Annotated in this window: 95 protein-coding genes and 6 pseudogenes; 40 read left to right on the top strand and 61 right to left on the bottom strand. The window is 67.5% G+C overall.

The features are described 5' to 3' along the window. The 6 genes and pseudogenes from ADBZ6K_RS19980 to hemW form a co-directional block, all read right to left on the bottom strand. Positions 1-148 (bottom strand): annotated as a pseudogene (locus tag ADBZ6K_RS19980) (lysine 6-monooxygenase); the annotation flags it as partial. Positions 149-433: 285 nt separating this feature from the next. Further along, positions 434-862, bottom strand: a pseudogene (locus ADBZ6K_RS19975) (hypothetical protein); the annotation flags it as partial. 161 nt (positions 863-1,023) lie between these two features. After that, positions 1,024-1,401, bottom strand: a complete 378-nt coding sequence (locus ADBZ6K_RS19970; protein ID WP_526349877.1) for an acyltransferase domain-containing protein — start codon at positions 1,399-1,401, stop codon at positions 1,024-1,026. A 486-nt stretch (positions 1,402-1,887) separates the two neighbouring features. Next, positions 1,888-2,091 carry a hypothetical protein gene (locus ADBZ6K_RS19965; protein WP_526349875.1) on the bottom strand — a complete coding sequence of 68 codons (204 nt, stop codon included), beginning with the start codon at positions 2,089-2,091 and terminating at the stop codon, positions 1,888-1,890. Positions 2,092-2,227: 136 nt separating this feature from the next. Further along, a pseudogene (locus ADBZ6K_RS19960) lies at positions 2,228-2,338 on the bottom strand (hypothetical protein); the annotation flags it as partial. A 114-nt stretch (positions 2,339-2,452) separates the two neighbouring features. Beyond that, complete coding sequence (gene hemW / locus ADBZ6K_RS19955) at positions 2,453-3,658, bottom strand: radical SAM family heme chaperone HemW (RefSeq protein WP_526349873.1); 1,206 nt, start codon at positions 3,656-3,658, stop codon at positions 2,453-2,455. Positions 3,659-4,039: 381 nt separating this feature from the next. Between hemW and ADBZ6K_RS19950 the strand changes: the two genes are divergently transcribed. The 8 genes from ADBZ6K_RS19950 to ADBZ6K_RS19915 all read left to right on the top strand — a co-directional run bounded on the left by ADBZ6K_RS19950 (position 4,040) and on the right by ADBZ6K_RS19915 (position 11,695). Continuing rightward, the gene (locus ADBZ6K_RS19950) at positions 4,040-5,725 is read left to right on the top strand and encodes a nitrite/sulfite reductase (protein WP_526349871.1); all 1,686 of its coding nucleotides are present in this window, start codon (positions 4,040-4,042) and stop codon (positions 5,723-5,725) included. Further along, positions 5,722-6,432 (top strand): phosphoadenylyl-sulfate reductase, encoded by a 711-nt coding sequence (locus tag ADBZ6K_RS19945; protein ID WP_526349869.1) that lies wholly within the window; start codon positions 5,722-5,724, stop codon positions 6,430-6,432. The genes ADBZ6K_RS19950 and ADBZ6K_RS19945 overlap by 4 nt, the downstream gene beginning before the upstream one ends. Then, positions 6,411-7,142 (top strand): sirohydrochlorin chelatase, encoded by a 732-nt coding sequence (locus ADBZ6K_RS19940; protein WP_526349867.1) that lies wholly within the window; start codon positions 6,411-6,413, stop codon positions 7,140-7,142. The genes ADBZ6K_RS19945 and ADBZ6K_RS19940 overlap by 22 nt, the downstream gene beginning before the upstream one ends. A gap of 179 nt (positions 7,143-7,321) precedes the next feature. Continuing rightward, the gene (locus tag ADBZ6K_RS19935; RefSeq protein WP_526349865.1) at positions 7,322-8,719 is read left to right on the top strand and encodes an MBL fold metallo-hydrolase; all 1,398 of its coding nucleotides are present in this window, start codon (positions 7,322-7,324) and stop codon (positions 8,717-8,719) included. Between the two features lie 19 nt (positions 8,720-8,738). After that, positions 8,739-9,935, top strand: coding sequence for an NAD(P)/FAD-dependent oxidoreductase (locus ADBZ6K_RS19930; RefSeq protein WP_526349863.1), 1,197 nt, complete (start codon positions 8,739-8,741; stop codon positions 9,933-9,935). Next, complete coding sequence (locus ADBZ6K_RS19925; RefSeq protein WP_526349861.1) at positions 9,935-10,537, top strand: rhodanese-like domain-containing protein; 603 nt, start codon at positions 9,935-9,937, stop codon at positions 10,535-10,537. Before ADBZ6K_RS19930 ends, ADBZ6K_RS19925 begins: the two co-directional genes overlap by 1 nt. A gap of 1 nt (position 10,538) precedes the next feature. Beyond that, positions 10,539-11,393, top strand: a complete 855-nt coding sequence (locus ADBZ6K_RS19920) for a sulfite exporter TauE/SafE family protein (protein ID WP_526349859.1) — start codon at positions 10,539-10,541, stop codon at positions 11,391-11,393. Between the two features lie 32 nt (positions 11,394-11,425). Beyond that, positions 11,426-11,695 (top strand): metal-sensitive transcriptional regulator, encoded by a 270-nt coding sequence (locus ADBZ6K_RS19915; protein WP_526349857.1) that lies wholly within the window; start codon positions 11,426-11,428, stop codon positions 11,693-11,695. Positions 11,696-11,723: 28 nt separating this feature from the next. Here the strand turns inward: ADBZ6K_RS19915 and ADBZ6K_RS19910 are convergent, their stop codons facing one another. The 8 genes from ADBZ6K_RS19910 to ADBZ6K_RS19875 all read right to left on the bottom strand — a co-directional run bounded on the left by ADBZ6K_RS19910 (position 11,724) and on the right by ADBZ6K_RS19875 (position 18,247). Further along, a complete protein-coding gene (locus tag ADBZ6K_RS19910; protein ID WP_526349855.1) occupies positions 11,724-12,707 on the bottom strand; it encodes a magnesium transporter CorA family protein in 984 nt (327 codons plus the stop codon). 73 nt (positions 12,708-12,780) lie between these two features. Beyond that, positions 12,781-13,824, bottom strand: a complete 1,044-nt coding sequence (locus ADBZ6K_RS19905; protein ID WP_526349853.1) for a sulfate/molybdate ABC transporter ATP-binding protein — start codon at positions 13,822-13,824, stop codon at positions 12,781-12,783. Positions 13,825-13,944: 120 nt separating this feature from the next. Next, positions 13,945-14,964 carry a sulfate/molybdate ABC transporter ATP-binding protein gene (locus ADBZ6K_RS19900; RefSeq protein WP_526349851.1) on the bottom strand — a complete coding sequence of 340 codons (1,020 nt, stop codon included), beginning with the start codon at positions 14,962-14,964 and terminating at the stop codon, positions 13,945-13,947. 36 nt (positions 14,965-15,000) lie between these two features. Further along, positions 15,001-15,819 carry a sulfate ABC transporter permease subunit CysW gene (gene cysW, locus ADBZ6K_RS19895; protein WP_526349849.1) on the bottom strand — a complete coding sequence of 273 codons (819 nt, stop codon included), beginning with the start codon at positions 15,817-15,819 and terminating at the stop codon, positions 15,001-15,003. Further along, positions 15,816-16,691 (bottom strand): sulfate ABC transporter permease subunit CysT, encoded by an 876-nt coding sequence (gene cysT / locus ADBZ6K_RS19890; protein WP_526349847.1) that lies wholly within the window; start codon positions 16,689-16,691, stop codon positions 15,816-15,818. Before cysT ends, cysW begins: the two co-directional genes overlap by 4 nt. Continuing rightward, positions 16,688-17,710, bottom strand: a complete 1,023-nt coding sequence (locus tag ADBZ6K_RS19885; RefSeq protein WP_526349845.1) for a sulfate ABC transporter substrate-binding protein — start codon at positions 17,708-17,710, stop codon at positions 16,688-16,690. The genes cysT and ADBZ6K_RS19885 overlap by 4 nt, the downstream gene beginning before the upstream one ends. Positions 17,711-17,826: 116 nt before the next feature. After that, positions 17,827-17,922, bottom strand: coding sequence for an Ms4533A family Cys-rich leader peptide (locus ADBZ6K_RS19880; RefSeq protein ID WP_526349843.1), 96 nt, complete (start codon positions 17,920-17,922; stop codon positions 17,827-17,829). A 127-nt stretch (positions 17,923-18,049) separates the two neighbouring features. Continuing rightward, positions 18,050-18,247 carry a hypothetical protein gene (locus ADBZ6K_RS19875; protein ID WP_526349841.1) on the bottom strand — a complete coding sequence of 66 codons (198 nt, stop codon included), beginning with the start codon at positions 18,245-18,247 and terminating at the stop codon, positions 18,050-18,052. 98 nt (positions 18,248-18,345) lie between these two features. Here ADBZ6K_RS19875 and ADBZ6K_RS19870 point away from each other — a divergent pair, with 98 nt between their 5' ends. Both ADBZ6K_RS19870 and ADBZ6K_RS19865 read left to right on the top strand, forming a co-directional pair. Next, positions 18,346-19,551, top strand: coding sequence for an FAD-dependent oxidoreductase (locus ADBZ6K_RS19870; RefSeq protein WP_526349885.1), 1,206 nt, complete (start codon positions 18,346-18,348; stop codon positions 19,549-19,551). A 66-nt stretch (positions 19,552-19,617) separates the two neighbouring features. After that, positions 19,618-21,630: a glycoside hydrolase family 15 protein gene (locus tag ADBZ6K_RS19865; protein WP_526349839.1), complete on the top strand. Its 2,013-nt coding sequence runs from the start codon at positions 19,618-19,620 to the stop codon at positions 21,628-21,630. 30 nt (positions 21,631-21,660) lie between these two features. Here ADBZ6K_RS19865 and ADBZ6K_RS19860 read toward each other — a convergent pair whose 3' ends face one another. Further along, a complete protein-coding gene (locus ADBZ6K_RS19860) occupies positions 21,661-22,968 on the bottom strand; it encodes a thioester domain-containing protein (RefSeq protein WP_526349837.1) in 1,308 nt (435 codons plus the stop codon). A gap of 293 nt (positions 22,969-23,261) precedes the next feature. Here ADBZ6K_RS19860 and ADBZ6K_RS19855 point away from each other — a divergent pair, with 293 nt between their 5' ends. Both ADBZ6K_RS19855 and ADBZ6K_RS19850 read left to right on the top strand, forming a co-directional pair. Next, entirely contained in the window at positions 23,262-24,185 is a 924-nt protein-coding gene (locus tag ADBZ6K_RS19855) for a family 2A encapsulin nanocompartment shell protein (RefSeq protein WP_526349835.1), read from the top strand. Positions 24,186-24,265: 80 nt separating this feature from the next. Beyond that, complete coding sequence (locus tag ADBZ6K_RS19850) at positions 24,266-26,179, top strand: family 2A encapsulin nanocompartment cargo protein cysteine desulfurase (protein ID WP_526349833.1); 1,914 nt, start codon at positions 24,266-24,268, stop codon at positions 26,177-26,179. Positions 26,180-26,268: 89 nt separating this feature from the next. Here the strand turns inward: ADBZ6K_RS19850 and ADBZ6K_RS19845 are convergent. The 3 genes and pseudogenes from ADBZ6K_RS19845 to ADBZ6K_RS19835 all read right to left on the bottom strand — a co-directional run. Continuing rightward, a pseudogene (locus tag ADBZ6K_RS19845) lies at positions 26,269-26,550 on the bottom strand (hypothetical protein); the annotation flags it as partial. A 92-nt stretch (positions 26,551-26,642) separates the two neighbouring features. After that, positions 26,643-27,203 (bottom strand): LysR substrate-binding domain-containing protein, encoded by a 561-nt coding sequence (locus ADBZ6K_RS19840; protein ID WP_526349831.1) that lies wholly within the window; start codon positions 27,201-27,203, stop codon positions 26,643-26,645. A 112-nt stretch (positions 27,204-27,315) separates the two neighbouring features. After that, complete coding sequence (locus ADBZ6K_RS19835) at positions 27,316-28,308, bottom strand: isopenicillin N synthase family dioxygenase (RefSeq protein WP_526349829.1); 993 nt, start codon at positions 28,306-28,308, stop codon at positions 27,316-27,318. A 268-nt stretch (positions 28,309-28,576) separates the two neighbouring features. On the opposite strand from ADBZ6K_RS19835, the gene ADBZ6K_RS19830 reads away from it, so the two are divergent. After that, positions 28,577-29,059: a hypothetical protein gene (locus tag ADBZ6K_RS19830; RefSeq protein WP_526349827.1), complete on the top strand. Its 483-nt coding sequence runs from the start codon at positions 28,577-28,579 to the stop codon at positions 29,057-29,059. A gap of 13 nt (positions 29,060-29,072) precedes the next feature. Here ADBZ6K_RS19830 and ADBZ6K_RS19825 read toward each other — a convergent pair whose 3' ends face one another. From ADBZ6K_RS19825 to lepA, 3 genes and pseudogenes are all read right to left on the bottom strand, one after another. Next, positions 29,073-29,684 (bottom strand): sensor domain-containing protein, encoded by a 612-nt coding sequence (locus tag ADBZ6K_RS19825; protein ID WP_526349825.1) that lies wholly within the window; start codon positions 29,682-29,684, stop codon positions 29,073-29,075. A 263-nt stretch (positions 29,685-29,947) separates the two neighbouring features. After that, positions 29,948-30,658, bottom strand: coding sequence for a sensor domain-containing protein (locus tag ADBZ6K_RS19820; protein WP_526349823.1), 711 nt, complete (start codon positions 30,656-30,658; stop codon positions 29,948-29,950). Between the two features lie 3 nt (positions 30,659-30,661). Next, positions 30,662-32,637 (bottom strand): annotated as a pseudogene (lepA, locus tag ADBZ6K_RS19815) (translation elongation factor 4). A gap of 28 nt (positions 32,638-32,665) precedes the next feature. Here lepA and ADBZ6K_RS19810 point away from each other — a divergent pair. Then, positions 32,666-33,292 carry a type II toxin-antitoxin system PemK/MazF family toxin gene (locus ADBZ6K_RS19810; RefSeq protein WP_526349821.1) on the top strand — a complete coding sequence of 209 codons (627 nt, stop codon included), beginning with the start codon at positions 32,666-32,668 and terminating at the stop codon, positions 33,290-33,292. 6 nt (positions 33,293-33,298) lie between these two features. Here ADBZ6K_RS19810 and ADBZ6K_RS19805 read toward each other — a convergent pair whose 3' ends face one another. Together ADBZ6K_RS19805 and ADBZ6K_RS19800 are read right to left on the bottom strand one after the other, a co-directional pair. Next, positions 33,299-33,868, bottom strand: a complete 570-nt coding sequence (locus tag ADBZ6K_RS19805; protein WP_526349819.1) for a GNAT family N-acetyltransferase — start codon at positions 33,866-33,868, stop codon at positions 33,299-33,301. A gap of 52 nt (positions 33,869-33,920) precedes the next feature. After that, entirely contained in the window at positions 33,921-34,349 is a 429-nt protein-coding gene (locus tag ADBZ6K_RS19800; RefSeq protein WP_526349817.1) for a CBS domain-containing protein, read from the bottom strand. A gap of 165 nt (positions 34,350-34,514) precedes the next feature. Between ADBZ6K_RS19800 and ADBZ6K_RS19795 the strand changes: the two genes are divergently transcribed. Next, the gene (locus ADBZ6K_RS19795) at positions 34,515-35,561 is read left to right on the top strand and encodes an aldo/keto reductase (RefSeq protein ID WP_526349815.1); all 1,047 of its coding nucleotides are present in this window, start codon (positions 34,515-34,517) and stop codon (positions 35,559-35,561) included. A 175-nt stretch (positions 35,562-35,736) separates the two neighbouring features. Continuing rightward, entirely contained in the window at positions 35,737-36,597 is an 861-nt protein-coding gene (locus ADBZ6K_RS19790) for a ribonuclease Z (protein WP_526349813.1), read from the top strand. Here the strand turns inward: ADBZ6K_RS19790 and ADBZ6K_RS19785 are convergent. The 3 genes from ADBZ6K_RS19785 to ADBZ6K_RS19775 are packed head-to-tail and all read right to left on the bottom strand — an operon-like array spanning position 36,581 to position 40,106. Further along, positions 36,581-37,420 (bottom strand): transglutaminase-like domain-containing protein, encoded by an 840-nt coding sequence (locus ADBZ6K_RS19785; RefSeq protein WP_526349811.1) that lies wholly within the window; start codon positions 37,418-37,420, stop codon positions 36,581-36,583. The genes ADBZ6K_RS19790 and ADBZ6K_RS19785 overlap by 17 nt on opposite strands. Next, the gene (locus ADBZ6K_RS19780) at positions 37,420-38,397 is read right to left on the bottom strand and encodes an alpha-E domain-containing protein (RefSeq protein WP_526349809.1); all 978 of its coding nucleotides are present in this window, start codon (positions 38,395-38,397) and stop codon (positions 37,420-37,422) included. Before ADBZ6K_RS19780 ends, ADBZ6K_RS19785 begins: the two co-directional genes overlap by 1 nt. Before the next feature lie 14 nt (positions 38,398-38,411). Next, the gene (locus ADBZ6K_RS19775; protein WP_526349807.1) at positions 38,412-40,106 is read right to left on the bottom strand and encodes a circularly permuted type 2 ATP-grasp protein; all 1,695 of its coding nucleotides are present in this window, start codon (positions 40,104-40,106) and stop codon (positions 38,412-38,414) included. A 190-nt stretch (positions 40,107-40,296) separates the two neighbouring features. Between ADBZ6K_RS19775 and rpsT the strand changes: the two genes are divergently transcribed. Beyond that, positions 40,297-40,557, top strand: coding sequence for a 30S ribosomal protein S20 (gene rpsT / locus ADBZ6K_RS19770; protein ID WP_526349805.1), 261 nt, complete (start codon positions 40,297-40,299; stop codon positions 40,555-40,557). An 87-nt stretch (positions 40,558-40,644) separates the two neighbouring features. Here the strand turns inward: rpsT and holA are convergent, their stop codons facing one another. From holA to ADBZ6K_RS19715, 11 genes are all read right to left on the bottom strand, one after another. Further along, positions 40,645-41,649 (bottom strand): DNA polymerase III subunit delta, encoded by a 1,005-nt coding sequence (gene holA / locus ADBZ6K_RS19765; protein WP_526349803.1) that lies wholly within the window; start codon positions 41,647-41,649, stop codon positions 40,645-40,647. 12 nt (positions 41,650-41,661) lie between these two features. Beyond that, a complete protein-coding gene (locus ADBZ6K_RS19760; protein ID WP_526349801.1) occupies positions 41,662-43,206 on the bottom strand; it encodes a ComEC/Rec2 family competence protein in 1,545 nt (514 codons plus the stop codon). Beyond that, positions 43,203-44,021 carry a ComEA family DNA-binding protein gene (locus ADBZ6K_RS19755; protein WP_526349798.1) on the bottom strand — a complete coding sequence of 273 codons (819 nt, stop codon included), beginning with the start codon at positions 44,019-44,021 and terminating at the stop codon, positions 43,203-43,205. Before ADBZ6K_RS19755 ends, ADBZ6K_RS19760 begins: the two co-directional genes overlap by 4 nt. 97 nt (positions 44,022-44,118) lie before the next feature. After that, positions 44,119-44,955 carry a DegV family protein gene (locus ADBZ6K_RS19750; RefSeq protein WP_526349796.1) on the bottom strand — a complete coding sequence of 279 codons (837 nt, stop codon included), beginning with the start codon at positions 44,953-44,955 and terminating at the stop codon, positions 44,119-44,121. Positions 44,956-44,957: 2 nt separating this feature from the next. After that, positions 44,958-45,704, bottom strand: coding sequence for a diglucosylglycerate octanoyltransferase (octT, locus tag ADBZ6K_RS19745; RefSeq protein ID WP_526349794.1), 747 nt, complete (start codon positions 45,702-45,704; stop codon positions 44,958-44,960). Next, positions 45,694-46,386 (bottom strand): glucosyl-3-phosphoglycerate phosphatase, encoded by a 693-nt coding sequence (gene gpgP / locus ADBZ6K_RS19740; RefSeq protein WP_526349792.1) that lies wholly within the window; start codon positions 46,384-46,386, stop codon positions 45,694-45,696. Before gpgP ends, octT begins: the two co-directional genes overlap by 11 nt. Continuing rightward, complete coding sequence (rsfS, locus tag ADBZ6K_RS19735; RefSeq protein ID WP_526349790.1) at positions 46,383-46,775, bottom strand: ribosome silencing factor; 393 nt, start codon at positions 46,773-46,775, stop codon at positions 46,383-46,385. Before rsfS ends, gpgP begins: the two co-directional genes overlap by 4 nt. A 60-nt stretch (positions 46,776-46,835) precedes the next feature. Further along, positions 46,836-47,486, bottom strand: a complete 651-nt coding sequence (gene nadD, locus ADBZ6K_RS19730) for a nicotinate-nucleotide adenylyltransferase (RefSeq protein WP_526349883.1) — start codon at positions 47,484-47,486, stop codon at positions 46,836-46,838. Between the two features lie 46 nt (positions 47,487-47,532). Further along, a complete protein-coding gene (locus ADBZ6K_RS19725) occupies positions 47,533-48,981 on the bottom strand; it encodes a vWA domain-containing protein (RefSeq protein WP_526349788.1) in 1,449 nt (482 codons plus the stop codon). After that, complete coding sequence (locus tag ADBZ6K_RS19720) at positions 48,981-49,865, bottom strand: AAA family ATPase (protein ID WP_526349786.1); 885 nt, start codon at positions 49,863-49,865, stop codon at positions 48,981-48,983. Before ADBZ6K_RS19720 ends, ADBZ6K_RS19725 begins: the two co-directional genes overlap by 1 nt. A 28-nt stretch (positions 49,866-49,893) precedes the next feature. Next, entirely contained in the window at positions 49,894-51,180 is a 1,287-nt protein-coding gene (locus ADBZ6K_RS19715; RefSeq protein ID WP_526349784.1) for a glutamate-5-semialdehyde dehydrogenase, read from the bottom strand. A gap of 66 nt (positions 51,181-51,246) precedes the next feature. On the opposite strand from ADBZ6K_RS19715, the gene ADBZ6K_RS19710 reads away from it, so the two are divergent. Then, entirely contained in the window at positions 51,247-52,116 is an 870-nt protein-coding gene (locus ADBZ6K_RS19710; protein ID WP_526349781.1) for a ribokinase, read from the top strand. A gap of 12 nt (positions 52,117-52,128) precedes the next feature. Here ADBZ6K_RS19710 and ADBZ6K_RS19705 read toward each other — a convergent pair whose 3' ends face one another. Continuing rightward, positions 52,129-54,183 carry an NAD(+) synthase gene (locus ADBZ6K_RS19705; RefSeq protein WP_526349779.1) on the bottom strand — a complete coding sequence of 685 codons (2,055 nt, stop codon included), beginning with the start codon at positions 54,181-54,183 and terminating at the stop codon, positions 52,129-52,131. Positions 54,184-54,374: 191 nt separating this feature from the next. Here ADBZ6K_RS19705 and ADBZ6K_RS19700 point away from each other — a divergent pair, with 191 nt between their 5' ends. Next, positions 54,375-55,226 (top strand): NAD-dependent protein deacetylase, encoded by an 852-nt coding sequence (locus tag ADBZ6K_RS19700; protein WP_526349777.1) that lies wholly within the window; start codon positions 54,375-54,377, stop codon positions 55,224-55,226. On the opposite strand, the gene proB is transcribed toward ADBZ6K_RS19700, so the two are convergent. The 12 genes from proB to ADBZ6K_RS19640 form a co-directional block, all read right to left on the bottom strand. After that, positions 55,199-56,326, bottom strand: a complete 1,128-nt coding sequence (gene proB / locus ADBZ6K_RS19695; protein WP_526349775.1) for a glutamate 5-kinase — start codon at positions 56,324-56,326, stop codon at positions 55,199-55,201. The genes ADBZ6K_RS19700 and proB overlap by 28 nt on opposite strands. Then, positions 56,326-57,771, bottom strand: a complete 1,446-nt coding sequence (gene obgE, locus ADBZ6K_RS19690) for a GTPase ObgE (RefSeq protein WP_526349773.1) — start codon at positions 57,769-57,771, stop codon at positions 56,326-56,328. Before obgE ends, proB begins: the two co-directional genes overlap by 1 nt. Positions 57,772-57,847: 76 nt before the next feature. Beyond that, positions 57,848-58,114 (bottom strand): 50S ribosomal protein L27, encoded by a 267-nt coding sequence (rpmA, locus tag ADBZ6K_RS19685; protein WP_526349771.1) that lies wholly within the window; start codon positions 58,112-58,114, stop codon positions 57,848-57,850. Positions 58,115-58,126: 12 nt separating this feature from the next. After that, positions 58,127-58,450: a 50S ribosomal protein L21 gene (gene rplU, locus ADBZ6K_RS19680; protein WP_526349768.1), complete on the bottom strand. Its 324-nt coding sequence runs from the start codon at positions 58,448-58,450 to the stop codon at positions 58,127-58,129. A 163-nt stretch (positions 58,451-58,613) separates the two neighbouring features. Next, positions 58,614-61,757: a ribonuclease E gene (gene rne, locus ADBZ6K_RS19675; RefSeq protein WP_526349766.1), complete on the bottom strand. Its 3,144-nt coding sequence runs from the start codon at positions 61,755-61,757 to the stop codon at positions 58,614-58,616. 306 nt (positions 61,758-62,063) lie between these two features. Beyond that, positions 62,064-62,474, bottom strand: coding sequence for a nucleoside-diphosphate kinase (ndk, locus tag ADBZ6K_RS19670; RefSeq protein WP_526349764.1), 411 nt, complete (start codon positions 62,472-62,474; stop codon positions 62,064-62,066). An 81-nt stretch (positions 62,475-62,555) separates the two neighbouring features. Then, positions 62,556-62,894 (bottom strand): DUF4233 domain-containing protein, encoded by a 339-nt coding sequence (locus ADBZ6K_RS19665; protein WP_526349881.1) that lies wholly within the window; start codon positions 62,892-62,894, stop codon positions 62,556-62,558. A 47-nt stretch (positions 62,895-62,941) separates the two neighbouring features. Continuing rightward, positions 62,942-64,345: a bifunctional tetrahydrofolate synthase/dihydrofolate synthase gene (gene folC / locus ADBZ6K_RS19660; RefSeq protein WP_526349762.1), complete on the bottom strand. Its 1,404-nt coding sequence runs from the start codon at positions 64,343-64,345 to the stop codon at positions 62,942-62,944. Beyond that, positions 64,342-67,062, bottom strand: coding sequence for a valine--tRNA ligase (locus tag ADBZ6K_RS19655; protein ID WP_526349760.1), 2,721 nt, complete (start codon positions 67,060-67,062; stop codon positions 64,342-64,344). The genes folC and ADBZ6K_RS19655 overlap by 4 nt, the downstream gene beginning before the upstream one ends. A 78-nt stretch (positions 67,063-67,140) precedes the next feature. Continuing rightward, positions 67,141-67,755, bottom strand: coding sequence for a DUF937 domain-containing protein (locus ADBZ6K_RS19650; protein ID WP_526349758.1), 615 nt, complete (start codon positions 67,753-67,755; stop codon positions 67,141-67,143). Positions 67,756-67,851: 96 nt separating this feature from the next. Beyond that, the gene (locus ADBZ6K_RS19645; RefSeq protein ID WP_526349756.1) at positions 67,852-69,147 is read right to left on the bottom strand and encodes a saccharopine dehydrogenase family protein; all 1,296 of its coding nucleotides are present in this window, start codon (positions 69,145-69,147) and stop codon (positions 67,852-67,854) included. Between the two features lie 10 nt (positions 69,148-69,157). Continuing rightward, a complete protein-coding gene (locus ADBZ6K_RS19640) occupies positions 69,158-71,206 on the bottom strand; it encodes a S9 family peptidase (RefSeq protein ID WP_526349754.1) in 2,049 nt (682 codons plus the stop codon). Between the two features lie 205 nt (positions 71,207-71,411). Between ADBZ6K_RS19640 and ADBZ6K_RS19635 the strand changes: the two genes are divergently transcribed. Continuing rightward, the gene (locus tag ADBZ6K_RS19635; RefSeq protein ID WP_526349752.1) at positions 71,412-72,743 is read left to right on the top strand and encodes an ammonium transporter; all 1,332 of its coding nucleotides are present in this window, start codon (positions 71,412-71,414) and stop codon (positions 72,741-72,743) included. A gap of 3 nt (positions 72,744-72,746) precedes the next feature. Then, positions 72,747-72,965, top strand: coding sequence for a hypothetical protein (locus tag ADBZ6K_RS19630; protein ID WP_526349750.1), 219 nt, complete (start codon positions 72,747-72,749; stop codon positions 72,963-72,965). A gap of 85 nt (positions 72,966-73,050) precedes the next feature. Here ADBZ6K_RS19630 and ADBZ6K_RS19625 read toward each other — a convergent pair whose 3' ends face one another. The 6 genes and pseudogenes from ADBZ6K_RS19625 to ADBZ6K_RS19600 all read right to left on the bottom strand — a co-directional run bounded on the left by ADBZ6K_RS19625 (position 73,051) and on the right by ADBZ6K_RS19600 (position 80,112). After that, positions 73,051-73,539, bottom strand: coding sequence for a transglycosylase family protein (locus tag ADBZ6K_RS19625; RefSeq protein WP_526349748.1), 489 nt, complete (start codon positions 73,537-73,539; stop codon positions 73,051-73,053). Positions 73,540-73,798: 259 nt separating this feature from the next. Further along, positions 73,799-74,032: pseudogene (locus ADBZ6K_RS19620) on the bottom strand (transglycosylase family protein); the annotation flags it as partial. A gap of 1,151 nt (positions 74,033-75,183) precedes the next feature. Then, entirely contained in the window at positions 75,184-75,765 is a 582-nt protein-coding gene (gene mobA / locus ADBZ6K_RS19615) for a molybdenum cofactor guanylyltransferase (protein ID WP_526349746.1), read from the bottom strand. 1 nt (position 75,766) lies between these two features. Further along, entirely contained in the window at positions 75,767-76,846 is a 1,080-nt protein-coding gene (locus ADBZ6K_RS19610; protein WP_526349744.1) for a thiamine pyrophosphate-dependent enzyme, read from the bottom strand. Beyond that, the gene (locus ADBZ6K_RS19605) at positions 76,843-78,813 is read right to left on the bottom strand and encodes a 2-oxoacid:acceptor oxidoreductase subunit alpha (protein WP_526349742.1); all 1,971 of its coding nucleotides are present in this window, start codon (positions 78,811-78,813) and stop codon (positions 76,843-76,845) included. The genes ADBZ6K_RS19610 and ADBZ6K_RS19605 overlap by 4 nt, the downstream gene beginning before the upstream one ends. 294 nt (positions 78,814-79,107) lie before the next feature. Next, entirely contained in the window at positions 79,108-80,112 is a 1,005-nt protein-coding gene (locus ADBZ6K_RS19600) for a LacI family DNA-binding transcriptional regulator (protein WP_526349879.1), read from the bottom strand. A 108-nt stretch (positions 80,113-80,220) separates the two neighbouring features. Between ADBZ6K_RS19600 and ADBZ6K_RS19595 the strand changes: the two genes are divergently transcribed. Genes ADBZ6K_RS19595 through ADBZ6K_RS19580 form a run of 4 tightly spaced genes read left to right on the top strand, consistent with a single transcriptional unit; the run spans position 80,221 to position 84,249 of the window. Continuing rightward, positions 80,221-81,399 (top strand): phytanoyl-CoA dioxygenase family protein, encoded by a 1,179-nt coding sequence (locus ADBZ6K_RS19595; protein ID WP_526349740.1) that lies wholly within the window; start codon positions 80,221-80,223, stop codon positions 81,397-81,399. Further along, on the top strand, positions 81,396-82,406 hold the full coding sequence (locus ADBZ6K_RS19590) for a Gfo/Idh/MocA family protein (protein ID WP_526349738.1): 1,011 nt from the start codon (positions 81,396-81,398) through the stop codon (positions 82,404-82,406). The genes ADBZ6K_RS19595 and ADBZ6K_RS19590 overlap by 4 nt, the downstream gene beginning before the upstream one ends. Continuing rightward, positions 82,406-83,278, top strand: coding sequence for a sugar phosphate isomerase/epimerase family protein (locus ADBZ6K_RS19585; RefSeq protein WP_526349736.1), 873 nt, complete (start codon positions 82,406-82,408; stop codon positions 83,276-83,278). Before ADBZ6K_RS19590 ends, ADBZ6K_RS19585 begins: the two co-directional genes overlap by 1 nt. Next, entirely contained in the window at positions 83,275-84,249 is a 975-nt protein-coding gene (locus tag ADBZ6K_RS19580) for a Gfo/Idh/MocA family protein (protein WP_526349734.1), read from the top strand. Before ADBZ6K_RS19585 ends, ADBZ6K_RS19580 begins: the two co-directional genes overlap by 4 nt. 50 nt (positions 84,250-84,299) lie before the next feature. Here ADBZ6K_RS19580 and ADBZ6K_RS19575 read toward each other — a convergent pair whose 3' ends face one another. Further along, positions 84,300-85,289, bottom strand: coding sequence for a LacI family DNA-binding transcriptional regulator (locus tag ADBZ6K_RS19575; RefSeq protein ID WP_526349732.1), 990 nt, complete (start codon positions 85,287-85,289; stop codon positions 84,300-84,302). Positions 85,290-85,388: 99 nt separating this feature from the next. On the opposite strand from ADBZ6K_RS19575, the gene ADBZ6K_RS19570 reads away from it, so the two are divergent. The 8 genes from ADBZ6K_RS19570 to ADBZ6K_RS19535 all read left to right on the top strand — a co-directional run bounded on the left by ADBZ6K_RS19570 (position 85,389) and on the right by ADBZ6K_RS19535 (position 93,706). Beyond that, positions 85,389-86,363: a Gfo/Idh/MocA family oxidoreductase gene (locus ADBZ6K_RS19570; RefSeq protein ID WP_526349730.1), complete on the top strand. Its 975-nt coding sequence runs from the start codon at positions 85,389-85,391 to the stop codon at positions 86,361-86,363. Further along, positions 86,360-87,133, top strand: coding sequence for a TIM barrel protein (locus ADBZ6K_RS19565; RefSeq protein ID WP_526349728.1), 774 nt, complete (start codon positions 86,360-86,362; stop codon positions 87,131-87,133). The genes ADBZ6K_RS19570 and ADBZ6K_RS19565 overlap by 4 nt, the downstream gene beginning before the upstream one ends. Before the next feature lie 13 nt (positions 87,134-87,146). Then, positions 87,147-89,873 carry an AAA family ATPase gene (locus ADBZ6K_RS19560; protein ID WP_526349726.1) on the top strand — a complete coding sequence of 909 codons (2,727 nt, stop codon included), beginning with the start codon at positions 87,147-87,149 and terminating at the stop codon, positions 89,871-89,873. A 91-nt stretch (positions 89,874-89,964) separates the two neighbouring features. Next, positions 89,965-90,789 carry an alpha/beta fold hydrolase gene (locus ADBZ6K_RS19555; protein ID WP_526349724.1) on the top strand — a complete coding sequence of 275 codons (825 nt, stop codon included), beginning with the start codon at positions 89,965-89,967 and terminating at the stop codon, positions 90,787-90,789. Positions 90,790-90,819: 30 nt separating this feature from the next. Further along, positions 90,820-91,659, top strand: a complete 840-nt coding sequence (locus tag ADBZ6K_RS19550) for an alpha/beta hydrolase (protein WP_526349722.1) — start codon at positions 90,820-90,822, stop codon at positions 91,657-91,659. 15 nt (positions 91,660-91,674) lie between these two features. After that, a complete protein-coding gene (locus tag ADBZ6K_RS19545; RefSeq protein ID WP_526349720.1) occupies positions 91,675-92,490 on the top strand; it encodes an enoyl-CoA hydratase/isomerase family protein in 816 nt (271 codons plus the stop codon). Between the two features lie 6 nt (positions 92,491-92,496). Then, the gene (locus tag ADBZ6K_RS19540; RefSeq protein ID WP_526349718.1) at positions 92,497-93,126 is read left to right on the top strand and encodes a cysteine hydrolase family protein; all 630 of its coding nucleotides are present in this window, start codon (positions 92,497-92,499) and stop codon (positions 93,124-93,126) included. A gap of 34 nt (positions 93,127-93,160) precedes the next feature. Continuing rightward, a complete protein-coding gene (locus ADBZ6K_RS19535; protein WP_526349716.1) occupies positions 93,161-93,706 on the top strand; it encodes a hypothetical protein in 546 nt (181 codons plus the stop codon). Between the two features lie 192 nt (positions 93,707-93,898). On the opposite strand, the gene ADBZ6K_RS19530 is transcribed toward ADBZ6K_RS19535, so the two are convergent. The 4 genes from ADBZ6K_RS19530 to ADBZ6K_RS19515 form a co-directional block, all read right to left on the bottom strand. Then, on the bottom strand, positions 93,899-94,717 hold the full coding sequence (locus ADBZ6K_RS19530) for an ATP-binding cassette domain-containing protein (RefSeq protein WP_526349714.1): 819 nt from the start codon (positions 94,715-94,717) through the stop codon (positions 93,899-93,901). 9 nt (positions 94,718-94,726) lie between these two features. Then, complete coding sequence (locus ADBZ6K_RS19525; protein WP_526349712.1) at positions 94,727-95,785, bottom strand: ABC transporter permease; 1,059 nt, start codon at positions 95,783-95,785, stop codon at positions 94,727-94,729. 163 nt (positions 95,786-95,948) lie between these two features. Beyond that, positions 95,949-96,953 carry a substrate-binding domain-containing protein gene (locus ADBZ6K_RS19520; RefSeq protein ID WP_526349710.1) on the bottom strand — a complete coding sequence of 335 codons (1,005 nt, stop codon included), beginning with the start codon at positions 96,951-96,953 and terminating at the stop codon, positions 95,949-95,951. 337 nt (positions 96,954-97,290) lie between these two features. Beyond that, positions 97,291-98,031 (bottom strand): GntR family transcriptional regulator, encoded by a 741-nt coding sequence (locus ADBZ6K_RS19515; protein WP_526349708.1) that lies wholly within the window; start codon positions 98,029-98,031, stop codon positions 97,291-97,293. A 198-nt stretch (positions 98,032-98,229) separates the two neighbouring features. Here ADBZ6K_RS19515 and iolC point away from each other — a divergent pair, with 198 nt between their 5' ends. From iolC to ADBZ6K_RS19480, 7 genes are all read left to right on the top strand, one after another. Further along, a complete protein-coding gene (iolC, locus tag ADBZ6K_RS19510; protein ID WP_526349706.1) occupies positions 98,230-99,222 on the top strand; it encodes a 5-dehydro-2-deoxygluconokinase in 993 nt (330 codons plus the stop codon). After that, the gene (locus ADBZ6K_RS19505; protein WP_526349704.1) at positions 99,215-100,138 is read left to right on the top strand and encodes a Cgl0159 family (beta/alpha)8-fold protein; all 924 of its coding nucleotides are present in this window, start codon (positions 99,215-99,217) and stop codon (positions 100,136-100,138) included. Before iolC ends, ADBZ6K_RS19505 begins: the two co-directional genes overlap by 8 nt. 1 nt (position 100,139) lies before the next feature. Beyond that, positions 100,140-101,024, top strand: coding sequence for a 5-deoxy-glucuronate isomerase (gene iolB, locus ADBZ6K_RS19500; protein WP_526349702.1), 885 nt, complete (start codon positions 100,140-100,142; stop codon positions 101,022-101,024). A gap of 35 nt (positions 101,025-101,059) precedes the next feature. Next, positions 101,060-103,009, top strand: coding sequence for a 3D-(3,5/4)-trihydroxycyclohexane-1,2-dione acylhydrolase (decyclizing) (gene iolD, locus ADBZ6K_RS19495; protein WP_526349700.1), 1,950 nt, complete (start codon positions 101,060-101,062; stop codon positions 103,007-103,009). 6 nt (positions 103,010-103,015) lie between these two features. Next, a complete protein-coding gene (locus ADBZ6K_RS19490) occupies positions 103,016-104,041 on the top strand; it encodes a Gfo/Idh/MocA family protein (protein WP_526349698.1) in 1,026 nt (341 codons plus the stop codon). A 70-nt stretch (positions 104,042-104,111) separates the two neighbouring features. Next, positions 104,112-105,602 carry a CoA-acylating methylmalonate-semialdehyde dehydrogenase gene (locus ADBZ6K_RS19485; RefSeq protein ID WP_526349696.1) on the top strand — a complete coding sequence of 497 codons (1,491 nt, stop codon included), beginning with the start codon at positions 104,112-104,114 and terminating at the stop codon, positions 105,600-105,602. A gap of 86 nt (positions 105,603-105,688) precedes the next feature. After that, positions 105,689-105,892, top strand: coding sequence for a hypothetical protein (locus tag ADBZ6K_RS19480; protein WP_526349694.1), 204 nt, complete (start codon positions 105,689-105,691; stop codon positions 105,890-105,892). The last annotated feature ends 52 nt before the right edge of the window (positions 105,893-105,944 follow it).

Genomic DNA, 105,944 nt, shown 5'->3' with positions numbered 1-105,944 from the left:
GCGTGTTCTCGAAGAAGCTCTCCCCGCGGGTGAACAGCGTGGCCTGCGGTGAGATCACGGTGATGGTCGAAACCCGATGCCGGAAAAGCTCATTGAGCATCGATGCCGCGGTCTCGCCACCACCGATCACGGCGACCCGGGAGGAGCTGCCACCGGAAGCCCATGGCCGCCACCCCGAGTTCCGCCAGGGTGTCGACGACTGCGTCGGCGGCAGTGTGCGTGCACAGCGCAGGGCGATGGCGTTCCCGTCGAGCTTGTCGTCCAGCTGCGCAGCGGGCGCCGCGGCGGCGGCGCAGTGCGTGAGCCATCCGCTATCGGGCCCGTCGGGCACGGCGGGATCGGCCAGCCGTGAGGACAAGGTGAGAGCGCCGTCCTGCAGCACCACCTGGATGTCGCGGGCGCGCCCGGGGGCCACCGGCATGCGCAGCCGCACATCGGCCAGGTCGGTGCCCGCGGCGGCCAGGAACGTGGTCAGCAGCACCGCCGCAGGCACGATCTCGGTGCCTGCGACGGGGTGATCACCGGGGTAGGGCCGGGTGTCCATCTCCAGCCGCGTCTGCCACACCCGCGACGCGACACGGCCGGTCACCTCGGTGCTGCCACCCAGCAGCGTGTGACTTTCGATGTCGTGCAGGCTGTTTCGGCTTGGCGGCGCAGCGGGCGTGCACCAGTACCGCCGGTGGCGCCACTGGGTGCCGGGCAGTTCGGCGCACCACGGGTCGGCGACGGTGACCCCGTGCACGACGGGGGCACCGTGGCAGTGCAGTGGCCACCGCCGCGGCCACCGACTGCATCCGGGCTGCCCGCGACGCAGCACCGGGATCGCCTGATGGCCGACACCGAGGTGTTCGGCGGTCTCCATGATCGAATCGACGCCACCGCGGGGCCGACACCTCCAGAACAGCCGGTGCCCGTTCGGTCGCGGCCGCGACGGCCTCGGCGAAGTGCACCCGGCCGCGCAGGTTGGCCACCGTAGTAGCGTGTCGTGGGGCGCGGCCGACCGGGGATCAGCCAGCGCGGTCGTTACACGGGAACGGCGGGGATGCTCGACGGCGCGATGGCTGCGGTGCGCCGGGCCAGCTCGGTGGTGAGCGGATCCATCGCCGGGCTGTGGAAGGCGACGTCGGTGTCGACGCTGCGCACCGTCACACCCTGCCGCGCCCAGGTCCCGCATACCTGCGCGACGGCGTCGGCGGCACCGCAGATCACGGTCGACGCCGGCGATGCGCTGATGGCCGCCACCACGTCGGCGCGCCCGTCCAGGCGCCGCCGGCCTCGTCGATCGGCAGCCGGACCAGGGCCATCGCCCTGGTCCCCTGGAACCCGCCGGAACCCGCGAGCCCGGTGGCATGCCACGGCGGCGCCCTCGGTCAGGTCGAGCAATTCCTCGGCCGCCAGCACACGCGGCGACCTTCTCCCACCGAGTGTTCGATCACCGCGGCGGGCGTCACGCCGCGGTCCCCGCGCACCGCGGCGAGTCCGGCCTGCACGGCGAACGTCAGCGCCTGCGCACCTGGTCGGTGCCGCCCAGGCGACCTGGCGGCCAGCGCCACGGCTGGTAGAACTGAGTTCGGCCGAGAAGACCGGGTCGACCTCGCCGATGACGGCGGCGAAGGTGGGTTCGTCCCGCAAGCAACTCCTGGCCCATGCCTGCCCACTGCGATCCGTGCCCGGAGAACACCACGGCACCGTTCGACGCGTTGGGTACCATGGCGCCGGTGACGACCGCCGGGAGGCGGACCCCACGGGCGAGGGCGTCCCGGCCGGCAAGGGGAGGTCATCGCGGTGGTCGGCAACGACGGCCGCCCTCGCGGGTTTCGTACTCGGCGTGTTCACAGGCGTCGCCGCCACCCGATCCAGGGGATTCGTCGCGGCCGCGAAGGTGCGTCACCAGCGCCCGCGCCTGGGGGCCCAGCCGATGCCTGGACGGCGCCGACACCAGAAGCGACGACAGCCGAGGTGTTCGGCGGTCTCCATGATCGAATGCGACACCACCGGGTGGGCCGACACCTCCAGGAACAGCCGGTGCCCGTCTTCGGTCGCGGCCGCGACGGCCTCGGCGAAGCGCACCCGGCCGCGCAGGTTGGCCACCCAATCGCGGCCGCGAAGGTGCGGTCGGCACCCGCAGCCCGCTGGCCTGCCAGTCCACCGCGCAGGTCAGGGTGCGCACACCGGCGGTCGGCGGGATCACCTCGTGCTGCAGCGCCAGCGCGGCCTTGATCAGCCCGACGACGCCCGCCCCACCCTCCAGATGACCCGTGTTGGGTTTGACCGATCCAACCCGGCAGGGTTCCCCCTCGCGACGCCCATAGACGGTCGACAATGCGCGCAGTTCCACCGGGTCTATCCGGCGCCCAACGGGCGATCAATGTGGGTAGCCTTGCCTAATAACCCATGCGCCATGGCGCCCATCCTGGCATAGGCCCCGCGGACGCGGTGGGCTTCCCGACCGTCAGTCGGTCAACAGGGTGCGCACCACGCCATCGGCAAGCAGCCGTCCCCGGTCGGTCAGCACCACGCTGCCGTCGTGCGCCTGGAGCAGTCCGTCGGCGATCACGTCACGTGCGCGCAGGCGCTCGTCCTCGGTCAGCATCGTGAGCGGCAACCCCGCGCGCAGCCGCAGGCGCAGCATCACGTCCTCGATATGCCGCGTGGCGGCATCGAGTTCCTCGAAGTCGGCGATCGGCAGCGCACCCCCCGCCAGGGCGGACCCATAGGCGTTGGGGTGCTTGACATTCCACCACCGGACCGAGTCGACGAAACCGTGCGCACCTGGTCCGGCGCCCCACCACTCACCACCGTCCCAGTAGCCCAGGTTGTGCCGGCATTCCCCGCCCGGCCTGCTCCAGTTGGACACCTCGTACCAGTCGAGACCGGCGGCGCGCAGCCGCGCGTCGAGCAGTTCGTAGCGGCGGGCCAGCACCTCGTCATCGGTCGGCACGATCTCGCCGCGGCGCACCTTGCGGGCCATCGCGGTTCCGTCCTCGACCACCAGGGCGTACGCCGAGACGTGGTCCACACCCGCCTCGATGACCGCGTCGACGGATCGCCGCAGGTCGTCGTCGGCCTCCCCCGGCGTGCCGTAGATCAGGTCGAGGTTGACGTGCTCGAACCCGGCGGCGAGCGCCTCCCTCGCCGCCGCGAGCGCGCGGCCCGGGGAGTGAACCCGGTCCAGCACCGCCAGCACGTGCGGCGCCATCGACTGCATGCCCAGCGACACCCGGGTGAACCCCGCCGCGCGCAGCTGGCCGAGCAACTCGGGAGAGGTGGACTCCGGGTTGGCTTCCGTGGTGACCTCGGCCCGCGCGGCCAGCGGGAAGTGGTCGCGGATCGCGTCGAGCACCGCCGCGAGACGGACACCGCCGAGCAGCGAGGGGGTGCCGCCGCCCACGAACACCGTCTCCACGACCGGAACCGCCCCGGCGGCGACATCCGACACCCGAGCGCCCAGGCGGGCCGACGCGAGCCCCAACTCCGTGCGCAGTGCCTCCAGCCAGCCGTCGGGGTTCGCACCGCCCAGCTCGGCGGGCGTGTACGTGTTGAAGTCGCAGTACCCGCAGCGCACCGCGCAGAACGGCACGTGGACATAGATGCCGAACGGCCGCGTCGGGGTGGCCGCCAGCGCGGGCAGCGCAACCGGCGCAGAACGGACCGTCACGCCTTCGATCTTCCCAGAGCCAGGCGTGTGCTCCGCCAGGCTGCATGCTGGCAGGGGCCCACTCGCATTTCTCCTGCACAAAACGCGATCTAGCGGGGCTGGCGAATTTTACTCACCGTGAGCCCAAATCTGGCCCGGTTAGGGCATGTGGGCGTCGCCGTGGCAGAATCGGACAGGTGATCGCCGCCCGTTCAGCCACCGTTGGTGTCCCGCTGGTGGTACGGCGTCATGTCGACTTCAAGCGCGTCTGTAGCTGCTGTTGTTGTTTCCGTTGATGTCGTAGACCTGCCCACCCGCACTTCAGCCGGCCGCCGGATCTGCGCCGCCGGTCAGCCCATCCGGTGACGACGCACGTTCCGGCTCCACAAAGGAGCCACCCCAATGACTCAACCGACCAAGGCCCGACCGCCCAAGCGCCGCGGTGAGGGCCAATGGGCCCTCGGCTACCGGGAACCCCTCAACGCCAACGAACAGTCCAAGAAGGACGACAACCCGCTCAACGTGCGGGCCCGCATCGAGAACATCTACGCCAAGAACGGCTTCGACAGCATCGACAAGGGTGACCTGCGCGGCCGGTTTCGCTGGTGGGGCCTCTACACCCAGCGCGAGCAGGGTTACGACGGCACCTGGACCGGCGACGAGAACATCGACATCCTCGAGGCCAGGTACTTCATGCTGCGAGTGCGCTGCGACGGCGGCGCCCTGACCGCGAAGGCGCTGCGTACCCTCGGCGGCATCTCCACCGAGTTCGCCCGCGACACCGCCGACATCTCCGACCGCGAGAACGTCCAGTACCACTGGATCGAGGTCGAGAACATGCCCGAGATCTGGAAGCGTCTCGACGCGGTCGGTCTGCAGACCACCGAGGCCTGCGGCGACTGCCCCCGCGTGGTGCTCGGCTCGCCCCTCGCCGGCGAGTCACTCGACGAAGTGATCGACGGCACGCCCGCGATCGAGGAGATCGTGCGCCGCTACATCGGCAAGAAGGAGTACTCCAACCTGCCGCGTAAGTTCAAGAGTGCGATCTCGGGGTTGCAGGATGTGGTGCACGAAGTCAACGACATCGCGTTCATCGGCGTCAACCATCCCGAACACGGGCCCGGCTTCGACCTGTGGGTCGGCGGCGGGCTGTCCACCAACCCGATGCTGGGCCAGCGGGTCGGCGCATGGGTTCCGCTCGACGAGGTCCCCGACGTGTGGGAGGCCGTCGTCAGTATCTTCCGCGACTACGGCTACCGCCGGCTGCGGGCCAAGGCGCGGCTGAAGTTCCTCATCAAGGACTGGGGCATTGATAAGTTCAGAGAGGTTCTCGAGACCAAGTACCTGAAGCGCCCCTTGATCGACGGTCCCGCGCCCACGCCGCTGACCCGTCCGCTGGACCACGTCGGTGTGCAGAAGCTCAAGAACGGGCTCAACGCGGTCGGCGTTGCCCCCATCGCGGGCCGGGTGTCGGGCACCATCCTGACCAAGGTGGCCGATCTGGCCGAGGCCGCCGGATCGGACCGTATCCGGTTCACGCCGTACCAGAAGCTGATCATCCTCGACGTCGCCGATGAGAAGCTTGATGAGCTCCGCGCGGGCCTCGATGCGCTCGGGCTGCCGTCGACGCCGTCGCACTGGCGGCGAAACCTGATGGCCTGCACCGGAATCGAGTTCTGCAAGCTGAGCTTCGCCGAGACCCGTAAGCGTTCGCAGGTGCTGGTGCCCGAGCTGGAGAAGCGCCTGGAGGACATCTCGAGCGAACTCGGGGCCCAACTCGACGTGCCGGTGACCATCAACATCAACGGCTGCCCCAACTCGTGCGCCCGCATCCAGATCGCCGACATCGGATTCAAGGGCCAGATGGTGGACGAGGGCGACGGGCCGGTCGAGGGATTCCAGGTGCATCTGGGCGGCAGCCTCGGCCTCGACAGCGGATTCGGACGCAAGCTGCGCCAGCACAAGGTGCTGTCCAGCGAGCTCGGCGACTACATCGAGCGGGTGGTTCGCAACTTCGTGAAACAACGCGAAGACGGCGAGCGTTTCGCACAATGGGCAGTCCGAGCGGACGAGGCCGACCTGCGGTGAATGGGAGCGTATCGATGACGGAGTCCGACCTACGACAGCTGGCGGAGCATGGCGCGGCCGAGCTGGACGGCGCCAGCGCCATCGACCTGCTCCGTTGGACCGACGAGAACTTCGCGGGCGACTACATCGTGGCGTCCAACATGCAGGACGCTGTGCTCGTCGACCTCGCGGCGAAGGTGCGCCCCGGCATTGGCGTCCTCTTCCTCGACACCGGCTATCACTTCGTGGAGACCATCGGCACCCGCGACGCCGTCGAGGCTGTCTACGACATCACGATCGTCAACGCGACGCCCGAGCGCACCGTCGCCGAACAGGATGCGCTGCTCGGCAAGGATCTGTTCTCGCGTGATCCCAACGAATGCTGCCGGCTGCGCAAGGTCGCTCCGCTGAGCAAGGCGTTACAGGGCTACTCCGCGTGGGTGACCGGCCTGCGGCGGGTGGAGGCACCGACGCGTGCCAACGCACCGCTGATCAGCTGGGACAACGCATTCGGCCTCGTCAAGATCAACCCGCTGGCCGCGTGGAGCGACGAGGATATGGAACGCTACGTCGAGGCGAACGGTATCCTCGTCAATCCGCTTGTCCACGAAGGCTATCCGTCGATCGGGTGCGCGCCGTGCACGGCCAAGCCCGCGCCGGGCGCCGATCCGCGCAGCGGGCGCTGGCAGGGGCTGGCCAAGACCGAATGCGGGCTGCACGCGTCGTGATCCGACCGACCCTGGTCCTCACCGCGCACGGCAGCGCCGATCCCCGGTCAGCGGGGGTGACCCACGCCGTGGCGGGCCGGATCCGCCGGCTTCGGCCCGAACTCGACGTACGGGTGGCGTTCTGCGAGCAGATCGCGCCGAACCTGGCTGCCGTGCTGGCGGACCTGCGCGGTCCGGCCGTGCTGACCCCGATGCTGCTGGCCGACGCCTACCATGCCCGGATCGATATCCCGGCCATGGTCGCGGCCTCCGGTGCGCACGTTCTGCAGGCCCCGGTGCTGGGTGAGGACCCGGCGCTACTCGCCGTGCTGCGCCAGCGACTGGCCGAGGCCGGGGTATCCCGATATGACGGCCACGTCGGCGTGATCGTGGCGGCTGTGGGCTCCTCGAATCCAATTGCCAACGCGCACACCGCTTCGGTGGCTTCGGCACTCGCTGCCGGCACCGAGTGGGTGGGCGCACGCATTGCCCTTGCCACCCGTCCGCAGCCATCCCTGGCCGAAGCCACGCTGCGACTGCGGTCCGCAGGCGCCCGCCGGATCGTCATTGCACCATGGTTTCTGGCACCCGGCGTCATTACCGATCGGGTTGCCGAATTCGCCGCAGCACAAGGTATTGCGATGGCTGAGCCGTTGGGCTCGCACCGTCTGGTGGCGGCCACCGTGCTGGATCGCTACGAGACGATGATCAGCGCGCCGCAAGCGGCGTGACAGTTCCACTTCCCCATCCTTCGTTGCGCACCAGCGTGCGCTGAGCCAGGCGAGAGCGCGCACGCGCGGCCAAAGTCCACCCAAGTAGGGACTTTCGTCACCTTGACCTTTATACCCCTGGGGGTATATTCGGTTACGTTGACATATACCCCTATGGGTATCTATCGAAAGGTGGAGCGATGAAATTCGTCCAGTACTACCTGGATTGCCTGTCCCATGCGTCGTACCTGATCGGCGACGAATCCTCGGGTCGGGCCGTGGTGATCGACCCGCAGCGCGACGTCTCGGAATACCTCAAGGACGCCGAGGAGATGGGCATGACCATCGAACTGGTCATCGAGACCCACTTCCACGCCGATTTTCTCTCGGGGCACCTCGAGTTGGCCGACGCCACCGGGGCCACGATCGTGTACTCCGACGTGGCCGAGCCCGAGTTCGACTTCATGGGCGTTGCCGACGGTCAGCGCTATCAGCTGGGCGACGAAGCCGGGGTCACCCTGGAATTCCGGCACACCCCGGGACACACCCCGGAATCGATGAGCATCGTCGTCTACGAACACGCCACCGATGCCGCGCCCTACGGCGTCCTCACCGGCGACACCCTGTTCATCGGTGACGTCGGGCGCCCCGATCTGCTGGCCTCCATCGGCTTCACCCGCGACGAGTTGGCCGACAAGCTGTACCACTCACTGCACGACAAGCTGATGACGCTGCCCGACGGCACTCGGGTCTACCCGGCGCACGGGGCAGGGTCTGCCTGCGGCAAGAACCTGTCGGCCGACCTGGTTTCCACCATGGGCGAACAGAAACGCACCAACTATGCGCTGCGCGCCCCGGACAAGGCGTCCTTCGTCGAACTGGTCACCGCAGGCCAGCCACCAGCACCGAGCTATTTCGTCTACGACGCCGTGCTCAACCGCAAGGACCGCCGACTGCTCGACGAACAGGCCGCCCCAACTCCGTTGAGCTACGACGCGGCGATGACCGCCGTCGCCCAGGGCGCGATTCTGGTCGACGGCCGAAACCCGGAGGACTTCGCCCTTGGGCATCTGCGCGGCGCGGTCAACATCGGGCTGGAAGGCCGCTACGCCGAGTTCGCCGGCTCGGTGGTCAAGCCCGACGCCGACATCGTTTTGTTCACCGACCCGGGCCAGGAGACCGAGGGTAAGAACCGGCTGGCGCGCATCGGTTTCGACCGGGTGGTCGGCTACGTCGAGAACCCAGACCGCGCGATGTTCGACCATCAGCAGGACGTGCAGACCGCGTCACGGCTGACCGTGACGGGTTTCGGCGAGCGGACCACATCGGTGCTCAACCTGCAGATCGTTGACGTGCGCAACCCCGGCGAAACCGACGCCGGGATGATCCCCGGCGCGGTCAACATCCCGGTGAGTCAGCTTCCCGACCGGCTTGCCGAACTCGACCCGGGTCGTCCGACGGTCGTCTACTGCGCCGGCGGCTACCGGTCATCGGTGGCGGCCAGCCTGCTGCGGCAACGCGGTTTCGCCGACGTCAGCGACATCCTGGGCGGTTACAACGCCTGGGCCGAAACCGCTCCAGCGGTCCAGAACGCCTGAGCCGGAAGGGAACCCGAATATGAAGAAGCACCACGAAGTCCTCATCATCGGAGGCGGGACCGCGGGCGTCACCGTGGCGGCCCGCGTGCTTCGCAAGGGCCTCTCCGACGTCGCGGTCATCGAGCCATCGGATTCGCACTACTACCAGCCGCTGTGGACCCTGGTCGGGGCTGGTCAAGCCACCGCGGGTGAAACCCGTCGCGCCGAATCCTCGGTCATGCCAAAGAAGGCAACCTGGATCCGCAACGCCGCGGCGTCCATCGACCCCGACAACAACGAGGTCACCTGCGCAGACGGAGCGGTCTACGGCTACGACGCACTGGTGGTTTGCCCGGGCATCCAGTTGGACTGGGACCGAACCGAAGGCCTGCAGGATGCAATCGGACGCGGCGGGGTGTCCTCGAACTATCGCTATGACCTCGCCCCGAAAACCTGGGATGTCATCCGCAACACCCGGTCCGGCTCTGCGGTGTTCATGATGCCGTCGGGTCCGATCAAATGTGCTGGCGCGCCACAGAAGATCGCCTACCTGGCGTGCGACTACTGGCGCCGCGAAGGTGTGCTGAAGGACATCGACGTGCATCTGGTACTGCCGACACCGCGCACGTTCGGCATCGCCGCGATCGCCGACAACCTCGACCGGGTGGCCGCCGACTACGGCATCCACGTGCACACCAATTCGGAGATCACCTCGGTCGATGCGGCGAGTCGAAAGGTGGAGGTGACCGCGGTCGCCGAAGGCGGCACCGCCACGACGCTGCCCTACGACGTGTTGCATGCGGTGCCGCGCCAGTCGGCGCCGGACTGGGTCAAGGCTTCGCCGCTGTCCACCGGTGACGCGAACGGATATGTCGACGTCGACAAGCACACCCTGCAGCACGTGCGCTATCCGAACGTCTTCGCTCTGGGTGATGCAGGGTCGACGCCAAACTCCAAGACCGGCGCGGCAATTCGCAAGCAAGCTCCGGTTCTGGTAGCCAACGTGGAGGCCGTGCTAAGAGGCCGACCACCCAAAGCCAGCTATGACGGCTACGCATCGTGCCCGATCGTGACGTCCTCGCATGACATGTTGCTGGCCGAATTCGATTACTCATTCGACCTCAAGCCGTCGTTCCCGGTGCTCGACCCGACTCGCCCGCACCGCGCCTATTGGTACCTCAAGAAGTACGGACTGCCGTTCCTGTACTGGAACCTGATGCTGAAGGGACTGGCGTGATGCAGAACAACTCCCAAATATCCACTCCCCCAACGCTGGACGCATACGCGCTGCACGAGGCGCTCGGCGCGGGGCGCTCCCCGCGGCTCATCGATGTCCGCACGCCGGCGGAGTTCGAGACCGCGCACATCCCCGGGTCCTATAACGTACCGCTGAACCTGCTGCACGAACACCGGCACGAGATTGTCGAACACCTCGATGACGACGTCGTGCTGGTGTGCCGATCGGGCCAGCGGGCCAGCACGGCCGAACAGACCCTGCGCGAGTCCGGGCTGTCGAATGTGCACGTGCTGTCCGGCGGGATTACCGCGTGGCAGCACAGCGGTTTCGACGTCCGCCAGGGCGCACAGCGCTGGGATCTGGAACGTCAGGTCCGGCTGGTTGCCGGGTCGGTGGTGGTTGCCGGCATCCTGGGAAGCATCAAGGTGCCCAAACTGAAATGGGCGGCTGCCGCCCTCGGTGCAGGCCTGGTGACGGCCGCCGTCACCAACACGTGTGCGATGGGCATGGCGCTGGCACGGCTGCCGTACAACCGCGGCGCCACATGCGACGCCGGCGCGGTGGTGGCACAGCTGGTCGACGCCAGAAAGTCGGCGTCCTGACATGACCGCGCTGACCATCGCTTTGGCGGTACTCGTCGGGGTCTCCCTTGGCCTGCTCGGCGGTGGCGGGTCGATCCTGACGGTGCCACTGCTCGCCTATGTCGGCGGCCTGGACGCCAAGGCTGCCATCGCCACGTCCCTGTTGGTGGTCGGCGTGACGAGCGTGGTCGGCGCGGTCTCGCACGGATGGGCCGGACGCGTGGACTGGCGCACGGCGGTGCCGTTCGCTGCGGCGGGTATGGCCGGGGCCTTTCTCGGCGGCGTGACGAGCAGGTTCATCCCCGGCTCGGCACTGTTGGTGGCGTTCGCCGCCGTGATGATCACAACCGCAGTGGCCATGCTGCGCGGCCGATCCGACCGCCGACCCCCGGAACGACCCGCGCGTCTGCCGCTGGTGAAGATCGCCGCAGAAGGACTGGCGGTCGGATTCGTCACAGGTCTCATCGGCGCCGGCGGCGGCTTCCTGGTCGTGCCCGCCCTCGTATTGCTGGCCGGACTGGCGATGCCGGTGGCGGTGGGTACCTCGCTGGTGGTGATCGCGCTGAATTCGGCCGCCGGCCTGGCCGGACACCTGACCGGCGGTCAGATCGACTGGCGGCTGGCGGGCGCCGTGACCGCCGCGGCGGTGGCCGGGGCGCTTATCGGCTCTCGGCTGACCGGGCGGGTGAAACCGGACGTGCTGCGCCGGGCTTTCGGCTGGTTCGTGCTGGTCATGGCGTCAGTGATCCTGGCCCAGGAGGTTCATCCCGTGGTGGGCCTGACCACGGCTTCCCTGACCGCCCTGGTAGGTGTGCTCTATCTGAGCTGTCGAATGGGCATATTCTGCCCGTGGAGAGCGCTATACCCCCGAGGGTAAATGAAACCCGAGGGTAAATGAAAGGAGCCATCATGGTGGGTGATGAAGCCGCCATCGCCGCAGTGCTGAACCGGCTGCGCCGTGCTCAGGGGCAACTTGCCGGTGTGATATCGATGATCGAGCAGGGTCGCGACTGCAAGGACGTCGTGACCCAGCTCGCGGCCGTGTCGAGCGCGCTGGATCGAGCAGGGTTCAAGATCGTCGCGACCGGCCTTCGGGAATGCGTGGGCCGCAGCGCCGAAGACGGAGCACCCGAGATGACCGTCGACGAACTGGAGAAGTTGTTCCTCGCGTTGGCATGACCTACGCCGCCTCGGCCGCCTGACGCGCTTAGAACCAGCCCTTGCGTTTGGCCCAGACCAGCAGTGTCGCCGACATGGCGAGCATGACGCCAAGCGTGAATGTCAGCAGCATCCAATGGGTCTCCTCGTTGACAATCAGGTTCATCCCGAGCACCGACGACAACGCGGTGATCGGCAGCGTGATCGCGGCGATCACGGCCAGGCGTTCCGCCGCGACGGTCATCTTGGTGTTGGTCCGCGCCTGGTAGAACTCGATCGTCCCCTGCAGGTACGCCTTCTGGCTGTCCGCCATGACAGACAGATGGTGGAATTGGTCGACCGCGTCCTGCAGAAGCGATTGCCCCGCACCGGGTCCGAACGCGGTGATGGTGACCATCCGCCCGTAGACCTCGCGGCTCAGCGACGACATGTTGCTGACGGTCAGCAGCCCGTGGCGGGCCCGGAACATCTCGTCGAGAAACGACTCGGGATCGCCCAGATGTCCACCGGTGACCCGCTGTTCGAGCCGCCACACGTCTTTGGTCAATTCGGCGAGGTACCCGCGCAGCCGGCCGGTCAACGCGGTGAGCAGAGCGTAGGAGAGCTCGAATCCCTTGGCGGGCCTGATCTTCGCCGCGTCCAGCCGCCCGAGGACGGTGTCCACCTCGACCATCGCTGCGGCCAGGTCGACGGCCGGGTTGAGCGGTCCGTGCACCGTGACCAGATAGCGGTCACCGATGAACTGGTCGAGTTCGACATAGTGGACATGGCCGCCCTCGCCCGGCTGCGGTGCATGCAGCACCAGGAACAGGTGATCAGGGTATCGATGGATCTTCGGCACCTGGTTGCGGTTCGCGCAGTCCCGGATCGCCAGTGGGTGGAATCCGAACGTGGACGTCAGCGTTTCCTCGGCCTGCTGGTCCCACACCGGTACGTCGACCCACACCAGCCCGTCGGCACGGGTCAACAGGTCCGGCAGCTCGTCGGCGCCGCGCGATTCGACGCCGTCGGCGGTGAGGAATCGGACGTCCATGCTGCGGCCTCCTGCCTCCCGCGCCGAGTAATCAGCCACTCATAGCACTTTCCAATCGCGCGCGGCGCCCGAATCAGGCCGTGGTCAGCGCTTCCCCAGTGCCGGGCGCGGTCTCCTCGGCGGGCAGTGCGGGCACCCGGGTCGCCCGAACGTAGACGGTGTCCCCCTCCGTGAGCCCGAGCGCCTCGGCGTCCCCGCGGGTGATCTGCGCGGTGAACGGGGCGTTGTTGGCCGCCGCCGTCAACTCCACCCGTACCTCGAAACCGAGCATCACGAGCCGATCGATCGTCGCTCGCAACACACCCGTCTGCTGCACCCGGTTGTCGTCGGTGGGGATCGCCATCTGCGGGCTGCGCCCGACCCGGATGTCGTGTGGCCGGACCAGGGCACCGTTGAGCGACGAGACCGCGCCGAGGAACGACATCACGAACGCGTTGGCGGGGCTGTCATACACGTCCGTCGGCGACCCGACCTGCTCGATGCGGCCCTTGTTGAGCACGGCGATCCGGTCGGCCACGTCGAGCGCCTCGGCCTGGTCGTGGGTGACGAGCACAGTGGTGACGTGCACGTCGTCATGCAGCCGCCGCAGCCAAGCGCGCAGATCCTCGCGCACCTTGGCGTCCAGGGCGCCGAACGGCTCGTCGAGCAGCAGCACCTGTGGATCGACGGCCAGGGCCCTCGCCAGGGCCATCCGCTGGCGTTGTCCGCCGGACAACTGGCTCGGATAGCGACGCTGAAGCCCGGTCAGCCCCACCACCTCAAGCAAGTTGTCCACCTTGGCCGCGATCTCGGCCTTGGGCCGCTTGCGGATCTTCAGCCCGAAGGCGACGTTGTCGCGCACGGTGAGGTGCTTGAACGGCGCGTAGTGCTGGAAGACAAAGCCGATGCCGCGGTTCTGCGGCGGCACGCCGGTGACATCGCGGCCGTTGATGGTGATGGTCCCGGTGTCTGGATGATCCAGTCCCGCGATCGCACGCAACAGCGTCGATTTACCGGAGCCGCTGGGTCCCAGCAGCGCGGTCAGCGAACCCTTGGGGACAACGAAGTCGACGTTGTCGAGCGCGGCGAAGTCGCCGAAGCTCTTGTTGGCGCCCGTCACGGTAATCGCGTTGGTCATGAAGGTACGGCTCCTCGGCGGCTACTCGGCGGTCATGGCGTTGGGACGCGCGCATCACCACCACAGAAGCACACAGCCCGCGAAGATGCGAGTAGCCGGAACCGCGCCGGGAGCGACACGTCAGGCGGTGATCCTGCTGGGCTGTCCGATCGGCGGAACGCGGGTGGCACGCACGTAGACGGTGTCACCCTCCTTGAGGCCGAGCGCCTCCGCGTCGCCACGGGTGATCTGAGCGGTGAACGGCGAGTCGGTGGTGTTGTCGGTGAGCTCGACGCGCACCTCGAATCCCAGCTTCACGACGCGGTCGATGGTCGCTGCGATCACGCTGGTGCCGTTGCCTTCGCTGAAGCCCGAGAACGCCAGCTCAGGGTTGCGTCCGACGCGGATGTCATGCGGCCGCACCAGGGCTCCGTCCAGAGACGACACTGCGCCGAGGAAGCCGAGCACGAACTCGGTTTCCGGCTGGTCGTACACCTCGGTGGGTGAGCCGACCTGTTCGATGCGGCCCTTGTTCAGCACGGCGATCCGGTCCGACACGTCGAGCGCCTCGGCCTGGTCGTGGGTGACGAGCACCGTCGTGACGTGCACGTCGTGATGCAGCTTGCGCAGCCACAGCCGCAGATCCTCGCGCACCTTTGCATCCAGCGCGCCGAACGGTTCGTCGAGCAGCAACACCTCGGGATCGATCGCGAGCGCGCGCGCCAGCGCCATGCGCTGACGCTGACCGCCCGATAACTGTGCGGGATAGCGATCTTTGAAGCCGCCGAGTCCCACGACGTCGAGTAGGTCGTCGACCTTGCGTTTGATCTCGTTCTTGGGTGTCTTGCGGATCCGCAGCCCGAAAGCCACGTTGTCGCGCACGGTCAGGTGCTTGAACGCCGCGTAGTGCTGAAAGACGAAACCGATTCCGCGACGCTGCGGCGGCTCGCTGGTCACGTCGCGCCCGTTGATGACGACGGTGCCGGAATCGGGTCTGTCCAGGCCGGCGATGGCTCGCAGCAGGGTGGACTTGCCCGATCCACTCGGCCCCAGCAACGAGGTCAACGAGCCTGCGGGAACGACGAAGTCGACGTTGTCCAGCGCGGCGAAATCGCCGTAGTGCTTACTGGCGCCCTTCACCTCGATCGCGTAGGTGGTCATGAGATGCAGATACTCCTCGATCAGTTTTTCGGCCGGTCAGTCTTCGGTGCTGGTGCGGGCGCGCTGGGCGTCGAACACGATCTGGGCGATCAGGACGGTGATCGCGACCGCCATCAGCACGGTCGAAATGGTGTACGCGCCGTAGTCGTCGCCGCGGGTGTAGCGGTCGTGCACGAGCAATGTCAGGGTTTGGGATTGACCGGGCAGGTTGGACGACACCACCAGCACCGCGCCGAATTCGCCGAGCGTGCGCGCGACGGTGAGCACCACGCCGTAGGTCAGGCCCCACCGGATGGACGGCAAGGTGACCCGCCAGAACGTCTGCCAGGCGGTCGCGCCCAGCGTCGCCGACGCCTCCTCCTGATCGGTGCCGATCTCGTGCAACACGGGCTCCACTTCGCGGATCACGAACGGCAGTGTGACGAAGATGCTGGCGAGAACGATGCCGGGGAATCCGAAGATGATCTTGAAGCCAAGGTCGTTCTGCACGAACCCGAACAGACCCGCGGTACCCCACAGCGCGATCAATGCCACGCCGACCACCACCGGCGACACCGCGAACGGCAGGTCGATAACGGCCTGCAACGCGTTCTTACCACGGAACTTCCTGCGCGCCAACACGATCGCCGTGGGGACCCCGAAGATCACGTTCAGCGGCACCACGATGGCCACCACGAGCAGCGAAAGCTGCAGCGCCGACTGGGCGGCCGGGGTGGAGATGGACGCGAAGAACGCACCGAAGCCCGGGGCAAACGTCCGCCACAGGATCGCGCCGAGCGGAACCACCAGCAACGCAACAACATAGAACAGGGCGACCACCCGCAGCACGAGGCGGGTTGGTACGGAAAGCGTCATCGCGCCGCCGCCTCCCGCTTGGCCGCCCTGGCGCCGAAGTACCGAAGGATGAACAGCACCACGAACGAGATCAACAGCAGCACGATGGAAATCGCGGCCGCACCCGCCGGGTCGTCGTTTTCGATGAGCGTCCGGATCCACTGCGAAGACACTTCGGTCTCGCCGGGAATCGCACCGCCGATCAACACGATCGAACCGAACTCCCCGATCGCTCGGGAGAACGCCAGACCGGCACCCGACAGCAGCGAGGGTGCCAGCGCGGGCAGGATCACCTGGAACAAGATCGTCAGGTTGGTGGCGCCCAACGACGCCGCCGCCTCCTCGACGTCCCTGTCCAATTCGAGCAGCACCGGTTGCACGGCGCGCACGACGAACGGCAACGTCACGAACGCCAGCGCCAATCCGACACCCAACGCCGTGTGCTGGATGTGGATCCCCACCGGACTGGACGGGCCGTACAGGGCCAGCAGCACCAGGCTGGCGACGATCGTCGGCAGCGCGAACGGAAGGTCGATGATGGCGTCGACAACCCGCTTGAGCGGGAAATCGTCACGTACCAACACCCAGGCAATGAGCAGCCCGAAGACGACGTTGACCAGCGTTACGGTCACCGAGATCGTCAGCGTCACACGGAACGAGGCCAGCGCCGACGGCGACGTCACCGCCGACACGAAGGCGTCCCAGCCACCCTTGGCCGAGATCCACACGATCGCGGCCAACGGCAGCAGAACGATCAGAGACAGCCACACCACCGCGACGCCGACCTGAATCGACGCCCCGTCGATGCGTCTGGACCCCGAACGGCCCGCCGGCTCGCCCGGATCCAGGTCGGGCCTGCTGGCCTCGGGATTAGGTTCGATGACCGCGGTCATCCGGTCGCCTGCTTATAGATCTTGGTGATCGTGCCGTTGTCCTTGTCGAACAGCTCGCTGTCGACCTTGCCCCAACCACCCAGGTCGGCGATGGTCCACAGCTTGGCCGGTGCCGGGAACTTGTCGGCAAACTCGGCGAGCACCGCGGGATCGGCCGGACGGAAGTTCGCCTCGGCCCACAGCTTCTGCGCCTCGGGCGTGTATTGGTAGTTGACGAACTCGGTTGCCTTCTCCAGGTTCTGGCTGGTGTTGACCACCGCGACCGGGTTCTCGATCTTGAACGTCTCCGGCGGGTTGACGTACTCGAGATCGAAGTTGAGCGCCTCGTTCTCGTAGGCAAGCAGCACGTCGCCACTGCCCTGCCGGAACACGTCGGTGGCCTCCCGTCCCGAACCGGGGCGCAGCTTGACATGCTCGGTCACCAGCTTGCTGACGAAATCGATGCCCGCCTGCGGATCCTGACCACCCTTACTCGCATATGCGTACGGCGCCAACAGGTTCCACTTGGCCGCCCCTGAACTCAACGGGCTGGGGGTGATGACCTCGACGCCCGGCTGCAGCAGGTCGTTCCAGTCGCGGATGTTCTTCGGGTTGCCCTGGCGGACAGCGAAACTCACCACCGAACCGAACGGTAGGCCCTTGTTGGCTCCGGCATTCCAGTCCTCGTCGACCAGGCCGGCCTTTACCAGGCGGCTGATGTCGGGCTCGACCGAGAAGTTCACGATGTCGGCTGGTTTGCCGGATTCGACGCTGCGCGACTGGTCACCCGATGCGCCGTAGGAGGCGGTGACGTTGACACCCTCGCCCTCGGGGGTGGCGCCGAACGCGGGTCCGACCTTGGCCCAGCCGGGCTCCGGCACCGCGAAGGCGACCAGGGTCAGCGTGGTGTGTGCATCGGATCCGCCGGTCTCGCCTGCGACGTCGCTGGCGCCGCCGCCACAGCCGGCGACCAGCGTCGCCGTTGCGGACAGCGCGGCGGCGTATCGCCACCACTTGGCGGACTTGACCTTGGGGAACATCGGTGACCTTTCGTTCGAGGCGGAATGACGGGAAACCCCGTCCGCCCGAACGGAACAGTCAGCTCACGACTAAACGACAGCCATTACCGACACCACACCGCGGACGGGGATTGGGGTCAGCAACAACAACAAGCGACATCGGCAACGGCAGAAGTGCCCACGGCGATGAGGACCAGGATATGGCCCTCGATAACGCCGGACGCCTGTTGCATGGCGCGAAGCCTAACAGACTCTCGGCATCGTGCAGACTCGAGCGTCAGCGGGCGAACAACCACATCACGATCACCAGCAGCACCAGCATGATGAGGATCAGCGTCACCCGGGACCGGGGCATGCCCGCTATTCCCCCTCGTCCTCGGTCGCGCGCCGAGCGCGTCGCAGAAGTCGCACACCCTGCCCGAGCGCACCGTCGAGCCCCAGCGCGATCCCGTAGGCGAGCGCAAGAACCACCGGCATGACGATGGCCGTCTGGACCGCGAACCCCAGCCCGGACAGCCACAACTCGACGCCGTCCCACCAGCTCAGGATCGCGTCCATCCGGCCAGACTATGCGATGCGATGATGGGTTGGTGCCCAGCAACACAGGAAGCACGGGAACTACAGACTGCGTCATCGCCGGCGGCGGCCCCGCCGGCATGATGCTGGGCCTCATGTTGGCGCGGGCCGGCGTGCGGGTGACGGTGATGGAGAAACACGCCGACTTCCTGCGCGACTTCCGGGGCGACACCGTGCACGCCAGCACGCTGCGGCTGCTCGACGAACTCGGTCTGGGCGGGCGGTTCCAGCACATCCCGCACCGCCTGATCGACTCCCTGCGACTACAGGTGCGCGGCACCGCGGTCGAATTCGACATCAGCCGGATTCCCGGACCGCACAAGCACATTGCGCTGGTGCCGCAGTGGGACTTCCTGGAGCTGCTGGCCGGGGCCGCGGCCGAGGAACCGACGTTCACCCTGATGCGCAACACCGAGGTGCTGGGGCCCCTGCGGACGCGAGGAGCAAAAGATCCCCTGCGGACCGACCGCCGGGTCACCGGCGTGACCTACCGCGGAGCCGATGGACAGATCGCCGAGATGCGAGCGGCGCTGACTGTGGCGTGCGACGGCCGCGGGTCGACATTGCGGTCCGCGGCGGGGCTGACGCCCAGGAGTTTCGGCGCACCGATGGACGTGTGGTGGTTCCGGCTGCCCAGGTCGGCCGACGACCCGGCCGGGTTGGCGGGGGTGCTCGAGACCGGGCACATGGTCGCCGCCATCGACCGCGGCGACTACTTCCAGATCGCCTACATCATCCCCAAAGGAGCCGATGCGCAGCTGCGGGCCGAGGGTATCGGCAGTCTGCAGCGCCGGATCGCCGGGCTGGTTCCCTGGCTTGCCGACCGGGTGGACACCCTCACCTCGTTCGACGACGTGAAACTGCTCGACGTTCAGCTCAACCGCCTCCGCAGGTGGTTCGAAGACGGACTGCTGCTTATCGGCGACGCCGCTCATGCGATGTCGCCGGTGGGCGGAGTGGGCATCAACCTGGCGATAGCCGATGCCGTCGCCGCGGCGGGCATGCTGGCCGGTCCGCTCCGGGCGGGCCGGGTGTCCACCCGCGACCTGGCGCTGGTCCAGGCGCGCCGGTGGGTGCCGACGGTGCTGGTCCAGTCGGCGCAGCGGGTCGCGCACGACCGGGTCGTCGCCGTGGCGGTGTCGGGCACCGGACGGACCCAGACGCCCGCGGCGCTGCGGTACTTCAACAGCAGCCCGCTGCTGCGCGGGATCGTCGGACGGGTGTTCGGCTACGCCGTGGCCATCGGCCCGTTCCCGCAGCGCACACCCGCGTTCGCACGTCGCTGACCGGCGCCGTCTGCCTACCGTCCGCACGAGTAGACGGCGAGCGCACCGGCGGTCGATGATGTGCGGATGGTCCTGCAACACACTGAACCCACCGATGAGGCCGCCCAGGGCAACCATCAAGCGGGGAGGCCGAGCACCGACGCGGCACCTGTGCACCACGCCTCGAGTGGGTCATTGCGGAACCCCTTCCCGCCGATCGCCGACTACGCGTTCCTCTCGGATTGTGAGACAACGTGTTTGATCTCCTCAGCGGGCTCGGTGGAGTGGCTGTGCGTGCCGCGGCCGGACTCCCCCAGCGTGTTCGGCGCCATCCTGGACCGCGGTGCCGGCCACTTCCGCCTCGGCCCCTACGGGGTGTCGGTACCCGCCGCGCGTCGCTACCTACCGGGCAGCCTCATCCTGGAGACCACCTGGCAGACTCACACCGGCTGGCTGATCGTGCGCGACGCGCTGGTGATGGGCCCCTGGCATGATCTGGAAACTCGCTCGCGCACCCACCGGCGCACCCCGATGGACTGGGACGCCGAGCACATCCTGCTGCGCACCGTGCGCTGCGTGAGCGGCACCGTCGAGCTGGTGATGAACTGCGAACCGTCGTTCGACTACCACCGGGTCAGCGCGGGCTGGGAATACTCCGCCCAGGCCTACGGCGAGGCGATCGCGCGGGCGCACAAGGATCCCGATTCGCATCCCACCCTGCGACTGACCACCAACCTGCGGATCGGGCTGGAAGGCCGCGAGGCCCGCGCCCGCACCCGGCTCAACGAAGGCGACAACGTCTTCGTGGCGCTGAGCTGGTCGAAACACCCGGCGCCGCAAACCTACGAGGAAGCCGCCGAGAAGATGTGGAAGACCAGCGAGTGCTGGCGGCAGTGGATCAACGTCGGGGACTTCCCCGACCACCCGTGGCGGTCGTACCTACAGCGCAGCGCCCTGACGCTGAAGGGCCTCACCTACTCCCCGACCGGCGCCCTGCTGGCAGCCAGCACCACGTCCTTGCCGGAAACGCCGCAGGGCGAACGAAATTGGGACTACCGCTACGCGTGGGTGCGCGACTCGACGTTCGCCCTCTGGGGGCTCTACACCCTGGGGCTCGATCGCGAGGCCGACGACTTCTTCGCGTTCATCGCCGACGTGTCAGGCGCCAACAACGGCCAACGCCACCCCCTGCAGGTGATGTACGCCGTCGGCGGCGAACGCAGCCTGGTCGAGGAGGAGCTGCTGCACCTGTCCGGCTACGACGGGGCGCGGCCGGTGCGCATCGGCAACGGGGCGTACAACCAACGCCAGCACGATATCTGGGGCACCATGCTCGACTCGGTGTACCTGCACTCCAAGTCCCGCGAGCAGATGTCCGACCAGCTGTGGCCGGTACTCAAGGAGCAGGTCGAAGAGGCGATCAAGCACTGGCGCGAGCCCGACCGCGGCATCTGGGAGGTGCGCGGCGAGCCGCAGCATTTCACCTCGAGCAAGATCATGTGCTGGGTGGCGCTCGACCGCGGGGCCAAACTGGCCGAGCTGCAGGGCGAGAAGAGCTACGCCCAGCAGTGGCGGGTGGTCGCCGAGGAGATCAAGGCCGACATCCTGGCTCACGGGGTGGACGCCCGCGGTGTGCTGACCCAGCGCTACGGCGACGACGCGCTGGACGCGTCGCTGCTGCTGGCGGTGCTGACCCGGTTCCTCCCGTCGGACGATCCGCGCATCCGGGCCACGGTCATCGCCATCGCCGATGAGCTCACCGAAGATGGCCTGGTGCTGCGCTACCGCGTCGAGGAGACCGACGACGGCCTGTCCGGCGAGGAGGGGACGTTCACCATCTGCTCGTTCTGGCTGGTGTCGGCTCTGGTGGAGATCGGCGAGGTCAGCCGCGCCAAGCATCTGTGCGAACGGTTGTTGTCCTTCGCCAGCCCGCTGCACCTGTACGCGGAGGAGATCGAGCCGCGTACCGGGCGGCACCTGGGCAACTTCCCGCAGGCGTTCACCCACCTGGCGCTGATCAACGCCGTCGTGCACGTGATCCGCGCCGAGGAGGAGGCCGACAGCTCCGGGGTCTTCCAGCCGGCCAACGCCCCGATGTAGATGTCGTGGATAACGCCGTAGATCGCGCCCCTACGCACGAGCGCGCGAGTCTGCGGCCGACCCGCCCGCGGTGACGTCGAACTCCACCACCAGCTTGGCGGGCATCGCGAGCGCAAGCGGGGTGAAGCGGTGGGACCGCTCGTCGCGGGCGACGCCGGTGAGCACCCGACCGCCGTGGCCGTCGGGGGTGCCCGGCACGGTCGCCGTGAGGGACACCGACCCGCGGCCGTAGGGCACGCGGAGATAGAACTCCTGGCCGGGAACGATCGCTTCGGTGATCGCGACGCCGTCGGCATCCACGATCTCGCCCCGCGAATCGGGTGTCACGGCCAGCGCGGCCGACTCGGTGGCCCGCAGGCGCAGCGGTCCAATGAGCTCACCACTAACAATCGCGGCCGAGCTGTCGAGGTTCGGAGCCACCGTGCGCGCGCGGGCCCGCCGCGCCCCATCGAGCAAGTAGTTGTACAGGTGCACGATCCGGTCGGCGTTGCGGAATGCGCCCGAGCCGTGCAGCCAGAATCCCACGTCGGTCACGGTCGCGGTTCGACCGCGCGGCGTGCTGATCGTCAGCCGGTAGAACGGATACCCGCTACCCCCACGGCCGTGCTGGATCGACGACACCGTGGTGCCCACACCGAACGACTTGCGGTGGCGGCCTTCGCCAACGGTCAGGCGCGAAGCAGCGATCTCGCGCCAGGTCTCGCCGTCGGTGGACTTGTGCCAGATCAGCGTCACCTCGCCGTCCGCGACGAAGTCGATCGTGTAGCCGCCCAGTTCGCGAGGACCGTCGAACTCGAAGACCACGCCGTCGCGGGTGTCGGCGACGCGCGTGGGGTTGGCCAGCGGCCGGTTGTCGAGTTCCATCCCGTTGGTCAGATACCAGATCGCCGCCTGGGTGCCTGCGATCGCCTCGTGCTCGGCGATGTTGGCGGTGCCGAGCGGGTAACCCGCGGCGCGCAGCCGACGGCTGAGCTCGGCTGTACGCAGGGTCGGGTAGGAGTTGCGCAGGATCCAGTCCACCTCAGCTTCGTACGCGTGTGCGCGCAGGTTGGGCAGTGCGCGCCAGGTTTCGACCCGGTACTGCGACGGCTGGGTGGGCGCGACCCCGGTGAAGTCCAGCGAGTACGCCTCGATGCCCGGATTGAGCCTGATCAGGTCGGTGCGCGCGCGGGTCCCGTCGGTGAAGGTGACCGAGTCGACGGTGTGCGAGTAGGTGCCGCCGCGGTAGCGCGTGATGCGGGTGATGTCGGCGGCGGGCCGCGGCTGCACTCGCCGCCGCACGGAGACGACGGCGCGGCGTGGCAGCGGCTGAAGGACGGGAAACGCGACAACTGACATGGCGGGTTGACTTTCTGGGGCTAGCGAGCAGCGCGAACAGCACACCGCTAAAGAAGGGCGGGCTGGAACGCAGGAACTACGGCGTCAGAAAATCAACAACAACAGAAATGCACGACAATGCTGCGCGTGGAGACGATGCGCGGCTCGGCGGTCTGCTGCATGCCGCCTACCATACGGCATCGGGTGCCGATCCCGCACGCACGACTTTTACATCACGGCCCATAACAAACCTCTGCAACTGGCATGGTGGTCGTCAATGATGGGTCCGACCAGACCCTGTCGGGAGGACTTACATGACGTCGGCACAGAACGAATCCCAGGCACTCGGTGATCACGCCGCACGGCAGCTCGCCAACGCCACCAAGACAGTTCCCCAACTGTCCACCATCACACCGCGATTCCTACTGCACCTGCTCGGCTGGGTGCCGGTCGAGGCGGGCATCTACCGGGTGAACCGCGTCGTCAACCCAGAGCAGGTGGCGATCCACGCCGAGGAGGGCGCCGGCTCGGAGGAGCCGCTGCCGGAGACGTACGTCGACTACGAGACCAGCCCGCGCGAGTACACGCTGCGGTCCATTTCCACCCTGCTCGACGTGCACACCCGCGTATCGGATCTCTACTCCAGCCCGCACGACCAGATCGCCCAGCAGCTGCGCCTGACCATCGAGACGATCAAGGAGCGTCAGGAATCCGAACTGATCAACAACCCCGAGTACGGCCTGCTGTCGCAGGTGACACCGGAACAGACGATCCAGACCCTGGCGGGTGCGCCGACACCCGATGATCTGGACGCGCTGATCACCAAGGTGTGGAAGACACCCGGGTTCTTCCTGACCCACCCCCTGGGTGTCGCGGCGTTCGGCCGGGAAGCCACCTACCGCGGGGTGCCTCCGGTGGTGGTCAGCCTGTTCGGCGCCCAGTTCATCACCTGGCGCGGCATCCCGATCGTCCCGAGCGACAAGGTGCCGGTCGAGGACGGCAAGACCAAGTTCATCCTCATCCGCACGGGTGAGGAGCGCCAAGGTGTGGTCGGCCTGTTCCAGCCGGGTCTGGTCGGCGAGCAGGCGCCGGGTCTTTCGGTGCGGTTCACCGGCATCAACCGGTCGGCGATCGCGTCCTACCTGGTGACGCTGTACACGTCGCTGGCGGTGCTGACCGACGACGCCCTGGCGGTGCTCGAGGACGCGGCGGTGGACCAGATCCATGAATACGAGTGAGTTCCGGGGCGAGCGAAGCGACGGGAAAACGTACCGGGGCGAGCGAAGCGACGGGAAAAAATCCCAGAGCGAGCGCAGCGATGGGTAACGAATACCGGTCGCCAGCCGCCGAGGGCGACCTTCCCATCAGCGAGGCCGAGCTGGCCGCGCTGGCCACGCAGCTGTTCGCGGCCAGCATCCGGCCCGGCCCGGACACCCCGCCGCAGACCGCCCCGGTGGCGCCGCGCGGATCCGCCCCCGACACGACGGCGGTGACGTCGGCGGCCTCCACGGCGGCGAGGACCTCCGATCCCGCCACCCCGTCGGCCGCGGCGTTCACTGCGCCGCAGGGACCGGGTTTGATCCCGGCGCCGACGTCGCCGGGCCCCGAGTTCGTGCCGCCGCAGTCGGTGCCGGTGGCGCCGCGGGGATCGGCGCCCGACGCCACGGCGGCCGCCTCCACGGGCACTGCCGCCGGCGGCATCGCGAACCCGTATGCGCCTGCAGGCGTGGGTGATCTGTCGGTATACGCGGTACCGTCGGGCATCGTGCCGACGATCCCCGGCGTGCTGGCGGGATCGCCACCGACCGCTCCGGTCGCACCTCGCGGGTCGGCGCCGACGGCTCCGAGAGGTTCGGCGCCGACGGCTCCCGACTGGTTGCCCTTGGCCCCGCGGGTCGCGGATCTGGGTCTGGGCGGGTCATCCACCGCTCCGGCGGTACCGGGCGATCCAAGAGATGAGGCCAGCTACTACTTCCTTCGCGAGCCGGTTCCCCAGCTGCCCGACGACCACGAGATCTTCGATGTCAACGCGATCCGGGCGGACTTCCCCATCCTGCGCGAGACCGTCAACGGCAAGCCGCTGATCTGGTTCGACAACGCCGCGACCACGCAGAAGCCGCAGGCCGTCATCGACCGCCTGTCGTACTTCTACACCCACGAGAACTCCAACATCCACCGCGCGGCCCATGAGCTGGCGGCGCGGGCCACCGATGCCTACGAGGAGGCGCGCGACACCGTGCGCCGCTTCATCGGCGCGGCGAAGGACGAGGAGATCATCTTCGTGCGCGGCACCACCGAGGCGATCAACCTGGTCGCCTACGCGTGGGGAGGCAAGCACCTCCGTCCGGGTGACGAGATCGTCATCACCCACCTGGAGCACCACGCCAACATCGTTCCGTGGCAACTGCTTTCGCAACAGACAGGGGCCATCCTCAAGGTCGCTCCGGTCGACGACGCAGGCAATCTGCTGCTCGGCGAGTTCGAGGATCTACTCGGGCCGCGCACCAAACTCGTTGCGGCCACCCATGTTTCCAACGCGCTGGGCACCGTGACACCCGTTCACGACATCGTCGAGCTCGGCCACCGCTACGGCGCCAAGGTCCTGATCGACGGGGCGCAGTCGATCCCGCACATCCCGATCAACGTCAGCGAGCTGGGCGCGGACTTCTTCGTGTTCTCCGGACACAAGATCGTCGGCCCAACCGGCATCGGCGCGCTGTACGGCACCGAGGAGGCACTGGCCGAGACACCGCCGTGGCAGGGCGGCGGCAACATGATCGCCGATGTCACCCTGGAGCGCTCGCTCTACCAGGGCCCGCCGAACAAGTTCGAGGCAGGCACCGGCAACATCGCCGACGCCGTAGGCCTCGGCGAGGCCCTACGGTACGTGGAAAAGGTTGGTATCGAGCGGATTTCGGAGTACGAACACGCGCTGCTGGAGTACGCCACGCCCTTGCTCGCCGACATCCCCGGGGTGCGGCTGGTCGGCACGGCCGACGAGAAGGCCAGTGTGCTGTCGTTCGTGCTGGCCGGCCACGAGCCGCTCGAGGTGGGTAAGGCGCTCAACGCCGAGGGTATCGCGGTGCGGGCGGGGCACCATTGCGCGCAGCCGATCCTGCGCAGGATGGGGCTGGAGGCCACGGTGCGTCCGTCGTTCGCGTTCTACAACACCTTCGAGGAGATCGACGTGTTCATCCGCGCCGTCCGCCGGATTGCCGAGGGCTCCATCTAGCGCGGGGCCTTTTCCCGCCGAGCAGACGCAAAAGGCCCCCGAAACCCGGGCTTCTGGGGCAGTTTGCGTCTGCTCGAGCAGGGAAAGTATCAGGCGAACAACGCGGGTTCCCGGGTTGCGGCGAGTTCGGCCCACGCCACCAGGACGGCCTCGAGCTGATCGGCCGAATGCCGGCCCGGCCCGCATTCCGTCGAGACGCCGAACGTGGGCAGGAATTCGGCGGCCAGCGCGGCGCGTTCCCGCGCCCCGTGCGCCCCGTCCCCGGCGTGCAGCAGCCCGAGATAGAACTCGGTCTCGGTCTCCAGCGCCAGATCGGCCAGCGGCCGCCAGTGCGCACGCTTGGTCCATGCGGTGGCGGTCGCCGCCTGGACCCCGACGGCGATCTCGGCGGCCACCGCCTGCGCGGCCGCCAGCGCTTCGTCGACCGACCCCAGCACCGGTGTCGTGGTCGTGTCGCTGATCGTCATGTGCAAGAGGTCCTTTCATCGGGTGGCAGGTTCACGCTGCCGCCGAACGGCATGCCGCACCGGATGGCGGGCAGATGGGGAATCAAGCGACGCTGAAGGGGCGTGCAGGAACGTTGTAGACCGGGTCGGTCGCGAGCCGTGAACCCGCGGTTCGCACTAACGAAACCAGCGCCGCCAGAGCCGATCCGGCGTGGGTTCACGGGAGGTTGCCAGCGCGATGCGGCGCACGGGATGCTGCCCGGCCACCCGGCGTACCGCGACATCCCCCGGGTGCCCGGCACAGCCAGCGACGGCACCAGCGACGCCCCGATATTCGCCGCGGCCAGTCCTTGCACCGTTGTGTAGTCCTCGGCCCGAAACGTCACCGAAGGTGTGAAACCCGCTCTGCGGCAGGCCTGATGGAACACCCGGGTGTCCGGACACGTTCCGGCGGCCGAGCTGACCACCCATTGATCGGATGCGAGCGCCGCGAACGGCACCTCGGCGGCGCGCGCCAGGCGGTGCCCGGCGGGCAGCACGACGAAGAATTCGCCGTCGTACACCGCGACGCGGTGCACACCGGGGACTCCGGTGCCTCACCGGGCACTTCGGTGACCACCGCCGCGTCGACGCCGTCACTGGTCAGCAGGGCGACACCCTCATCGGGGTCCGCGCCGATGAGTTCCAGCTTCAGTAGGCGGACGCCCGGCCGGCGGGTTTGATGCCATGATGCAGTTCCGCCACGTCGGGATGCGCCCGGGTGCGCGACTTCCACGCATTCTCGCCGTATGTCTGGAAGATGGGGTTGGCCGGGTCGGCCTCGACGCCGCGGGACAGCGCGGCCAGTTCCGGTGGCAGCGAAATGATGGGCACGAGCGCGTCCAGTGCCGGGTTGAGAAAGTACGGGATCGACACCCGGTCGGAGCCCGGCCGGGGCGCGCGAACCCGGTGGCGGGTGGCGCGCAGATAGCCGCCCGTGGCGACCTCGAGCAGTTCGCCGATGTTGACGATGAACGCGCCGGCAAGCGGTGGCACCTCGATCCAGCGATCGGGACCCAATTCGACCTGCAATCCCTCTGATTCGGGCTCGATCAACAGCAGGGTCAGAACCCCGGAGTCCTTGTGCGCGCCGACGCCCTGGGCGGTGTCGGCGGTGCCGGGGTAGCGCACCACCTTGATGAGGGTGGCCGGCCGGTCGGCGAAGGACGCGTCGAAGGTGTCCGCCGGCGCACCCAGCGACACCGCCCAATGCCGCAGCAGCTTCAGACCGACGTCGGACAGCGCGGTATCCCACTCCTCGAAGGCCTTCCGGAACCCGGAAGGGTTCGACGGCCACAGGTTGGGCCCCTGCAGGCGCCGGTAGCCCTCCGCGGCCTCGATGACCGGGCGTTCCGGCCCGATGTCGATCTGTTCTCGCCAGTCGACCGTGCCGTTGGTCAGCTCGCCGCCCAGACGCGAGTACCCGCGGAATTGCGGACTTTGCAGCTGGCTGATCTCGTTCTTGACATCCGTTGGCAGCGCGAAGAATTCACGTGCAAGTCGCAGCGCCGCGTCGATCTGGTCCCGCGGCACTCCGTGCCCGACGAGGTAGAAAAACCCCGCGTCGTGGGCGGCTTCGCGCAGCGAGCGCTGAAACGCAGCTGTGTCGGTGTCGGCGTCGGCCAGATCGAGAACGGGAAGCATGGCCGCCATTGTCGGCACAGCGGGGCCCGTCGGCCAATCCGGTTCACGGAGCCGCGAGGGGTGTGAAGAAGCCGTTGAATCACCCGCGTTCAACGCATGGGGCGAGTTGGTCCTGCAGCGGCGGACGGTCCCGCTGTCCGCGTCACCCTGATCGCCCCGAAGGCTCGCGCCGATATCTGCGCCATGGCAGCACCGCCGCGATTGAGCACGACCCCGGTGCAGAAGTGGCGTGACCGTGCCGCGACGGGGATGACATACCCTGCAACCCATGCGCGTCCTGACCGCACTCGTGTTCACCCTGCTCACCGTGAGCGCGTCCGGTTGCGCAGACATGGCCCCGTCCGCCCAGGCGCGGAGCACCGACTCGCCGGTGCCGGCCTCCCCGCCCGCCGACGACTTGCCATCGCCGTTCAAGGGCCTGCCCGACGGTGTGCAGGGCACGTTGGAATCGCCGGCCGGGGTTGTCGTGCCCGACGAGCCCGGCACACTGTGGGTCGTCACCTACGGCAGCGGCTCCAATCCGCAGCTGCCCCGCGAGGTGACGGCCGACGGGCAGGTAATCACCGTCGTGCTGGCCAACGACGAGGGCCGGCCGTCCACGATGGACTACGTACCGACCACTTCGACCATTGCGATACCCGAGGGAGTTGACGCGGCCCAGCCGATCGTCGCCGTCCTGGGCGACCTCGGTCACGTCGGCGTCGACCTGTCGACGCCGGGCACGGTCAGCTGGGTCCCGGCCAGGGGCTGAACACCCGGCACGGTTACCGCTCGGTCGCTCTGGCGATCATCTCCTCGGCGATTTGGGCCGCCTCATCACCGGGCGAATACGAGCAGGCCCAAGTCTCCGTCGTCAGATTGCCGGACACCGCCAGCGCATGCTGACACCCCCAGCCGTTCACATGCTGCTGGATCGACGTCTGGATGATCATGTCACCGGCGGTGGTGACCTCGTCGATATCCCACAGTGAGTCCGTATCGTCCCCGCGGACGGTCACCGTGTAGTTGGCGCACTTGCCCCACGCCTCCTTCGAAGCCTCGAAGAACCGGCGGGCGTCGGCGTCCGACGGGTAGATCACAGCGGTCTGCTCCACCCAGTGGTCGTTGTCGTCGGTGGGTTCCCGCGCGATCTGGTCGAGCATCGACGTCCACCGGCTGTGCTGGTAGACAGTTTCCTCGGCGCCGTAGACCGCGCCGAGGCATTCGGGATCGGAGACGTCGCCGGAATGGTCGGACATCGTGTCGATCTCGCTCGTGACCTCCATCTCGGTGGAGTCGACGATCCTGTTCAGATCAGCGATCGGCACCATCACGTCATCGAGCTGGGACTCCTCCAGCGGAGGCAAGGCCTCACCGCGGACAGCGGTGCCCGACACCGTGTTGGCGCACCCGGACAACCCGAACAGTGCGGCCGCAACGACGACTACCGCAGTAATGGTTCGGCAACGGAGTCTGTTCCGCTCCTCGCGTGCGCGGCGTCTGTTTCGCTCCTCGCGTGCGCGGCGTCTGTTTCGCTCCTCGCGTGCGCGGCGTCTGTTTCGCTCCTCGCGTGCGCGGCGTCTGTTTCGCTCCTCGCGTGCGCGGCTTCCCTTGACACTCACCCGAACATTGTGGCGGACAGGTTCGCCGATTCGCCTCTTTAGAAGCCCGTGACTTTGTGCAGCATCAGACCAGCGATGTCGATCGCGCCACCGGGTGCTTGCCCTCCGGTCACTTCGACGTCGACGATGCAGTCCGATCCGACACCCAGCGCACGTCCGACGCCGGCCGCGCCTGTCCCGGGGTCATGCACCAGCACCGCCGAGACGATCCGGTCGCCGACCGTCACATCGGTGATGCGCGTCGAGGCGCGCATCGCACGATCGGCCTGATACAGCACCATCGTGCGGCCGTCGCAGGCGCGCCACTTGTCTGCGGTGGCCGCGAAGAAGGCGCGGGCATCGTCGGCGCTGGCCAGCTTGACCACTCCGATGAACGCCGTCGACGACGGGCCGTCGGGTCCGCCACCGGCCCATGACCGGGTCACGACGGTCCGCACCGGGCTGGCAGCGTACACCACCTGCTGCAGCCGATATGTCGCGCTGACGCACTCGATCGGGGTCGCCTCGGATTGGTCGACACCCGCGAGCAAGGTGTCCGCGCCGCCCTCGACCAGCTGGCCCAGGTATCCGTCCTGACGGATCCCGAGCGCAGCCGCGATTTCCCAAGCGGTCGGAAGCACCTCGTCGAGAGGGCGCACCGCCGTCGGCGGATCCGAGCGCAGGGCCACCAACGCCGTTCCGGTGACGGTGGTGGAGCAGGCGGCGAGCAGCATGCACACACCCGCCGCGACCACCGCCGAGCACCGCACGGGCTACTTCTTCGGTTTGTCACCGGCGGCGTCGGTGGACAGCGCCGCCACGAAGGCCTCCTGCGGCACCTCGACCCGTCCGATGGTCTTCATCCGCTTCTTGCCTTCCTTCTGCTTCTCCAGCAGTTTGCGCTTGCGGGTGATGTCGCCGCCGTAGCACTTCGATAGCACGTCTTTGCGGATCGCGCGGATGTTTTCGCGGGCGATGATCTTCGACCCGATGGCCGCCTGCACCGGCACCTCGAACTGTTGGCGCGGGATGAGCTCCTTGAGCTTGGTGGTCATCCTGTTGCCATAGGCGAAGGCGGAGTCCTTGTGCACGATCGCGCTGAATGCGTCGACGGTCTCGCCCTGCAGCAGAATATCCACCTTGACCAGGGCGGCCTCCTGCTCGCCTGCCTCCTCGTAGTCCAGGCTGGCGTAGCCGCGGGTGCGGGATTTCAGCGAGTCGAAGAAGTCGAAGATGATCTCGCCGAGCGGCATCGTGTAGCGCAGTTCGACGCGTTCCGGGGAGAGGTAGTCCATGCCGCCGAGCTCGCCGCGACGGGACTGGCACAGCTCCATGATGGTCCCGATGAACTCGCTCGGCGCGATGATCGTCGTCTTCACCACCGGCTCGAAGATCGTCTGGATCTTGCCCTCCGGCCAGTCCGACGGGTTGGTGACGATCGACTCGGTTCCATCGTTCTGGATCACCCGGTACACCACGTTCGGCGAGGTGGAGATGAGATCGAGGTCGAACTCCCGCTCGAGGCGCTCGCGGGTGATCTCCATGTGCAGCAGCCCGAGGAACCCGCACCGGAAGCCGAACCCCAGTGCCACCGAGGTCTCCGGCTCGTAGGTCAGCGCCGCGTCGTTGAGCTGCAGCTTCTCCAGCGCATCACGCAGATCCGGGTAGTCCGAACCGTCGACGGGATAGAGCCCGGAGTAGACCATCGGCTTGGGTTCGCGGTAGCCGGTCAGCGCCTCGGTGGCGCCGCGCCGCGCGCTGGTGACGGTGTCGCCGACCTTGGATTGGCGGACGTCCTTCACCCCGGTGATCAGGTAGCCCACCTCACCGACCCCCAATCCCGCCGACGGTTTGGGTTCCGGTGAGACGATCCCGACCTCGAGCAGCTCGTGGGTGGCGCCGGTGGACATCATCGCGATGCGCTCACGGGGCGTGATCTTGCCGTCAACGACACGCACGTAGGTGACGACACCGCGATAGATGTCGTAGACGGAGTCGAAGATCATCGCCCGCGCGGGGGCGTCGGGATCGCCCGTCGGCGGCGGCACCTCACGCACCACGTGGTCGAGCAGGTCGGCCACCCCCTCCCCGGTCTTTCCGGACACCCGCAGCACGTCGGAGGGTTCGCAGCCGATGATGTGGGCGAGTTCCCCGGCGTAACGCTCGGGGTCGGCGGCGGGCAGGTCGATCTTGTTCAGTACGGGGATGATGTGCAGGTCGCGGTCCAGCGCCAGGTACAGGTTGGCCAGCGTCTGCGCCTCGATGCCCTGCGCCGCGTCGACCAGCAGCACCGCCCCTTCACACGCCTCCAGCGCGCGCGACACCTCGTAGGTGAAGTCGACGTGGCCGGGGGTGTCGATCAAGTGCAGGACGAAGTCCTGTGTCGTCCCACCCACTGTGCTCGTCCAAGGCAGGCGCACGTTCTGGGCCTTGATAGTGATGCCGCGCTCCCGCTCGATATCCATCCGGTCCAGGTACTGCGCCCGCATCGAACGTTCGTCGACGACGCCGGTGAGCTGCAGCATCCGGTCGGCCAGGGTCGACTTGCCGTGGTCGATATGGGCGATGATGCAGAAGTTCCGTATCTGCGCCGGCGCGGTGAAGGTCTTGTCGGCGAAACTACTGATGGGAATCTCCTGGCAGGGACGGGTCTCGGGCGCGTGCTGCGCGCTTCAAGGGTATCGAGATCCGGGCGCCGCGACACAATCGTGGCCTCGATCGGCGGCCCGTCGCCGCGGTCCCTCCTCATCGCTTCGACCTCACTTATGCTCGACACCATGGCGTCGCAGTGGAAGACGTTCCAGCGGATTCTGGATGTCACCGAGAACCTGGTGTTCAACGAGGCACCGAAGTTCATCCGGCAACTTCAGAACTCCGACAACGTTTCGCGCACCGTGCAGCACACCATCCAGCAGGGCATCAAGCTCGGTCTGGACGCGGGCCTGAACGCACTGGCGGGCGCGGCTTCGACCCAGTCGTCTCCCGCGATCACCGCGGGCCGACCGGTAACCGAGGGCAGCGTGCCCACCGCGCAGCGCGCGCGCAAGATCGTGTACGCGCCGGATCTGGACGGCCGTGCCGATCCGGGCGAGATCGTGTGGACGTGGGTGGTGTACGAGGACGATCCCACCCGCGGGAAGGACCGTCCGGTGCTTGTCGTGGGGCGTGATCGCGCCACCCTGCTCGGCCTGATCCTGTCGAGTCAGGAGCACCACCGCGACGACCCGCAGTGGGTCGGCATCGGCAGCGGCAGCTGGGATTACGACGGCCGGGACAGCTGGGTTCGGCTGGACCGGGTGCTCGATGTGCCCGAGGAGGGCATCAGGCGCGAAGGCGCGATCCTCGACCACCCCCGGTTCGAGATCGTGGCGGCGAGACTGCGGGCCGAATACTCCTGGAGCTGAGTCCGCTCACCGCGGCTGGCGCCACATCGGCCAGAGGCTGGGCCCGCCGTCGGGGATCGCGAGTTCGCCGGTCACCTCGAATCCGAATCGCTGGTAGTACGGGATGTTGTCGGGGTTGCTCGATTCGAGATAGGCCGGGGCGTGCTCGGCGTCGCAACGGTCGAGGCGCGAACGCATCAGCGCCTGGCCGAAACCCTTACCCCGCACGGCCGGGTCGCTGCCGATCACCGCGAGATACCAGTGCGGTTCCTCCGGGTGGGCGTCCTTCATCAACTCGGTGACCACCGCTCCGCGGGCGAGGGCTCGCCCGAAGGTCACCAGCAGGCCGGGCAGCGCGATGAGCTCCTCGATGCGGGTGTGCTTCCAGTTGCCGGGCGGATCCCATAGCGCGGCGCCGCCGGTGACCTGGCCGTCCATCGCGACGTCGACTCCACCCCTGCGCAGGTGGTGGTGGCGGGCGATCGCCGCGAACAACCGATGCAGTTTGCGGTGACGTTCGACGCGGTCGGGCAGCAGCCACGCCATGACCGGGTCGTCGGCGAATGCCCGGCCGAGAGTTCGCGAAAGCGCGCGCATATCAGCGCGCGTACCGGGACGTACCTCGACGCTGGTCACGCGCTGCGGCCGGTCATCCCTGGTTGATGTAGGCCTGCAGCTGTTCCTGCTCGGCCTCCAGCTCTTCCATCCGATTCTTGACGACGTCGCCGATGCTGACGATGCCCGCGAGGCTGCCGCCTGCGATGACGGGGACATGGCGTACCCGGTTGGTCGTCATCAGCGCGCTGAGGCTGTCCACCGAGTCGCCAGGCGTGCAGGTGGCGACCACCGTCGTCATGATCTCCGAGACCCGGCGGTCGAGCAGACGGGCGCCCTGTTCGTGGAGCCGGCGCACTACGTCTCGTTCCGAGACGATGCCCACCACGCCGTCGGGCCCGACCACCACCATCGCGCCGACGTTGTACTTGGCAAGCTCGGCGAGCAACTGGGTGACCGTTGTGTCGGGTGCCGCGGTGGCAACCTCCGATCCCTTGTTGCGCAAGATGTCGGCAATCCGCATCGTTACCTCCCGCCGGGGTGGGATCCGCTTCACACCAGGCTAGGCCGTTCGTGCGCCGGGCGAAAGACGCGACACGGTTTGCGGGAGGGCCTGCTGGAATAGATTCGCGCACAGGGCCGTCGAACAGGTGTAGCGCGTTGCGCGCATTGAGGATTGGAGACGAGTGTGACGAACACCGGTGCGTTGCCCACTGTCCAACTCGGTGACGGGTTGGTGGTGAGCGCGATCGGCTTCGGCGGTATGGCGCTGACGTCGGTGTACGGGGCGAGTGACGCGGCCGAATCGCTGGCAACACTGAACCATTGCCTCGACATCGGGGTGACGTTCGTCGACACGGCCAATGTGTACGGCGGTGGCGACAACGAACGGCTCATCGCCGCGCTGCTCGCCGACCGACGCGACGAGGTCACGCTGGCGACCAAGTTCGGCATCACCGCGAACCCCGCCGACCGCGCCGACCCCACCCTTGGATTGCCGGCAACCCGCGGCGATGCGGCCTATGTGCAACAGAGCATCGACGAGAGTCTGCGCAGACTGGGCACCGACGTCGTGGACCTCTACTACATGCACCGACGTGATCTGAGCGTCCCGATCGAGGAAACGGTGGGCGCCATGGCCGAACTCGTGACCGCGGGCAAGGTGCGTCATCTCGGGTTGTCCGAGGTGACCGCCGACGAACTGCGCGCCGCGAACGCCGTGCATCCCATCGCCGCCGTGCAGAGCGAGTGGTCGGTGTGGAGCCGCGACGTGGAGACCAACGTCGTACCCGCCGCGGCCGAACTCGGCGTCGGCTTTGTTCCGTATTCGCCGCTCGGGCGCGGCTTTCTGACCGGGACGGTCCGGGGCGCCGCCGACCTGCCTTCCGACACCGACTTTCGCCGGTTGCTGCCGCGGTTCACCGAGGCTGCGTTGGAGGCGAATCAGGCGGTGGTGGAGGTGATCAGCGCTGTGGCCGCCGAGGTGGGTGCCACGCCCGCGCAGATCGCGCTGGCCTGGCTGCGGTATCGGGCGGATGCGCTCGGCGTGGCGTCGGTGCCGATTCCGGGCACCCGCAGAGCCGCGAGGGTCGACGAGAACGTCGCGTCGCTGCGGGTGACGCTGACCCCGGAGCAGGTGGCCGGTCTCGACGGGGCGGCGGATCTGGTGTCGGGGAACCGGATCGGCGACCTCACGTGGGTGTCAGCCGGTCGCGAAGCGGGCCGGCTGCAATAACACCCAGCCGGTCGCGAAGCGGGCCGGCTGCAATAACACCCAGCCGGTCGCGAAGCGGGCCGGCTGCATCAGGACCCAGCCGGTCGCGAAGCGGGCCGATCCCTGGTGTTTTCACATCGCGACACGCCGGAGTGGAGACAATTGACGTCATGGGCGCACGAGTAGGCATGACGTCATGATCGAAGTCACGTTGCTCGGGACCGGCAGTCCGATACCCGACCCCGACCGGGCCGGCCCGGCGACGTTGGTGCGCGCGGGCGCACAGACCTTTCTCGTCGACTGCGGCCGGGGTGTGCTGCAACGGGCCGCGGCGATCGGTGTGGGCGCGAACGCGCTGACCGCCGTGCTGCTCACTCACCTGCACAGCGACCACATCGCCGACCTTGGCGATGTGCTGATCACCCGGTGGGTCAGCACGTTCACACCCGACCAACCGGCGCTGCCGATCATCGGCCCGCCCGGTACCGGCGAGGTGGTCGAGGCCACGCTGCGAGCCTTCGGGTTCGACATCGGCTATCGGATCGCCCACCACGCCGATCTGACCGCGGCACCGCCCGTGACGGTCCACGAGCAAATCGACGGTGTTGCGTGGGACCGAGACGGTGTGCGGATCCGGGTGGCGCCGACCGACCACCGGCCGGTGACGCCGACGATCGCGTTTCGGGTCGAGCACGCGGGCGCATCGGTGGTGCTGGCCGGCGACACCGTGCCCTGCGAGAGCCTCGACGCGCTGGCATCAGGCGCCGGTGCGCTTGTACACACCGTGGTGCGCAAGGACCTCATGCAGCAGGCGGCGCTGCAGCGGATCCGCGAAATCTGCGACTATCACTCGTCGGTGGAGGAAGCGGCCGCCACGGCTGCCCGAGCCGGGGTCGGGATTCTCATCCTCACCCACTACGTCCCCGCCATCGCGCCCGGCCAGGAAGAGCATTGGCGGGCACTGGCGGCCACGACGTTTCCGCGGCAGATCGAACTCGGCGATGACCTGCACCGGGTCGAGATCCACCCGGGCGTCTGCGTCAAGCCAACCGGGTGATCTCCACGACCACGTCGAGGTCGGTCGATCCCTCACCGGAGTAGATGCCCTTGAGGGGGCTGACGTCGGAGTAGTCGCGGCCGACGCCGACGCTGACGTACTGCTCGTTGATTTCGGTGACGTTGGTCGGGTCGTAGTTCCACCAGCCGCCCGTCCAGGCCTGCAGCCAGGCATGGCTCTGGCCGTCGATGGTGTGGCCGATCGTCGCCTTGGGCTTGGGATGCAGATAGCCCGACACATAGCGCGAGGGAATTCCCATGCTGCGCAACAGGATCAACGTAAGGTGCGCAAAGTCCTGGCACACGCCTCTGCCTTCGCGGAGGGCGTCCAGTCCCGACGAGTGCACGCCGGTGGTTCCGGCGACGTAGTCCAGTTCGCCGTGCACCCAGTCGGCGGCCGCGAGGACGGCGTCCTGCGGATCGTGGTACTTCGCGATGCGCTCCCCCACGCGCGCGATCCGCTTGCTTTCCGGGGTGTAGCACGTCGGGCTGAGCACCTCGTCAAAGCGGTCGATCACGGCTTCGGTGCGAAGGTCTTCCCAGCTCGCCTTCTCCTTGGGAAGTTCACCGCGGTCGGTCTCGACCACCGAGGATGCGGTGACCTCCAGTTCGGTGTGCGGGGCGTGCAGATCGAAAGAAGTGACCGCGGTGCCCCAGTAGTCGACGTAGCGATAGGACCGGGTGGCCGGCACGGTCTCGACGCGGTTGAGGATGACGTTCTGGCGTGAGTCCGACCGGGGGGTCAGGCGTGCCTCGTTGAACGACGCGGTCACCGCCGACTTGTAGGCGTAGCCCGTCGAGTGCACCACCCGCATTCGCCACATCAGATCTCACCTTCCTCGATGACCAGTGCGCCGTTGCGTCCGGCGTCGGACCACGCCACCCACGGCGCGGAGTGGAAGTACTGCAGCGCCAAGGCTTCTCCCACCTCGCGACATGTTTCCTGCAGGTCGGCCAGCCGCCGTTCCAGCGAGTCCAGCAGGTCGCCGGGATGCAGGAATTCCAGTTCGCTGCGGGCCCGCCCGAGCAGCCGCTGCGCCTCGGCCGTAGCGCCCAGCCGATTGTGCGGCCGGTTGAGCAGCTCGTCGAGGCTGTGCTCGGCGAGCTTGAGCGAGTAGAAGATCGACCGCGGAAAGAGCCGGTCGAGCATCATGAACTCGACAACCCGACCCGCGTCGAGCACGCCACGATAGGTACGCAGGTAGGTGTCATGGGCCCCCGCCGAACGCAGCAGCGTCACCCAGGCCGGCGACGACGCGCTGTCTCCGACCCGGGACAACAGCAGCCGCACCGTCATGTCGACGCGCTCGATCGCCCGGCCGAGCACCATGAATCGGTACCCGTCGTCGCGCGACAGCGTCGAATCCGCCAGGCCGGCGAACATCGCCGCCCTGCCCTCGATATAGGACAGGAACTCATGCGGGCCGAGGCGTTTGGCGGCGCGTTCCTTGTCGGCGAGCGCGTTGTAGGTGGTGTTGAGGCATTCCCAGATTTCGGTCGAGGTGACTTCCCGTGCGCCGCGGGCGTTCTCACGCGCGGCCGAGATCGACTCGACGATCGAGCAGCCTCCGGTGGTTTCCTCGCCGAACGCGACGATGTCGGTCAGCGACCACACGTCCAGCGGTGAGTCGGGCGACTCGATGCCCAGCACCCTCAGCAGCGTCCGTGACGCCTGGTCGGGGTCGACGCTGGCGTCCTCCAGCAGCTGGTGCACCGTGACGTCGAGAATTCGCGCGGTGTCGTCGGCGCGTTCGACGTAGCGGCCGATCCAATACAACGATTCAGCGTTGCGAGCCAACATGATCCATCACCGCCCTACTGCTGTTGCTGCTGCTGGTCGTGCTGCAGCCCGTTGGTCTGTGCCTGGTGCTGCTGCTGTTGCGAGGAGGACGCCGCCGACGACTTCTCGACGCGGGCGGCCTTGGTGGCCTTGGCGGGCGCCTTCGGCAGCGCCCGGACCACCTCGGCACCGCCGAGTTCGCGGTCGGTCACCGCGCCACGCGAAGCCAGCACCCAGGTGTCCTTGGACCCGCCGCCCTGGCTGGAGTTGACCACAAGGGAGCCCTCCGGCAGTGCGACGCGAGTCAGCCCGCCGGGCAGCACCCAGACGTCGTCACCGTCGTTGACGGCGAACGGCCGCAGGTCGACGTGGCGGGGCGCGAGCTTGTCACCCACCTGAGTCGGAACCGTCGACAACTGCATCACGGGCTGCGCGATCCAGCCGCGCGGGTCCGTGCGGATCTTCTTGCTGATCGTGGCCAGCTCCTTTTCCGAGGCGTCGGGACCGAACACGATGCCGTACCCGCCGGACCCCTCCACCGGTTTGATCACCAGCTCACTGACCCGGTCCAACACCTCCTCGCGCTCGCTGTCCAGCCAGCAGCGCAGGGTGTCGACGTTGGCCAGCAGCGGTTTCTCGCCGAGGTAGTACTCGATGATCGTGGGCACGTAGGTGTAGATGAGCTTGTCGTCGCCCACGCCGTTGCCGACGGCGCTGGAGATCACGACGTTGCCTGCGCGCGCCGCGTTGAGCAGGCCGGCCACACCGAGCACCGAGTCGGGGCGGAACTGCATCGGATCCAGGAAGTCGTCATCGATGCGGCGGTAGACGACGTCGACCTGACGCTCGCCCTCGGTGGTGCGCATGTACACGGTGTTGTCCCGGCAGAACAGGTCGCGGCCCTCGACGAGCTCGACGCCCATCTGGCGGGCCAGCAGCGAATGTTCGAAGTAGGCGGAGTTGTACACCCCTGGGGTGAGCACCACCACGGTCGGGTCGGCGACGTTGTTTGCCGCCGCGTTGCGAAGCGCCCGCAGCAGGTGCGACGAGTAGTCGCCGACGGCTCGTACCCGGTTGGTGGAGAACAGGTTCGGGAAGACCCGCGCCATGGTGCGGCGGTTCTCCATCACGTAGGACACACCGGACGGCGAACGCAGGTTGTCCTCCAGGACACGGAAGTTGCCCTGCGCGTCGCGGATTAGGTCGATTCCGGCGACGTGGATGCGCACACCGTTGGGCGGAACGATGCCTGCGGCCTCGCGGTGGAAGTGTTCGCAGGAGGTGACGAGCCTGCGCGGGATGACCGCGTCGCGCAGGATCTCCTGCTCCCCGTAGATGTCGTCGAGGTACATCTCGAGCGCCTTGACGCGCTGCCTGATGCCGCGCTCCAGGCGGGACCACTCCGCAGCGGAGATGACCCGGGGCACCAGATCGAGCGGGAAGGGCCGCTCCTTACCGGACAACGAGAACGTGATGCCCTGATTGATGAACGCGCGCCCGAGTGCGTCGGTGCGAGCCGCCAGTTCCGATGCGTCCGACGGGGCGAGCTCAGCGAAGATCCCCTTGTAGGGACCGCGCACGTTTCCCTGGGCGTCGAACATCTCGTCGAACGCCTTGTCGTAGCTGCCGAGGGAGTTGTATCCGTCGAATATGCCTTCGTGGCGTCTTGACGTTCGTGAAGTGTTTCGCGACGTCCGTGCGGTGTCGGAAGGGAGGGTTCGAAGGCTCACAGCAGATATGCTGCACCACCGGCGCGGTTTCGGCAGGCCAGTGCCCGCATGTGTCGTGGTTGCGTCCGATTGGCGGCCCGAGCGCTTTTGGGTGTTTGCGTCTGCGCTGGTAGTCTGAACAACCGCTGCCCGCAACCGGGCGCGCATGACTTTTGGTAAACCCAGCCGAGAATTACGAAGGAACTACCGCGTGGCCAACATCAAGTCGCAGGAAAAGCGCATCCGCACAAACGAGCGCCGCAGACTGCGCAACCAGTCGGTGAAGTCCTCTCTTCGCACGGCTGTCCGCGGGTTCCGTGAGGCCGTCGCGGCAGGTGAGAAGGACAAGGCCGCCGAGCTGCTCGCGTCCACCAGCCGCAAGCTGGACAAGGCCGCGAGCAAGGGTGTCATCCACAAGAATCAGGCCGCCAACAAGAAGTCGGCCCTCGCGCTGTCACTCAACAAGCTCTGAGCTCCCGGCTTCAGCCAATCAGCTCCGCGTGGGGCAATAAGCTCCACGTGGGGCCGACAGCGCCAACAAGCTCGGTGAGTGCCGACATCAGTCGTCGGCCACCAGCTGCGCCACCTTGCGCACCGCCGCCTCCAGCGCATAGTCCGCATCCGCCGCGGCGCCCTTGACGTCGGCGTTGAGCGCGGCCACCAACCGCATCGCCTCGGCCACCGAGGTGCGCGACCAGCGCCTGGCCTGCTTCTGCGCCTTCTGTACCCGCCACGGCGGCATGCCGAGTTCACCGGCCAGCCGATACGGATCCCCGGACAGGGGCCCGACCCTGGCGATCGAGTGCACCGCCTCGGCCAGGGCATCCGCCAGCACGACGTGCGGCTCACCGCTGAGCATCGCCCACCGCAGCGCCTCGGCGGCCCCGGCGACGTCCCCGGCGACGGCCTTGTCGGCGATGTCGAAACCCTTGACCTCCGCCTTTCCCGAGTGGTAGCGACGGACCGCGGCGGCGTCCACCCGCCCGCCGGTGTCGGCCACCAGCTGCGAACACGCCGCGGCTAGCTCCCGCAGGTCGGAGCCGACCGCGTCGATCACCGCGCCGACTGTGTCGTCGGACACCTTGACCCCCAACGCGCGGAATTCGCCACGGACGAAGTCGGCCCGCTCACTGGCTTTCGTGATGCGAGCACAGGGATGCACCTGGGCGCCGAGCTTCTTCACCTGATCGGCCAGCGCCTTGGCCCGTCCTCCGCCGGAGTGGACCACGATGAGGACGGTGCCCGGAGGCAGGTCGCCCGCCGCGGTCGCGATCAGCGCCGCGGCCTCCTTTCCCGCCTCCGCGGCGGCCTCCAGCACCACCACCCGCTCGTCGGCGAACAGCGACGGACTGAGCAGTTCGGCCAGCTCGCTGGTGCTCACCTCGCCGGCGCGCAGCCGGTCGATGGGGATATCGGCCCCCGCAAACCCTGACGACGCTGACGAGCCACCTGAGGCCCCTGCGGCCGAAGTCCGGGTCGCCCGCAGCACCGTCGCGACCGCGCGTTCGACCAGCAGCTCCTCGTCGCCTAGCACCAGATGCAGACCGGCTCCCTGTTGGCTCACGTCACGATGGTGTCACGCCGACCCGACATGGCCTGTCAGGGTCCATGCCAGCAGGCACACCGCGCCGCCAACCACACCCACGCGCAGCCACCGCGACCGCCAGCCGAGCACCAGGGCAGCGCCGCAGAACGCCACCAGCAGCACCCCGAGCGGTCCGGACGGCACCGGCACGGAGGATCCGGGGACACCGGCTGCCCAGCCCGCCACCCGCAGCAGCCACCACAGTTCGGGTCCGGTGAACCGGATCAGCAGCTGCGCACCGGCGGGCCACAGCGTGTTCAGGGCGGCCGCGGCGGTGCCGATCACGGTGATGGGCGGGATCACCGCGGCGACGGCGATGTTGGCAACGACCGAGATCAGGCTCAGCGTGCCCGACATCCCCGCAACCAGCGGTGCCGTCACGATCTGGGCGGCGGCGGCGATGCTGACGACGTCGGCCAACGGTTTGGGCCAGCCGCGGGTGGTCAGCCGCCGCGACCAGACGGGCGCGATGAGGATCAGCGCGGCCGTCGCCGACACCGACAGCGCGAACCCGGCGTCCACGGCGAGGGCCGGTGCGCTGATCAGGAGTGCGATGACGCTGGCCGACAGCGCCGGAATGGCTTGGCGCCTGCGGTGGGTGAGCACCGCCAGCAGGGTGACCGCACCCATCGCCGCGGCCCGCAGCACGCTGGCCGAAGGTTGCACGACGATGACGAACGCGACAAGCGCGAGTGCGGCCAGCGCGACAGCGCCGCGCGGCCCGGTCACCACGGCGGCGGCCAGCACCGCACCGCAGACGATGGTGACGTTGGCCCCCGACACGGCGGTGAGGTGCGCCAACCCCGACGTGCGGAAGTCGTCTGTCGTGCGGCCGCTCACCGCGGAGGTGTCGCCGAGCACCAACGCGGGCAGCATCGCGGCCTGATCCGGCGGGAGGGCGCGCCGCGCCGCGTCGGCGAAGCCGCTCCGCACCCTCTGCGCTGCGCGAAGGATCGGCCCGGCCTCCCCTGGCGTCGGACGACCGGCCGCCGACAACACGGCGACGGTCAGGTCACGCCTGGTCGGCCGGTCGATCCGGGCGCGGAATGCCGCGGGCTGGCCCGCCGCCAGATCGGCGAAGCCACGGGCGGACGCGAAAACCACGACGCGGCCGTATGTTTCGGCATCGTCCAGATAATCCAGCGAACCCTGGAACATCACCCGGCCACCGACGGTGCGTGGGCTCTCAGCCGGTGTCACCACGACCGTGCCCTCCGTGCCGTACCGCATCGTGACGGGGTGGTCACGCAGATCCTGCACCCGCAGCCCGATTGCGATGGTGAACCCGGCACCCGCGCACACCGCCGCGAGGACGGTGGCCCCGATCCCGCCCGCCAGCGCCGACGATTTCCTGCGGACGGCGATCCACCTTGCTGCGGCCGCGATGATGGCGACCGCCCCGAGCGCCGCGGCCGCCGCAGCTCCCGCGTGCCAGATGATTCCCGCCGCCGTGGCCGCCCATCCCGTGACCGCGGCGGGGACCAGCCGCAGGTCGAGCCGATCGACGGCATCGCCCTGACCACCGGAAGCCGTCACACCCGGACCAGGTCGCGCAGCTTCTCCAGCCGGGCGGGGCCGATCCCGTCCACCTCGGCGAGTTGCTCCACGCTGGTGTACCGGCCGTTGGCGTCGCGCCAGGCCACGATGGCGGCGGCGGTGACCGGTCCGACCCCGGGCAAAGTGTCGAGCTGCTGTGCCGTCGCGGTGTTCAGATCGACCGCGTCGGGCGGCGCCGACGGGCTCTGCGCCGGCGCGGGAGCGGGTGATCCGGGTGCCTGCTCGGACGCGCCAATCGAGCTGCCCATCGAAGCGGGTTCACCCGGCGGCGGGGCGAGGCCGACGATGATCTGCTCGCCGTCGGCCACCCTGCGGGCCATGTTCAGTCCGATCAGATCGGCGCCGTCGATCGGACCGCCCGCGGCGTCCAGTGCGTCGGCGATGCGCGCGCCCGCCGCCAGCGTGACCAGTCCTGGCCGGTGGACGAGGCCGACGACACTGACGACCACCGCCCCCTGCCCAGCGGCAGGCGGGCCCGGGGTTGGGCCCTCCGACGAAACCATCTGCACCGGAGGAAGTTTCGCCGAGGCGACCGGCGGCGCCCCGTCCCGCATCAGGCTGAACACGGTCACCAGCACGGCAACCACACCGACCACCGCGAGCGCGATCACCCCGGCGCGGCCGGGATCGGCGCGGATGGCGGCGACCCATCCAGGCGAATCACCCCCCCGGTTGTCAGGCAGCCACCGCGACAGCGCGGTATCCGGCCGTTCCTCGGTGTCGTCGCCGCTGTCCGGGTCGGCCTCTGGGTTCAGGCGGCGATGCAGCCGCTCGGCGGAGGGTTCGGTTCGCATGGGCCCGACGGTAGGTGCGGGCGGGGACGGCCCAGGACGTCCCGGCGGCAAACGACAGCGAGTTGTGGATGAAACCGGGTTTGTGGATGGATCGGGATCATTCGGCGAGCTGCAGGCTCACGCCGACCGCTCCCCCGCCGACGTGAATAGACAACACCGGGCCCATGTCGGATACCGTCAGCGACTCGACCTGGGGCAACCGACGGGTCAGCGCCGCGCCGACCTCATCGGCCGCGTCGTGGTTATCCACGTGGTGCACCGCGAGGGATGCGCGCCGGTGACCGACGATCTCGGCGACCTGATCCACCATCGCGGCATGCGCCTTGGACACAGTCCGAATCCGCTGCGACAACACCAGCCGGCCGTCCAGATCCAGGCACAGCAGCGGCTTCAGCGACAGTGCGGTGCCCAACCATGAGGCGGCCGTGCCGATCCTGCCGCTGCGGCGCAGGTTGTCCAGCCGGTGCACGACGATGAACGAATGCCCGCGGGCCACGGCTGCACGGGCGGCAGCCTCGACAGCGTTGAGATTCGCGCCGGCTGCCGCCGATCGTGCAGCGGCCAACGCGACGAAACCCACTCCCATGGCGGCCGAGCGTGAGTTCACCACGCGTACGGCGGGGCCGAGTTCGCGTGCGGCCTGCACCGCCGAACCGAACGTGCCCGACAGCGCCGCCGAGATGTGCACGGCGACCACACCGTCGCCGCCGCTGTCATGCAGCGCCTGTCGGTAGAGCTCGGCCAGCTCGGCGGGCGTCGCACCCGCGGTAGTGGCGGTGGCCCGTTCGTGGATGTCGTAGGGCACCGCGTCGACGCCGTCGCGCAGATCGACGCCGTCGACGAGGACATGCAGGGGTGCCTGTCGGATCTCCCACTGCTTCATGTCGTCAGTCGCCAACCGCGACGACGAATCGGTCACCACGACGACGGCCATCGCTAGTCCACCGGATGCGACGGCGCCGCCTCGACGCCGCTCTGCGCGAGAGCTTTGAGCATCAGGTCGGCCACGGCCCGGTGCGCGTCGAAGTTCCAGTGGATCCCGTCGGGGTTACCCCTGCCGCTGGTGATGTGTTCGCCCACCGCGGCCTTCAGATCGACCAGCGGCACGTCGTGGCGGTCGGCCCACGCGGTGATCGCCCTGACCGTTCCCGCGCGGCCGTGGTGGGCCTTGCCATAGGTCTCGGCGATGTGCACGGACGGCAAACAGGCCACGATGGGTATCCCTGGTCGGTTGAAATCAATTGCGCCACGGGTCATTTCGAGATACTCCGCACTCAGGTGGGGCGGCAGCGCGGGGCGGGCGATCGGCGACAGCCGCGGCTGCACCCAACCGTAGCCGTCGCGCACCCAGCGCCGTAACGCCGGCGGCCGGAGGTAGCGGATCAGTTCACGCATCGCGGTCGGCAGTGGCGAAGGCAACGAGTCCATTCCCCCCGTCGCGAACACCACCGCCCCGGCGCGCGGCAGCGCCGCCCACGCCCTCGGATCCTGTGTCGCCGCCCACCAGACGTCGCGGCAGGTCCATCCAATGCGCCCTACCAGTTCGAGGTCCCAGCCGAGCTCGCCTGCCACGATGTTGGGCCAGATCCTGCGATCGTCGGCGGGCAACCCGCCTGCGGGCCCGTAGTAGGCCAGCGAGTCGGCGAAGACCAAAAGGACCGGTGCGGCACGTTCACAGGACATCGTTGGCGACCTGCGCCGAGGCGTTCCACACGTCCAGCCGCCATCGGATTCCCTCGAGTTGGGCGTCGGATGGGCCGCCCGCCCGGCTGTGACCCGACAGCTGCACCCAGCTGGCGTTGCCCATGCCGCCCAGCGCAGGCCAGTTGTCGACCGGCAGATCGAGCAGCGCCGCGGTCAGCGCGGCGATCAACCCGCCGTGCGCAACGAGGACCAGCGGCCGGTCCGGCTCGGCGCCACCTCGGTCAGATCCCCATTCCGGCTGGCTCGCGACCAGCTCGGCCACCACCGGCAGGCCGCGCGCGGCGACATCGATGCGGCTCTCGCCGCCGTGCGGGGCCCAGCGCGCATCGTCACGCCAGGCCAGCCGAGCGCCAGGAGCCATCGCGTCGACCTCCAGGTGGGTGAGTCCCTGCCAGTCGCCCAGGTGGGTCTCCCGCAGCCGGGTATCGACCTGCACCGACAACCCGGAGCGCTCACCCAGCGCCACGGCGGTGTCCAGGGCACGGCGCAGGTCCGACGACACGATGAGCAGGGGCTGCCGCTTGGCGAGCACCTCGGCGGCCGCCACCGCCTGCTCGCGGCCCAGGTCGCTGAGGTCGGTGTCGAGCTGGCCCTGCATCCGGCTGCCGGCGTTGTAGTCGGTCTGGCCATGCCGCAGCATGACCAGTCGGCGCACGCTCATCGGCGGCCGTCCCGATCCTTGTCCCCGTGAGCATCGAGATCGACGGGAACAACCGGGCAGTCCCGCCACAGTCGATCCAGGGCGTAGAAGTTGCGTTCGTCCTGATGCTGGATGTGCACCACGACGTCGACATAGTCGAGCAACGTCCACCGTCCTTCCCTGGCACCTTCGCGCCGGGCGGGCTTGTACCCGCCCAGCCGCATCTTGTCCTCCACCTCATCGACGATCGCGTTGACCTGGCGTTCGTTGGACGCCGAGGCGATCACGAAACAGTCGGTGATGACGAGCTGCCCCGAAACGTCGATGACGACCACATCATCGGCCAATTTGGACGCCGCCGCGCGCGCAGCGACCCCGGCCATCCGAATCGCCTCGTCAGTGGCGGTCATTTCGGCTCCTCGCGCAAGCGCTCGTCGGTCATGTCGGCTCCTCGCGCAAGCGCTCGTCGGTCATGTCGGCTCCTCGCGCAAGCGCTCGTCGGTCACCTCGGCTCCTTTCCGCCCCCCGTGTCCCTCGTAGAGCCTGCGTTTGGCGACGTACTGCACCACACCGTCGGGCACCAGGTACCAGATCGGCCTGGCCTCGCCGGCGCGCTCCCGGCAGTCGGTCGACGAGATCGCCAGCGCAGGCACCTCCACCAGGGTCAGCGCGTCGGGGGGCAGTTCGTCCAGCGCCGACGCGACGTGCTCGCCGTCGAGGTCGTAGCCCGGCCTGTTTACGCCCACGAATCGGGCGAGTGAGAACATCTCCTCCCAGTCCTGCCAGGTCAGGATGGACGCCAGCGCGTCGGCGCCGGTGATGAAGTACAGGTCCGTGCCGGGGTTGAGGGCGCGCAGGTCGCGCAAAGTGTCTCTGGTGTAGGTGGGTCCGCCCCTGTCGATGTCGACGCGGCTCACCGAGAACCGCGGGTTGGAGGCGGTCGCGATGACGGTCATCAGGTAGCGGTCCTCGGCCGCGGTGACGTACCGGTGGTGCTTCTGCCAGGGCTGCCCCGTCGGGACGAACACCACCTCGTCGAGGTCGAACAGATCGGCCACCTCGCTGGCCGCGACCAGGTGACCGTTGTGGATGGGATCGAACGTCCCACCCATCACGCCCAGCCTGCGTGGAGATTGCACAACCAGCCAGCTTACGGGGACGCCCCGGTCACACCGGCAACAGCTCGTCGATGACTGCGGCGAGCTGTTTGGCCGACCGGCATTCGTGCATGGTGATGATGTCGCGGTACCGGGGGACCGCCGAGTCGCCGGTGCCCCACAGGTTTTTGGGCTCCGGATTGAGCCAGTGCGCGTGCCTGCTGGCGCTGACCATGCGGCCCAGCAGGTCGGCCTCCGCCTTGCGATAGTTGTTACGCCCGTCGCCAAGGACCAGCAGTGAGCTGCGCGGCGACAGTGCCGCAGGGTACTTCTCCAGGAACGACACGAACGCGTTGCCGTAGTCGGAGTGCCCATCGCGGGTGTAGACGCCGGCCTCCCTGGTGATGCGCTGGATCGCCACGGCAAGGTCGGCGTCCGGTCCGAACAGGGCGGTCACCTCGTCGGTCGTGTCGATGAAGGCGAACACCCGGACCCGGGAGAACTGTTGGCGCAGCGCATGCACGAGCAGCAGCGTGAAGTGACTGAAGCCGGCCACAGAGCCGGACACGTCGCACAGCACCACCAGCTCCGGCCGCGCGGGGTGCGGCTTCTTGAGCACCAGGTCGATCGGCACCCCACCCGTCGACATCGACTTGCGCAGCGTCTTGCGCAGGTCGATCTCCCCCGCCCGCGACCGGCGCCGCTTCACGGCCAGTCGGGTGGCCAGCATCCGCGCCAGCGGCGCCACCACCCGCCGCATCTGGCGCAGCTGCTCACCGGAGGCCCGCAGGAACTCGACGTTCTCGGCCAGTTGGGGTACCCCGTACCTCTGCACGTGTTCGCGGCCCAGCTGTTCGGCGCTGCGCCGTCTGGTCTCCGCGTCCACCAGCTTGCGCAGCTGCGAGATCCTCTGGGCTGCGATCGCTTTGGCGATCTGCTCCTGGGTCGGCGTCGGCCCTTCACCGTACGGCGCGAGCAGACCCGCCAGCAGGCGGCCTTCCAGATCGTCGAGGTTCATCGCCTTGAGCGCCTGATACGACGAATAGGACGGGCCGCGGGTGGTGCTGTACCGGCCGTAGGCCTCGACGATCCGGGCGACCATCGAGGCCAGCCGGTCGTCGAGGTCCGCGACATCGGAGTTGGCGGTGAGCAACTCGACCAGCGCGGCGCGCATCGTCTCGATATCGGCGGACGCCGGCGCCCCTGCCCCGTCGCCATCGTCGCTATCGTCCGGCAGCACCGTCCGTGACCCCAGTGCCGCGGGGAAGAACAGGTCGAACACCGCGTCGTAGGTCTCACGGTGATCGGGGCGCCGCAGCACCGCGCAGGCAATCCCCTCGCGCAACACCGCACGGTCGCCCAGGCCGAGTTCGGCCATCACCTTGCCTGCGTCCACCGTCTCCGACGGACCCACCGAAATGCCGTGCGCGCGCAGCGCTTCGACGAACTCGACCAGGTGACCGGGCAGGCCGTGCGGGGCCAGCGGCTGCGGCGGGCACACCCGCCTGGCGGCGGCCATCAGTTCAGCCTGAGCTCGGCGCCCGCGCGTTGCTGATCGGACTGATGCTTGAGCACGACCCCCAGCGTCGCGGCGACCATGGCATCGTCGATGGTGTCGAAGCCCAGCGCCAGCACCGTGCGGCCCCAGTCGATGGTCTCGGCGACCGACGGCAGCTTCTTGAGCTGCATCCCGCGTAACACACCGACGATGCGCACCAGCTCCTCGGCCAGCCGCTCGGGTAGTTCCGGCACCCGCGACAGCAGGATCCGCCGTTCCAGGTCCGGATCGGGAAAGTCGATGTGCAGGAACAGACACCGTCGCTTGAGCGCCTCGGACAGCTCCCTGGTGGCGTTGGAGGTGAGCACGACGAACGGGGGCCGACGCGCGGTGATGGTGCCCAATTCGGGGACGGTCACCGCGAAGTCGCTGAGCACTTCGAGCAGCAGGCCCTCGATCTCGATGTCGGCCTTGTCGGTCTCGTCGACCAGCAACACCGTCGGCTCGGTTCGGCGGATCGCGGTCAGCAGGGGTCGCGCGAGCAGGAACTCTTCGGAGAAGACGTCGGTCTTGGTCTGGTCCCAATCGCCACCCTCACGTGAGCCGGCCTGGATGCGCAGGATCTGCTTGGCGTGGTTCCACTCGTACAGCGCGCGTGCCTCATCCACCCCCTCGTAGCACTGCAGCCGCACCAGACCGGAGCCGGTGGCCTGAGCTACCGCGCGCGCCAGTTCGGTCTTGCCGACCCCGGCGGGCCCCTCCACCAGCAACGGTTTGCCGAGCCTGTCGGCCAGGAACACCGCCGTTGCGGTCGCGGTGTCGGCCAGATAGCCGGTCTCGGCCAGCCGCGTGACGACATCATCGATGTCGGCGAACAGCGGTGCCGAGCGTGCGGGCACGCTCATCGGTTGGGTCCTGTCCTGGTCCGGTCGGTCAAGCGGGACGGGTTTGGCCGTCGCCCCACACGATCCACTTCGTCGACGTCAATTCTGGCAGACCCATCGGTCCGCGGGCGTGCAACTTCTGCGTGGAGATGCCGATCTCGGCGCCGAAACCGAACTGCTCACCGTCGGTGAACGAGGTGGATGCGTTGACCATCACCGCGGCGGCGTCGACCTGCTCGGTAAACCGTTGGGCCGCTGCGAGATCCGTTGCCACGATGGCTTCGGTGTGCCCGGTGCCGTACTCGTTGACGTGGGCGATGGCCGCGTCCAGCCCGTCCACGACCGCCAGCGCGATATCCATCGACAGGAACTCGGCGCGCAGCTCCTCCTCGGACGGATCGGTGTGCACCGTCACACCGGCAGCCTGCAGTGCGCCCACCAGCCGGGGCACCGCGCGGTCGGCGATCGACGCGTCCACGAGCAGCGATTCGGCGGCGTTGCACACGCTGGGCCTGCGGGTCTTGGAGTTGAGCAGGATCCGTTCGGCCACATCGAGATCCGCGGTCTCGTGGACATAGACGTGGCAGTTCCCGACACCGGTCTCGATGGTCGGCACCTGCGCGTCCCGCACGACCGCATCGATCAGGCCCGCCCCCCCGCGCGGGATGACCACGTCGACGAGTCCGCGGGCCCGGATCAGGTGGGTGACGCTGGCCCGATCGTGGCTGGGCAGCAGCTGCACCGCATCGGGCGGAAGGCCCTCGCCGAGCAGCGCGTTGCGCAACGCGGCGACCAACGCGTCGTTGGAGTGCGCGGCCGACGAACTGCCCCGCAGCAGGACGGCGTTGCCGGACTTCAGTGTCAGCCCGAACGCATCGACGGTCACGTTCGGCCTGCCCTCGTAGACGATGCCGACCACGCCCAGCGGCACCCGCTGCTGGCGCAGCTGCAGGCCGTTGGGCAGGGTGCGTCCCCGCAGCACCTCGCCGACGGGATCGGGCAGCCCGGCAACCTGGCGCAGCCCCGCGGCGATCCCGTCGACGCGCCGCGGGTTGAGCGCCAGCCGGTCGAGCATCGCCTCGGACGTGCCCGCCGCGCGCGCACCGTCGAGGTCGGCGGCGTTGGCCGCCAGGATCTGATGGGTGCGGGCCAGCACGGCGTCGGCCGCAGCGTGCAGGGCCTGGTCCTTGGTGGCCGTGCTCAGAGTGGCCAGCGCGCGGGCGGCTTTTCTGGCGCGCCGGGCGGCGTCGTGGACCGCGCGGCGCAGCGCCTCGGGGTCGTCAGCGGCGGCGGTGGTCGGGGACGAGGTCGGCAGCGGCTCTGCTTGCACACTCATCCGCCCAGCGTATCGGACCCGAAAGCGGCCGCGGCGGGTGTCAGCACTGGACTAGCGTTACAGACCATGGGGTTGCCCCGGGTCTGTGTGGTCGGCAGTGTCAACGCCGATGTGACGTTCGTCGTGAAAACGCTGCCGCGGCCGGGGCAGACCGTGCTGGCGTCCTCGGTGTCGCACGCGCCCGGCGGAAAGGGCGGCAACCAGGCGGTGGCCGCGGCGCGGGCCGGGGCGGCGGTGCAGCTGGTCGCGGCGCTGGGCGAGGATCAGGCGGCCGACCGGCTGCGCATCCACCTCAACGCCAACGCGGTCGGCCTGGACGCGGTGATGAGCCTGCCGGGCACCAGCGGTGCCGCCGTCATCATGGTGGATGAACGGGCCGAGAACGCGATCGTCGTCGCGCCGGGCGCCAATGCCCACCTCACGGTCGACTCGCCCGACGCCTATGTCGCCATCTCGGCCAGCGACATCCTGTTGATGCAGTTGGAGATTCCGGTCCCGACGGCCATCGCGGCGGCCCGCATCGCCAAATCCGCCGGCGCGCTGGTCATGGTCAATGCTTCACCGGCGGGCGCGCGGCCCCACGATTTGCTGGCCCTGGCAGAGCTGGCCGACATCGTCGTCGTCAACGAGGCCGAGGCTCGCGAATGGCATTGGCCGGTAACGCATCTGGTGATCACCCGTGGCTCACGCGGCGCCAGTTACCTAGGTCGGGACGAGCGGTTCGACGTGTCCGCGCCCGCGGTCGACGCGGTTGACACAACCGGGGCGGGTGACGTGTTCGCCGGGGTCCTCGCTGCGGCCTGGCCGGGTGGACACGAGAAGGCGCTGAGCCGGGCCTGCGTCGCCGCGGCCTTGTCGACGCAGCGGCATGGGGCCGGTGACTGCGCCCCCGAAGCCCCTGCGATCGACGCCGCGATGGCGCGCTGGCGGATGTAGCGTCGGCGGCGTTCACTCCGACGGGATGTCGCGTTCGATCTCCTCGAGCCAGGTGCGCGCCGACATGTCTGAAGGTGCCCGCCAATCCCCCCGCGGCGAGAGCGATCCGCCCGCGGACACCTTGGGCCCGTTGGGCAGTGCCGAGCGCTTGAACTGGCTGAACGAGTAGAACCGCTGCGCGAAGACGGCCAGCCAGTGCCGGATCTCCTTGAGCGAGTATGCGGGCCGGTTCTCGACGGGATACCCGGGCGGCCAGTCGCCGCAGGTGGCGTCTCCCCACGCGTGCCAAGCCAGGAAGGCCACCTTCGACGGCCGGAACCCGAAGCGAAGCACGTTGAACAGCGAAAAATCCTGCAGCGCATAGGGTCCGACCTTCGCCTCGCTGCTCTGCACCTGCTCACCCTCGGCGGTTGGCACCAGCTCCGGGGTGATCTCGGTGTCCAGCACGGATCGCAGTGCGGCGTTGATCGGGTTGTCTGCCTCGGCGCCGAACTGGTGCGACGAGATGACCCAGCGAATGAGGTGCTGTATCAGCGTCTTCGGCACGCCGCCGTTGACGTTGTAGTGCGACATCTGATCGCCCACGCCGTATGTCGACCAGCCGAGGGCGAGTTCGGACAGGTCGCCGGTACCCAGGACGATCCCGCCGCGCTGATTGGCAAGCCGGAACAGGTAATCGGTGCGCAGACCGGCCTGCACGTTCTCGAAGGTGACGTCGTAGACCTTCTCACCGCGGGAGAACGGGTGACCCATCTCGGACAACATCAGCTCGGCGGTCGGCCTGATGTCGATCGTCTCGAACGTCACCCCCAACGACTCGGCCAGGCGGGTGGCATTGGACTTGGTGCGCTCGCCGGTCGCGAATCCAGGCAGCGTGAACGCCAGAATGTCGCTGCGCGGCCTGCCCTCACGATCCATCGCGCGGGCGGCGACGATCAGCGCGTGCGTCGAATCCAGCCCGCCCGATACCCCCAGCACCACCTTCGGGAAGTTCAGTGCCCGCAGCCGCTGTTCAAGGCCGGACACTTGGATGTTGTAGGCCTCATAGCAATCCTGTTGCAGCCGTGCGGGATCGGAGGGCACAAAGGGGAACCGCTCGACCTCGCGGCGAAGGCCGATGTCGCCGGCGGGCGGATTCAGCTCGAATTCGACCGTCCTGAAGGAGTCTACGGTGATGCCGTGATGCCTGCGGTTGTCGTCGAAGGTGCCCATGCGCAGACGTTCGGCCCGCAGTAATTCCAGGTCGACGTCCGCGACAGAGCGCCGCTCCCCCCTCGGGAAACGCTCGGACTGCGCGAGAAGCGTCCCGTTCTCCCAGATCATCGTCTGTCCGTCCCAGGACAGGTCGGTCGTGGACTCACCCTCGCCCGCGGCGGCGTAGATGTATGCAGCCAGGCAGCGCGCGGAGGCCGACCTCGCCAGCAGGCTGCGGTCCTCGGCCCGGCCGATGGTGATGGGGCTGCCGGACAGATTGGCCAGGACCGTCGCGCCCGCCAGCGCCGCCTCCGCGCTGGGCGGGACGGGGACGAACATGTCCTCACAGATCTCCACGTGCAGCACGAAGCCCGGGATGTCAGAGGCGGCGAACAACAAATCCGGTCCGAACGGGACGTTGGCGCCGCCGACCCGGATCACGCCGCTCTCCAGGTCACCGGCGGCGACTTGGCGGTGTTCGTAGAACTCCCGGTAGGTCGGCAGGTAGGACTTCGGTGCGACGCCCAGCAGCCGGCCGCGGTGGATGACCGCGGCAGTGTTGTAGATGCGGTGCAGATGGCGCAGCGGCGCCCCGACAACCAGCACGGGAAGGAGGTCCGCCGAAGCGGACACGACGTCGAGGAGCGCGGTTTCGACCGCCTCGAGAAGCGCATCCTGCATCAGGATGTCCTCGATCGAATAGCCCGACAGCGTCAGCTCGGGAAACACCGCGAGCCCGACGCCGTCGTCATGGCAATCGCGGGCCAGCCCCAGCACCGAATCCGCGTTGGCCGCGGGGTCGGCGAGGGTGGTGTGGTGTGTACAGGCGGCCACGCGCACGAAACCGTGCCGATACACCGAGTAGAAGTTCATCGTGTCTCATTCTGGCCCCTGAGGGCGCTCGCGACGCGGCAGGCGTCGATATCCGGGGTGGCTCAGCCGGCCACCCGCTGTCCCGTCCGACCCTGCTCGAGTGTGGGACACCTACCCGCGGGCCGACGCCCAGGACGACCCTGACCAGCCCCGATCCGGCGACTGAGGCCGGGTCGCATACCCTCGATGGCGTGGAAGCCCCGGAACTCGTCACCCTGTTGCAGGGACGGCGGCTGGTCGTGCTGACCGGCGCCGGAATGTCCACCGATTCGGGCATCCCCGACTATCGCGGCCCCGACTCGCCGCCGAGCAATCCGATGACCATTCGGCAGTTCACGTCGGATCCGGTGTTCCGGCAGCGCTACTGGGCCCGCAATCACCTCGGCTGGCGGCACATGGACCAGACCAGGCCCAACGCCGGGCACCGCGCGCTGGCCACTCTGGAACAAGCCGGGGTGGTGACGGGGCTGATCACGCAGAACGTCGACCTACTACACACCAAGGCCGGCAGCCGCACGGTGGTGAACCTGCACGGCACCTACGCCCAGGCGGCGTGTCTGGACTGCGGGCGCACCATGTCCCGTACAGCGCTCGCCGACCTGCTCGAGGCGGCTAATCCCGGCTTCCTGGACCGCGCAGGGGCGGTCGGCGGAATCGCGGTGGCCCCCGACGCCGACGCCGTCGTGCACGACACCTCGTCGTTTCGGATCGTGGACTGTCCGGCCTGCGCGGGCATGCTCAAGCCCGACATCGTCTACTTCGGCGAGAATGTGCCGAAATACCGTGTGGAACAAGCCTATTCGTTGTTCGACGACGCAGATGCACTGCTTGTCGCCGGCTCGTCATTGACGGTGTATTCGGGCTACCGTTTCGTCCGCCACGCCGCGGCACTGGGTATCCCAGTCGCCATCGTCAACCGTGGGCCGACCAGGGGCGACGACCTGGCCGACGTCAAGATCGACAACGGCTGCTCACCGATGCTCGCGCTGCTGGCCGACGAACTGCCCGCAATCGCTCAGACGGCCACCAGATCGTCGGCGTGAACGGCGGGCCTGCGTAGCTCGGCGGGTAGTTCGGACGTTGAGCGGCCCAGCATGGTGGCCAGCTCACCCGCGTCGTAGTTCACCACACCACGGGCCACCGTGGTCGTGTCCTGCGCCCGCAACTCCACCACGTCGCCGCCGTAGAACCGTCCGGTCAGCCCGGTGATCCCGGCGGGCAGCAGGGAACGGCGTTGCCGCACAACGGCACGCACAGCGCCTTCGTCCAGCGTCAACGCCCCGGTGGACTCCGCGGCGTACCGCACCCAGAACCGACGGGCCGACATCCGCTCGGCGCGCGGTGCGAACACTGTGCCGACCGAGGCGTCGGACAACGCGGTCGCCGCATCCGCCGCGGCCGCGAGCAGCACCGGAACACCTGCGTCCGCGGCCAACAGCGCAGAGGACAGCTTGGATGCCATCCCGCCGGTCCCCAGATGGCTACCCCGCCCGGCGATTACACCGTCGAGGTCGTCGGGCCGCGCCACCTCGCGGATGAACCGGGCGGGCTGATCGGCGGACGCTTTGCGCGGATCGCCGTCGTAGAGCCCGTCGATGTCGGACAGCAGCACCAGCGCGTCTGCTCCGACGAGATGCGAGACCAGCGCCGAGAGCCGGTCGTTGTCGCCGAATCGGATCTCGTTGGTCGCCACGGTGTCGTTCTCGTTGACGATCGCGACGGCATGCAGGGCGCGCAGCCGGTCCAGCGTGCGCTGGGCGTTGTTGTGCTGCACCCGCATCGAGATGTCGTGGGCGGTCAGCAACACCTGACCGACGGTGCGGTTGTACCGGGCGAAGGCCGCACTCCACGAGTTGACCAACGCGACCTGTCCGACGCTGGCCGCGGCCTGCTTGGTAGCCAGATCCGCGGGCCGTTTGGTCAGGCCGAGCGGTTCGATACCCGCCGCGATCGCGCCAGAGGACACGATGACCACGTCGGAACCCGCCTCCATCCTGGCCTCGATCGCGTCGACCAGGTATTGCAGCCGGCCTGCGTCGAACACCCCGGCCGGCGTGGTCAGCGCCGTGGTGCCGATCTTGACGACGATGCTGCGGGCCGTACGGATGGTTTCGCGGTGCACCGACACCGCCGAGGCGCCCATCACGATTCACCGCCTGGCCTGCGGCGCTCCTGGCGGGCGGCCTTGCGTTCGGCGGCCGAGGTGCGGTCGGTCTGTTCCAGGCGGGTGTCGGTGCCGCGGCCGGACATCGGCAGGTCGACGCCTGCCGGTGTCTGCGGGTCCCAGTCGAAGGTCATGTCGCCGATGGTGACGGCACAACCCGGTCGCGCACCGAGCCGCAGCAATTCGTCCTCGACGCCGAGCCGGGCAAGCCGGTCGCCCAGGTAGCCCACGGCCTCGTCGTTGTCGAAATCCGTTTGCCCGATCCATCGTTCGGGCCGGGTGCCCCGCACCACGAAGCCGCCCTGCCCGTCGGACTGGACGGTGAAACCGCTCTCGTCGACGGGGACAGGCCGGATGACGGGGCGCCGCGGCGCGATCGCGGGCTGCGACTCGCGGTAGGCCGACACCATGTCCCACAGCGCGAAGGTCAACGGGCGCAGCCCGATACGCGCGACGGTCGACACCTCGAAGACCGGCCAGCCGAACCGGCGGGCCACTTCATCGCGGACGAACTCGGCCAGCTCACGGGCATCCGGCACGTCGATCTTGTTGAGCACCACCGCCCGCGGCCGGTCCGCCAAGTCGCCCAGCGTCGAATCGCCTTGCAGCGTCGGCGTATACGCGGCGAGTTCGGCTTCCACCGCTTCGATGTCGGAGATGGGGTCGCGGCCCGGTTCCAGCGTCGCGCAGTCGACGACGTGAACCAGCACCGCGCACCGCTCGACGTGGCGCAGGAAATCCAGGCCGAGCCCCCTGCCCTCGGAGGCGCCGGGGATCAGCCCGGGCACATCGGCAACGGTGAAGGTGTGATCCCCGGCGGACACCACACCGAGGTTGGGCACCAGCGTGGTGAACGGATAGTCGGCGATCTTGGGTTTGGCGGCCGATATGGCCGACACCAGCGAGGACTTCCCCGCCGAGGGGAAACCGATCAACCCGACATCGGCGACGGTCTTCAGCTCGAGTGTGAGATCGCGGGCCTTCCCCTTCTCGCCGAGAAGGGCGAATCCGGGCGCCTTGCGGGCACGGGATGCCAACGCAGCGTTGCCCAGACCGCCGCGCCCGCCCGCGGCGGCTTCGAAGCGGGTGCCCGCCCCGATCAGGTCCGCGAGTAATCTGCCGTGCTCGTCGAGGACCACGGTGCCGTCGGGCACCCTCAGCTCCAGGTCGTTACCCGCGGCGCCGTCGCGGTTGCTGCCCGCACCCTGTTTGCCCGATGGGGCGACGACGTGCGGATGGAAGTGGAAGTCGAGCAGCGTGTGAACCTGCGGGTCGACAACCAGCACGATGCTTCCGCCGCGCCCGCCATTGCCGCCGTCAGGGCCGCCGAGCGGTTTGAACTTCTCGCGATGGACTGACGCGCAGCCGTTCCCGCCATTGCCCGCCCGCGCGTGGATCACGACGCGGTCTACGAAGCGCGGCATTGCGATGAACCTCCGAATGTAACGTCATGGCGGGAAATAGGCTTGCGATCCCGCCGTGTCGTTACAGTCGCGAAGCCTAGGCCTGGGCAGCGGGCGGTCGCACCACGCTGATCGTCTTGCGGCCACGCTTGATGCCGAACTCGACAGCGCCGGGGGCTTTCGCGAACAGCGTGTCATCGCCACCGCGGCCGACGTTGGTGCCGGGATGGAAATGAGTACCCCGCTGCCGCACCAAAATCTCGCCGGCCTTGACGGTCTGACCGCCGAAGCGCTTGACGCCCAGCCGCTGGGCGGCGGAGTCGCGACCGTTGCGTGAGCTGGATGCGCCCTTTTTGTGTGCCATGTTCGCCTCCTGCTACTTGATGCCGGTGACCTTGAGGACCGTCAGCTGCTGACGGTGACCCTGCCGCTTGTGGTAGCCGGTCTTGTTCTTGAACTTGTGGATACGGATCTTGGGGCCCTTGGTGTGCTCGAGCACCTCACCGGTGACGGCCACCTTGGCCAGATCCGCTGCGTCGGTGGTGACGGTCGCTCCGTTGACGACGAGCGCGACCGGTAGCGAGACCTCCGCACCCGGTTCCGAGTCGATCTTCTCGACCTTGACCACGTCGCCAACGGCGACCTTGTACTGCTTGCCACCGGCCTTGACGATTGCGTATGTGGCGTTCTCGGCTGCCATCATTCCTCTTCGTATCGTGGGCGCGCGCTACCGGTCGGTGCGCGAGCGGGTCTGTGTCGCGGGCTCGTTGAGATCCCGCTGTCGCCGGCCGGGCCTGGCGACAACTGCTCAAGGTTACGTGAGCAGCGGGTAGAGGGTCAAACCGCGCCCCAACCGGCCACGGTCAGTCCCCATGGACGGGTGGGCCGGCGGGGCGCGCCGCGGCCCGGCGGCGTGCACGGCGCGGTGGAGCGGTCACGATCACCCGCCCGACGGTTGCATGTCTGTCGTCGGCGCCGGTGTCCTCGTGGGCCTCGGGTTCGGGCTCGGAATCGTCGTCGAGAACTTCGATGTCATCGTCGATGCCTTCGTCCTCGTCGTCCGCGTCCAGGTCGATTTCAACATCCTCGACATCCTCGCCATCCTCGACATCGGAGTCGTCGTCCTCGTCGGCGTCGTCGAACTCGGCATCGGCGTCCTCGTCGACGTCCTCCTCATCGTCGACGTCGACGTCGTCCTCGTCTTCGACATCCTCGTCGGTGTCGTCTACGGTGTCGTCCTCATCGGTGTCGGCATCCAGGTCATCGTCGACCAAATCCTCCTCGGCCACATCACGAGCGACCTGCTCGGCGACACCCCCGATGTGTCCGGCGTCGCCGACAATCAGAGCGTCGATGAACTCGTCGTCATCCTCGTGCCGGCCATTCGCCGCTGCCATCGCCTTGAACATCGGGTGCTCACCGGGAGCATGGCTCGGCACCTTGGCCACCGGCACATCCTCGAGCTTGCCACCGCGCTTGCCCCTCTTGCCCCGGCGACCACTCGACTCGGGTTTGCGCGTGACCGGCTGCGCGGAGTCGACGGGATCGGCGTGCAGCAGGATGCCCCGGCCCGCGCAGTGCGGGCAGGCCGTCGAGAACGCCTCGATCAGCCCGGTGCCCAACTTCTTACGCGTCAACTGCACCAGCCCCAGCGACGTCACCTCGGAAACCTGATGTCGAGTCCGGTCCCTGCCCAGTGCCTCGGTCAGGCGGCGCAGCACCAGATCCCGGTTGGATTCGAGCACCATGTCGATGAAGTCGATCACCACGATGCCGCCGATGTCGCGCAGCCGGAGCTGGCGCACGATCTCCTCGGCCGCCTCGAGATTGTTCCGGGTCACCGTCTGCTCCAGGTTCCCGCCGGAACCGGTGAACTTGCCGGTGTTGACGTCGATGACGGTCATCGCCTCGGTGCGGTCGATCACCAGAGTGCCGCCTGACGGCAGCCACACCTTGCGATCCATCGCCTTCGTCAGCTGCTCGTCGATGCGGTGAACCGCGAAAACGTCAGGGGCCGTCCCGGCGCCGGACGGCACGGCGGGCTGGTACTTCGTCAGGCGGCCGACGAGGTCTGGCGCGACCGAGTTCACGTACGCGTTGATGGTGTCCCAGGCGTCGTCACCGGCCACGATGAGGCCGGAGAAGTCCTCGTTGAACAGGTCGCGGATCACCTTGACCAGAACATCGGGCTCCTCGTAGAGCGGGACCGCGGCGCCGGCCGCCTTGCCCTTGATCTCACCCGCCTTGGCCTCGATCTTCGTCCAGCGTTCCTGCAGCCGATTCACGTCGGCGCGGATGTCGTCTTCCTTGACGCCCTCGGACGCAGTGCGGATGATGACGCCGGCCTCGGCGGGGACCACCTCACGCAGGATCTCTTTCAGGCGCTGGCGTTCGGTATCGGGCAGCTTGCGGCTGATGCCCGTCGACGACGCGCCGGGCACGTAGACGAGGTAGCGCCCCGCAAGGGAAACCTGGGTGGTCAGCCTGGCACCCTTGTGTCCCACCGGATCCTTGCTGACCTGCACGACGACATAGTCACCGGGTTTGAGGGCCTGCTCGATCCTGCGGTTCGCCCCGCCCAGACCGGCGGCCTCCCAGTTCACCTCGCCGGCGTACAGCACACCATTGCGGCCGCGGCCGATGTCGACGAACGCCGCCTCCATCGACGGGAGAACGTTCTGGACGATGCCGAGGTAGATATTGCCGACCAGGGACGCCGACGCCGCCGATGTCACGAAGTGCTCGACCACCACCCCGTCTTCGAGCACCGCGATCTGGGTGTAGCGGGCACCCTCGTGCGGGGGTTCGGTGCGCACTTTGTCGCGCACGACCATGACCCGCTCGACGGCTTCGCGGCGGGCCAGGAACTCGGCCTCCGACAGAATCGGCGGACGGCGCCGTCCGGCGTCACGCCCGTCGCGGCGCCGCTGACGTTTGGCCTCCAACCGGGTCGACCCGGAGATGCCCTGAATCTCGTCGGCGTCGGACTTGTCACCCTTACCACCCTGGCGTGGTTCGCGTTCGTGCACCACGGTGTTGGGCGGGTCGTCGGGCGCGGAGCCGTTGTCGGAGTCCTCACCGGCACCCGACTTGCGCCTGCGCCGACGCCGGCGGCGACGGGTGCCACCGTCAGTGCCTGCGGCGTCTTCGTCGCCGGCCTCGTCGTCGGAGTCCTCATCGGATTCCTGGTCGGAGGGTTCGGCGCGATCCTCTCCCACGTCCTCCGCGCGCTCGGGCGCGTCGTCACTCTGCTCGCCGCGGCCACGACCACGGCCACGACGCCCACGGCGCCTGCGGCGCGCGGCGGGACGCTCACCCTGATCCTCGTCGGACTCCAGCGCGGCGTCGTCGTCCTCGTCGTCGTCCTCTTCCTCCTCGGAGTCGAAGGAGATCGGCTGAGGCGCCACGAACAGCGGCAGGTAATCCGCGCGTTCGCCACCGGGCTGGGGGGCGGTTTCGAGGATGAGTCTGGACTCCGGCTCGTCGGCGACCACGTACTCGGCCGCGCCGGGGAGATCCTCGACGACCCATACTTCTTCAGGTACTTCGACAGGTTCGTCAGGGAAGGCGTACGCGACTTCTTCAGCCACAGCGTCAACAACCTCAGCGACAGCGTCAGCAACCTCAGCGACAGCGTCAGCAACCACGTCCGGGGCGAACGCCGTGTCCGCGACGACGACCTCCACCACGACGTCCGTCGGCGCCTCGCCGACGGGTGCGACCTCGGGCGTTGCGACCTCGACGGGAGCCGCCTCCTGCGGCGGAGCTCCGCCCTCGGCTTTGTCCAACACCTCGCGGACGCGCTCGGCCTCGGTCTTGTCGACCGTGGAGTGCGCGCTGCGCTGACGTCCGTCGAGTTCGGCCAGTGCGTCGAGCACCCGCTTGCTCGTGGTGCCCAGGACCCTGGCCAGCGAATGGACCCTCAGCCGCTCGGGCAGGCCCACAGGCGGCTGGATCTCTTCTGATCGGTCCTCGGTCGGGGCTTGAGCACTCTCATTGTCGGCCACGTATTCTCCTCAAGCCCCCGGGCGCGTCGTGTCGACGCGGCCACGCGAGGGCTTCCGCTCTTATGCCCGGGATGCTTTCCCCGGACTTGTTGTGGTCTCGCTCCGAGTGGGTTCCGGTTGAACCGCCTCGGTGCCTGGCTGAATGATGGCTGGACGGTGGGCGCCACACCGCACGGGGCGATGGTCGCGCTCGTCTGAGTCTTCATTCGGGCGGCCGGGCCCCGGAGTGAGGCCGACAACCCGGCACCAGTATCCCATATCGCGGGTACCGGACTGACCAGGCGCTGCGGGAGACTCCCGGATCGTTCAGACGCCGGGGAACCAGAGCTCGATTTCGCGTTCCGCGGATTCGGGTGAATCCGAACCGTGGACGAGGTTGTCCTGAGTGACAAGCGCCAAGTCACCGCGGATCGTCCCGGGTACGGCTTTCTCGACGGGATCGGTGCCGCCGGCGATCTGGCGGAACGCCGCCACCGCCCGCGGGCCCTCGACGATGGCCGCCACCACCGGCCCCGACGTGATGAACTCGAGCAGCGAAGGGAAGAACGGTTTGCCCTCGTGCTCGGCGTAGTGCTGCCTGGCGAGGTCATCGGTGACGTTCTTGAGCTCGAGGGCCGCGATGGTCAGGCCCTTACGTTCAATTCGGCTCAGGATCTCCCCGATGAAGCGGCGCTTCACGCCGTCGGGCTTGATCAGTACGAGAGTCCGCTCGGTCACGGAGACAAACAGTACCGACCCGCGGACCTGAGGAGCGAATCAGGCCGTCGGACACGGGTCCGCTCACGCCGAGACCGGTAATCAATCGGGCGGCAGCTGCTGGCCCGGCAGCAGTCCTTGGTCTTGCCGTCGTTTCACCTCGGTGCGCAGGTAGGCGATCAGCGCCCACACCCCAGCGAATATCGCCCCGATGAACCCCACCCCCACGTGCAGTACGGCGCCCGCGATCACCGCCAACTGCAGTCCGAGGTTCACCCAGATCGCCCATGGCCGCCCCTGCAGCCCCGTCAGCAGCACCATCACGACTGCCAGACCGATCAGGTACCCCGCACTCCACGGACTCAGACCGCCTGACGCGTTGGCCACCACCGGCAGCGCCAGCAGCACGACGATGGCCTCCAGGATCAGCGTGCCCGCCATGACGCCGCGGAAGCTCTTCCAGGGATCGGGTCCGCGCTGAGGAGAGGTCACTGGGGATCCTTGCCGAACAGGGTGCGCGCCGCGCCAGCGGTGACGACGGAACCGGTGATGACGATTCCGCTGCCGGCGAGGCCCTCGCCGTCGTGGGCGGCTTCCTCCACGAGCGCGGTGGCCGATTCGATCGCGTCGGGCAGCGTCGCGGCGGTCAGGACACGGTCGGGGCCGAATTGCTCCTCGGCACGCGCGGCGAGCGCCTCGACGTCCATGGCCCGTGGTGAGCCGTTGTGTGTGACCACGATCTGGTCGAACGCGGGCTCCAGCGCCGTGAGCATGCCGTCGACATCCTTGTCGGCCATCACCGATACGACGCCGACCAGAAACCGGAAGTCGAACTCCTGCTGAAGGGCGAGCGCCAACGCGGCGGCACCGGCGGGATTGTGCGCCGCGTCGATGAAGACCGTGGGGGCGCTACGCATGCGCTCCAGCCGGCCGGGGCTGGTGGCCGCGGCGAAACCCGCGCGCACGGTGTCGACGTCGAGTTGGCGCTGGGCACCGGCCCCGAAGAACGCCTCGACGGCGGCCAGGGCGAGCACGGCGTTGTGCGCCTGATGCTCCCCGTGCAGGGGAAGGAAGATATCGGAGTACACCCCGCCGAGCCCCTGTAGCTCCAACAGCTGGCCACCGATCGCGGTCTGGCAACCGAGCACGGCGAATTCGGAATCCTCTCGGGCCACCGCGGCATCGGCGCGTACCGCCTGGGCCAGCAGCACGTCCATCGCCTCCGGCGGCTGCTGCCCGATCACCGCGACGGTGTCGGTGGGCACCAGGTCGTCCTCCTGTTTGACGATGATGCCTGCCTTCTCCCCGGCGATCTCTGCGATCGTATTGCCCAGGTAGTCAGCATGATCCAGCCCGATCGGGGTGATGACGGCGACGGGAGCCGTGACGACGTTGGTGGCGTCCCACCTGCCGCCCATGCCGGTCTCGATGACGGCCACGTCGATTGGCGCGTCGGCGAACGCCGCGAAGGCCATCGCCGTGACCACCTCGAACTTGCTCATACGCGGGCCCCCCGCGGCTTCGGACCGCTTGTCGACCAGTTCGACAAACGGTTCGATCTCGCGGTAGGTCGCCACGTAGCTGGCGGGGCTGATCGGTTTTCCGTCGATGGAGATGCGCTCGACCGCCGATTGCAGATGCGGGCTGGTGGTCCGGCCTGTGCGCCTGCTGAACGCGGTGAGCAGGGCGTCGACCAGTCGCGCCACCGACGTCTTGCCGTTGGTCCCGGCGATGTGGATGGAGGGGTATCCGCGTTGCGGAGAACCGAGCAGCTCCAACAATGCCGCGATCCGCGCCGTCGTCGGCTCGATCTTGGTCTCCGGCCACCGCTGGTCGAGCAGGTGCTCGACCTGTACGAGCGCCGCGATCTCGTCGGGTGTCGGTTCGGTCATGCCTGCCCGGCCAGCCCGGCGAGGCGGGCGGTGATCCGGTCGACCTCATCGCCTGCGAGTTGCTGGCGGTCGCGGATCTTGGCCACCACCGCGTCGGGCGCCTTGGCCAGAAACGCCTCGTTGTCGAGTTTGGCCGTGGTGCCTGCGAGTTCCTTCTGCGCGGCGGCCAGGTCCTTTTCCAGGCGGCGACGTTCGGCGGCCACGTCCACGGTGCCCGAGGTGTCCAGTTCCACCACCACGGTTCCGTGCGTCAACCGGACCTCGACCGACGCCGTCGGCGCGAACCGCGCGTATTCCTCTGTGCCGTAAGGCAATTTGGTCAGCCAGGCCAGCGCGTACACCGTGGGTTCCTGGTCCTCCTGATCGACCTCGGTCATCCCGCGCAGGATCGCAGGCACCTTCTGCCGGTCGGCCAGGCCCTGGTCGCTGCGGAACCGGCGGATCTCGGTGACCAGCTTCTGCATATCGGCGACACGCCGTGCGGAGGTGACATCCGGTGAACGACCCGACGCGATCGGCCAGTCGGCGATGACCAGCGACTCCACATTTCCCGTCGCTTCGCTCGCCCCGGCCCGCCCGGTCAGGGCCTTCCACAGCACCTCGGTGACGAACGGCATCACCGGGTGCAGCAGCTTGAGCAACGTGTCGAGAACGGAGGCCAGCACCGCAGTGGTGTGCCGGACCCCTTCCGCGAGTTGCACTTTCGCCAGCTCCAGGTACCAGTCGCAGAACTCGTCCCAAGCGAAGTGGTAAAGCGATTCGCAGGCGCGGTTGAACTCGTATGAGCCGAACGCATCGTCGACGTCGGCGCGAACCTCTTCCGCCCGACCCAGGATCCACAGGTCGGCGTCGGTGAGTTCGTCGTCCGGCGGCAGCGGCGCCAGGGCCGCGCCGTTCATCAGGGCGAAGCGGGTGGCGTTGAACAGTTTGGTGGCGAAGTTGCGGGACGCGCGGGCATGGTCCTCGCCGATCGACAGGTCGCCGCCGGGGCTGGCGCCGCGGGCCAGGGTGAAGCGCAGCGCATCCGCACCGAACTTGTCCACCCAGTCCAGCGGGTCGATGCCGTTGCCACGTGACTTGCTCATCTTGCGGCCGAACTCGTCGCGAATCAGGCCGTGCAGGAACACGTTCCGGAACGGCACCTGGGGTCCGCGACTGCCCTCGAGGGTGATTGCGGGGTCGCTGCCGACGAAAGTTCCGAACATCATCATCCGGGCGACCCAGAAGAACAGGATGTCGTACCCGGTGACCAGGACCGTCGTCGGGTAGAACTTGGCCAGATCGGCGGTGTGGTCGGGCCAGCCCATCGTGGAGAACGGCCACAGCGCCGACGAGAACCACGTGTCCAGCACGTCGGGATCCTGTTCCCACCCCTCAGGTGGCGTCTCGCCAGGTCCGACGCACACCGTCTCGCCGTTGGGGCCGTGCCAGATCGGGATCCGGTGGCCCCACCACAGTTGCCGCGAGATGCACCAGTCGTGCATGTTGTCCACCCACGCGAACCACCGCGGCTCGAGGCTCGCCGGATGAATCACGGTGTCGCCGTTGCGAACCGCGTCACCCGCCGCCCTGGCCATCGAATCCACCTTGACCCACCACTGCAGGGACAGCCGCGGCTCGATGGGCTCGCCGCTGCGCTCGGAATGCCCGACGCTGTGCAGGTAGGGACGCTTCTCGGCCACGATGCGGCCCTCGGCGGCGAGCGCCTCACGCACCGCAATCCTGGCCTCGAACCGATCCATCCCGTCGAATTGCGTTCCGGTGTCGGCGATGTGGCCCTTGGCGTCCATCATCGAGGGCATCGGCAGCTGATGGCGCAGCCCGATCTCGAAGTCGTTCGGATCATGTGCCGGGGTGACTTTCACTGCGCCGGTGCCGAATTCGGGATCGACGTGCTCGTCGGCGACGATGATCACGGTCCGATCCACGAACGGATGCGGCACGGTGGTGCCCACCAGGTGGCGGTAGCGCTCGTCGTCGGGGTGCACCGCGATGGCGGTGTCGCCCAGCATCGTCTCCACCCGGGTGGTGGCGACCACGATGTGCGGCTCGTCGTCGCGCATCGAGCCGTAGCGGAACGACACCAGCTCACCCTCGACGTCCTCGTACTTCACCTCGAGGTCGGAGATCGCCGTCTGCAGCACCGGCGACCAGTTCACCAGCCGTTCGGCCTGATAGATCAGGCCGGCGTCGAAGAGCCGCTTGAAGATCGTGCGCACCGCGCGGGACAGGCCGTCGTCCATGGTGAACCGGTCCCGGCTCCAGTCGACGCCGTCACCCAGGCGGCGCATCTGGCCGCCGATGGTGCCGCCGGAGTCGTGTTTCCAGTCCCACACCTTGTCGATGAACAGCTCGCGGCCGAAGTCTTCCTTCGTCTTGCCGTCGACGGCGAGCTGCTTCTCCACCAGCGTCTGGGTGGCGATACCGGCGTGGTCCATACCCGGCAGCCACAGCACCTCGAAGCCCTGCATACGCTTGCGCCTGGTCAGCGCGTCCATCAGGGTGTGGTCCAGCGCGTGGCCCATGTGAAGGCTGCCGGTGACGTTCGGCGGCGGCAGCACGATCGAGTAGCCGGGCTTGGGGCTGGTGGGGTCGGCCTGGAAGTAGCCGGCGTCGACCCAGCCCTGGTACAGATCGACTTCTACCGCCCCGGGATCCCACGACTTGGGCAGGGCGTCAACGCCCGGGTCAGCTGCGGGATGGGAACTGGCGGTCACCGCGCCATTCTAGGAAGACCGGACAGAGGGGCGCGAAAGCCCCCGCCCAGCGAGCGGGAGCCATCGCGCGCACGCGGTCTACTTCTTGCCGCCGAGCAGCCCGCCGAGAATCTCGCCGATGGGGTTGCTCTGGCCGCCGCTCCCGCCACCGAGCACACTTCCCAGGATGCTGCCGAGCGGGTTGTTTCCACCACCGCCGCCCCCGCCGAGGATGCTGCCGAGGAGGTCACCGATGCCGCCTGCCGGCGCCGACGCCGGGGCACCCGCACCCGCGGGCGCGGCCTGGCCGCTGGAGAACTGCTTGCCGATATAGGCGAGCACGATAGGAGCCAGGATCGGGAGCAACCGTTTGATCAGGTCGCCGCCGCCGGCCCCGGTGCCGGCCAGGGCCGAGGCCACCGCACCGCTGTTGTTGCCGCCGAAAATGTTGGCGACGATCTTGTCGCCGTCGTCCTCGTCGACATCGTCGACGGTCACCCCGCCGTCGAGCAGACCACTGGCGGCGTGCTTCTGGGCGGCGTTTTCGATCTTGCCTGCCACCGCGTCGTCGTCCTGGGCGTTCTGGGCGAGTCCGCCGACGAGTGCGGGCACCAGCGTCTGGATAGCGCTGGTGACCTCAGTCTGGTCGGCGCCGAGCTTCGCCGCGATGTCCTGTACCGGGATCTGCGCGAACAGATCATCTAGAGCCGCCATGTCACTCACCTTCGTTGCTGGGTCGCGCGGAACTCTGACTCCTTTGCCGACACTAGCCCAAACCACCTGCGCTGACAGGGGTTCGGCGCGTGCCGATCAGTTCAGTCGCGAAGTTTCCAACTTGACACCGGCCGCTGGCAATCGGGTCAGCAGCGCATCGCCCATCGCCGCGGCGGGCGTCAGCACGCCCCGCAGCTCGGAAAGCCTGTCGCGGTCGAACGCCAGCGCCAGCGCGGACTGTCCGAGCAGCACTGAGGTTGCCTTGTAGCCAGGGTCGCCGCGCTGGGCCATCGTCGCCTTGTAGCGGGCGCCGCTCGTTGTCGTCGTGTACGTCTCGACCGTGTAATGCCCGCGCTCGCGCCTGCGTTCATCGGGTCCGGTCCCCGGCTTGGGCGCGACACGGTCGATCAGGGCGCGCGGCAGGAACCGGAAGTAGCGGGTGCCCAAGCCGAACACCGCGGCATTGCCAGCGGTGCCCATCGCGGCGGCGACCGGTGCGAGCGGCGAGGAGCCCAGGCTCATCTGCTCCGCGTAGCGGAAACCCCTGCCGTAGGCCCAGTTTTGTAACGCATTGCTGCGTCTGACGATTCGCGTGTTGGTCGGTGCCATCAGGAACGCCCCGGTCCAGATGTCCGCAAGCTCGGGCGCGATGTCCCCACCGCGGCGCACGACGGTGTCGGACTGCCGGCCGAAGTCGGGCTCGGCGGCGCGGTCGGGGCTCAGCGAGTAGGGATCGTTGAGCAGGCGGCGCGCCTCGGGATCGTTGGACGCCGCGTCCGCCAACCCGAAGAACGATGCGGCGGTGCCGCCGGAGAACCCGGCCGCGAAGCCGCGCAGCACGAGATTGGTCTCGGTGAGTGTTCCGGTGTCGTCGCGTTGCGCGTGCTTGTAAAGCGCGTACACCGTGAGATCGGAAGGAATGGAATCGAATCCGCACGCATGCACGATGCGTGCGCCGGTATCAACAGCCTGCTTGTGGTGCAGGTCGATGCTGTCGCGGACGAAGATCGGCTCACCGCTCAGATCGGCGTAGTCGGTACCGGCCGCCGCACACGCCGCCACCAGCGGCATCCCGTACTTCATATACGGCCCCACCGTGGTGACCACCACCCGCGTCGCGGCGGCCATCGCAGCCAGGCCGGACGGGGAAGCGGCGTCGGCGGTGAGTATCGGCCAGGTTCTCGCCGCCTCACCCAACGACTCCCGCACCGCCAGCAGCCGCTCAGCCGACCGGCCCGCCAGGGCGATCCGGGCCTCGCCTGCGGCGCCGGCGAGGTATTGGGCTGTCAGCCGCCCGGCGAATCCGGTCGCCCCATAGACGACAATGTCGTAGTCGCGGTCGTCCTCGGCGCATTCGCGGCCGTTTTCGCGCTGATTGTCACTCGCGCTCACCGCCTCGACGCTACCCCAGCGTTTCCGGCAGTTCGGCCTCCTGGCCGAGCACGTGCGTGCTCAGAAACCCCGTGACGACCTGGTACCAGATCTTCGCGTGTTGAGGGCTCAGCACCCAATGTCCCTCGGACGGGAAATAGAGGAAACGGTGCGGGCTGCTGCCGGAATCGTCGGCGGGGGCCGCGGAGAGGGTCAGCAGCTCGTACCACAGCCGCAGCGCCTCGCCGATCGGCACGCGGTAGTCCCGGTCCCCGTGGATCACCAGCATCGGCGTGCTGATCTGGCGGACCGAGCCGTGCGGGGAGTTGGCCGCCGTCATCTCCCGCGTCATCTCCCGTGCCCACCAGTAGGCGCCGTCGGTGGTGGATCCGAACTGGTCCAGCGCCCATAGGCTGGCGTGGGTGACGATCGCGCCGAATCGGTCGGTGTGCCCGGCGATCCAGTTGGCCATGTACCCGCCGAACGATCCGCCCATTGCCGCCGTGCGGGTCTCGTCCACGCGCGGGTGAGCGCACGCCGCGTCGGTGGCCGCCATCAGGTCGGTGTACGGCGCGGCGCCCCACGCACCCCAGCCCCTCTGGATGAAGTCCTGACCGTAGCCGGTGGACAGCGCCGGATCCGGCAACAGCACCGCGTAGCCGCGGGCGGTCAGCAGCCACGGATTCCAGCGCCAATGCCACGCATTCCAGCTCCCCAGTGGACCGCCGTGGATCCAGAGCACCAGTGGGGCCGGATCGTGGCCGTTGGGCAGGGTGAGCCATGAGCGGATCGGTGTTCCGTCCCCGGCTGCCGCGGTGACCTCGGCGAGTGTCCCCGGCAGCGTGGGCAGTTCGACGCACGGGAGCACCGTGACGCCGCCGTCGGGGTTGATACGCACCGGATGCGGTGGAGTCGCATATGAGCTGCGCAGGGCGAAGATCACCCCGCCCGGCGCGGTCGCGACGTCGGTGTAGGTGAAGTCGCCGTCGGTGAGCCGTCGCACCGCCGACCCTTCCCCGCTCGCCGGATCGACCGAGAAGATCGGGCCGCGACCGTTTTCGTCCGCGGTCACGATGAGCGACGCGCCGTCCGTCGACCAGGCCACCGACGTGGGCCAGCGGTCCCAGTCGGTCGCCACTTCCACGGGTTTATAGCCGAAATTCATGTGGCACAACGTGATCCGGGGCGCATGATCGGGTGTGGAGATCGTTTCGCGCAGGAACGCCAGCGCGGTGCCATCGGGTGAGATCGCGGGTGATCCGAGATCGGCGGCTGGGTCGTCGGCGATGACGGTCCGCTCACCGGTTGCGACGTCGACGCGGACCAGCGTGCTTCGCACCGAGGCGCCCGGTCCCGGCACGTGCCAGGACGACACCAGGAACTCGCCGCATGCACTGACGTCGAAGCCGGTCTCGCGCAGCGCGTCCCCGGGGCCGGGCGTGAGGTCGCGGGCGCCGCAGGCGTCGAGCAGGTGGGGCTGGTCGGGACCGATGTCGTGATCCCAGTGCCGCACGGGGTAGCCGGAGTGCAGGATCGCCGAGATCTTCCCGGCCTTGCGCTGGTGACGCCGCCGCTCGTCGTCGTCGATGTCGGTCGAGGAAGGCAGCAGCGGAGCGGCGACGACGGTGACCGCCGCCCGCCGCGCGCACCGCACCATCTGCACGCCGCCCGGCGCCGCCAGCTCGGCGACGGCTTCCCCGCCCGCGGCGGGCAACCGCCACAGCGCGGCGGGCGGCTTGTCGTCCTCCGCGGTCGGCCGGGCGGCAAGGAACAGGAGATCACCCTCGGCGGTGAACACCGGCGAGGACTCCCCCTTCGCACCGTGGGTGAGCCTGCGGGCGGGCCGCTCGCCTGCGGGATCCAGCTCCCATATCGAGGTCACATACTCGTCGCGCTTCTCACTGAGCTCGCTCACCGTCGTCACCAGCCGGGACCCGTCGGCGGATACCGCAAGGCCCGCGACCCGCGGCAGCGCGAGGAAGTGATCGAGGTCGCCGATGGGCGAAGGGGGGACGGTCACGTCTCGTTCGTAACACACCGCTCCGACCACAGGAATCGGGGCGTTTGGAGACAGTCCCATGGACACTGCCAGCCACTTCCCCGCGGCTACGCCCGCGCGTAGGCACGTCGCGGATTTCCCGCCGATGGTCTTCACAGCGAATTAACACACGGTGACAGGCGGGACACACGCTGCCAGCTAGCGTCAAGGTTCGTACACCGTCAGTACTCGATGAGCACTACCAAGAAACCAATTTCCTTCCCCCAGGATTAGGCAGAGGTTGCGCATGACACCTGAAGTCGAGGACGCAATATCGTCCATGGCAGCAGTGAACAACGAGTTCTTCTACTGGGTCTCCATCGCCTTGATGATGCTGATCCACGCCGGGTTCCTGGCCTACGAGGTCGGTGCATCGCGGTCCAAGAACGTGCTGGCCACCGCGATGAAGAACCTGCTCGCATTCGCGACGATCGTTGCCTCGTTCTTCTTCGTCGGCTGGTTCCTCTACAACGCCATGCCCAGTGGCTTCATCGAATTCAACGATGCCGCCAAGGCGGCGCTCCCGTGGAGCGACAACATGGGTCCCAACGTCCAGGACCCGGCCTCCGGCATCTTCTGGGGCGCGTTCGCACTGTTCGCCGCCACCACCGGCTCGATCATGTCGGGTGCGGTGCTCGAACGGATCCGCACCAGCGCCTTCCTCGTGCTGACGGTGCTCGTCGGTTCCGTCGTCTGGATCATCGGCGCGGCGTGGGGCTGGCACGGCGCCGGCTGGATGCTGACCAAGCTCGGCTTCCACGACGTCGGCGCGGCCGGCTGCGTGCACATGATCGCCGGTTTCGCCACGTTGGGCGTCTTGATCAACCTGGGGCCGCGCATCGGACGGTTCCTGCCCGACGGAACGGCTGTGACCATCCGCCCGCACAACCTGCCGTTGACCATGCTCGGCCTGATGCTGATCTTCACCGGCTTCTTCGGCTTCCTGATGGGCTGCGTCATCTACGGACCCACCGGGTACGCGACGATCTACGGCAGCCCCACCACGTTGTCGGCGTTCACGTTCAACACCCTCATGGGCCTGGCTGGTGGCATCATCGGCGCCTACCTGACCTCCAAGGGTGAGCCGTTCTGGACGATCTCCGGCGGCCTGGCCGGCGTCATCGGTGTGGCCTCCGGTATGGATCTGTACTACCCCGGCCTGGCTTTCGTCATCGCGCTCGGTGCGGGCGCTCTGATCCCCTACATCGGCAAGCTGATCGAGAGGTTCAAGATCGACGACGTCGTGGGCGCCGTCACGGTGCACGGCGGCATCGGTCTGTACTCCGTGCTGATGGCGGGCGTCTTCCTGCACGGCTATCCCAACACCGACGGCAATCCCTCTGTCACGTTCTGGGGCCAGGCGATCGGTGCGGTGATTTTCGCGGCGCTCGGCTTCATTCCCGCGTACCTGGCGTCGCTGGCACTCAAGAAGGTCAAGCTGCTGCGCATCCCCGCCGAGGTGGAGGAGCAGGGCCTCGACCTCGCCGAGGTGCCCGCCACCCCGTACCCGGAGGGCATCCCCATCACCACGATGCGCGTCAACGGAGCCGTTCTGGCCGTCACCGAGGAGGTGAAATAAACGATGTTCAGCCCCATCGACAGCTATGACGATGCCGGAGTCGTCTTCACCTTCGGCGGGTTCTCATTCGGCGCGATTGCGATGTTCATCCTCGCCGTGGCCCTGTTCGTCGGGTTCTTCCTACGGATGGTCCAGCACGAGAATCACGCGTACAAGGCGATCGTCGACCACACGCCGATCGAAGCCGGACCCGCGGCCGAAGGCGAGCCGCCGGTCTACTGATCCCGTCTGCTCGCGGGGGTATGGCGCGGGGTCGGCGACCGGCATCTCGCCTCGATAGCGGCGCGGTCGGCTTTCGCGCTGCCCGTCAGCGAGGGCCGAATGCAGTCAACGGGTTGAGCAGCGTCGTGCAGAGCTGACGCAGATCGACGATGCCGAACACGCTGCCGGCCCGGATGGCGCCGCAACCGGTGGTCGGGGCGGCGGGTACGGCCCAGACAGCGGGAATGCCGACGGGGGTTCCGCCCCGCACGCCGCAGGTCGGCCAGGCGCCGATGCCCTGGGTGGCGAGCACCCGCTCCGCCACCATGATCTGCTCCTCACGCGAGGCACTGGCAGGTGAGCCAAGGCCACCGTGAGAAGCCCAGGTGGCCTCTTTGAACTGCAGGCCTCCGTAGTGCCCGTTGCCGGTGTTGCTCGCCCAGTTACCGCCGGACTCACACTGCGCGATGGCGTCCCAGTTGACGGTGTCGGCACCGGCGGCGGCCGGTGAAAGCACCGCGGGCGCGAGTGCGAGCCCTCCGGCGACGGCGGAGAGCCACAGGCTCCTGGTCAGTGCACTACGGATGTTCTTCACTTCAGGCCCTTCCCCGACCTTGGACACCAGTGCCGCGACCACACTTCGTGTGACGCAGTCATCCGTTCCTTCGGGTGATAGGCATCACGTGTTACAGGGGAGACTAAAGTTTCTGAAATTGACTTTCTGGATTATTGGGTCGTTTGAGGCAAAAGAGACAGCGCCGGATTTATCGGTTCGTGATCAGCCCGGCCCGACAACTGTCTCATCTGTCACATCTACCCCATTCGCCTCATCCACCCCAAGGTTCGGCCAGGTGTCAGCCGCGACGTCCGCACACCGGCCACGCGCCGATGCCCTGCGTCTGCAGCACGTTCTCGGCGACGCGGATCTGCTCCTCGCGCGATGCCTGGTGCGGCATCCCGTCACCGCCGTGGCCCCGCCAGGTCCCCAGCGCGAACTGCAAGCCGCCGTAATAGCCGTTCCCGGTGTTGATCGCCCAGTTGCCGCCCGACTCGCACTGTGCGACGGCATCCCAGTTGACGGCGTCCGCATTGGCGGTACCCGCACCCAGGGAGACGGTGGCCACGGGGGCCACGAAAAGCGCCCCAGCGATGGTGGCCAGCCCAAACTTCTTGCGGATGTTCTTCACTTCATTCCTCTCGCCAAGCGCGCGCCATCGCCACCCGCTGACGCGGGTGCGGGAGCCTGAAAACAGGCAGGAGAATTCGGGTCGCGCCGTCTCGGTCAGGCACGACAGAGGGAGGCCAGATAAGCCTCGCCGGGCGCGGTGTCCCGACAGCCGCGCGGGCGCTACACCCGTTCCGCGGCCCTACTCACACGCAGGTTCTTGGTATTGAAATTGTTTGCCCCATTGCCGGAGACATTAGGACGGTACAAACAACGGGTCGATAAGTCATATTGAGAACGGACCGATCCCAGTTAGATCACGATCAGATCACGGCAGACCAAAATAATGGTTTACGCAGGTCAAGTAGACAATTGGAACGCCGGAGCGCGACCCCTACCGCGCACGAAAACGTGAGTCAAATCACGCACTTTTTGTGACCTTGACCACGTCCCGCCGCCATCGACGTCGGACGACGGTCCCGATCGAGACGACACAAGCAGGAAAGACGCAGGTAGAAGCCCTTGCGCCGGCGCGAGTTCGTTCCTCATCGCAGGTAAACCATTCGCTGGGCAGTCACATCAGCCCGACCGAGGCGCTGTGCATCGAATACTATTGGGGGACAGTAGATTTAGAATCAAACCGCCGTGATGGGCGAGGCCACGGGAAATCCTGCCCGCGCGCACCACAACGCGTATGAACATGAATTCTGTTCGTATAGAACATATTTCACCCGTTCTGCACTGGTATTCGGTTCCCGAACCGATACCACGCAACAGTCGGCGCTCGCAAGACACCCTTTCAGTTGTCGCAGAGTCCCTTTCCCGCGCGGGAACCCGAAAGGTGAGACACACGTGGCGGACCGGGCTCACGAGCCGGAGGGAACCCAAACCTGCACCCGCACAACGGATCCCGCTCAAACTAGGCGGAAGGTGACCAACGGCACGTCGTCCCACCTGCAACAGCGGCCACACTATAACGATTCGGTAATAGCGACATTATGAACGCATAATAGGCGCAACCTACCATTTCGAGTATTGATAAAGTCAATGCACGAATTTGCTGACCGGCTGCGGTCAGCGCAGGTCGGCCACGGTGTTGACGTTGGTCAGCGACCGCTGTTCGGGCATGACGATCCGCTGGGTGTCGACGGTATCCACCAGCGAGCGCATGCTGCGCTCGCCCGCGGCGACGAGCGCGGTGATCTGGTCGACAAGCGCGGTGCGGTACACCCCGGCCAGGTAGTGATCGCGACCGTCCCACGGAAGCACCACGTCGGCGTCGACCCGCCCGGCGAACGCCGCCAACTCGTCGATCAGGTCCGCGGAGAGAAACGGCATGTCGACCGCGCTGACATAAGCCCATGGGCAGCCCGCGTCGGCGGCGGCACGCAGACCGCGACCCGTCGCCAGCAGCGGGCCGACTCCGCGGACCTCGTCCCTCAGTACATGGGCCGAGCCGAGCGGCGGCAGCGCCTGGCCCGGTGCTGCGATCACGAACACCGGCGAACAACGCTTGGCCACCACGGAAACCACACGTTCGACCAGGGTGGACCCGTCATAGGGCAGGGTCGCCTTGTCGCGGCCCATCCGGCGGGACGCACCGCCCGCCAGCACCACCGCAGCAAGACCCGTGGGCAGCCCGGTGGGTGACGTCACGTTAGTCGACAGTCCAGGTGTCGGGACCCCGCAGCAGTGCCTGCAGGGCAGCGGTGTGGTGCGCCTTGGTGTCCTTGGCCAGGCTCACCTGCGCGCGCGCGGCGTCGTCGTAAGTGGGACGGCTGACCTGCCGGAAGATGCCCATCACCATGTGTTCGAGGTTCTGCTCGGACAGCCGGGACAGGGCGAACGCATACGCGGGATCCTGCAGCTGCGCGTCGTGGACGACGATCTCGTCGGCCGACACGTCGGCGGTCTTGGCGATCTCCAGCCCGTAGCCGTTCTTCACGACGCAGTACTCGCCGGAGCCGCCGAACGTGATCGGCTCGCCGTGGCGGACGTTGATCAACCGCTCCTCGGCGCCATCCTTGCGCAGCGCGTCGAATGAGCCGTCGTTGAAGATCGGGCAATCCTGCAGGATCTCGACCAGAGCGGCGCCACGATGCGCCGCCGCCGCGCGCAGCACCTCGGTGAGTCCCTTGCGGTCGGAGTCCAGCGCCCGCCCGACGAACGTGGCATCGGCCCCGAGTGCCAGCGACACCGGATTGAACGGGTAGTCCACCGAACCCATCGGGGTCGACTTGGTGATCTTCCCGACCTCCGAGGTGGGCGAATACTGGCCCTTGGTCAGTCCGTAGATCCGGTTGTTGAAGAGCAGGATCGTCATGTTGATGTTGCGCCGCAGGGCGTGGATCAGGTGGTTGCCGCCGATGGACAGCGCGTCGCCATCACCGGTCACCACCCACACCGACAGATCCTCGCGGGCCAGCGCCAGCCCGGTGGCGATCGCCGGTGCCCTGCCGTGGATCGAGTGCAGGCCGTAGGTCTCCAGGTAGTACGGGAACCGGCTCGAGCAGCCGATGCCGCTGACGAACACGATGTTCTCGCGCCGCAGACCCAGCTCGGGCAGGAAGTTGCGGATGGTGTTGAGGATGACGTAGTCACCGCAGCCGGGGCACCAACGCACCTCCTGGTCGCTGGTGAAGTCCTTGGCCTTCTGCGGCTGGTCGGTGGTGGGCACCCCGCTGGTCTTGGTCAGACCGCTCGTCAGTCCCAGATCCACTCCGATGAGGTCAGTCATGTGCTTGCTCCCACACCATTCACGCCCGCGATGGCTGCTTCCAGCCGTGCGAGTTCGGCCTTGCCGGATTCTCTGTCAGCCAGCGTTCCATCGAGGGCGGCATCGATGATGCCTTCGACCTCGTCGGCGAGGAACGCCATCCCTTCCACCTTGGTCACCGATTGCACATCGACCAGGTACTTGCCGCGCAGCAGCAGCGCGAGCTGACCCAGGTTCATCTCCGGCGCCACCACTTTCGGGTAGTGCCGCAGGACGTCCCCGAGGTTGGCGGGGAACGGATTGAGGTTACGCAGCTGCGCGTGCGCGACCTTGATCCCCTTTCGCCGCGCCCGCCGGCAGGCCTCCCCGATGGGGCCGTAGGAGCTACCCCAGCCGATCATCAGCAGCTCGGCATCACCGGTCGGGTCGTCCACCTCGAGATCGGGCACCGGGATACCGTCGATTTTGGCCTGGCGCAGCCGCACCATCAGGTCGTGGTTCTTCGGTTCGTAGGAGATGTTGCCCGAACCGTTGGCCGACTCCAGGCCACCGATGCGGTGTTCCAGCCCCGGTGTCCCCGGCACCGCGAACTGGCGTGCCAGCGTCTCCGGATCCCGGGCGTAGGGCTGGAACGGCTCACCCTCCTTGACGAAGGTGTGCTTGATGGCCGGGTAGGCGGCCACATCGGGGATGCGCCACGGCTCCGAACCGTTGGCGATCGCGCCGTCGGACAGCACGATCACCGGGGTGTGATAGGTCAGCGCGATACGCACCGCCTCGATGGCGATGTCGAAGCAGTCCGACGGTGAGCGGGGTGCGATCACTGCAACAGGCGATTCGCCGTTGCGGCCGAAAAGGGCCTGCAAAAGGTCGGCTTGCTCGGTCTTGGTGGGCAGTCCCGTGGAGGGGCCGCCGCGCTGCACGTCGATCACCAGCAGCGGCAGTTCGGTCATCACCGCAAGGCCGATCGCCTCGGACTTCAGCGAAATACCGGGACCGGACGTGGTGGTGACGCCGATCGCGCCGCCGTAGGAAGCACCGATCGCCGCGCTGATCCCGGCGATCTCGTCCTCGGCCTGGAAGGTGACGACGTTGAAGTTCTTGTGCTTGGACAGCTCGTGGAGGATGTCCGAGGCCGGCGTGATCGGATAGCTGCCGAGCACGACCTGAATCCCGGACAGGTGCCCGGCAGTGACGATGCCGTACGCCAGTGCGGTGTTGCCGGAGACCTGCCGATACTCACCGGCGGCCAGCGCGGCCGGCGGCACCTCGTAGGTGGTGCCGAACGCCTCGGTGGTCTCGCCGTAATTCCATCCGGCGCGCAGCGCCAAGACGTTGGCCTCGGCGACGTCGGGCTTGCGGGCGAATTTGTCGCGGATGAAGTTCTCGCTGTGCTCGAGTTCCCTGCCGTACATCCATGACAGCAGGCCGAGGGCGAACATGTTCTTGGCGCGCTGGCCGTCCTTCTTGGACGCGCCGATCGCCTCGACGGCACCCAGCGTGAGGGTGGTCATCGCGACCGGCTGCAGCACGTAGTCCGCGAGCTCGTCGGTCTCCAGCGGGTTGGCGTCGTAGCCGACCTTGGCCAGGTTGCGCTTGGTGAACTCGTCGGAGTTGGCGATGATCAGGCCGCCGCGGGGCAGGTCCCCGACGTTGGCCTTGAGTGCGGCCGGGTTCATCGCCACCAGGACGTCGGGGCGGTCGCCCGCAGTGAGGATGTCGTAGTCGGCGATCTGAATCTGGAACGAGGAGACGCCGGGCAGCGTGCCCTGCGGGGCGCGGATTTCGGCGGGATAGTTGGGCTGGGTCGCCAGGTCGTTGCCGAACAACGCCGCTTCTGAAGTGAACCGGTCGCCCGTGAGCTGCATGCCGTCGCCGGAGTCGCCCGCGAAACGGATGACGACCTTCTCCAGCCGTTGCCGGGTGCGGGTCGGAGCCTCCAGGGAGTCGTTATCACCCGGGCTGGCTCCGGTGCCGTTCAGACCCATCCCCTTGCCTTTCGCGCTGTTGCGGTGGCACCCGCCGAGTCGCGGTCGGATATGACGCGCCATCGGGCGGACGGCCACCAGAAAGTTTAGATGTCACTCGCAGTACCGATTATTGCACTTCTCTTAGGCGCCGCTTTACCACATCGCTGTTCGACACGCGGGTAAGGGTTGGCGGAATCCGCTGCTCAGCGACATGAAGGTGGGCGGCGCTTCCGGCTGGATGTGGTGTTCGTCACGTTCCCGCGGAGGCCTTTTCTAAGGAAATAGTTACCCGTCGGTAGCTAACCGCTAGCACTATCCGGGCAGGTTGTAGGGCGTGATGACCTGGATCGGGACCGGACGCGCGGGCTCGGCGGGCAGCGCGCCCTGCTGCTGCAGGATCAGCCGCATCGCCAGCCGCGCATCGGCACGCAGATCGTTGTGTAGGACGGCCGAGATGCGTCCCTCGCGAAGCAGTCGCCGGTTGTCGACGTCGAGATCGTGGGCGATGAACACGCGGCAGGGCCGGCCCAGCTGTTCGAAAGCCGCAACCGTGGCCGCGTTTCCGCCCCCCGCGGAGTAGACGGCCGCGACGCCGGGATTCTCACGCAGCGCGTGTAGAACCAGCCGCTCGTTGGTGGCGTCGATACCGTCGCTGTCGCTGACCTCGATGATGGTGCGGCCCGAGCCGCGCAGCACCGCCCGGAACCCCACCTCACGCTCGCCCTCACCCCGGAACACGGTCCGGCTCAGCGTGATCAGGACATCCGACGGATCCGGCCCCAGCCATTGATCCATCAGATACGCCGCCGTCATACCGGCCCCGTGGTTGTCGATGCCGACGTATCCGCAGCGCGCGCTGGTGGGCACGTCGGTCGTGTAGGTCACCACCGGTACGCCGGATGCCACCACCCGGTCGACGGCCTCGACCACTTCCGGTTCGTCCTGCGCCTTCAGCAGGACGCCGTGGCTGCCGCGGATCCGGCCGAGCACGTCGACCATCTGCGCGGTGGTCCCGGCTTCCCACAAGTGGAATCGTGCCCGCAGCATGGCGGGCGCGAACGCGGGCAACTCCGCCTCGACCGCGGCGCGAAAGGCATCGGAGAACCGCTGGGGCGTCTGCATGACGACGTCGATGAGGTAGCGCCGTCCGTTGAGGCGCAACTGCGCTCGTTGTTTGTCCAGGTCGGAGATCGCCCGCAGCACCTCGGCACGGGTGGCCTCCCGCACGCCCGGCCGGTCATTGAGGACGCGATCGACCGTCGCCTCACTCAGTCCCGACTGCTGGGCGATCTCACGAACCTTGTAGCGGTGGGCCAGAGTGCCTTCCCTTCGGTCGACCGTTCGGCCCCAACGCTACGCCGTTGAGGGCTTTTTGATGGATTTATGGTGTTGATTGTGTCCTGTCGCACAGCAAGACTTGCCGTCATGACCCACACACTTCCCACCCGGTCGTCGACCGCCTGGATCGAGGAGTCGGACTGCGACCTGGCGGCCTTCCGCGCCGTCGTCGAACAGCGCATCGAGCTGGCCGACTACCCGCATGCCACCGACGTTCGCGCCGAGGTGCTCGTCTACTCCGCCGAGACGTTCGCCCGCAACTCGGCTGGCGCCGGCCGCCGCACCCTGCAGGCCGAACTGATCCGGGCGTTCGCCGACGGACCCGGCGTCGTCATCGTCGAAAACGCGTTCGACCACTCCGTTCTCGAGGAGGCCACCACGGCGTTCAACGAGTTGATCGCCGAGCAGCGTGCCTCCAACGGCGCCAAGGGCGATCATTTCGGCAAGCCCGGCGCCAACGACCGGATCTGGAACGCCGCTCAGAAGCTGGCCCTGCACGCCCCCGAGGTCTACGCCACCTACTACGCCAACGATGTGCTTGCGCTGGTGTCGCAGGCCTGGCTGGGGCCGCGCTATCAGATGACCTCTCAGGTCAACGTCGTCAATCCCGGTGGCGCGGCTCAGGTTCCACACCGCGACTACCACCTGGGGTTCGTCAACGTCGACCAGCTGTCCGCGTATCCGGCCCATGTGCACCGCACTTCGGCGGTGTTGACGCTGCAGGGTGCCGTCGCCCATTGCGACATGCCGCTGGAAAGCGGGCCGACCATGCTGCTGCCCCACTCGCAGAAGTTCGAAGCCGGTTACATCGCGTTCTACCGTCCCGAATTCCTGGAGTACTTCGCCGAGCACATGGTGCAGAGTCCGCTGCGCACGGGCGACGCGGTCTTCTTCAACCCCGCGCTTTATCACGGCGCGGGTTCCAACGTATCCACCGCCATCGCGCGGATGGCCAACCTGATGCAGATCAGCTCGCCGTTCGGCCGCGCCATGGAATCGTTGGATCGCAGCGCGATGGTGCGCGCCGTCTACCCCGCGCTGCAGGCGATGAAGACCGCGGGGCGCCCGGACCACGAACTGCTCAACGCAGTGGTCGCCACAGCCGAGGGCTACCCGTTCCCCACCAACCTCGACAGCGACCAGCCGATCGGCAGCCTCGCCCCGCCCAGCCAGGTCGACACCGTGCTCGCGGCGCTGGCCGCCGGCTACACCCCCGAACAGCTCGACGCCTCACTGACCGCACAAGACGAACGGAGAATCCCGTGACCACCCTCGGCCTCATCGGCCTCGGCCGCATCGGCGCCTTCCACACCGATACCCTGATGAACCTGCCCGAACTCGACGGACTGGTCATCACCGACGAGCGACCCGACGTCGTCAAGCAGGTCGCCGACAAGTACGGCGCCAAACCCGTTGCCACGGTTGAGGAATTGCTGTCCTCGGGCATCGACGGTGTGGTCGTCGCGGCGGCCACGCCCGCCCACGCGTCACTGACGCTGGCCGCCGTCGAGCGGGGGCTGCCCACGTTCTGTGAGAAGCCGGTGGCCTCCACCGCCGAGGAGAGCGCTCGGGTCGCCGAGGCCATCGCCAAGACGGGGGTGCCGGTGCAGATCGGCTACCAGCGCCGGTTCGACGCGGCCTTCGCTGCGGCCAAGGCGGCAGTCGACAGTGGCGCGCTCGGGGCGCTGCACACCGTGCGCAGCACCACCATGGACCCCGCTCCCCCACCGATGGATTACATCAAGGGCTCGGGCGGCATCTTCCGCGACTGCGCGGTGCACGACTTCGACGCGTTGCGCTGGATCACCGGACAGAACGCCGTCGAGGTGTACGCGACCGGCAGCGTCCAGGGTGATCCGCTGTTCACCGAGTACGGTGACGTCGACACCGCGGCCGTCGTGGTCCGGTTCGACGGGGGCGCACTCGGTGTGGTGTCCAACGCACGCTACAACGGCCGGGGCTACGACTGCCGGCTGGAGGTCCACGGCTTCGACGATTCCGTGGTCGCCGGCTGGGATCAGGGCGCGCCGATGCGCAATGTCGATCCCCGCCTGGGGAATTCGTCCTTCCCAACAGGGCAACCGCACCACTTCTTCATGGACCGCTTCACCGAGGCCTTCCGTACCGAACTGGCCGGATTCGTCGACGTCGTCAAGGGTGGGCCGATCCTCGGCGCCACCGTGGCCGACGCCGTGGAGGTTGCCTGGATCGCCGAGGCAGCAACGGAATCACTACGCCGGGGCGTCCCGGTGCGCATCGAGGAGGTCAAATAGTGAAGATCGCCGGTGCCCCGATCTCGTGGGGCGTATGTGAGGTTCCCGGATGGGGCTACCAGCTCAGCCCCGACCGGGTACTCACCGAGATGGGCCAGGCCGGACTGACGGCCACCGAACTGGGCCCAGAGGGGTTCCTGCCCACCGAGACCGACGCGCTGGTGGCGCTGCTCGACAGCTACGGCCTGGCGTGCGTCGGCGGTTTCGTGCCCGTCGTGCTGTTCAAGGAGGACCACGATCCGGTCGAGGATCTCGCCGGTCCGCTTGAGTCGCTGGTCGCCGCGGGGGCCGGCGTGGTGGTGCTTGCCGCCGCGACGGGCTCCGACGGGTACGACGAACGACCAGTTCTCGACGAGACACAGTGGGCGACACTGCTTTCCAACCTTGATCGGCTGGCGGAGGTCGTCTCTGCGCGTGGATTGAAGGCGGTATTGCATCCACACGTCGGCACCATGGTGGAGAAAAGGGCCGAGGTCGACCGGGTGCTGGCCGGCTCGACGATCCCGCTGTGCCTGGACACCGGCCACCTGCTCATCGGCGGCACCGATCCGCTGGAACTCGCGCTTGAGGTGCCCGGCCGCATCGAGCACGCGCACCTCAAGGACGTCGACGCCGCGCTGGCGGCGAAGGTGCAAGCCGGTGAGCTCACCTACACCCAGGCCGTCGCCGCCGGTATGTACGTCCCGCTGGGCGCGGGTGACGTGAACATCGCCGGCATCGTCAAAGCGTTGGAGGACAACGGCTATGACGGCTGGTACGTGATGGAGCAGGACAACATTCTCGACGGCGAGCCCGAGGGTGACGGGCCGCTGGCCGATGTGCTGGCCAGCGTGGCGTATCTGCAGGGTGCCGCGTCCGGCGTCTCGGCATGACGTTGCGCATCGGTGTCCTCGGCGCGTCCCGCATCGCCGAAGAGGCGATCGTGGGGCCCGCCGGGGACCTCGGACACCGATTGGTGGCGGTCGCGGCCCGTGACCCCCGCCGGGCGGAGATCTTCGCCGAAAAGTACGGGGTGGAGCGGGTTGTCGGTTCCTATGACGAGTTGCTCGCCGACCCGGAGGTCGACGTCGTCTACAACCCGTTGGCCAATTCCCTGCACGGACCGTGGAATATCAAGTCCGTCAAGGCCGGTAAGCCGGTGCTCGCCGAGAAACCGTACGCCGCCAACGCCGCCGAGGCCAGGCGGGTGGCCGCCGCGTCGGAGGCCGGGGGTGTGCCGGTGGTGGAGGCGTTTCATTACCTCTACCACCCCGTATTCCAGCGTGTGCTGGAGTTGATCGGCTCGGGTGAGCTCGGCGAGCTGCGCCACGTGGAGGTGCGGATGCTGATGCCGGCGCCCGCCGACAGCGATCCGCGCTGGTCGCCCGCGATGGCCGGTGGTGTCCTGATGGACCTGGGTTGCTACGGGTTGCACATCATGCGGACCATCGGCGCGGTCGTCGGCGCCACGCCCGAGATCGTCTCGGCGCGCGCAGAGGAACGCGGCCCCGGTGTGGACGCGATATTCGAGGCGCAGGTCGGCATCGGTGAGGCAACCGGGCTTTCGGTGAACAACATGCTCGCCGACGACTTCCACTTCAGCGTCAAGGTCGTCGGCAGCCGCGGGGAAGTGTTGGCGCCCAACTTCATCAAGCCGCAGGAGGACGACCGCGTCCTCATCTCGACGTCGTCCGGCGAGAAGGTGGAGCACCTGGGTACCCGGACGTCGTACACCTATCAGCTGGAGGCGTTCGCGGCGCATGTGCTCGACGGGGCCCCTCTGCCGATTGATTCCGCTGACGCCGTCGCGAACATGGTGCTCATCGACCAGGCCTACGCCGCCGCAGGTCTGCCCGCGCGCTAAGCACGCCCGCCGCCCGTGAGTCCTCCCCCACCTCCCGCGAGCGTGCGCGATCAGGGCCTCGGCGCGGCGGCAGAGCCGCGAACCACCAGGTGCGGCTCGACGACTGTATCGGCGGGTCTGTGTTCGTCGTCGGTGCCCTCGACGCGGATGACGCCGCGGGCCACCGCCAGCTCCGCCAGTCGGGAGCTGTCCTGACCCACCGTGGTGAGGTCGACGTGCGCGAGGCCCGCCAGTGGACTGTCGTCGAACCCGACCACCGACACCTCCCCCGGCACTCGCACACCGGCGCGCAGGAACACGTCGATAAGACCAAGCGCGCAGCGATCGTTGAACGCGAAGACGGCGGTGGGCAACTCGGCATGAAGAAGCCGCTGCGCGGCGGCGGCACCCTCACGTTCCGTGAGCCCGCCGTCGACCACGGTCGCGACGACCCCCGATGCCGCCGCGGCTTTGCGAAAACCGTTGCGCCGCTCCGCTGCCCCCGCCGCTCGCCGGCCGTCGAGGTGTGTGATGCCGCGGTGGCCGAGCGCCGCCAAGTGTCGCACCGCCAACGCCGAACCATGCGCGTCATCGCTGCGAACCGCGTCGATTCCACGGATCTTGCGCGCGACGACGACGACCGGCAACCGGGCGTCGAGTGCTGACAGTTCGCGCACCGGAAGCTCGGAGCCGATCAAGAGCACGGCCTCGCAGCGGTCGTCGACCAGCGTGCGGATGGCGCGTCGTTCGTCGTGGTGCGGAGTGACGCAGCTGAGCAGGACGTCGTAGCCGGCCGCCTCGGCTGCGCGGTACACACCGTCGACGAGTCCGGCGTGAAACTCCTGGCCCGCGGTGAAGACGACGCCGAACAGCCGGGTGCGCTGCGCGCGCAACAGCCGCGCCCGCGGGTCCGGCCGGTAGCCGAGTTCGTCGGCAGCGCGACGGACCCGTTCACGGGTGGCCTCGCTGGCGCCGGGAGCGTCGCGCATGACGATGGACACCAGCGCACGCGAAACGCCGGCCCGGTCGGCCACATCCTGCAGCGTTGGTCTGTCCCGCACGCCGACAGTCTAGATCGTTCTAGGAAAACTCTTGACGCACACCCTCGGCGTCGTCTAACTTTTGTCTGTCTAGAACGTTCTAGTTGGTCAAGGAGCCCCATGTCAGAGCAGCTTCGCGTCGGCCTCATCGGCACCGGGTGGATCGGTCGTTTTCACGCCGAGTCACTCGCAAGCCGGGTGCCGGGAACGGCACTGGCCGCGGTCGCGGACCCGAATATCGAAGCCGCGCAGTCAATCGGCGCGCCACGGGCCTACGCCGACCCCCTCGATCTCATCGCCGACCCCGATGTGCAGGCCGTCGCGATCAGCTCACCCGCGGCCACGCATACGGACCTCGTGGTCGCCGCCGCCCGGGCGGGTAAGCACGTCTTCTGCGAGAAGCCGATGGCGCTGACGCTCGATGACGCCGACCGCGCGATCGCGGCCGCCGAACGCGCCGGCGTGGCGCTGCAGGTCGGATTCAACCGGCGCTTCGCGGCCGATTTCGCCGAGATGCACGACGCCATCGTCGCCGGGTCGATCGGCACCCCGCAGATTCTGCGATCGCTCACCCGCGACCCGGGTATCCCTGCGAAAGTCGCCGCCCGCGTCAAGCCGTGGACGATCTTCAACGAGACGCTGATCCACGACTTCGACACCCTGTGCTGGCTGAACCCCGGAGCACGTGTCACGGAGGTGTACGCGCAGGCCGCAGCGTTGATCCATCCGCAGTTCGCCGAAGCAGGGTATTTGGACACCGCGGTGGTTCAGCTGCGGTTCGACAACGGCGCGTTCGCGGTCGCCGAGGCCAGCTTCCAGGCGGTGTATGGCTACGACGTGCGCGGCGAGGTCTTCGGATCGGCCGGCGTCCTGCTGGCGGGCCGCGATCCCGAGCACGCCGGCAGGCTGAACACGGAGCTCTTCGCCGACGCGTACGTCGCCCAGTTCGCACACTTCGCCGCCTGCGTACGCGCAGGCGCCGTCCCGTCGGTGTCTGGTCACGACGCCCGGGTCGCACTCGAAATCGCGCTCGCCGCAGCTGAATCCGTACGCACCGGTGCACCGGTGGCACTGGCCGGGGCGGTGCGGTCATGACGTTCACTCTTGCGGTGTGTTCGGAGATGGTGTTCACCGACCTCGACATCGTCGAACGTGCCCGCCGCATCGACGAACTCGGGTTCGACGTCGAGATCTGGAGCTTCCACGATAAGGATCTCGACGCGCTGGCCGCGACCGGCGCACGCTTCTCCTCGATGACCGGATACCTGCACGGGGACCTCTATGATCCCGACGGCGCACGCGAGGTGGTGAGGACCGCCGAACAGGCGGTGAAAGCCGCAGCGATCCTGGGTGTTCCGCGTCTGGTGGTGCATCCCGGGGAACTCGTCGACGGGCTGGCCGCTCGACCGCGGTATCGGGCGACCGGCGAGATGTGGTTCTCGGCGCAGCGCGGCCTGGCGGCGCTCGGCGATCTCGGTGCCGCTGCCGGTGTCACATTCTGCCTGGAAAATCTGAACACCATCGTCGATCATCCCGGGGTCCCGCTCGCCCGAGCCAAGGACACGCTGGCCCTTGTCGAATCCGTGGGTCATCCGAATGTCAAAATGATGCTGGACCTGTACCACGCACAGATCGGCGAGGGCAACCTCGTCGAACTGGTGCGCCGCGCCGGCTCGGCCATCGGGGAGATCCAGGTGGCCGACGTGCCCGGCCGCTGCGAACCCGGCACCGGCGAGATCCACTACCCCGCCGTTGCGAAGGCGTTGCGGGACAGCGGATATGCCGGAACCGTCGGCATGGAGGCTTACGCCGCCGGGGACAGCGTCATGGCCCTGGAGGCGTTCCGGATGGCGTTCACGGTCTGATACCGTTCGCGACGTGGCTGCGGGCGCTGACGAGCTGTTCGGGCGGCCCGACGAACTCGCAAAGATCAAGTCGTTGATCAGCGGCGCACGGAATGGACTGAGTGCTGCGCTGGTGGTGCATGGTGACCCCGGAATCGGCAAGACCGCCCTGTTGGAGAAGGCCACCGCCGCGCTTGCCGACGTTACTGTCATTCGATCGGATGGGTTCGAGGCCGAGTCCGGAATTCCCTTCGCCGGGCTCCATCGACTTGGAGTTGCGTTACGCAACGAGATGGACAGCTTGTCACTGCGTCATCGTCAAGCGTTGTACGTCGCATGGGGTATCGAGGACGGGCCGGCCCCGGATCCGTTCATGGTCGGCCTGGCGACGTTGGCGTTGTTCGACGCTGCGGCTTCATGTGCTCCGCTGGTCTGTCTGTGCGATGACGCGCAATGGCTGGATGTCGAGTCCTTGGCGGTGCTGGGATTCGTGGCGCGCCGGCTGACGGCCGAGTCGGTGGTGCTGCTATTCGCCACGCGGGGTGCCGACGACATTGGCGTGGCGTTGGCCGGCATCGGATCGATGCACCTCGAAGGGCTCGACGAGGCGTCCTCAGTGCAGCTGTTGCAGGCGGTGCTTGCCGGGGACACGGATCCGTACGTGGCAAGCCGGATGGCGGCCGCGACTGGTGGGAATCCACTGGCCCTGATCGATCTCGCCCGCGATCTCGACGTCAGGCGGCTCACAGATCTGGCTTTGTCGACGAATCCGGTGCCGATCGGACGTCAGTTGGAGGAGCACTATCTACGTCAGGTCCGTGAGATGGCGCCGTGCGAACAGCAGTGGCTGTTGGTCGCCGCGGTCCAATCCGCCGGCCACAGGGAACTCATCGACGGAGCTGCGGTCCGGCTGGGCGTGACACCGGATGGCGCCGACGGTGCGATCCGGCGGGGCCTCGTCACTGTCTCAGATGTGGTGACGTTTCGTCATCCGCTGGTGCGCTCCGCTGTGTACGGTGCTGCCGCAGCAGGTCAACGGCGCACGGTCCACCGAGCGCTGGCCGCCGAGGCAGCCGCTCTGGGTTTGGTCGAACACGCGGCGTGGCACGCCGCGGAGGCGACGGTGGGTTCCGACATCGCCGTCGCCGATCAACTTGCGGCGGCGGCTCTACGCGCGTCCCGTCGCGGCGGGCAGGTTTCGCAAGCCCGTCTGCTCGCCAGCGCCGCCGCCTTGACGCCGCCAGGACCACAGCGCAACGACCGATTGATCAGCGCCGCAGAGATCGCGGTTGCCGCCGGCGCGGCGCAGCTGTCGGTCGACCTGCTCGACCGGATCGACGCCACCAGGGTGGACGCCCCGCAGCGCGGCAGGATCCTCACCACCAAAGCAACGGTCGCTTCCCTCATGGCCGACCGGTCGGTCGCCGATCAGACCACCGAGCTGCTTCGTGCCTCAGAGCTCTTGCGCGACGAACCCGACCGCCAACAGAAGGCCCTGTTGCAAGCCTTCGAGATGACGTTGGTGGCCGAACGCGAAATGCAGGGCACGACATTGGACGAGTTGGGGCGTCACCTGAGCGGCGCCGCGCGAAACGGCAACGAACCGTTCGCCTCGGTGCTGGCAGGGTTGTCCGCCCTCGCGTCGCTGCCGTACGCCGAGGCAGTACCGGTGATGCGCAGGGCGGTCGATGTGCTGCTCGCCCTGGATGACGCGACTCTGCCGGAGTTCGGCTTCAACGGAATCGCGCTCACGATCGCCTTGTTCGATATGCCTGCCAGCATGCAGTACCTGTCACGGCTGGTGACCATCGCCCGGGGCAACGCAGCACTGCGGGTTCTGGGCGCAACGCTGTGGGCGCGTGCCCTGGTCGAAACGGAACGTGGCGACCTGGTCGCCGCGGCACTGAACATCGACCAGATCCGCGAGCTGCGGCGCGCTAACGGCTACTCCAAGAACGTCGTGAACCCGGCCTATCTGGCCTGGACTGGTACGCCGAAGCAGCACGTCGAGGCCCTCCGCGACCACACCAAATCAATGGGTCTCGGTGGCATATACACCTCGGCGGAGGCGGCATTGGCCAATGTCGACCTGGCCAACGGCGACTACCAGTCGGCGTTCGACCGGCTGAGGTCTCTGCTGGATACGCCGTTTCTGCACCCCACGTTTCTGAGCCTCGCCCCGTTCGTCGAGGCTGCGATCCGCAGTGACCACCCCGCCGAGGCGGTCCACACCGCCCACATCCTGCAATCCATGGCAGAAGCGAGCCCGACGCCGTGGCTGCGGGGTCTCGACCACCGCTGCCAGGCACTGGTCTCCGCGGACGACGAGCAGGCCGAAAGCCACTACCGGCGGGCCATCGAGCTTCTCGATCCTGCTGTGGTGCCGATTGATTCAGGCCGAGCACACCTGTTGTACGGGGAGTGGCTGCGGCGAGCGAAACGCCGCCGAGAGTCGCGCGAGCACCTACGGTCAGCCCTGACGACCTTCGAGCGGATGAAAGCCCCCGCCTTCGCGAATCGCGCCCGGACCGAGCTGGGCGCCACCGGCGAACGCGTCGAGCAGCGGCAGAAGGTGGCCGGTGTCGAACTCGCCGAGCGGGAGGCCACCGTCGCCAAGATGGCTGCCGGCGGTGCCACCAACGCCGAGATCGCCGAGTCGCTTTTCATCAGCGCCCACACCGTGGATTACCACCTGCGCAAGGTCTTTCAAAAGCTGGGAATCTCCTCGCGCCGCCAACTCAGGGAACGATTCAACGACTGACGCAGTCGTGACTACGAGCATCACGTAGGCCTTTGACCCCACCGCGCAACGCACACTTGATCGGTCACCCCACGACGCCAAGGAGCGGCCGATGCCTTACATCATCGCCGAGGACGGTGCCCAGATCTTCTACAAGGACTGGGGCACTGGCGGCAGCCCCGTGCTGCTGAGCCACGGGTGGCCGCTCAACGCCGACGCTTGGGAGGCCGCCGCGCTGTTTCTCGCGCACCACGGTCACCGCGCGATCGCCCACGACCGGCGTGGACACGGTCGATCCAGTCAGACCTGGCACGGCAACGAGATGGACACCTACGCCGACGATCTGGCCACCCTCATCGACAGCTTGGATCTGTTTGACCTCACGCTCGTCGGGCATTCCACCGGAGGCGGCGAGATCGTCCACTACGTGGGTCGATACGGCAGCAGCAAGGTCGCCAAGCTGGTGCTGGTCTCGGCGGTGCCCCTGATGATGTTGCAGACCGACGACAATCCCGACCGACTGTCGATTTCGGTGTTCGACGGAATCCGGGCAGGCGAACTCGCCGACCGCTCCCAGCAGTACCGGAACCTCGCCGACGGGCCGTTTTTCGGTCACAATCGCCGCCAAGACGTCTCCCAGGGTGTGCGCGACGCATTCTGGCTGCAGAGCATGGCATGCGGCCTGCGCGCGGCCTACGACAGCATTGCCGCCATCTCGGCAACCGACTTTGGTCCAGACCTCGACAAGATCGATGTGCCCACGTTGATCATCCATGGTGACGACGACCAGATCGTCCCGTTCGAAGTGGGCGGAAAGCGCTCCGCGCAGCTGATCGACGGCTCGGCACTCAAGGTCTACGAAGGCTCCGGGCATGGCATACCCGATACCGACCGTGAACGTCTGCACGCCGACCTACTCGAGTTCATCGACTCCTGACCGTCGCCCGACCACGAAAGAGAGACAACTGTGACAACACCACAAACACCCTGCGACACCATCGTTCTCGTACACGGGCTGTGGATGACACCCCGCAGCTGGGAAGGCTGGAAGGCGCACTATGAAGCCAAGGGTTACCGGGTGCTCACCCCCGCCTATCCCGGTTTCGAGATCGAGGTGGAGGAGCTCCGCAAGAATCCTGAGGTCATCGCCACGCTGACCGTGCCGGAGACGGTGGACCACCTTGCCGCCGTTGTCGAATCTGTCGACGTGCCTCCAATCATCATGGGCCACTCCTTCGGCGGGACGTTGACCCAGCTGCTGCTTGCCCGTGGACTCGGGGCCGCCGCCGTGGTGATCGATTCCGCCCCGACCGAGGGTGTGCGAGTCAATCCGCTGTCACAGGTGAGGTCGTTGTTCCCCGCCCTGAAGAATCCCGCGAACCTTCACAGGGCGGTCGGGTTCACGCAGGAGGAGTTCCACTACGCCTTCACCAACACACTCAGCCGTGAAGAATCCGACCAGGCATGGGAACGCTACGCCATTCCCGCACCGGGCAACTGGGTATGGGCCTACGGCCTCATCGCGAACTTCAAACCGGGACATCAGGAGACCTGGGTGGATTACTCAGCAGACCGGGCGCCGCTGCTGTTCATCGGTGGCGAGAAGGACCACATCATGCCGCCGTCGGTCAACAAGTCCAATGCCAAGCACTACGACAAATCGCCGGCTGTCACCGAGTACCACGAGTTCCCCGGACGCGACCACTGGACGTGCGCCGCACCGGGCTGGGAGATGGTCGCCGACCACGCCCTGGACTGGGCACTGGCCTACGCCGACACCAAGCCACGCGGCCTACACACCGCCTAGCGAACGGAGCCCGTCGTGCCTGAGATCCTCCACATACACCGACCGACGCCCGGCTACTACCGGGCCACGATCGACAATCCGCCGCTGAATCTATTCGACCCCGAGTTGGTGGCCGAACTGCATCAGTTGATGACCGTCCTGGAAGGCGACAACGAAACCCGAGTCGTCGTCTTCGATTCGGCCAATCCCGACTACTTCATCGCCCACGTCGATCTGGTGAAAGCTGATCAATTCGATCTGACTCCGCAGGCAACGACCGGACTGCCGGTATGGCCGGATCTGGCGATCCGACTGGAGCGGGCACCGTTCGTCACCGTGTCGGCGATTCGCGGGCGCGCCCGCGGCGTCGGCAGTGAGTTTGCGTTGGCCACCGACATCAGGTTCGCCAGCCGCGAGAAAGCCATCCTGTGTCAGCCGGAGATCGGATTCGGATTTCCGCCGGGCGGCGGCGGCCTGGAGCGGCTGTCTCTGAGTACCGGACGTGCCCGGGCACTGGAAATCATCCTGGGCGCCTGCGACTTTGACGCCGATACCGCTGAGCGTTACGGCTGGATCAACCGCGCCATCGCCGATGACGAGTTCGAGGCATTCGTCGACAACTGGGCGCGCCGGGTCGCAACATTTGATCGGGCGGCGATCGCGCTGGCCAAACGCACCCTCAACGAACACGGCGGGCTCCCGGAGGTCTCCTGGTTTGCGCCGACTCAGCAGGCCTTCTTCGATCTGCTGGCGCAGCCGCACGTACAACAGCGGGTCGGTGGTTTCCTCTCCAGCGGCTTGCAACAGCACGGCGATTTCGAGCTCAATCTCGCTGACCAACTGGCGAAGTGAACGTCGATGGCTGAAGCGACAAGTACCTACGACCTCAGCAGGACTGCTGTGCTGTTGGTGGATCCCTACAACGACTTCCTTTCCGACGGCGGCAAGCTCTGGCCCCTCCTGCAGCCCGTAGCCACCGCGGCGGGTTTGCTGGACAATTTGCGCACGGCGATCGCCGTCGCACGAAACGCTGGTGTGCCAGTGGTTTTCGTGCCACACCGGCGTTGGGAGGAAACGAACTACGTCGGCTGGGACCATCCGAATCCCAATCAGGTTGGCGTGGATCAACAACAGATCTTCGCCCGCGGCACATGGGGTGGAGAGTTTCATCCCGACTTCCGGCCGCGTCCGGGTGAGGTGGTGGTGACCGAACACTGGGCGCAGAGCGGCTTCGCCAACACCGATCTGAACGCCCAACTCACCCAACGGGGCATCACTCACGTCGTCCTGGTTGGCGTCGTCGCGAACACCTGCGTGGAATCCACCGGACGTTTCGCGATGGAACTGGGCTACCACGTCACCTTGGTTCGCGACGCGACCGCGGCATTCAGCGTGGAAGCAATGCGAGCCGCGCACGAACTCAACGGACCGACATACGCCCACGCGATTGTCACCACCACCGAGCTCGTCGACATCCTGGCGCACTAATCCGATGAATCACACACATAATGAGGAGGCCATCATGGCATCGAGGGTTCTCGCAGACTCCACCGCGACGGCTGTCATCGACGCCCCCATCGAGGCGGTCGACCTTGAGGACTGGCTGTTCACCCTCGGCGACGCCGAGTACCGGCGTTGTGCGCCAGGCGAGCACATCGCCGCCGGTGCCACCACAACCGATGACGGCCGACCGATGTCGATCAACGTGGAACAGGTAGGAACAGCACTGGCCGTCCAGCACTACGTCGGCGAAATTGTCGGCGCGTCACATTGCCGATTGGTGTCGCTGTCGGATTCCTTCACGCCGGCCGGCCGCACCACCCTTCACGTCACCTGGGAGCTCACCCTCACCGCCACCGGAACGAACCAATGCCTGCTGACCAATCGGGTCGTGATCCTGCCGACCGACGAGTATCTGTCGTTCCTCGACGAACACGGCATACCAGCCGACCAGGCCGCCGCCGAAAGCCAAGCATCGATCACCCGGCATAACACCGTGGAGACACCCCTATTCGCCAAGAGCATCGAACGCAAGACGCTCGCCCCAGCCGGCGAAGGCGGGCAATGACGTTGCACAGATGGTGAATGCCTACCGCTTCTCGGCTTTCACTCATGCTGGTTCGACGGTGATGGACCGACGAAGATCCGGCACGCGGAATAGCGGACTAACAGAACCCCGCCGACCTGTCCGGCCGACGGGGTTCTGTGGTCCTGGCGAGCGGGCGAGGACACGCACACTCGCGAAGTGGGGAACGGTCGGCTAGCGACGCCCCAACTCGTGGGTCAGTGCCTCGAGTTCGTTGCCACCGGCCATCTCCTGGGTCAGGTGCTCCAGCGTGATCTCGTCGTAGGTGCAGTCCAGCTTCTGCCTGCCGCGGTTGAGCAACACGAAGTGGTCACCCACCATGTGTGCGTGGTGCGGGTTGTGGGTGATGAAGATGACCCCGAAACCCTGCTCCTTGGCCGCGGTGATGTAGCGCAGCACCATGCCGGACTGCTTCACACCAAGGGCCGCCGTTGGCTCGTCGAGGATCAGCACCCTGGCGCCGAAAAAGATGGCCCGCGCGATCGCCACACACTGACGCTGACCACCCGACAACGAGCCGATCGGCGCGTCGACATCAGGTAGGTCGATGCCCATCTTGTGCAGCTCACTGATCGTCGTCGAGCGCATCCCGTTGACATCCAACGACTTCAGGATGCCGCTCTTGTTCAGCTCGTTGCCGAGGAAGAAGTTGCGCCACACCGGCATCAGCGACACCACGGCGAGATCCTGGTAGACGGTGGCGATGCCGGCGTTGAGCGAGTCCTTGGGTGAGTTGAACTCGGTCGGCTTGCCGTCGATGAGCAGTTCACCCTCGGTCGGCTTGTGCAGGCCCGCGATGATCTTGATCAACGTGGACTTGCCCGCGCCGTTGTCGCCGAGCACACCCGTGACCTCGCCGGCACCGACCCGGAGGTTGATGTCCTTGAGCGCGATGATGTTTCCGTAGCTCTTGCCGACGTGCCTGAGTTCGACCAGGGGCGTCTCGCCACCCGCCGGCGTCTCGGCGATCGGAGCTTCAGCAGTAGTACTCAATGTCGTCTCCTATCGCTTCGCCGCGTAATTGCGGAAGGCGTTGTTGGCGATCACCGCGAACAGCAGCATCGCGCCGAGGAAGAACTTGAACCAGTCGGGGTTCCAACCCGCGTACACGATGCCCTGGTTGGTCATACCGAAGATGAAGGCACCGATGAGGGTGCCTACCGCGGTGCCGTAACCACCGGTGAGCAGGCAGCCGCCGATGACCGCGGCGATGATGTAAAGGAACTCGTTGCCGATGCCCTGTCCGGACTGAATCGTGTTGAACGCGAACAGCAGATGCATACCCACGAACCAGGCGCAGAACCCGACCAGCATGAACAGGCCGACCTTCACCTTGATAACCGGGACGCCGACGGCGCGGGCGCTGTCCTGATTGCCGCCCACGGCGAAGATCCAGTTGCCGATGCGGGTCTTGAACAGGACGAAGGTGGCGATGACGGTGAACAGGATCCACCACAGGACCGTGACCCGGACGGACACGCTGCCGATCGTGATCGACGACGAGAACACCGCCTTACCGGAATCGAAGCCGGCCATATCCGAGACGCTGGGGGTGGCGACCTGGCCGGTGATCAGCTTGGTGACCGCCAGGTTGATGCCGGTGAGCATCAGGAAAGTGCCAAGGGTGATCAGGAACGACGGGATCTTCGTCCGCATCACCATGTAGCCGTTGAAGAATCCGATCGCCAGCGACACCACCAGCGCCAGGGCCGCGCCAATCCACAGGTTCAGATGCAGGTTGTAGGCCAGCATCGACGCCGCAAGCGAACTCGTCGTCACCGCCACACCTGAGGACAGGTCGAATTCTCCGCCGATCATCAGCAGGCCGACACCGACCGCCATGATGCCGATGGTCGAGCTGGCGTAGAGCACAGTCGCCAGCGCTTCTGGGCTGCGGAACGGCGGGGCGACGATCGCGAAGAAGATGAAGATACCGACCGCACCGACCAGTGCGCCCATTTCCGGGCGGATCAGCAAGCGCTGCAGCCGGTTCTGCTCCTTGACCCGCTCGTCGTGGACGACCTTGTGGGTACCGAGATCAAGGTCTGCTTGAGTTGTCATCGCGTTTGTCTCCTCTTCGCGCAGGCGCTCATCGGTGCTTGTCCCTTCTTCGCGCAGGCGCTCATCAGCGCTTGTCCCTTCTTCGCGCAGGCGCTCATCGGTGCTTGTCCCTTCTTCGCGCAGGCGCTCATCAGTGCTTGTCCCTTCTTCGCGCAGGCGCTCATCAGCGCGTTCCGTTCTTGGCGTATTCGGCGACCGCGTCGATGTTCGACTTGTCGATGAACGACGGGCCGGTCAGCGTCGCCTGGTTGCCGCCGATCACGTTGCCGTTGGTCAGGTAGAGCCACAGCGAGTCGACGGCAAGGTAGCCCTGCAGGAATGGCTGCTGATCGACCGCCCACTCGACGTCGCCGTTCTTGATAGCGTCGACGAGCGCGGCGTTGGTGTCGAAGGTGGCGACCTTGGCCGAGCTGTTGGCGTTCTTCGCCGACTGCACGGCGGTCAACGCGAACGGCGCGCCCAGCGTCAGCACGGTGTCGATGCTGGGATCCTGTTGCAGCTTGGCGGTGATCGTCGACTCGACGGACGGCATGTCCTTACCGTTGACGTTCAGGTTCTCGACGGCCGGGAAGGTGTTCTTCACACCCGCGCAGCGGGCCTCCAGTCCGACGTGGCCCTGCTCCTGGATCACGCAGATGGCCTTCTTCGCACCGTCGGCAGCGAGTCGTTTGCCGGCCTCCTGGCCGGCGATGTACTCGTCCTGACCGAAGTATTCCTTCACGCCCATCGCCTGCCAGGCGTCAGAACCTGAGTTGAAGGCGACCACGGGGATGCCCTTGGAGTTGGCGTTCTCGACCGCGGCCTTCATCGCATCCGGCTTGGCCAGCGTGACCGCAATGCCCTTGACCCCACTGTCGACGGCGGTCTGCACCAGGTTGGCCTGATTGGGAGCCTCAGGATCATTCGAGTAGCGAAGTTCGATGTTGTCCTTCTTGGCGGCCGTCTCTGCACCCTTACGGATGAGGTCCCAGAACGAGTCGCCCGGTACCTCGTGGGTGATCATCGCGATCGTCATGCGCGGAGTGTCGACGCTGCCGCCACCCTCGCCTCCCGAACCGCTGCTCTCCGGCTTACCTCCGGTGCTGGAACAAGCGGCGACCAAGGTCACTGCGGCGGCCACTCCGGCGATCTTGGCCCAGCGGCGCTGCGGGCCTCCTTGCAACTTCATGAACTCTCCCTCTGTCGATGAAGGCGACGCGGCCGCTGTGGTCGGTCGTGGTTGTTCCGTCTCGATGTAATACGCATCACACGCGGAAGTCAATACTTTGTTCTGACATTAGGACTGCAGGTCAAATCCGAGTCACAACGATCGACCGACCATCCGAGAGGGGACTGAGCTGGCGGCGTAGTGATCACGAGTCGTCCTGTCGTGCCCGTATTGGCTATCCGTCCACTGTGACGGCGGAGCGTGGACGAAACGAAACGTAATCCGGCTCACACAAGCTTGTCAATACTTTGTTCTGACATTCTGACTTTTACCTGCCGCCAGAAGGGCGCCGACGGACCTAGCGGTCGACGAGCGTGGTGTCGAAGTAGTACCGGGAGGCCCGATAGACGTGACTTCCGTACTCGACGACCCGCCCGGAGTCGTCAAACGCCGTACGGGACATGACCAGCAGCGGAGCCTTGGGCTTCTCGTCGAGCAGTCGCGCCTCGTCGCGGTCGGCGGCCTTGGCGCCGATGCGCTGCCTGGCCAGCCGGATGTGCACGCCCTTGGCGCGCAGCGACTGATAAAGACCGGTCCGCTCGAGTTCCTCGGGGTCGGGTGCCAGGCTCTGCGGTAGATAGTTGGTCATCAACGCCAGGGGCTGACCGCCCGAAGTGCGCAATCGCCGCATCGTCACGACTTCGGCATCGGCGGGCAGGTTCAGGTGGTGAGCGATCTCGTCGGTCACTCGGCCGACTGAGTAGTCCAACACCGTGGTGGCCGGTTCCTGCCCCGCACGCGCGAGGTCGTCGAACAGACTGGTGAGCTCGACCGGCCGATGCACGGGGGCCTGAACCACCTGGGTGCCCACCCCGCGCTTGCGCACCAGCAGCCCTTTGTCGACAAGCTCCTGGATAGCCCGACGGGTCGTCGGCCGAGACAGATTTAGCCGGTCAGCCAGTGCAAGCTCGTTCTCGAACCGGTCGCCCGGCTTGAGTTCACCGTCCAGAATGGCCTTTTCGAATGCCTGCGAAACCTGGAAGTACAAGGGCACCGGGCTCGAACGGTCCAGTTCGATGGACAGCATCGTGGTCACCATGTCTCCTGTCGGTCGCCTCAGCCCGTCGAGTTCGCTGGCAAGTGTGACCCAGCCTACCGCGCTATGACTGAAAGTAAGAATGTCCGAACAAACTCTTGACAGAGTCGGGTGACGGGGCGCACAGTCGACATCAGCACCCAGGCGCACTCGACGCCAACTCAGCCAACAGACCACGCAACTCGTAACCGGGAGTCGCCAGTGACCGCCTCAGATCCCCACGCGCAGCCCAGCCAAGCCTTCGACGTGCTCGCCATCGGCCGCAGCGGGGTCGATATCTACCCGCTCCAGGTCGGCGTCGGCCTCGAATACGTCGAATCGTTCGGCAAGTTCCTCGGTGGCAGCGCAGCCAATGTGGCCGTCGCGGCGGCGCGGCTGGGCAACCGCGCGGCATTGATCTCCGGCGTCGGCGACGACCCCTTCGGCCGGTTCGTGCGCGCTCAGCTGACCGGCCTTGGCGTCGACAACCGCTATGTCAGCGTGCACGGCCAGTACCCGACGCCGGTGACCTTCTGCGAGATCTTCCCGCCCGACGATTTCCCGCTCTACTTCTATCGGAAGCCGTCGGCCCCCGACCTGCAGATCCGGCCCGACGAGATCGACACCGCGGCGGTGCGCAACGCCCGCCTGTACTGGTCGACTGTCACCGGTTTGTCCGAGGAGCCAAGCCGTAGCGCACATTTCACCGCTTGGGAGGCGCGCGAACGCGCTCCGCTGACGGTCCTGGACCTCGACTACCGTCCGATGTTCTGGGCGTCTCCGGCGGCGGCGACCGAGCAGGTTCAGCGGGCCCTGCAGTACGTCACTGTCGCGGTCGGCAACCGTGAGGAATGCGAGATCGCGGTGGGCGAGACCAACCCGCACAAGGCCGCCGACGCGCTGCTCGACCTCGGGGTTCAACTGGCCATCGTCAAGCAGGGGCCGCGCGGGGTGCTCGGAAAGACCAAACACAGCTCGGTGACCGTGCCACCCAACGAGGTCGATGTCGTCAACGGCCTGGGAGCAGGGGATTCGTTCGGCGGCAGCCTGATCCACGGCCTGCTGCGCGACTGGCCGCTGGAGAAGATCCTGCGCTACGCCAACGCGGCAGGCGCTATCGTCGCGTCCCGCCTGGAATGCTCGACCGCGATGCCCACCGCCGACGAGGTTGCCGCACTCGCCGACCAGACCGCTTCGGAGGCCGTCAATGTCTGATCTCACGTCTGATCTCACGTCTGATACCAAGTCTGGTGTCGCGCCCATCTGCTCCAGCTACGCCGGGGTCACCGACCTGCGCACCGCCGATCCGGGTGCGGTGGCGCGGGCCTGGGAGAACCGCACCACCCGGCCGACGACGCGAGGCGACGGCAGGCTGATGATCGTCGCCGCCGATCACCCGGCCCGCGGGGCCCTGGCGGTCGGCACCAAGCCCACCGCGATGAACAGCAGGACCGACCTGCTCGACCGGCTGCGCGCGGCGTTGGCCGACCCGGGGGTCGACGGTGTTCTGGCCACTTCGGACATCCTCGATGACCTGCTGCTGCTCGGCGCGCTCGAGGACAAGGTGGTGTTCTCCTCGTTCAACCGTGGCGGGCTCGCCGGCGCTACCTTCGAGCTCGACGACCGGATGACCGGAGCCACCGCCGCGTCCACCGCGGCGGCGAAGATGAACGGCGGAAAGATGCTGTGCCGCATCGACCTCGACGATCATGGCACCGTCGCGACCCTGACCGCGTGCGCCAAGGCCATCGATGAGCTCGCAGCCGAAGGCCTGATCGCGATGGTGGAGCCGTTCATGTCGTCGCGGGTCAACGGCAAGGTGCGCAACGACCTGAGCCCCGATGCGGTGATCAAGTCGATCCACATTGGCCAGGGCCTGGGCGCGACGTCGGCCTACACCTGGATGAAGCTGCCGGTGGTCGAGGAGATGGACCGGGTGATGGACGCGACCACACTGCCCACGCTGCTGCTCGGCGGTGACCCGGCCGACCCGGATGAGGCCTTCGCCAGCTGGGAGAAGGCACTGACGCTGCCCTCGGTGCGGGGCCTCATCGTCGGCCGCACCCTGCTGTATCCGCCCGACGACGACGTGAGCTCGGCGGTCGCGACGGCCGTGGCGATGGTCCGCTGACATGCACAGCAAGCTGTACATCCCGGCCAACAGCGCCACAGCACCGTTTACCGTCGCCATAAGCCCCGAGGATGCCGGCTGGGCCGAGTCGTCGTTGCACGTCGTCGATCTCGGACCCGACCTCGCCCATGGCCGCTCGGTGTCACTGACCACCGGCGACAGCGAGGTGATGATCCTGCCGCTAGCGGGATCGGGACGCGTCGAATGCGACGGAGAGACGTTCGAACTGTCGCCGCGTGCTTCGGTTTTCGACGGCCCCGCCGACATGGTCTACGTCGGCATCGACCAGAGCTACACCCTGACGGGGACGGGCCGGATCGCGATCTGCGGTGCGCGCGCCTCGAATTCATTCCCCAACCGCAGGGTCGCGGCCGGCGCCGTCGCGGTCGAACTGCGTGGGGCCGGCAACTGCAGCCGGCAGGTGCACAACTTCGGCACCGCCACCGCGTTCGAGGCCGACTCCCTCATCGCGTGCGAGGTGATCACCCCGGGTGGCAACTGGTCGAGCTACCCCGCGCACAAACACGACGAGAACACCGACGTCGAGACCCAGCTGGAGGAGATCTACTACTTCGAGATCGACGACAGCCCGGCCGGCACACCGGGTTTCGGCTATCACCGGGTCTACGGCACCCCCGAACGGCCCATCGAGGTCCTCGAGGAGGTCCGCACCGGCGACGTGGTGCTCGTCCCCCACGGCTACCACGGACCGTCCATCGCAGCGCCCGGACACCACATGTACTACCTCAACGTGATGGCCGGCTCCGGCCCCACCCGGGCCTGGCTGATCTGCGACGACCCCAACCACACCTGGCTACGAGGCAGCTGGGAACACCAGGACATCGACCCCCGGCTGCCGCTCGGCAGCCTGTCGCCCCAGAGTTAATTGCCGGCTCCGCCGGCGGGATAGGAGCAACAACCGTGGTCTCCACCGCGCCCAAGTCCACCGAGAAACTCGCGGACTCCGAGCCGACGATCCGGCTGACCGTTGCCCAGGCCACCGTCAGGTTCCTGGCCAACCAGTATGTCGAACGCGACGGCGAGCGAACCAAGTTCTTCGCCGGTTGCTTCGGCATCTTCGGACACGGCAACGTGGCCGGGTTGGGCCAAGCACTGTTGCAGGATGAGGTCGACGCCCACCGGGCCGGGACCACACCCGGGCTGCCGTATGTGCTCGGCCGCAACGAGCAGGCCATGGTGCACAGCGCGGTTGCCTACGCCAGGCAGCGAGACCGGCTGCAGGCCTGGGCCGTCACCGCCAGCGTCGGACCCGGCTCGACCAACATGCTCACCGGCGCCGCTCTCGCCACCATCAACCGCCTGCCGGTCCTGCTGCTGCCCGCCGACACCTTCGCCACCCGGGCCAGCTCCCCGGTGCTGCAGGAACTCGAACTACCCTCGTCCGGCGACGTGACCGTCAACGACGCGTTCAAGCCGCTGTCGCGCTACTTCGACAGGGTGTGGCGCCCCGAGCAGCTGCCCGCCGCGCTGCTCGGCGCCATGCGGGTGCTCACCGACCCCGTCGAGACGGGCGCAGCGACGGTGTCCTTACCGCAGGACGTTCAGGCCGAGGCATTCGACTGGCCGGAATCGCTCTTCGCGCAACGGACCTGGCATGTCGCGCGGCCGGTGCCCGAACGTGCCGTGATCGCACGCGCTGCCGAGGTGATCCGTACCGCGACCAAACCCCTGATCGTCGCGGGCGGCGGCGTCATCTACTCCGACGCCAACGAGGCCCTCGCGGAGTTCGCCGCGAAGACCGGTATCCCCGTCGGCGAGAGCCAGGCCGGCAAGGGCTCGCTGACCCACGATCACCCGCAGACCGTCGGAGCGATCGGTTCGACGGGCACGACCGCAGCCAACGCGCTGGCCGCCGAAGCTGACGTCATCATCGGAATCGGCACCCGCTACAGCGATTTCACATCCGCGTCGCGCACCGCCTTCAACAATCCCGATGTCCGGTTCGTCAACATCAACGTGGCCACGCTGGACGCCGTCAAGCAGGGCGGCATCAGCGTCGTCGCCGACGCCCGCGAGGCCCTGGAGGCACTGGGTTCGGCGCTTGGCGACTTCTCGGTCAACGACGAATACCGCGCCCACACAGCAGAACTCATGTCGGAGTGGAACGAGACCGTATCCGCCGCCTACCGCACCGAAGACGGCGTCGCGCTCAATCAGAACCAGGTGATCGGACTGGTCAACACACTCTCGGACCCCCGCGACGTGGTCGTGTGCGCGGCGGGGTCGATGCCTGGCGACCTGCACAAGCTGTGGCGGATGCGCGATCGTAAGGGCTACCACGTCGAGTACGGCTTCTCGTGCATGGGCTACGAGATCGCCGGCGGTATCGGGGTGCGGATGGCCGCCCCGGATCGCGACGTGTTCATCATGGTCGGCGACGGCTCCTACCTCATGATGGCCACCGAGCTCGTCACCGCCGTCCAGGAAGGAGTCAAGGTGATCCCGGTTCTGGTGCAGAACCACGGGTTCGCCTCGATCGGTGGGCTGTCGGAATCGCTGGGATCGCAGCGATTCGGCACGGCCTACCGCTATCGAAGCGCCGACGGCCGCCTCGACGGCGACAAACTGCCGGTCGACCTGGCCGCTAATGCCGCCAGCCTGGGCGCAGACGTGATCCGGGTGAACACCGCCGCCGAGTTCACCGACGCCGTCAAAGTCGCCAAGGCCAGTGAACGCACCACCGTCATCCACGTAGAAACCGACCCGATGGTCTTCGCACCGGACAGTTACTCGTGGTGGGACGTGCCGGTCAGCGAGGAATCGACACTCGAGTCGACCCAACAGGCCTACCAGCGCTACGCCGACTGGAAGAAGGTCCAGCGCCCGCTCATCCGCCCTTCGGATCGCTGAACGGCAATGACTGACCCTACAGATCTCAGAATCGCCGTCCTCGGCGTCGGGGTGATGGGTGCCGACCACGTTGCACGCATCACGTCGAAGATCTCCGGTGCGCGGATCAGCGTGGTCAACGACTTCGTTGCCGAAAAGGCGGAAGAGTTGGCCGCCGCGACCCCCGGCTGCCGGGCGGTGGCCGATCCGCTGGACGCCATCGCCGATGCAGATGTCGACGCCGTAGTGCTCGCCACCCCCGGCACCACTCACGAGAAACAGCTGCTGGCATGCATCGAGCACCGCAAGCCGGTGATGTGCGAAAAGCCCTTGACCACTGACGTTTCCACATCGCTGGAGATCGTTCGCCGCGAGGCCGAACTCGGTCAGCGTCTGATCCAGGTCGGTTTCATGCGCCGTTTCGACGATGAGTACATGGCTCTCAAGGCGCTGCTGGACGAGGGTGGGCTTGGCCGGCCATTGGTGATGCACTGCGTGCACCGCAACCCGTCCGTGCCGTCGTACTTCGACAGCTCATTGATCGTCAAAGACTCACTGGTCCATGAGGTCGACGTCACCCGGTTCCTGTTCGACGAGGAGATCGCCTCGGTGCAAATCGTCAGGCCGATCCGTAATCCCGGCGCGCCCGAAGGAGTCCAGGATCCGCAGATCGCGATTCTGCGCACCGTCTCCGGTCGGCACGTCGACGTGGAGCTGTTCGTCACGACCGGGGTGGCCTACGAGGTGCGCACCGAGGTTGTCGGCGAAAAAGGCAGCGCCATCATCGGTTTGGACGTCGGACTGATCCGCAAGAGTGCACCGGGCACCTGGGGCGGACGGATCACCCCCGGCTTCCGCGAACGGTTCGAAAGGGCCTACGACACCGAGATCCAACGCTGGATCAACGCGGTGCGAGGCGGATCGTCCACCGGAAACTACATCGACGGCCCCACCGCATGGGATGGCTATGCGGCCGCGGCAGTCTGCGCAGCGGGCGTGGAATCGCTCGAAACCGGACTGCCCGTCGATGTGCAGCTCGCCGCACACCCCTGACCTACAGAACCTGAACCCACAGAACCTGAACCCACCAGAACCTGAACCCACAGAAGAGGAATGAGCGAAGATGACAAACACCATCCGGCATTGGCTCAACAACGAGGTCTTCGCCGGCACGTCGACCGCGACCGCGCCGGTGACCAATCCGGCGACCGGGGCGGTGACCGGTGAGGTGGCGCTGGCCAGTGTGGCCGATGCGCGGGCGGTGATCGACGCCGCGGCGGCGGCTTTCCCGGCGTGGCGCGACACCTCGCTGGCCAAGCGCGGGGCGATCCTGTTCAACTTCCGTGAGCTGCTCAACGCCCGCAAGGGTGAGCTGGCCGAGATCATCACCGCCGAGCACGGCAAGGTTGTCTCCGACGCGCTGGGTGAAGTCTCGCGCGGCCAGGAGGTCGTCGAGTTCGCCTGCGGGGTACCGCATCTACTCAAGGGCGGCTTCACCGAGAACGCCTCCACGAAGGTCGACGTGTACTCCATCCGCCAACCGCTGGGCCCGGTGGGAATCATCAGCCCGTTCAACTTTCCGGCCATGGTGCCGATGTGGTTCTTCCCCATCGCCATCGCCACCGGCAACACCGTGGTGCTCAAACCCTCCGAAAAGGACCCCACCGCCTCGCTGTGGCTGGCCCGGCTGTGGAAAGAAGCCGGCCTGCCCGACGGCGTGTTCAACGTCCTGCAGGGCGACAAGACCGCCGTCGATGAGCTGCTGACCAACCCCGCGGTCAAATCGGTCAGCTTCGTCGGATCCACGCCGATCGCCCGCTACGTCTACGAAACCGGCACCGCGCACGACAAGCGGGTCCAAGCCCTCGGCGGCGCCAAGAACCACGCGGTCATCCTGCCCGACGCCGACCTGGACCTGGCCGCCGACGCAATGGTCAACGCCGGCTTCGGCTCGGCCGGAGAACGCTGCATGGCCATCAGCGCCTGCGTGGCCGTCGGCCCGATCGCCGATGACCTAGTGGCCAAGATCGCCGAACGCGCCCGCACCATCAAAACCGGCGACGGCACCAAGGACTCCGACATGGGCCCACTGGTCACCCGCGCCCACCGCGACAAGGTGGCCTCCTACATCGACGCCGGCGAAGCCGACGGCGCCAAGATCGTCCTCGACGGGCGCACCGTGGAGGCCGACGGTGCAGCCGATGGATTCTGGCTGGGCCCCACCCTCATCGACAACGTCACCCCGCAGATGAGCGTCTACACCGACGAGATCTTCGGGCCGGTGCTCTCGGTCGTGCGCGTGGAAACCTACGACGAGGCACTGGAATTGATCAACACCAACCCCTACGGCAACGGCACCGCGATCTTCACCAACGACGGCGGTGCCGCGCGGCGCTTCCAGAACGAGGTCGAAGTCGGCATGGTCGGCATCAACGTACCCATCCCGGTCCCCATGGCCTACTACAGCTTCGGCGGCTGGAAGGCCTCCCTATTCGGCGACAGCCACGCCCACGGCACCGAAGGCGTGCACTTCTTCACCCGAGGCAAAGCCATCACCAGCCGCTGGCTCGACCCCAGCCACGGCGGCATCAACCTCGGCTTCCCCACCAACTGAGCGAGAAACCTGGATGATCGAGCCGCTGCTCGCGTTGGCCCGCGGCCGGCCTGGTCGTCGACGCGTGGCACGTGTTCCGGGCAGGCATGTCACTGGATGACCTCACCGCGACGCTGGCACCGGAGATGATCTTCGGGGTCGAACTCGACGACGCCGCACCCCAGGTCATCGGAACGCTGTTCGAGGACACCGTCGCTTGCAGTGCGGCGGTCCTGTCCATCGACTATCGGGCACTGCCTCCGCGTCAGGCGCTCAAACTGGCCGCGGAGTCGGCGCTGTCGGTGTTGTAGCAGTCGGTGTTGAAGCGGCTGGCGGGGCGGTCGTGCCGCGCACGATCAGCTT

The organism is Mycobacterium sp. (assembly GCF_044223235.1).
Classification (GTDB): Bacteria; Actinomycetota; Actinomycetes; order Mycobacteriales; family Mycobacteriaceae; genus Mycobacterium.
The sequence above is the reverse complement of the archived record's forward strand: the minus strand, read 5'-3'. Positions and strand labels throughout refer to the sequence as shown.

Coding starts and splice junctions, on each gene's coding strand:
- ADBZ6K_RS19570 (WP_526349730.1), top strand. CDS start 85,389: ATGTCAGAGCAGCTTCGCGTCGGCCTCATCGGCACCGGGTGGATCGGT.
- ADBZ6K_RS19875 (WP_526349841.1), bottom strand. CDS start 18,247: ATGGACGCGATCCTGAGCTGGTGGGACGGCGTCGAGTTGTGGCTGTCC.
- rplU (WP_526349768.1), bottom strand. CDS start 58,450: ATGGCAGCCGAGAACGCCACATACGCAATCGTCAAGGCCGGTGGCAAG.
- ADBZ6K_RS19635 (WP_526349752.1), top strand. CDS start 71,412: ATGACACCTGAAGTCGAGGACGCAATATCGTCCATGGCAGCAGTGAAC.
- ADBZ6K_RS19565 (WP_526349728.1), top strand. CDS start 86,360: ATGACGTTCACTCTTGCGGTGTGTTCGGAGATGGTGTTCACCGACCTC.
- ADBZ6K_RS19950 (WP_526349871.1), top strand. CDS start 4,040: ATGACTCAACCGACCAAGGCCCGACCGCCCAAGCGCCGCGGTGAGGGC.
- ADBZ6K_RS19725 (WP_526349788.1), bottom strand. CDS start 48,981: ATGGCCGCCGCCAGGCGGGTGTGCCCGCCGCAGCCGCTGGCCCCGCAC.
- ADBZ6K_RS19880 (WP_526349843.1), bottom strand. CDS start 17,922: ATGCAACAGGCGTCCGGCGTTATCGAGGGCCATATCCTGGTCCTCATC.
- ADBZ6K_RS19850 (WP_526349833.1), top strand. CDS start 24,266: ATGGGTAACGAATACCGGTCGCCAGCCGCCGAGGGCGACCTTCCCATC.
- ADBZ6K_RS19720 (WP_526349786.1), bottom strand. CDS start 49,865: ATGAGCGTGCCCGCACGCTCGGCACCGCTGTTCGCCGACATCGATGAT.
- ADBZ6K_RS19790 (WP_526349813.1), top strand. CDS start 35,737: ATGATCGAAGTCACGTTGCTCGGGACCGGCAGTCCGATACCCGACCCC.
- ADBZ6K_RS19705 (WP_526349779.1), bottom strand. CDS start 54,183: ATGAACTTCTACTCGGTGTATCGGCACGGTTTCGTGCGCGTGGCCGCC.
- ADBZ6K_RS19540 (WP_526349718.1), top strand. CDS start 92,497: ATGGCTGAAGCGACAAGTACCTACGACCTCAGCAGGACTGCTGTGCTG.
- octT (WP_526349794.1), bottom strand. CDS start 45,704: ATGTCCTGTGAACGTGCCGCACCGGTCCTTTTGGTCTTCGCCGACTCG.
- ADBZ6K_RS19520 (WP_526349710.1), bottom strand. CDS start 96,953: ATGAAGTTGCAAGGAGGCCCGCAGCGCCGCTGGGCCAAGATCGCCGGA.
- ADBZ6K_RS19910 (WP_526349855.1), bottom strand. CDS start 12,707: ATGGACGTCCGATTCCTCACCGCCGACGGCGTCGAATCGCGCGGCGCC.
- ADBZ6K_RS19920 (WP_526349859.1), top strand. CDS start 10,539: ATGACCGCGCTGACCATCGCTTTGGCGGTACTCGTCGGGGTCTCCCTT.
- ADBZ6K_RS19925 (WP_526349861.1), top strand. CDS start 9,935: ATGCAGAACAACTCCCAAATATCCACTCCCCCAACGCTGGACGCATAC.
- ADBZ6K_RS19785 (WP_526349811.1), bottom strand. CDS start 37,420: ATGTGGCGAATGCGGGTGGTGCACTCGACGGGCTACGCCTACAAGTCG.
- ADBZ6K_RS19490 (WP_526349698.1), top strand. CDS start 103,016: ATGACTGACCCTACAGATCTCAGAATCGCCGTCCTCGGCGTCGGGGTG.
- ADBZ6K_RS19535 (WP_526349716.1), top strand. CDS start 93,161: ATGGCATCGAGGGTTCTCGCAGACTCCACCGCGACGGCTGTCATCGAC.
- iolB (WP_526349702.1), top strand. CDS start 100,140: ATGCACAGCAAGCTGTACATCCCGGCCAACAGCGCCACAGCACCGTTT.
- ADBZ6K_RS19715 (WP_526349784.1), bottom strand. CDS start 51,180: ATGAGTGTGCAAGCAGAGCCGCTGCCGACCTCGTCCCCGACCACCGCC.
- ADBZ6K_RS19870 (WP_526349885.1), top strand. CDS start 18,346: ATGATGCTGGGCCTCATGTTGGCGCGGGCCGGCGTGCGGGTGACGGTG.
- ADBZ6K_RS19860 (WP_526349837.1), bottom strand. CDS start 22,968: ATGTCAGTTGTCGCGTTTCCCGTCCTTCAGCCGCTGCCACGCCGCGCC.
- ADBZ6K_RS19755 (WP_526349798.1), bottom strand. CDS start 44,021: ATGCGAACCGAACCCTCCGCCGAGCGGCTGCATCGCCGCCTGAACCCA.
- folC (WP_526349762.1), bottom strand. CDS start 64,345: ATGACCGAACCGACACCCGACGAGATCGCGGCGCTCGTACAGGTCGAG.
- cysW (WP_526349849.1), bottom strand. CDS start 15,819: ATGACGCTTTCCGTACCAACCCGCCTCGTGCTGCGGGTGGTCGCCCTG.
- ADBZ6K_RS19935 (WP_526349865.1), top strand. CDS start 7,322: ATGAAATTCGTCCAGTACTACCTGGATTGCCTGTCCCATGCGTCGTAC.
- ADBZ6K_RS19835 (WP_526349829.1), bottom strand. CDS start 28,308: ATGCTTCCCGTTCTCGATCTGGCCGACGCCGACACCGACACAGCTGCG.
- ADBZ6K_RS19900 (WP_526349851.1), bottom strand. CDS start 14,964: ATGACCACCTACGCGATCGAGGTGAAGGGCGCCAGTAAGCACTACGGC.
- ADBZ6K_RS19915 (WP_526349857.1), top strand. CDS start 11,426: ATGGTGGGTGATGAAGCCGCCATCGCCGCAGTGCTGAACCGGCTGCGC.
- ADBZ6K_RS19865 (WP_526349839.1), top strand. CDS start 19,618: ATGGTCCTGCAACACACTGAACCCACCGATGAGGCCGCCCAGGGCAAC.
- ADBZ6K_RS19650 (WP_526349758.1), bottom strand. CDS start 67,755: ATGGCGGCTCTAGATGATCTGTTCGCGCAGATCCCGGTACAGGACATC.
- ADBZ6K_RS19485 (WP_526349696.1), top strand. CDS start 104,112: ATGACAAACACCATCCGGCATTGGCTCAACAACGAGGTCTTCGCCGGC.
- ADBZ6K_RS19630 (WP_526349750.1), top strand. CDS start 72,747: ATGTTCAGCCCCATCGACAGCTATGACGATGCCGGAGTCGTCTTCACC.
- ADBZ6K_RS19830 (WP_526349827.1), top strand. CDS start 28,577: ATGCGCGTCCTGACCGCACTCGTGTTCACCCTGCTCACCGTGAGCGCG.
- ADBZ6K_RS19665 (WP_526349881.1), bottom strand. CDS start 62,894: ATGGCGGGCACGCTGATCCTGGAGGCCATCGTCGTGCTGCTGGCGCTG.
- ADBZ6K_RS19580 (WP_526349734.1), top strand. CDS start 83,275: ATGACGTTGCGCATCGGTGTCCTCGGCGCGTCCCGCATCGCCGAAGAG.
- cysT (WP_526349847.1), bottom strand. CDS start 16,691: ATGACCGCGGTCATCGAACCTAATCCCGAGGCCAGCAGGCCCGACCTG.
- ADBZ6K_RS19640 (WP_526349754.1), bottom strand. CDS start 71,206: ATGGGACTGTCTCCAAACGCCCCGATTCCTGTGGTCGGAGCGGTGTGT.
- ADBZ6K_RS19885 (WP_526349845.1), bottom strand. CDS start 17,710: ATGTTCCCCAAGGTCAAGTCCGCCAAGTGGTGGCGATACGCCGCCGCG.
- ADBZ6K_RS19480 (WP_526349694.1), top strand. CDS start 105,689: ATGTCACTGGATGACCTCACCGCGACGCTGGCACCGGAGATGATCTTC.
- ADBZ6K_RS19905 (WP_526349853.1), bottom strand. CDS start 13,824: ATGACCAACGCGATTACCGTGACGGGCGCCAACAAGAGCTTCGGCGAC.
- ADBZ6K_RS19605 (WP_526349742.1), bottom strand. CDS start 78,813: ATGGGTCTGAACGGCACCGGAGCCAGCCCGGGTGATAACGACTCCCTG.
- ADBZ6K_RS19805 (WP_526349819.1), bottom strand. CDS start 33,868: ATGCGCGCGCTTTCGCGAACTCTCGGCCGGGCATTCGCCGACGACCCG.
- obgE (WP_526349773.1), bottom strand. CDS start 57,771: ATGCCGCGCTTCGTAGACCGCGTCGTGATCCACGCGCGGGCGGGCAAT.
- rpmA (WP_526349771.1), bottom strand. CDS start 58,114: ATGGCACACAAAAAGGGCGCATCCAGCTCACGCAACGGTCGCGACTCC.
- ADBZ6K_RS19810 (WP_526349821.1), top strand. CDS start 32,666: ATGGCGTCGCAGTGGAAGACGTTCCAGCGGATTCTGGATGTCACCGAG.
- ADBZ6K_RS19710 (WP_526349781.1), top strand. CDS start 51,247: ATGGGGTTGCCCCGGGTCTGTGTGGTCGGCAGTGTCAACGCCGATGTG.
- ADBZ6K_RS19780 (WP_526349809.1), bottom strand. CDS start 38,397: ATGTTGGCTCGCAACGCTGAATCGTTGTATTGGATCGGCCGCTACGTC.
- proB (WP_526349775.1), bottom strand. CDS start 56,326: ATGGGCGCCTCGGCGGTGTCGGTGCACCGCGAAACCATCCGTACGGCC.
- ADBZ6K_RS19525 (WP_526349712.1), bottom strand. CDS start 95,785: ATGACAACTCAAGCAGACCTTGATCTCGGTACCCACAAGGTCGTCCAC.
- ADBZ6K_RS19595 (WP_526349740.1), top strand. CDS start 80,221: ATGACCCACACACTTCCCACCCGGTCGTCGACCGCCTGGATCGAGGAG.
- ADBZ6K_RS19610 (WP_526349744.1), bottom strand. CDS start 76,846: ATGACTGACCTCATCGGAGTGGATCTGGGACTGACGAGCGGTCTGACC.
- ADBZ6K_RS19505 (WP_526349704.1), top strand. CDS start 99,215: ATGTCTGATCTCACGTCTGATCTCACGTCTGATACCAAGTCTGGTGTC.
- ADBZ6K_RS19515 (WP_526349708.1), bottom strand. CDS start 98,031: ATGGTGACCACGATGCTGTCCATCGAACTGGACCGTTCGAGCCCGGTG.
- ADBZ6K_RS19855 (WP_526349835.1), top strand. CDS start 23,262: ATGACGTCGGCACAGAACGAATCCCAGGCACTCGGTGATCACGCCGCA.
- ADBZ6K_RS19940 (WP_526349867.1), top strand. CDS start 6,411: ATGCGGGCTGCACGCGTCGTGATCCGACCGACCCTGGTCCTCACCGCG.
- ADBZ6K_RS19750 (WP_526349796.1), bottom strand. CDS start 44,955: ATGGCCGTCGTCGTGGTGACCGATTCGTCGTCGCGGTTGGCGACTGAC.
- ADBZ6K_RS19930 (WP_526349863.1), top strand. CDS start 8,739: ATGAAGAAGCACCACGAAGTCCTCATCATCGGAGGCGGGACCGCGGGC.
- ADBZ6K_RS19555 (WP_526349724.1), top strand. CDS start 89,965: ATGCCTTACATCATCGCCGAGGACGGTGCCCAGATCTTCTACAAGGAC.
- ADBZ6K_RS19800 (WP_526349817.1), bottom strand. CDS start 34,349: ATGCGGATTGCCGACATCTTGCGCAACAAGGGATCGGAGGTTGCCACC.
- rsfS (WP_526349790.1), bottom strand. CDS start 46,775: ATGACCGCCACTGACGAGGCGATTCGGATGGCCGGGGTCGCTGCGCGC.
- gpgP (WP_526349792.1), bottom strand. CDS start 46,386: ATGAGCGTGCGCCGACTGGTCATGCTGCGGCATGGCCAGACCGACTAC.